Genomic DNA, 115,343 nt, shown 5'->3' on the forward strand with positions numbered 1-115,343 from the left:
CCACACGCAGTAGCCACTCCCCGCGCCGCGTCTGCAAATCCCCCATAAATCCTCCTGCTTGATAAAAACCTCAGCATGACGAAAAAAGGAAAGGGCGTTTAGATGGGAGGGCTAGGCGCTTACATTAAAATAGCTAATTCCAGTTAAGGATTGATTTGCAAACAAACACGGTGATCCACCAAATTTAATAACCATATCGTAAACATTACCATCTGCGCGTGGCGTTACCGTGCCTGAAATTGAACAAGTAGATGTTCCAGCTCCGGTAATCACACCAGCTGCAGAAATATTAACTGCGGCCGATTCATTTCCTGAAGAAGTCGATACAACTCCTGAAAACACACCCGCAATATTAGTTAAATTAGGCTTTGTTTCATAATCAAGATCATAGGTACTATTAAAAGAAGTAACACCAAAACGTGCATCTGAATAAGCTACGGTTCCGCTAAACGCCGATTTAGCGGTATAGCTAGCAGAAACAAATGCGGGCAAAATTCCATATCCTTCTAGGTTAAAATCTTTCGCATTATTTGATTGAAAGGTTCCATTACTTGCAGTACCAGCCCCTTGAACGACACCCGCAATTTTATTTGGATTGCCAGCTGCTGAATAAAAATTGTAAAACGTCCCATCATTCAATACTAACGAAGTAATGGAGCGATTTGTAGTCGTTTTACCCAACCACAAACCGGCGGAACTACCCACAACAGGTACTGGAGCGGGAGTTGGTGTAACAGCTAAACCGCCATGATGTGAGCAAGCCCCTTGTTTCCCTGCAGACTGAGTAGTCGTGCCATCCGCACATAAGGCCACACCACTTTCATCATCAGCGCTACCCCCACATGCAGATAAAAATGCAAGCAATACTAAAGAAAACATGCGCTGAAAATATATTTTTTTCATAATTTTATATCTTATTTAAAATAATGCGAATTCAAAAAAACATAAAATAATCCGCCTAGACGAACAGCGCATACAAAACAACGCACACTATGTGTTTTTGTAAATAGAACAATTCATTGTGCACTGGGCAAATTATTCGACGAATATGGCAACAAAAAAACCAACGGAATATTACACGAAACTTTAAAAAAATTCACAAAACCACAAAAAAACTTACTAAATTACTCGCATAAACTTAACCAAATGAAATTTCACCGTAGATTGAACTCATGCATTATCAGTAAGTAATTTGGGCCTATTTGATCTGCCCTACGTACCCCACAATCTACCTCGCTAACAACGATCTCAGCATGGGGCTTAAGAACCCCCTTGAAGCACGCCGAAGCGAGGATAAGCGGATCGGGGTTTCGGAAAAGGGGTAGCGAGGCAGCGAGCGAGCAGCCTTTTTCGCCGAGCCGGTTATCCGCAGGGAGGGGCCTTCGTGCTTCGTGGGGTCGCCTTCTTTGCTTACTTTCTTGGCGAAGCAAGAAAGTGAGTCCCACGCGGGGGACTCCCGCACCTTAACACTGTGCCGAAGGCACTAAAAAGCGCATTTAAGTTTGGCTTAACTTGCCCCCTCCCCCAACCACCCCAGCTCCTCCTTCTGCCCCAAATAAAAACTAGCATTCAGCCTAAGCTGATTACCTATCGGCCCGCCTTGGGGGTAGCAGAGCCAGCCGGGGGCGAAGTGGATTCCTTTGGCGAGGGCTTTTTTTAATAGGGCGCTTAGGTCGATGGCTTGTGGCAGGGTGATCCATAGCAGGTAGCCACCAGCGGGGATTTCTACATGGGTGCCCGTGGGAAAGCAGGCGAGGATGTCGGTACGCATGGCGTCAGTACGTTTTTGTAATTCAGTGCGTAGTTTGGCGATGCTGCGGGTGTGTAAATCGCCCGCAAGTAAGGCGGCCAGCGCCAGTTGGCTGGGGAGCGGCGAGCTGAGTGAGCTGCAAAATTTAAGGGCGCGGATGCGATCGCTCCAGCGGCCTGGCTCTATCCAACCAACTCGGTAACCTGGAGCGATGGTTTTGCTGAATGAGCAGCAGTGCAGCACCAGACCCAGCCTGTCGTAGGCTTTGAGTGGCAAGGGGGCTTGCCCGCTAAAGTGCAGGGCGCGGTAGGTGTCGTCTTCGATAATCGCTAGCTGGTGCTGGTAGGCTAAGTCGAGCAGCGCTTGTTTATCTGCCTCGGGCATGCAGCGCCCACTGGGGTGCTGAAAATTGGGCATCACCAGCAAGGCGGTAATGGCTTGCTCTTGTAAGAGCACCCCAAGGGCGGGTAAATCGAGATAAGGCTCGGAGGCGACTTCGACCACGCTTATTCCTAGCTGACGAATCAGGCTAAGCACGCCAGGGAATGCAGGCGTGACTACGGCGAGGCAGGGCTTACTAATGCCTTGCACTACGGCTTGAATGGCCAGCGATAAGGCTTCCATGCCACCGCAGGTAACGATCAGGTTTTCCCAATGCAAATGCACGCCTTCGCTGTGATACATGCGGGCAATTTGGCGGCGTAGCTGATCTAAGCCCAGCATAGGCTGATGATTAAGCGCTTGCGGATAAGATGCCATGGCCCGCATTAATTCACGATTCAGGGCGCGGGTATCGAGTAGCTCGGCATTGATAAAGGGCGAGCCCCAAGGCGCGGCAACGTTCTCTAACAGGCAGAGCGGATCGAACTCGCCAGCGGCCAGCGCATCCACCTTTTTGCCCTGCCCCGCCACAATCACTCTAAACGCCGCCCGTGGCTCGGCCTCTACATAGGCCAGCCGCTCTAGCTCGTAAAAGGCTTTTTTAGCCGTAGTCATGCTGACCTGATGCGTTTGGCAAACCGAGCGTAAGGAGGGCAGCTTATCCCCAAGCTGGTAATCCCCCCTATCGATGGCTAGGGTAAAGAAGTCGATTAATTGCTGAAATTTGCTCATACACTCAGGGCTGGATTGCGGCCTGACAGGCCGCTCTGCCATAGTGTAAAGCATTGGTAAATTCAGCCCCAACCTAGAAATGGTAGCTGGACAGGGTGAGTGGTGTGGATATTTGGCTTTCCAGCAAGGCGCGACGAAGCGGAATAGTCATTCTATTCAATGAGGAGCAACGTAGCTGGGGAGCCAAAGAGCCGCGCTAATCATCCTGTAGCGGCACTCACCCGATAGCTAATTAAGTAAAGCAATGTTAAACCAAACAATGCACGAGATAGATGTGAAGATCGAGCGGTCAGCTGCCATTTTTAGGTTCCATGTAAGGCCAGAAAACTGCTTTGGGCGCTGACTTTCCACTCAGGGTGGTTGCGGCTTTTAGCGATAAATACAATCGGCACGCTGCCGCTGGATTGGGCGACTTCCAGCCTTACGGTAATCTGCCGGTTGCTGCCTGCGGGCAGGGCAATTACTGGCTCGTCGCTATAGATTTCTACGCCGGGCAGGCCCTCTACCGTTAGCTCTAAATGCTGCTCGCTGGCCGAGCTATTGCCCAGTTGCAGGGTGTAGCTGTTTTCCAGCCAGCCCCGGTCTGTTTCACGGGCGAGGATATTCCTATCGCGAGCAATATCTAACTTAAGCGGCTGGCGCTGCATCAGCGAGACACTGGCAATGCCCAATACCAGCACCACCGCCAAGCCATACAGCGCCGCTCTTGGCCTCATCAGATGTTGCCAGCTTAAGCCCACCGCGCCGGGCTTTTGCATATTTTGCTCATTGGTAAACCGAATCAGCCCACGTGGTTTGTCGATTTTATCCATCACCACATCACAGGCATCAATACAGGCGGCGCAGCCTATGCACTCGTATTGCAGGCCCTTGCGGATATCAATACCCACCGGGCAGACCTGCACGCAAATATGGCAATTTACGCAATCGCCCTGCGGCGCAGATTCTTTATGCTGAGCACCACGCGGCTCGCCACGCACGGCATCGTAAGCTACCACTAAGGTTTGCTGATCAAACATCGCGCTTTGAAAACGCGCATAAGGGCACATATGCTTACATACCTGCTCACGCAAGAGGCCCGCCAGCACATAGGTAAAGCTGCCGTAGCTAAAAATCCATAGCCATTCGATCGGCCCAAAAGACAAGGTTGGCAAAGCACCCGCCATAGCGCGGATCGGGCTGAAATAGCCCACAAAGCTAAAGCCAGTCCAAAAGCAAAACAGCAGCATCAGCGCGTGCTTGCTGGATTTACGCAGCACTTTTTCTGCCGACCATGGCGCGGCATCCAGCTTAGCCCTTTGGGTGTGGCTGCCTTCGGTTAGGCGGTCTATCCACAGCATAATGGTGGAATACACGGTTTGCGGACAGGCATAACCACACCAGATGCGCCCAGAAAGCGTGCTCCAGAAAAACAGCCCAAACGCCCCCGCCATCATCAGCGCCATTAAATAAATGAAATCCTGCGGCCAAAAATTCATCCCAAACACAAAAAACTGCTGCCGCGCCACATCAAACCATACCGCCTGCTGCCCCTGCCAGCTCAGCCAAGGCAGGCCAAAAAAAATCAGCTGGGTGATGATAATCATCAGCACCCGCCAATTATTAAACCGCCCCTTAGTCAGGCGCGGATAAAATTGTATGGGCATGGCCTTAATAGGCTTGGCAGACATGGCACAAATCCAATTAGCAAAAGCCACTTTATACGGTGCAATGCCACTGAAACAAAGACACAGCCAGCCAGAGATACAGGTACACAGGGCAGAGCGCCAACTTTTCACAAATGACATTGTCACGCTTCTACAGTAGGCTGCTGCTTGATTCAGATCAGTGTAAAAAAATCACCAATTCATGATGTAATCAGTAAGAATCGCCAATAGCAGGAATTAAACTATGCTTAAAAAAAGACTATTCATTTTTGTTATTGCAACGATAATTTCAGGATTTTCTATGGCGCAATCTAATCGGCTGAAAAAAGTGTTAATTTATAATGGCCCAGGCACTTGCCAAGGCTGCCCCGAGGCTATAGGCCATGTATTAAAAAAAGCGGGTTTTAATATTCAATATATAAAGCCAGGCCAGCTAACAAAACGTAATTTTTTAAAAGCAGCGATGTATGTGCAGCCCGGCGGAAGCGACGACGCCAGTGAAGTAATGGATGCCTTAAGTGAAAATGAAATTCGCAATTTAAAAAGTTTTGTCTTTAATGGCGGAAAATATTTAGGCATATGCTCTGGCGGCTATTTGGCTGGTCAGCATATTGTAGATGAAGACAAAGTTAAATCTTTCGGCCTATTACCCACCACGGTTTATGAAGAGCAAGAAGACGCAGAGCCTAAAATTGAAACCATCCGTTGGAAAAACAAAAAACTATCCGTGTATTTTCAATCAGGGCCCGCATTTAATCTAAACCATATGCCCAATGCCGATATCTGGGCTATATATAAAAACACTGGCAACGGTGCGGCATTAATTAATAATTACGGCCATGGCCGAGTTGGTGTGATTGGCCCGCATTTAGAGGGAACAAGAGATTGGTTTGAAGATAATGATCTAGAGTTCCCGGGATTAAGTCATGATTTACTGATGGATTTTATTAACGCGCTGTTGCAAGATAAAAGCACTTTCAAACGGATTATCAGCAGTATGAATAGTAAGGGCTAAAATGCTATTGGCTTAGCGGACGATTAAACGCCAATCCTATCAACTTAAGGGGAATGTTTTAATTGTTACACAGGCTTCAACTTAGATTGCACTATTGCAAGCATTTAAAACATCGTAGGGTGGGCACGTTTTTTGCCCACGCCGCGTATCCGCGTGGGCAAGATAAACCGCCTTGCCCACCCTACATGTTGGTTAAATCTTAAGTTGAGAGGATTGGAGTGAAACCCGCAAGCGATGCTAAAAAACACGGGTTACACCCCATGTGCGCTAACCCAAAAAATAATGATATGAATCAGTGAGTTAAATCTTAAACCACAGAGAACACAGAGACCCACAGAGTTTCACAGAGAAAATAAAGCCCTGTTTTGTGCTTTTCTCTGTGTCCTCTGTGCTCTCCTTCTCCTCTGTGGTTCAAGGTTTAGCGCCATTTCATGCACAGTTCAGGCTCTATGTAACTTTAGTTAGCGCTTATGGGGTGAAATCCACCCTGCTCAAAGCGTAAATAGACCAGACCATTTAAAATATTCAGGAACACCATGTACTCAGCCCAAACCATAGAATTTGCTCAGCATAAAGAAAATGAAGCCGAAAAATTAGCCTACCGCTTCCACGCCGAAAAAAGCATGGATGGCAGAGATCGCGATAACTATATGCGCGACTATGCCCGGGTTTTATACAGCTCATCGTTCAGACGCTTGCAAGGCAAGATGCAGCTACTTAGCGTAAACAACACCAAATTTAGCCGCAACCGGCTGACGCATAGCTTAGAAGTTGCCCAGATTGCCCGCAGCATTGCCATGGATTTAGGCTTAAAGCACCCTGCTGTGACTGAAACCTGCGCACTGATTCATGATATTGGCAACCCACCATTTGGCCATCATGGAGAGCGTATTTTGCATTCGCTCTCTAAAGACGTGGGTGGCTATGAAGGTAATGCGCAGGCATTTAGAATTGTGCATAATTTAGAAACCAAAAGTATTCATTACTCCGGCCTAAATTTAACGCTGCGCACCATCTGGGGCACGATTAAATACTTTCATACTTCGGCAGAAAACCCGAATAAATTTTTATACGATGATAATTACCATTTTTTAAAAGAACAGCTAAATAAGCACAGTATTCTTGATAAAAAAAGTATTGATGCGCAAATCATGGATATCGCTGATGAGATTGCCTATGCTGCGCATGATTTAGAAGACGCTATTAATGCCGATATGGTGGATATGGGCGAGCTGCTGTACTCGTTTAAAATCAGCGAAAAATACAATGATGCTTACGATACTTTTAAAGAAATTATTGACGCCTGCCAAAAAGAAGCGGGCGGCGCTTATTTAATGCGCACCTCGGAAGAATTCTCTTATATTTTTATTAAAGAGCTTACTTCAACGATTATCCATACCCTTTGCCAAGATATTGCCGTGGTAAACAATAATGGAGTAGAAGAAATTGGCTATCGCCAGCACGCAAAGCTAGCGGCGGGCTTAAAAAATGTGTTATCTAAAATGATTCTAAAAAAGAAAAGCATTTTGCAATACGAAAAACGCGGCGAAAATATTATTCGTGGGCTATTTCAAGTTTATTCAGATGAGCAATATAACCCAGGCCTGCAACTCTTCCCTGCCGAGCTGCGCTACCGTGTGGGCAAAGAAAACACCACTCGCCTGATTACCGATTATATCTCCGGCACCATGGACGCTTTTGCTACGCAAGAATATATTAAGTATTTTGGTGAATCTGAATACAATAAATTATATAAAAACCATATTGCACCTTAGGTCTTTGCTCATTGCCGTTATTGTAGGGCGGGTGCAACCCGCGAGCGATGCTGAAAAAACGCGGGTTGCTCCCGCCCTACGATGTTTCAATACTTGCAATAGCTAGATCTAAGTTACACCCGCTCCACAAAACCAGCCCCCTCCACCACAGGCCAACCATGAAAATATCTATTGCTTTAATTGGTGATTACAACGCCGAAGTCATTGCCCATCAGGCGATCCCCCTTGCGCTAGAGCTGGCGGCGCAGGCTTTAGATATTGAGATTCAGGCAAGCTGGCTGCCTACTGAGCAAATCAGCAGCAAGGATTTCCTTAGCCCATTTGATGGCCTGTGGTGTGTGCCTGCCAGTCCTTATAAAAACACCGATGGTGCCCTGCTGGCGATTCGCTATGCTCGCGAGCAAAACATTCCATTTTTAGGCACTTGCGGTGGCTTTCAGCACGCGGTGATTGAATACGCCAGAAATGTACTGGGCTGGGCCGATGCCGATCATGCAGAAACCGCCCCCGATGCACAGCGGGCAGTGATTTCGCCGCTGGAATGCAGCTTGGTAGAAGCCAACGCCAGCGTGCGTTTTATGGCCGGATCAAAACTTGCCGAGGCTTATCAAAATCAATCATCAACTGAAGGCTATCGCTGCCGCTATGGGCTAAACCCTGAGTTTCAAGCGGCGCTCACCACTGGGCCATTACGCGCCACGGCCATGGATGAGGCTGGGGATATTCGCGGCATTGAGCTAGATGATCATCCATTTTTTGTCGCCACGCTGTTTCAACCAGAGCGCAAAGCACTCACAGGTGTATGCCCGCCGATTGTGAAAGCCTTTATTACCGCTATTCAATAAGCACTATGAAGTACAGACAATAATGTACAACTTGCCTAATTTAAAAAAGGAAAACGAATCTAATTAGCGAAGATAAACCCCCTTGACTAAAACTCAGCGCACTCTGTTATCCGCCCTGCTTGCTAGCATTAGCCTAGCTAGCGCAGCTGCGGATATAAAACCGGATCTGCCCATCATGCAGCAATCGATGGAAGATCAATCCCGCCGCTTGATGCAAGAAAACGCCAATCGTTTTCGCTCGATTGTTGATGATCAACGCATGCGTCAGCTTAAAAATGACGACAGCGCCCTGCCAGCCCATCCTGCCTCCAGCATGCAAGAGTTTGATTGCCTTGCCATCAAAGGGCTAAAGCTGGCTGGAATAGAGTTACTGAGTCATGCCGAGGTGAATGCGCTAGGTCTACCCAGCGCAGAATGCCTAAGCAATCAAGATATCAATCGCTTTATTCAGGCGCTCACCACGCTTTATGTACAAAAAGGCTATATTGCCGTGCGTATTTTGGCATCCGGCCCAGATGCAGATGGGGTGTTAACGCTCAGGGCAATTGAAGGCCATGTTGAGGCTATCCAAAGTGCTGATCGCCGCCTAAACACAGGCACTTTGTTTCCGGATGTGATTGGGCAGCCGCTCAATATTAAAGATATCGATCAAGGGCTAGATCAAGCCAATCGCTTGCAATCCAACCATGCCACCGTCGATATTTTACCTGGCGCGGCTCAGGGCGGCTCTATCCTCATGCTGCGCAATCCGGAATCCCCGCCTTGGCATGGCGGCGTGTCGCTTAACGATTCTGGGCAAGAATCAACCGGTGAATGGATTGCTGGCATCAATGCCTCTTGGGATAGCCCATTTGCAGCTTCTGATTTTATTAGCTTATCTACACAAAGCACCACGGATAATCCCAATACCCGCTATAGCCGCAGCAGCTCTTTGTTTTATTCCCTGCCCTATGGTTACTGGACACTGAGCGCCTTTGCCAGTGAATCCCGCTATTTAAACACCCAGCAATTAGATGTCTATGCAGTGCAGCTATCGGGCGAATCCAGCCAAAGCGGCGTAAGGCTTGATCGGGTTATCGCCCGCAGCCAGCACGCCACCAGCACGGCCAGCGTGCAGCTAAGCCATAAACGCTCGGATAATTATTTTCTAGATGGCTGGCTAGGGATCAGCAGTCCCAAGCTCACCGTAATGGAGCTTGGTTTTAACCAGATGCTGATCGGCGATAGCGGCATTTGGGTGCTAGATGCATCGCTAGAAAAAGGCCTGACTTGGTTTGGCGCAGATCACGATAAGCCCATAGCCGATTGGCCTAGGCCAGAATTCACCAAGGCTAAGTTAGGGATCAAGTTATATCGCAATTTTGTAATTGCCGAGCAGGCCATCAGCCTGCAAAGCAGCTGGAGCTGGCAAGGCAGCCGCGATCGCCTACCCGCTATCGAGCAAGTAGAGCTAGCCAGCCAATCTGCAGTGCATGGTTTTAAACGTAACTCTTTATCCGGGGACACCGGTTGGTATTGGCGCAATACGCTATCTGCCCGCCTACCCCTATTGGGCGCTTTTTTAAGCCCAAGAATCGGCATCGATGCCGGGCGTGTTTTGCAAGCCAATCTAGGCTATCAAAGCTTGGCCGGAATGACTTTGGGCTTAAGCTTCAATATGCAGGATTTTAATATTGATTTGGAATACAACCGCGCATTGCATATGCCAGATAAATTTACCAATGAAGAAGGCCAGATTATTTCCAGATTAAGCTGGCAGTTTTAAAACGATTTTTTTCTTAATCACCCTGCATCATTTCTTAATTCCCCAATTGGTAAAAATTCCCCCGAAAAGCGATGCTTCTAAAAAATGTAGGGTGGGCAAGTTTTTATGCCCACGCGTCCACACCCTCTGGCCGCGTGGGCACGATAAAACAGTGCGCACCCTACACAGCAGCTTCTTCAGCATTGCTGCAGGTTTCACCCGTCCTACCCCCTTCAAAAACCAATCTGCAATATTCACAAAATAAATCTGTAAGAAGCATAAGCTTGCTGCGACTCAGTATTTACAGAGAATAATGAGTCCTAATCACCCGCTATTTTGTCTATTTGCAAAAGAAAAAACCCCTTAGTGTGAATACCTTATTAGGCAAGGCCTACAAGGCTGTATTAGCCTTTGCTAATAACAACTTAAAACATTTTTGCAATAAACCATACGGTGATTGGCACTCTGCTCAACAAACTAAGAGGCACGAATAATGAACTTTAATCTATCAATCAGCGGCAAAATCTCTGCCGCACTCATTATGGCCTTTGTGCTGACAGAGAATGTATCTGCCGCCGGTATTGTGGCTGGGGGCGATGCAGCTAAGCAGGCACAAATCAGCACCGCGAATAATGGTGCCGCCGTGGTAAATATTGTTGCACCCAGCGCCGCCGGTTTATCGCATAACCAGTTTAAAGACTTTAATGTTGGCACGGCTGGGGCTGTTTTAAATAACTCCACTATTGCTGGCCAATCACAATTGGCGGGGCAGCTCAATGCCAATAGCCAGCTGGGCAATCAGGCTGCTAAAGTCATTTTAAATGAAGTGGTTAGCCGCAATCCTTCCTTGCTATTGGGTAAACAAGAAATCTTTGGTATGGCTGCTGATTATGTATTAGCCAATCCCAATGGCATTACTTGCAATGGCTGCGGCTTTATTAATACCCCGCGCGCTTCATTACTGGTAGGTAATGCCAATGTGCAAGACGGCCAGATTCAATCATTAGAAGCGGCAAAGAATAATAATTTATTGCAGGTACAAACCGGCGGCGCACGCGGCGAAAAGGTATTAGATTTAATTGCGCCACGTATTGATGTGCGCGGCAATGTGCAGGCAGAAAAAGCCGTCAATGCAATCGCTGGCTTTAATAGCGTGGCTTTTGATCATTCGGTGGATAGCATCAGCGGCAAAATGCTAAGCACCACCACCCCAACAGTGAGCGGCTCTTTAGATAGCTATTACCTTGGAGCCATTCAAGCGGGGCGGGTTAATTTAATCAGTACTGCAGCGGGTGCTGGCGTCAATATCACCGGCCAAGTTCAGGGGCAAGAAGCGCTTAATATTGAAAGCGCGGGCAAGCTTAGTCTGAGCGCCGCCCAGCTTAAGGGCCGTGCCATCAGCTTGGCCGCTCAGGATATCGAAAGCCGTGGCAAGATCAGCACTAAAAACACACAAGACCAAAGCCATAGTGAAAGCTGGTTTATCTGGAAAACCGGCGAAACCGATAAAAAATCCACCAGCAGCAAAAGCAGCATTGAGCGCAGCAGCCTGCAGGGCGATGACATCAACATCAAAGCCAACCATGCCGCATCGCTCGCAGCCACAGATATCGATAGCAAAAATCTAAACCTCAGTGCTGCCAAGGTTGATTTAGACGGCCAATTGCTTAGCAATAGCGAAAGCAGCAGCAATAACGCATGGAAAAACTCTTGGGCGTATAACAAGGCCGAATCCAGCAGCACAGAACAGCAAATTGGCACACGGATCAAAGCCAGCAACGATATTCAGATCAGTGCCACCACTGGCGACCTGAACCTGAAAGGCAGTAGCATTCAGGCGGGAAACCAATTAGAACTAGCGGCGGGTGGCAATATCGCACTTGCGGGCTTAACAGAACGAGATAGCAAATCAGATAAGGGCAACCGTAAAAATGACGGTGCTAGCCTGCAAACTGGCTCTTGGGATAATAGCAGCAGCACCGAGCGCTTAGTGAGCACGGAGCTGCAAAGTGGTAAATCGCTCATTATTAATGCCGCAGGCAATATTAATGCAACTGGGGCGCAAATTAAGGCAGGGGCAGATAGCCAGATTGCCGCCAAAGGCACGCTCAATATTGCCACCCAGACCATTGCCAATAACAGCCAGACTCAAAACCAGCAAAAATACTGGGGTGGGATTGGCGGTGGCGGCGAAAAAAACAATGGCACAGATCAAAGTATTAATGTGCGCTCCACTATTAATAGCGATGGCAAATTAAGCCTAACTGGCGAGCAAGGCATCCGCGTGAATGGCAGCACGGTAAAAGCTAAACAAGGCGCTTATGCCCAAGCCACAGCGGGCGGCGTTATCATTGATAGCGCGCGTGATTTAAGCAAAACCAGCATCGATCAGCGTAATGGCACGGTGTTTAACATCACCAGTAGCTCTAATCAAACCAAAAGCAGCGTTGAAACCAATCAAGCCTCTACTTTGCAATCCGATGCAGATTTAAACATCGTTTCGGCCCAAGATATCGCGATCATTGGCAGCAATATCAAGGCTAAAGATCAGCTTAGCCTTGCCGCCAAAGGCAATGTAGAGATCAGCAGCGCGGCTAATACCGAGACCAGCAAAGGCACAGAAACCAAGCTAGAAGTCAAAGGCTACACAAAAGAGCAAAGTGATAAGCAATACCGCGCTGGCGTGCGTATTGAGCACACCGAAACCAAAACGGATATTGAAAAAACCACCAACACCGGCTCGGCAGTCAGTGGCGGCAGTATCAGTGTGAACGCGGGCAACGATGTGGCGATTAAAGGCTCTACCGTTGAAACCACCCAAGGCAATGCAGATATCAGCGGCAAGAATGTAGCCATTACCGCCTCGCAAGATACAGAAAAATCCAGCACCAGCAGCACCGTAACTGGCGGTGGTTTTTACTACACCGGCGGGATTGATAAAGCGGGCAGCGGTTATGAAGTAGGCCAAAGCAGCCAGCAAACCGATAGCAGCAAATCCACCGCTAACACTTCTTCAGTAAAAACAGCGGGCGATTTAAATATCAATGCGGGCAAGATCAGTAATGAAGGCACACAGCTGGCAGCGGGTGGCAATGTTGCACTTAAAGCCGACAGCATTGATAACAAAGCCGCTACCAATACCAGCCACACCGATACCAAGAGCAGTAATTGGAGTGTGGATATTGGTGCCAATGTGGATTACAGCAAAATAACCCGCCCTGTTGAAAAAGCCGTCAATGGACTTATCTCCGGCAAAGTAAGCGACACCCTTGCCATCGCCTCTACTGCAGGACAAGTAGGCGCGCCCAATGTAGGTATCGATGTGCAAGTTAAAGCGGGCAATGGCCAAGGCAGCAGTGACAGCAGCAAGGCGATTGTCAGCCAAATTAGCGGTAAAGATATCAGCATCAATACCAAGGGCGCACTAAGCGATCAAGCCACGCAATACAAGGCAGATGGCTCGGTAAACATCCAAGCGGGTAGCCATGATTTAACTGCCGCAGCCAATACGCAATCGTCCACACAACACACCGTGCAGGGCCAGGCGGATGCGCGGGTTTATACCGAAACGGGTAAAGATGTAAATGTGAATGCCAACGGCAAGGGCGGCAATCAAACCACCACCTCTAGCCAATCGGATGCAGTAGTCGGCAGCATCAATGCCAAGCAAGGCATCAATATCAATGTGCAAGATCATGCTAGCTATCAGGGTAGCCAGATCAATGCTGGCGAAGGCAAAACCGTCATCAATGCCGGGGGCGATGTGCGCTTTGATCAGGCTAACAATAACCAAAGCGCCAGCAGCAACAGCGTTGATGGCAATGCCAAGCTGAATGTGAATGTGAGCAAGTCAGCCAGCGGCGGTGCAGGTGTGGGCGGGCAAGTTAACAGCAGCGAAAGTAAATCCAGCACGGCGGTGGTTGGCAGCCTAGATGGTAAGGGCGGTGTAGAGATTAAATCTGGCAAAGACCTTACCCTGCAAGGCACGCAGATTGGCAAGCAAGATGCCGCAGGCGATGTCACGCTGCAAGCCGCCAATAAGGTGGACTTTCAAGCGGGCAATAATAGCAGCAGCAAAACCGGATCTGCTATTGGCGGCAATATCAGCGGTGGCGGCGGCTCTAGTGAAAGCAGCGAAAAATCATCTGGCAATGTGAACTTTGCTGCCGATTTTAATATAGCCAAGGTGAATGAATCGGCCCATAGCCAGACTGCAGGCAGCATTAATAGCACGGGCAATGTAGTGATTAGCGCCGGAGCGGCTGCCAAAGACGCGGTGAGCTTAACTGGCACGCAAGTTAAAGCAGAAAACGTGGCGCTGGATGCCGCCAAGGGTGGTATCAACATTCAATCTGCCCAATCTGGCAAAGAAAGTAATAACTGGAATGTAGCCATTGGTGGCGGCGCAAAAGCGAGCCAATCCTTTAATAAAGACAGCAATGGCAAAGTGGATGAGGGCAAAGACACCTATGGCTTTAACGCTAAAGTAGCCGTGGGCGTGGATAAGCAAGATATCTTGCAACACCAAAACGCCAATATTGAAGCTGGCAAAGTCAGCATTAATAGCGGCAAAGATGTGAACATTCAGGGCGGCAATATCAAGGCCGATGTGGTCAGCGGCAAAGTAGGTGGCGATTTAATCGTCAGCAGCCAGCAAGACCGTGATCACAGCACCAAGGTAGATATAAGCCTTGGCCTGAATGCTGAAAAACATCAGGGTAACAAAGGCCTAGTTGCCGATAAATTAGGTGGGCTTGGTGATACCGTAAAAAATAAAGCCACCGACGCAGTTAATAAAGCTGCGGATAAAGTAGCAGACAAATACGAAAGCTTCGCCTTTAACAAAGGACTAAAAACCGACACCACCCAAGGCGTTAGCTTTTCTGCCAAAGATGGCGGCAGCGTCACCCTGCCAGAGCAACTCACTAGCGGCCCATCTGAGGGTGGCAAAGTAGATGGCCTAGCGCGTAAAGCAGGCAATGGGATTAAAGATGCCTTGCTTGGCCATGATAAAGAAGGCTCATCGATTACCCCATCGCTTGATTTAGCCGTTAAGCACAGCGCCAGTGATTTTGTAAAAACCGAATCAGGCATCAGCGGCAAGCAAGGCGTAACGCTAGATGTGGCCGGTAAATCGGTGTTAACTGGGGCCAAAGTAGAATCCACCGCGGGCAAAGTGGATATCGGCCAAGTTGAAACGCATCAGCTTAACGGCCAGGAATATTCGGTATCAGTAAGCATCAATGCATCCACCTCGCCTGGCGCGGTAATCTCTAATGCAGTAGATAAAATCGGTGCTGGTACTACGCCTGTGCTTCAAGTAAGTGTAGTAAACAAGGCGCAGACTGTAGATGGCGAGGTGATTTCGGCTCAATAAATCTTATGGTTATCCTGCGTAGATCTTACGCAACATATAAGTTAAATAACTTATATTCAATATGCATAAATATGACGATGATCGCTTTATGGGTAAGCCGCTTTTAGGAGGCCGCTTAGCTAGGCGATCAAGGAATAAACAAGGTAAGGGTGGTGCCAATTTGTGTTTAAGACCCCAATTGGCGCTGCCTTGTTTATCCGCAAAAGCACACGCAGCCCTTGCTAAAGGCGCTAAAAACCGTTGCTTTGATTGATGATTAAAACTGAGCACTTACCGAGTATATCGCCATGAAATGGCCTTATCTAATTGCTGCAGTAAGCCTTATTGCGCTTGGTGCTTATTCTCAATGGCCCACAGAAGCACAATCTGCCCCCAGAGCAGTGGCTGCCAGTAGTATCGCTGCCAACATTCACTCCCTGCCACCGGCCAGCAGCCCTTGGTTAGCCACCGCATCAGCCGTAGGCTCGGCCAATACACGGAGCGATAGCGATCAAAATCATGATGGCGTGCCCGACGATGTAAATGCCTATATCGATCACACCTACGCTACATCCAAAACCAGCCAGCTCGCATTTACCCAACTAGCCCAAGGCTGGAGCGAAGCCATTAACGATATCTCTACACCAGAGCAAGCCAAGCAAGCTGGCGAAAAAATTGCACGCGGCATTGCCTGCCTGATGAGCGATAGCGTGATGGAAAAAACCGGTAAAACAGCGCAGGTCATGTATGACGAGCTACTAACAACCCGCGCCGAAATGTTGGGCACACCCAAGCGCACCGAAGCCTATTTACGCTTTCAAACGCTGGCATCTGGCCAATATTTTGCAGACCCTGGCAATCAACCCTGCAATTTCAAAGCAACCGAACTAAGCAGCTAACACCACGATTTGCCCACCCTTAACAGGAATTAATCATGCTGAAACGCCTTGCCCTGCTCGCCACTCTGATGGCTGGCCCAGCCTTTGCTGCGCCTGCTGCCGTAGTTTTTGTAAATGGCATTCAAAGTACCTTTGATGATTCTGTTGCCAGCATGCTGGTACTTAAAGGCAATATGAAGACCAAAAAACTAGATAAAAATTTTATCTATGGCAATGCCTACAACGCCAGCAACGGCTTTTTTAGTGATATGTGGCAGGTGTTTCAGCAAAAGAATAATGAAACGCAAGATGCCAAAAGTTTTTGGCGCATGCTAGACGGGGGCTCGGCGCAAGCAGGCTGGATGAGCCAAGCCATTTACGATAAATATTTAAATGCCTTTAGCAGCAGCTCCATGCCCGAGCTACCCGAGCATTTAAAAATGTACCGCCAATATTTAGCCGAAGGCCGCAAGCTAGTTTTAGTGGCGCATTCGCAAGGCAATCTTTACGCCAATGCCGAACAAAACATGCTGATCTCTGGCCCCAATACTGCCCAAGGCAAAGTAAGCAGCGTGGGGGTAGCCAGCCCAGCGCAATACCTGATGCCAGGCTCCACCTATATCACCTCGTCATGGGATCAGGTCATCAACGGGCTGCGCCTAATCAAAAACACCTTGCCATCTAATATCAGCATCGGCTTTCACCCTACAAAAGACGTGCTGGGCCATTCTTTTGTAAAAATTTATATGAACACTGAATACCCTGCTGCCGAACAAGTGCTCAGCAAAGTAAGCCTGCAAGCAATTTAATCAGGAGGAGCCGGGCTGGGGATTATCTCACCAGCCCAGTAATGATTTATCTGCCTATGTAAAAAATCGCACCCTCATTTAAGACAACGCTAGCTTGCGTAATTGATCTCTGCGGCGTATCACTAGATGTGCAAGCAGCGCCATCTATAAAAGGCGCATTGCACCATCCACTTTTACCAAGGGGCATTAAGATGACTATCAAAGCAATCGGTTTTTCTGGCAGCTTACGTAAAGCATCAACTAATAGCGGCCTATTGCGTTGCGCTAAAGCTAATTTACCTGCAGATATGGAATTAGAAATCGTTGATATCTCAGCGATTCCCTTTTATAACGGCGATATTGCCGCCAACGATCGCCCTGCGGTGCTGATTGAGCTGCTCGCCAAGATTGCCGCCGCCGATGCGCTGGTGCTGGCCTGCCCCGAATACAATTACTCCCTAGCCCCAGCGCTTAAAAACGTGATTGACTGGGCTTCGCGCGAAGCAGATAACAAGGTACTAAACGGTAAGCCTGTCGCCATTTTAGGCGCAGCGGGTGGCATGGGCTCATCCCGCTCGCAATACCATTTGCGCCAAGTCTGCGTCTTTGTAAACTTGCTGCCACTGGCAAAACCCGAAGTTTTTGCCAATGCCTTTGCGGGTGGTTTTGACGCCAATGGCAATGTGACGGATGAAGCCATCAGCAAAAATGTAGCGGCACAGATGGTGGCGCTGCAAGCATGGACTAAGCAATTGCAGAAATAAGCTTGGGTGGGTACAAAGTTAAGACAAATACATCACAAAAGGGCTAATTTTTATAGGGTGTGCAAGTCGCTCTTCTTGCGCACCGACCTGATTTTAATCTGGCTTCAGCTCGCTTTGATAAAGCGCTAAATCTTTAACCACAGAGTAAAATGAGAGCACAGAGGGCCACAGAGAAAACCATCAAATCCTTGATTCTCTCTGTGGCCCTCTGTGCTCTCTATGGAATGAATGGCTTGAGATTTTGCTTACCTAGGGTCTAGTTCACTTACTTAGAATCTGATTCAAAATAATTTTCAGCTTTCGAAAGGCGTCATTCCCGCATGCCTTTAGCGGGAATCCAGTAACGCAGCTGGATCCCCGATGAAAACTCTCGGGGATGACGGTTTTATCTAGCAAAGTCATTTCGGGAAGTAGCAAGCAATTCGCTCACCAAGGAGAATCTCACTTAATCCTGCCAACGATACACATCCATTGCCAACACACCGCCGGTAATCCCGCTATAGCTGCGCTCTACTTTTTCCCCTTGAGCCGCCCCCAGCACCACAAAAATCGGTAAGAGATGTTCATCCGTGGGATGCGCACGGCTGGCTTCTGGAGCTTGACGGCGGTAATCCAGCAAAGCGCTTACATCATTTGCCAATAACTTTTCATTCATCCATGCCTGAAAAGCCGGCACATAGGCGGGAACACGCGGATCGCCCTCAGTGATATCGCCCATTACTTCGTACAGATTATGGGTAAGGCTGCCCGAGCCAATAATCATTACACCTTCCTGCTGCAAAGCGGCCAGCGCCTGCCCTAGGCGGTAATGATGCTCGGGGCCTTGCCTTGGCTGAACCGACAACTGCACTACCGGCACATCGGCATCTGGGTACATCACCCGCAGCGGCACCCAAGCGCCATGATCCAAACCTCGGCTAGGGTGAACGGCCACTGGCAAACCTGCAGCCTCTAATAAAGTGGCTACTTTTTCTGCCAGCCACGGCGCACCAGGCGCTGGGTATTGCAAATCAAACAGCGCAGCAGGGAAACCGCCAAAATCGTGAATCGTCTCAGGCTGGCTGGCCGCACTCACCGCTGGCTGCAAAGAGCCCCAATGCGCCGACACCATCAAAATAGCCTTAGGCTTAGGTAAATCAGCCACCAGACGCTGCCAAGCTAAACCCGTTTCCCCAGCATCCAAAGCCAGCATGGGAGAGCCGTGTGAGATATAAAAACTGGGAAACATGGTTAATCCTTGGTATGAGTATTTTAAAAACCTGAAGCACCTTATGGCGGGCACTCGGTTTATCGTGCCCACGCGGCCTTCGGAGATGAACGCGTGGGCATAAAAACTTGCCCACCCTACGCCTCTATGTTTTCTGTGGTTAAAGATCTGGTTTAAATCTTAATCCGCAAAGCGTGGTGAGCGTTTCAGCGCAAATGCACCGTCACCCATCAATACTTGTACCAGCGCTGCGGCAATCAAAAACACGGGATATTCCCAGCCGCCGTTGGCATTGCCAAACGACCAGCCATTGGCAAAGTGAACCGTGCTTGCACCAATCAATACCGGCAACAAGGCCGCTGCCACTAAACGTGGGTAAAGACCAAGCAGCAAGAACAAGCCACCAAACACCTCAGCCCCCGCTACCGGATAAGCCATCCAGCCTGGAAAGCCTACCGAGGCAAAAAACTGTGCGGTGCCTGGTAGAGTAAAAACAAATACTTTAGTTAAGCCATGCGCCAGAAACATAATGGCAAGAGCTAGGCGAAGAACAAGGGCTGCGTATGGGGCGGTTTTGTTATCAATCATTTTGAATCTCCAGTGGTTTGCGCCATGTGTTTGGCATCGATGGAGTGCAGTATGACGATTGCCGCTTGAGGGATAAATACAGATATCTTCAAATAATTATCCCTGAATGTGGGATAATTATTTGAGGATGAAGTTAAACGTAGGGCGGGTGAAACCCCATAGGCGCAAGCAAATTGTTTTTTCATTAGCAAACAGTGAAAAGCATAACAACCACGCTCTTTGCATAGGGCTTTTTAAAGTCCCCTTGAAACACGCCGGAGCGAGGAACAAGCGGGGCGGGGTTTCGGCCAGGGAGCGAGGAACGAGCCAATCCCGCCCGCCGCCGACTCGATTGTCCGCAGCGCAGGAGCTTTCGTGTTTCGTGGGGTCGCCTTCTTTGGCTTCGTTTCTTGGCGAAGCAAGAAAGGAAGGCCCCGCGGTGGCTAACCGCTCCAAAATCACTGTGCCGAAGGCACTAAAAAAGGTCTTTTTACTCTAGTTAGCGCGTATGGGGTGAAACCCGGCGCTTGCACGGCATTTCGTCAGCAAATTTGACTGGTTGAATACCGAAGGATTCATTAAACAAAATCAAAAGATCTTTTTAGTGCCTTCGGCACATTGATTTAGGTGCGGGCGTCCCGCTGGACCTTCCTTTCTTGCGCGGCCAAGAAACGAAGCCAAAGAAGGCCGCCCCAGCCAGCACGAAGGCCCCTCACTGCGGATAATCAGCTCGGCGAAAAAGGCTGCGCGCTCGCTGCCTCGCTACCCCTTTTCCGAAACCCCGAGCCGCTTATTCCTCGCTTCGGCGTGCTTCAAGGGGTGATTTAAGCCCCATACTACGAGTCGAGATATAAATCCAGATCTCTGTATTTTGAAATGCTCAAACACTTACAGCAAAGGAATATGATTTTCTCCGTGAAACTCCGTGTCCTCTGCGACCTCCGTGGTTCAAGATTTGGGTTTTGCTCTCTACCACACAATCCACGGTATCTCCCCGCCCCAACTTGAGCCACCATTATGGACAAACTCACCGCCATGCAAGTCTTTACCCGGGTCGTTGACGCGGGTAGTTTTGTAAAAGCTGCCGATCAGTTGGATATCTCCACCAGCGCGGTATCGCGTTTGGTGGCCGAGCTGGAGGCGCATTTAAATACTCGCCTCTTGCAGCGCAGCACCCGCAAACTCAGCCTCACCGAGGCGGGCCGCCTTTACCATGCGCGGTGTTTGCAAATTTTAGGCGACGTGGCCGAGGCCGAATCAGAGCTGGGGCAGGAAGGCCAGCGCCCCTTTGGCTTGCTACGGATCAATGCGCCGGTGTCTTTTGGCCAGCTACACCTCTCCCCACTCATTGCCGCCTACCAAAAAGCCTATCCCGATGTGGTGGTAGAGATTGAGCTATCTGATCGCAGTATTGATCTGGTAGAAGAAGGCTTTGATCTGGCGCTGCGCATCGCAGGCCAGATCACCGACACGCTGGTGGCGCGACGCTTAGCAACGATTCGTATCGTCACGGCAGCTGCGCCAAGCTATCTAAAGCTACAAGGCACGCCGCAAACGCCTGGCGATTTAGCCAACCACAACTGCCTGATTTACACCAATGGCAATCGCCGTGGCGAGTGGGATTTTAGCGGGCCAGATGGCAATATCACGGTTAAAGTGGCCGGACATTTCAGGACCAATAATGGCGATCTGCTACGCCGCGCAGCGCTGGCTGGCGAAGGCATTATTTGCGAGCCAAGCTTTTTAATTGGTGAAGACTTAGCCAGTGGTGCGCTAAAAATCCTGCTACCCGATTACTCAACACCCCAGCTAGCCCTCTACGCCGTCTACCCCAGCCGCCGCCACCTCTCCGCCAAAATCCGCAGCTTTATCGACTTTCTGCCCGCACAAATGAGCGAACCACCTGTGTGGGATGGCTGGATGACAAAATAGTACATTTCTGCCGTATAAAAACCCAAATCTTGAACCACTTCGATCTAGAAGACACAGAGTTACACAGAAAAAACCATTACATATCCAAAGAGATTGCCCATGTATATTGCCCACATTGCCACCTTCGGACACCACCTCATGAAATCCACCTTACTCATCAGCGCCCTCTGTTCGCTCTTAGTGGCTTGCGGTGGAGGGGACGTCACCGTCAATAGCGATGGCATTAATATTGTTGGCGTCGATACCGTCCCCACCATCAATGCCCTGCGCGTGACTGCCGGGGATAAAGACGCCAACGGCATTACCCCGATCAACGACGGCGTATTTACGGTGCAATGGGATGCAAAAGCCACCGACACTGCCACTTTTAATCTGCACCTCAGCAAAGATATGCTGGTCAGCAGCGATGATACCGATTTGTTTTTTACGCTAAACCCAGAAAAAAATGCTCGGGCCACGCTGGTATGGGATAAAGATAAAGACAATATCTCGCTATCTGGCATCCCCACCTCGGTGAACTCATTTTTAAGCAATAACCCAGAAGCCAAGGGCTATATCATTGCCAAAGCCTGCGGTTTTAAAGTGGATACAGCGGGCGGATCACGCAAAGAATGTGTGCAAAAAGAAATAGCTATTAAACTTATCAAATAATATTGATTAGATTACATAAAAACAATTAACCATTTATTAAAATTGCAGACCTCACAAATATATATGCCGTTTTATTTGCATAAAAAATTGTGATAAATATCATTAACTTTCTGTAAATAGTTGCTACTCTTCAAAGCAGATCATCCATATGATGCCTTATCAATAAGCGGCGGCTCTTGCCATAAAGACTGCATCAATCAAATTTTAAGGAAGATTAAATGAAAATTAAACTTGCCATCCTTACCGCCATCACCTGCGCCAGCACCTTTGCCGCAAGCCCAGATCCAATGCAAGCCTTTCCTGCGCCAGAAGCAGGCTTTGTTCGCAAAGTGATTCAGCTACCTAAAGTAAAAAACCCAGAACTTTATCGCGTGCAATTATTGCCAGGCAAGATGATGGAAGTAGATTGCAATACCAGAAATTTGGGCGGGCAATTAAAAAAAGAAACCGCTCAAGGCTGGGGATATGACTATTGGGTACTGCCACAAATTCAACCGGGCATCAGCACCCTGATGGCATGCAATCCTAATGCACCTAAAAAACAAGCTTTTGTGAGCGTTTATTCAGAAGAACTACACCGCTATAATTATAAATTGCCAATGGTCGTCTATTTACCCGAAGGCCTTGAATTACGCTACCGCATTTGGTCTGCCAAAGATAAAACCCAAACTGCAGAAAATGGTTAATTAAGATATACAAAGGCGATGCTTATATAATTGCTAATGTTCAACTAATTGGGGTCAGTTCACCAAGCTGATCGACTTACGCAGAATGATTTCGTAGGGCGGGTGCAACCCGCGAGCCAAGCTGAAAAATACGCGGGTTTCACCCGCCCTACGAATGGCAGATTGCTTAAATATTTAATCCTGATTAAACATTCACAGCCTGAGCGCCTTCTGCCTGTGCTTTAAGTCTTTGTAGAGTAATAGGTAGACCCTTATCCACTAACGGGGCAAGCATTCTGATTAAGAGGGGTTTCAGCAGCCCAGCAAACGTCACCCGATGCACAACCCTCGTACCGCCCTCCACCGCCTCCAGCTCATGATCAAAATCCATTCGATACAGAAAGGTCTTGCTGCTTACCGTAAAATTACGATTAAGCTCAATGGCAGTTACCTCCATAGGCACAGTATTGCCCTTAGTAGGCGTTAAACTACCTTTAGAGCCAAGCGTTAAGCCCTTTTTTAATGAAGAGGCCTTCGTATCCGGATCCCAGCCCTTCCAATTATCAACATCTTGGTAAATACGAAAAATCGTTTCAGGTGCAGCGGCAATCACAACTTGCTTCTCTACGATATTCATAGCTTTTTCCAAGTGACAACAGAGACACACGCCCACAGATTGCAGGGGGCAGCCAAATTTATGACAAAATACTACACTCAAATATTGAGGTAAATGCCAGAAATTTGTCAGTTTAATGTATTAATTTATTGGGGTTTTTATTGCGAAAAAGTTACCTGACTACCCCTCTTGCTCATTTTTTGTCGTTTACCTGAGATGATCGACATGAAGAGATATAACTCGTAGGGGCGCTGCTTGCTGCGCCCTAGCTGAGTAGGGCGCAGCAAGCAGCGCCCCTACTGCATTGAGCAAGAGACATAATCAGGAAAAGTTAAGCCAGTTGATTCCCTGGCTCATCGCACGGGGCTCAAGAGTCCCCTTGAAGCCGCGACACGAGGAATAAGCGGCTCGGGGTTTCGGATAAGGGGTAGCGGGCTTGCTCCCGAGCAGCCTTTTTCGCCGAGCCGATTATCCGCAGTGAGGGGCCTTCGTGCTTTTGAGGTTGCGGTTTTGCTTCCTTTCTTGGCCGTTCAAGAAAGGGAGTCCCACGCGGGGGACTCCCGCACCAAAATCAACGTGCCGAAGGCACTAAAAATGACTGTAAAAACGGCATGGCTCAGCGCGGGTTGATAAAACTAACCCGCCCTACAAGAGCACAAATGCATTGTGGGTTACTGCCTTATAAAATAACGTCTTGCAATTGAAACGCAACCTTATACTTTATCAACTTAACTTGAGGGAGCGCTTTAGCTGCATAAACCACACGTTTATCAAAATCAGATGCGATCAATATTCCCCTTACCGAATTTTCAGGATGGCTTTCGGTTACACAACCAATGTAGCCAAGCAACTGACCTAATGCAGCGTCTTTAGCGATACCTGCCTTAAGCTCTATTACAACAAACTGGCCCATAGGATCTTTTGCAAGAAGATCTATCCTGCCAGCATCGATTTGATGCTCTATACCATCCGATTGCAGGACTAAACCATTTTCAACCTCGTGAACAGCTCGGGCTAAATATGAATGCAAATCGCGCTCAAGGGAAAGGCTGGCCTCAATGGTTTCCTCAACTTCATACGCCGTAGCATCCTGTACTAGATCATCATCACTTTCGCCCCCCGGAACCGCTATTCCCCCACGCTTAATCTTTGATTTGTACCATGCATAGTGAGTTTTTTGCCATTTACTGTTCGGGAAACTATTAAGGACCAAGTTAGTAAGCTTTTCATATGAAGGGAACTGTCCTTCACTGGCACATGTATCAATAACAAGATCTTTTATACTTGAATAATTACTCATAGAACGCCCTAACATAACAATATATAAACACACTAAAATGGTAGAAAAACCACCATCTTTAGTGTATTAAAATACCCGCCTAACAAGATATGCCTTGTTAGATATGGCCCTTGTTTTATGCGCTGACATTACACCCTAAGCCCTGTAAGACGGGTTAGCCGCAGGCGTAACCCTCAATGCAAGATGCTAAACAGTAATTAGCTTGCTGTTAGTAGTTGGCATTATCACTCAGCACGGGTTGATAAAGCCAATCCACCCCACAATACCAACAAACAACGAAAACAATAAGTAAGATAATCATCATATATCATGGCGAAAATACCCACAAAAACCGAACTCCACATGCAAGATATGCGACGATTATTACTTGCTTGCCTAATATTGATAACGCTGAACACCCACGCAGGTGTAATAGAAAATACCTCGCGTGAAATCAGCCGAGGCATTACGGATGGCGCGGTACAAAGCACCGCCAAAGCACTTGAGCAAATTCAAAAAGATAGCGAACGAAGAGCCAAAGAATACGCCGCAGATAATAAACGTAAGCAGCGTTTAGCCAGCATCAGCGGCTGCGCGACGAACGCTAAAAAAACCAGCTGCAAATGCTTTGATAAGCAAGGTGGAATTGAAAACATTCTGGATGAGAAATAATACATGGATGTGGTTAACCGCGGCCTAGCCGCGATCAATGATTTGTAAAAGATCAGGCAACCAGCTCTTCTTCCAACACCCTCACCCTCGCCTCCCCAACCGCCTCTCCCACCAAAATAATCGCCGGGCTGCCCATTTGAGCAGCCTGTGCATCCACCGCCAAATTCCCCAGATTACTGATTAAGCGGCGCTCAGCTGGGGTGCTGGCCCATTGGACTACGGCGGCGGGGGTGTTAGGCGTTAGGGTTTTGAGCAGGCCGGCGGTGACTTGGGCGATGCGGCTCATGCCCATATAGATCACTAGTGTGGTGCCGGTTTGGGCGAGCGCCTGCCAGTTTGGCTCGCTATGGTCTTGGGCGTGGGCGGTGACAAAGGTGACGCCTTGGCAGTGTTCGCGGTGGGTAAGCGAGATGCCGAGCGATGCGGCTGCGGCAAGGCCGGAGCTGATGCCGTTGATGATTTCAACGCTTACACCAGCGGCTTGCAGAAAGCTGATCTCTTCCCCTGCGCGGCCAAATAGCAGCACTTCTCCGCCTTTTACCCTGACTACCACCTTGCCTTGTAAGGCATAGCGGCGCATCAGCCTTTGGATAAAATCCTGCGGGGTCGATTTACAGCCGCCTCGTTTCCCTACCCGAATCAGCTGTGCTTGCGGGGCAAGGCTGGCGATTTCTGGGTTGGCTAAGTCATCGAGCAGCACCACATCGGCCAGCATCAGCGCTTTCATGGCTTTGATGGTAAGCAAGTCCAAATCCCCCGGCCCCGCCCCTAATAAAATTACTTTGCCTTGTTTCATGGTTGGTTTTCCAGTGGGCTTGATTATTTTAGTGCCTTCGGCACGTTGATTTTGGTGCGGTAGCCACCGCGGGGCCTTCCTTTCTTGCTTCGCCAAGAAAGGAAGCCAAGCGACAACAGCTCCTGCACGAAGGCCCCTCATCTGCGGACAATCGAGCGGCGGCTGCGGAACTCGCTTCGCTCAGACAGTCCTCGCCGAAACCCCGCCCGCTTGTTCCTCGCTTCGGCGTGTTTCAAGGGGAGACTTAAGCCCCGTACTACGAGTCGCGATATAACCATCCATATTGACTTTGAGAAGGCTTCCTCTCAAAACACGACCATTCAAGAATCTGTTTTTCTCCGTGAAACTCCGGTTCTCCGTGCCCTCCGTGTTTCAAGATTTGGGTTTTCCCCTCCCCCCCACAGAATCCTCAAGCCTTAATCGCCTGATTACACATCCTGCTTAGCTCCGGCACGCAGGAGCCGCATACGCTGCCGCAGCCTAGTTTGGCTTTTAGGCCTGCAACATCGGCCCCCAGTGCTACTTCCGCGCGGATAGCGGATTCGCGCACGTTGATGCAATTGCAGATCACTGGATCGCGCGGGGTGTTGCTAAGTTTTTTAGGTGAGAAAACATTAAGGCGCGGGCCTTGCCATGGGTTGCCTGCTATCAGTTGCTCCAAGAGCGCTTCGCCGCCTTGGGTGTCGCCTGCCAGCACAAAGCCGGTGAGTTGATCGTCTTGCCAGCCGACGCGTTTAAGTAAGCCACGGCGGGCGTCGTGGTATTCGAGTACGTCGTGATTGGGGTAAAGATCGAGTGCGGAAAAGAGCTTTTCTAACAGGCCTTCGGGCAACATTTTGGCTGCGGCGCGTAGCACTAAGACTGGCTCGTCCCGGCCTTGCAGGCTGATGCTGGCGTAGCTACAGGATTTTAATAAGGGCTGCACGGCGGCGTGCAGGGCCAAGACATCGCCTTTGCGAGCGGCTAATAAGACCCACGGTAGCTCGACTTTTTCGATACGCACGGCGGCGTGTTTTAGCTCGGGCTGAAACGATTTATCATCGGTGGCGCTGCTGGCAATTTCATTGCTGCCACTGCTATTTAAAAACTGCCCGCTCCAATGCATGGCGGTAAAAACGCTGCCGGATGGCAGATCGGCAGACAGCGCCAATGGCAAAATCAGGCTGCCACGCTTGCTACTCACGCGCAGCAAATCGCCTACTTTTAAGTTGCGCCGCTCGGCATCAACGGGGTTCATATCTAGGCTCGGCTCGGGGCTGTGGGCAAAGAGCTGCGGCAAGCGGCCAGTGCGGCTCATGCCATGCCATTGATCGCGCAAACGGCCAGTAAGCAAATGAAAAGGAAAGCGTGAATTGGTCGGCTCGGCCACCGGCAGATAATCCACCGCCGTAAATTTGGCTCGGCCTGTTTCAGTAGCAAACACGCCGTTTTGATAGCGCCGCGCCTGCCCGCTGCTTGCGCCCTTGGGGTAAGGCCATTGCTGCGGGGATGCTTCTAGCAGCGCGTAGCTTAGGCCGCCAATATCCAGATCGCGGCCTACCGTAAGCGCGCGGTGCTCGTTAAAAATGGCTTCGGGGCTATCAAAAAAGAATAAGCCAGGGTGCTCTGGTTTTAAGCGTGCGCCCATTCTTTGCGCCACTTGCAGGGCAATCCAGCTATCTGATTTGGCCTCGCCCAGTGGCTGCACCGCTGCCCGAACGCGGGAGATGCGCCGCTCAGAATTAGTCACCGTGCCTTCTTTTTCACCCCAACTGCTGGCAGGCAGCAGCACATCGGCAAAGGCGGTGGTATCAGTATGGGCAAAGGCATCTTGCACCACCACAAACTCGGCCATTTCTAACGCCTGACGCACATTGGGCAAATCTGGCAGGGAATGCGCGGGATTGGTACAAACAATCCACACTGCCTTGATCTGCCCCGCTTTAATCGCATCAAACATCGCCACCGCAGGCAGGCCAGCCTTGCCTGATACGGCGTCCACTCCCCAAAATTGCGCCACTTCGGCACGGTGCTGCGGGTTGGCAATATCGCGGTGTGCGGCCAGCATGGTAGCCATGCCGCCCACTTCGCGCCCGCCCATGGCATTGTGCTGGCCAGTCAGCGAAAACGGCCCGCTGCCGGGCTTGCCAATTTGCCCCGTCGCCAGATGCAAATTAATCAGCGCCAAGTTTTTATCTGTGCCGTGGCTAGATTGATTCAGCCCCATGCAATACAAAGACAGCGCCGCAGGCGAGCGACCAAACCATTCTGCCGCTTGCAGTAAATCGGCCTCTAGCACGCCGCATAGCTCGGCAACCATCTTGGGCGTGTACTGCCGCACCCGCGCTTTTAGCTCAGCAAAGCCGCTGGTATGCGCCTCAATAAAGGCGGTATCCGCCAAACCTTCCCACAAAATATGGTGCAGCATGCCGTGAAACAGCGCCACATCGGTGCCGGGCTGAATCTGCAAATGCAAATCGGCCATGGCGGCGGTATCGGTGCGGCGCGGGTCGATCACTATCCATTTAATATCAGGATTAGCCGCCTTGGCCGCCTCCAAACGGCGAAACAACACCGGATGGGCATAGGCCATATTGCTGCCCGCAAACAGCAGCGTTTGCGCTAACTCCAAGTCTTCATAACAAGTTGGCGGGCCATCCGCGCCCAGGGCCATTTTGTAAGCCGTCACCGCGCTCGACATACAGAGCCGCGAATTTGTATCAATATTGTTGGTGCCAATCAGGCCCTTAGCCAGCTTATTAAACACATAATAATCTTCGGTAAGCAGCTGGCCAGAGACATAAAACGCCACCGCATCAGGGCCGTGGTGTTCAATAATCTCCGCAAACCGATCCGCCACCGTATCCAGCGCGGTATCCCAATCTACCCGCTGCCGAGATTCCGAGCGGCTAGTGCGCAGCTCTGGGTACATCGCCCGCCCGATGGGGCTTTGCACGCTTTTAGCCAGAGACAAACCCTTAGTGCAAAGGCGGCCCCAATTGGCCGGATGAGCCGGATCGCCGCTCACCCCAACAATCTGCTCGCCCTCACTCTCGATCAACACCCCGCAGCCCACACCGCAGTAGCAACAGGTAGAACGGGTCATGGTGCTCATGGTTTTTCTCTTTAAAAGTGGCAAATTTCACGCTATTTAAATAAAACCCAAATCCTGAACCACGGAGGACACAGAGGGCACGGAGTTTCACGGAGAAAACCAAGAGAAAGGGCTGGTTTTTCCTCGCCTTTTGTATTTTTCATGGGCAGCAACCTTGTTTTTAACTCGCCTGAGTAGTTACCCAGATTCTTAGGTTTTCTCCGTGCACCTCCGTGTTCTCTGTGTCCTCCGTGTTTTAAGAAGTGGGTTTACAGAGAATCTATAAACTCAAAAACACTTCACCTTCGACGACTTTTACGGGGAAGCGCCGAGCGCAGCCTTCGTCGGGGGCGCGGGCCTCTCCGGTGGCGAGGTCGATATTCCAGCTGTGCAAAGGGCAAGTCACCGATTCGCCGTGCACAATGCCTTGCGATAAAGGCCCGCCCTTGTGTGGGCAATGATCCAGCAGGGCAAACACCACATCCGCAGCGGAGCGAAACACCGCCACATTGCCCGCATCCCGCTGCACCACACGGCTGCCTAGCTTGGGGATATCTGTCACTTGGCAAATACTCACCCAAGGTTGATTGGCTTTCATATTCATTGCTTTGTCCTTAAAAAACGGATGCTGGAACTACTCTGCTAAGTACAAAAACCAGACCTTGAAACACGGAGGGCACAGAGAACACGGAGTTTCACGGAGAAAACCAAGTACTAAAAAATCAGTAAGCACAGAGAGAAACGCTTAAATATTTACGCCTTACAAGACGACTGTTATGTAATCAAAACCGTCATCCCCGAGTGTCTTTATCGGGGATCCAGTAGTGCCACTGGATTCCCGACAAAAGCACTCGGGAATGACGCCTTGGTTTCAAATAAGCGCTCTGCTTTACTCCGTGAAACTCTGTGTCCTCCGTGCTCTCTGTGGTTCAAGACCTGGGTTTACTATTTATTAAGCCAGCACTTTGATCGGAATAAACTCCTGCCGCGCTTTGCCGTTGATCCGCTCTGCCCATGGGTCTCGTAGGCCTTCTAGGGAGTAGAGCAGGCGCTCGAAGAGGGCTTTTCTGTTGGCTTCGTCGTCGAGTATTTTTTGCTTGATGTAATCCAAGCCCACGCGGGCGATGTAATGCACGGTGCGGTCTAGGTAGTAGGCTTCTTCACGGTAAAGCTGCAAAAATGCGCCGCTGTATTCTTTGACTTCATCGCTGGTTTTTACCTTGGTGAAGAATTGTGCGACTTCGGTTTTGATACCGCCGTTGCCGCCCACATACAGCTCCCAGCCGCTGTCTACCGCGATAATGCCCACGTCTTTAATGCCGCTTTCGGCGCAGTTTCTTGGGCAGCCTGATACGGCCAGCTTCACCTTATGCGGGCTCCACATATTGGCCAGCATGGTTTCCAGATCGATGCCCATTTGTGTGCTGTTTTGCGTGCCAAAACGGCAGAATTCGCTGCCCACGCAGGTTTTAACCGTGCGGATAGATTTGCCGTAAGCATGGCCGGATTGCATGCCCAAATCGGCCCACACATTCACCAAATCTTCTTTTTTGATGCCGAGTAAATCAATGCGCTGGCCGCCGGTGACTTTCACCAAGGGCACGGCGTATTTATCGGCCACGTCGGCAATGCGGCGCAGCTCGGCCGCGTTGGTCACGCCGCCTTTCATTTGCGGAATCACCGAGAAAGTGCCGTCTTTTTGAATATTGGCGTGAACCCGTTCGTTAACAAAACGGCTTTGCGGATCGTCGACGGCTTCTTTAGGCCAAGTGGATAACATGTAGTAATTGACAGCAGGGCGGCAGGTGGCGCAGCCGCTTGGGGTGCGCCATTCCATAAATTCGTACAACTCGGTGTGGCTGATTAGTTTGTGCTGCCGAATTGCTTGCCGCACTTGCGCATGAGTGTGATCGGTGCAGCCGCAAATGGCCTTGGTCTTAGGTGATTCTTGGAAGTTAGTGCCTAGGGTATTCATCAAAATCTGTTCAACCAAGCCGGTACACGAGCCACAGGAGCTGGCCGCCTTGGTGTGCTTTTTGACATCATCAACCGTAAACAGGCCTTTTTCTTTGATGGCGTTGACGATGGTGCCTTTGCATACGCCATTACAGCCGCACACTTCGTCTTTATCTTGCATCGCGCCTGCGCGGCTTTGCCCTTGCACGCCCGAGTCCCCGACGCTGGATTCGCCAAACATCAGCGTATCGCGCAGATCGCTAATGCTGCGGCCCTCGCGCAGCAGCTTGAAATACCACGCGCCGTCGGTGGTATCGCCATAGAGGCAGGCACCGACCAGCTTGTCGTCTTTAATCACCAGCTTTTTATAAATGCCACCGGCAGGATCAGAGAGCACGATCTCGTCGCACTCATCGCCGCCCATAAAATCCCCAGCCGAGAATAAATCAATGCCGGTCACTTTAAGCTTGGTCGAAAGCACCGAGCCCTTGTACTGCCCGTAGCCCATCAGCGCTAGATGATTCGCCGCCACCTTGGCCATTTCAAATAGAGGAGCAACCAGACCATAGGCCACGCCACGGTGGTTGACGCATTCGCCCACGGCGTAAATGCGCGGGTCATAACTTTGCAGGGCATCGCTGACCACAATGCCGTTCTTGCAAAACAGGCCAGCCGCTTCGGCTAGCTTGGTATTCGGGCGGATGCCTACGGCCATCACCACCAGATCAGCGGCCACTTCGCTGCCGTCTTTAAAGCGTACCCCGCAAACTTCCCCCGCCTCATTACCCAAAATGGCGGCGGTAGATTGGCCCATTAAGAATTTCAGGCCTCGTGCGATTAAGGAATCCTGCAATAATTTACCTGCCGTAATATCCAGCTGCTTATCCAGCAACCAATCGCCCAAGTGCACCACAGAAACATCCATGCCGCGCAGCATCAGGCCATTGGCGGCCTCCAGCCCTAGCAAGCCACCGCCAATCACTATGGCGTGCTTTTTGATTTTGGCCGCCGCGATCATCGCCTCGGTGTCATAAATATCGCGGTAGCTAATCACGCCATTTAAATCTTTACCCGGCACCGGCAAAATAAACGGCGTGGAGCCGGTGGCCAGCAGCAGCCTGTCGTAGCCCTCCTCCACGCCATCTTCGGTAATAACGACCCGCCGCACCCTATCAATTTTGGCAATGGTTTTGCCCAGATGCAGGGTGATCTGGTTGTCGCTATACCAGCTCAAAGGATTGAGCACGATCTGATCAAAAGTCTGCTCACCCGCCAGCACGGGGCTAAGCAAAATGCGGTTGTAATTAGGATGCGGCTCTGCACCAAACACGGTGATGTCGTAGCGATCAGGCGCAAGAGTCAGCAGCTCCTCCACCGTACGAATACCGGCCATGCCGTTTCCGACAACGACAAGCTTGGGTTTAGTCATGGCTGGATTCCTTATCTATTGAATTTATTTTGAAAGTTATTTACAAACCCAAATCTTGAACCACGGAGGACACAGAGAACACGGAGTTTCACGGAGAAAACCAGAGCGCTTGTTTGAAACTAAGGCGTCATCCCCGAGTGTCTTTATCGGGGATCCAGTAGATGCGCTGGATTCCCGGCAAAAGCATTCGGGAATGACGACCTTGAATACATAACAGTCATCTTGTAAGGCGTGATTATTTAAGCGTTTTTCTCTGTGCGGACTGATTTTTTAGTACTTGGTTTTCTCCGTGCCCCTCCGTGTTCTCCTTAACTCCGTTTTTTAAGATTTGGGTTTCATCCCTAAATCCTTGCCTGAGCCAGATCGCCACCCAAGGCGCTGCGCCAGCGCACTTTTACGCCGGAGAGGCCGTACCATGCGATCAGGGCGAGCAAAGAGAATAGCCAGAGGCCTAGGCTGTAGTTACCGGTGGCTTGTTTCACCATGCCAAGGCCAGCAGCCAAAGCAAAGCCACCTACGCCACCGGCCATGCCGATCAGGCCGGTCATCACGCCTAGCTCTTTGCCAAAGCGTTGTGGCACCAGTTGAAACAGCGCGCCATTGCCCGCCCCAAGGCAGAGCATTGCACCAACAAACAGGCAAACTGCCACGCTTGATCCGCCTAAGCCAAGGCCGGTAAGGCCGATCAAGACTGCCGAGCAAACATAAACAATCAATAAGGTGCGAGTGCCGCCAATTCGGTCGCTAATCACACCACCAAGTGGGCGCATCGCCGAGCCTGCCAATACGCAGGCCGCGGTATACCAACCGGCCATTTTGGGTGCAAAGCCAAATTGATCATGAAAGTAGCCGGGCAAGGCGCTGGCAAAGCCAGAGAAGCCGCCAAAGGTGATGGCGTAAAAGCCCATAAATAACCAAGCATCTTTATTATTTAATACCTTGGCGTAATCAGAGAGGCTTTTAGGATTAACCGACCCCGGAGCGTCTTTAGCAAACACGCTGTAGAGCACAAGGGCAAATAAGAGTGGAATCACCACCAAGCCAAACACGTTTTGCCAGCCAAACATGATCGCCAATACTGGCGCAAACAGCGCTGCAAACACGGTGCCAGAATTACCCGCCCCCGCAATTCCCATCGCCGTGCCTTGGTGCTGTGGTGGATACCAGCGGGAAGCCAGCGGCAAAGCCACTGCAAATGCAGCACCTGCAAATCCCAAAAACACACCCAGTAGTAGCGCCTCTGCCATGCTGTGCACACCCAGCTGCCATGCACTTAATAGCGCCGTAATCACAATCAATTGGGCAAAAAAGCCAGTGCGCTTGGCTCCAATCCGATCCACAAACACACCCAAAACCAAACGTAGCAAAGCACCCGCCAAAATCGGCGTGGCCACCATCAGGCCGCGCTCGCTGGTGGATAAGCTTAGCGCCGAGGCAATCTGTATCTGCAAGGGGCCAAGCAGATACCAAACCATAAAGCTCAGATCAAAATACAGAAAAGCGGTAAGAAGAGTGGGGGTATGGCCTGAGCGCCAAAAGCTACGTTCCATGATGTCTGCCTCACAAAGATTTTTTGAATCCTGCCTGCTAGCGGCCTGTATGACGGAATATCAACCGGCTGCCAGGCAAAAAAAAAGCGTCCCACCACGATCAAACGTGAAGGGACGCCGTTGTCCTTTGGGAGATTGGCCGCCATTGACCCTCACCCTCGCCAATGCTTCATTGCATCAGCCTAATCAGCCCACTGGCCTTATTGCTTACTTAGCAAGTGCCATGCCAATCTGCCTAAGCCCAATAAAATCAAGCACGGCAGCGCAAAAGAATGCACGCAAAGCGACAAAAAAATACCGCAGCGCACCATAATAACGCAGCGCAATATTTGCTCTGCACACAATTCGCGCATCGAAGATTGGACATACTTTGCGTTTATTCTCTTGATTTGATAGACGCCGCTAATTAATCTAAGCCCCAGCTAACATCAAAACATTGTGAATCTATTTTGAATAATCCTCAGCCCAAAATAAGCCAACTCAACACTGATCGCCTTATTTTGCGCCAATGGCTGCCCAGCGATAGCCAGCCATTTGCCCGCATGAGCGCCGATCCTAGAGTGATGCAATCCCTGCTTGGCCCGATAGATGCCAAGGCTAGCGCTGCAATGCAGCAAAAAATAACCGATCTTATCGCAGAAAAAACTTGGGGTTTTTGGGCCTTAGAGCTGAAGCAAACCGGCCAATTTATTGGCTTTGCAGGGCTACATATCCCCATTGCGGAGCTGCCTTTTTCTCCCTGCGTGGAGATCGGTTGGCGGCTAGCCTTTGAGCATTGGGGCAAGGGCTACGCAACCGAAGCCGCAAGGGCCGCCTTAGCATTTGGCTTTAATACGCTAAAACTAGATGAGATTGTTTCATTTACCGCACTCAGTAATCATAAATCACAGGCGGTAATGGAAAGGCTAGCAATGCAGCGCGATCCGCTCAGCTTTATGCACCTCAAAGTGCCAGCGGGCCATCCACTGCAAGAACATTGCTTGTATCGATTAAGCAAACCTATCATCTAACAGGTGCCTAAATTACACAATGCTTAACGATGATATTGAAAGCGCCGCAGTAATAGATCTATTAAATCTAAAAAAACCTACAAAAATAGCGTTACGGCATAAATAAACCTGCTAAAGTTTCCTTCGGCTTTGCTACCCTTTGGAGACTTTGCATGAAGTTTGATACGCTTGCTCTACACGCTGGTTATGAAATTGATCCCACCACCAAATCGGTGGCCGTGCCTATTTACCAAACCACCAGCTATGCTTTTGATGATACTCAGCACGGTGCAGATCTGTTTGATTTAAAGGTTAAAGGCAATATCTATACACGGATTATGAATCCAACTTCGGATGTTTTAGAGCAACGTATCGCCGCACTAGAAGGGGGAATTGGCGCCTTAGCACTGGCATCCGGCCAAGCAGCCATTACCTACGCCATCATGACCATTGCCGAGGCGGGCGATAATATTATCGCCACATCGGCACTCTATGGCGGCACTTACAATCTATTTGCCCACACCTTGCCGCAATATGGCATTACCGTGCAATTTGTTGACGCCAGCGATCCGCAATCTGCCGCCGCGCTGATCAACGATAAAACCAAGGCCATTTACTGCGAATCAATTGGTAATCCGCTGGGCAATGTAGTGGATTTCGCCGCCTTTGCTGCCATCGCCCATGCCGGTGGTGTGCCTTTAATTGTGGATAACACCGTAGCCACCCCCTATCTCACCCGCCCGTTTGAACACGGCGCAGATATTGTGGTGCACTCCTTAACCAAATATATTGGCGGCCACGGTAATAGTATTGGCGGCATTATTGTGGATAGCGGTAAGTTTCCTTGGGCGGAGCATAAAGAGCGCTTTAAGCGTTTAAATGAGCCTGAAGTCAGCTACCACGGGGTGGTCTATACCGAGGCACTAGGGCCGGCTGCCTTTATTGGCCGCGCACGTACTGTGCCGCTGCGTAATATGGGCGCGGCCATTTCGCCGTTTAATAGCTTTTTAATCCTGCAGGGCTTAGAAACATTGGCTTTGCGCATGGATAGACACGTAGAAAACGCACTAAAAGTGGCGCAATACTTGCAAGGCCATAGCAAAGTAAGCTGGGTAAAATACGCGGGCTTAGCCGATCATCCATCTAAAGCACTCGTAGATAAATACTTTGGCGGCAAAGCGTCGGGCTTACTCACCTTTGGGGTGAAAGATGGCAGTGCCGGTGGAGCTAGATTTCAAGATGCGCTGCAGCTGATTACCCGCTTGGTCAATATTGGCGACGCCAAATCGCTGGCTTGCCACCCAGCCAGCACCACGCACCGCCAGCTTTCTCCTGAAGAGTTGCTAAAAGCCGGAGTAAGCGAAGACATGGTTAGGCTTTCAATTGGTATCGAGCATATCGACGATATTTTGGCCGATCTAGAACAAGCACTGGCCAAAGTTTAAGCTGCGCAAAGCGCCTTCAAAGAAGGCGCTTTAAAAACATACGATCCAAGCTGCACGCCCTTAAAAATCCTGCTTATAAGATAAAGAAATCAGCTGCTTTTGCCATGAAAACAAAGGCAAGCTATCGTTTTGCTCTTGGTATTGGTATTCCAGCCGCCACTTGCTCGCCCAAGGACTTTGCCATTGGTAAGCCAAGCCTAAGTTACTTTGTAGGCTTTGCCGCTTTTGGTTGTATTCCAGCAATGGGCTGTAGCCCTCTCTATCTTGCATGACTCTGGCACGTAGCTGTAATTCAAGCTGATGAGGGCCTAGGGGGTAGATGAGCCGGCTGCTCAGCTCGCCACTATATTGATTGCCACCAGGGCGCTGTGGGGCCAGCTCAAAAGCCAACGCGGCGCGGTTATCTAGCCATAATCCTCGCCACTTTTGAATATGCTGCACACGCCATTCGCTGTGCAGGCTTTGGTAGCGCGGGGCAATATCCACCATTTGCGCCCTTAGCCTAAGCAAAGACTGAACCCCCGCAAACGCGGGCAAACCGCGATACTCCAGCAAAGCACTACTTTGGTACGCTTCATTTTGTAGCCAAAACTGCTGTAAACCCACCCCCCAATCGCTACGTGCTTGCGGCTGCCAAAATCCCCCAAACCAGCGCATCGTTTGGCTACTGAGCGGCCAACTTTGCACCGCTCCAGCGTGCAAAGCCCATTGCTGCCCACCGGGTGGCGTGGCAATGGCTTGGATCTCTAAGCCCGCTAAATAGCCCGCTTGCGGCATGCTATTAGGGTCTACTTCTAAATTAAACACGCCATCGGGTAAGCTGATTTCTAGCCAGCGCTTAGAGCTACCTTGATCCAGATTACTGTCGCTGGCGATCCAGCTTTGTATTTGCCCTTGCCACAGTGTTTTTTCGCGGCAACCCTGCTCAGTTTTTTGCCGAATCAAATCACTAATGGCTTGCGGTAGCACCGGTAATGCTTGCAATTGCCGCTGTAAAACTGCTGCTCTGCTGTAATCCTCTAGCTGGCAATAGACCAACATCAGATCAAGCTTGGCCCCTTGGTGATGGGGATTAAGCTGCAGCACTTCTTCTAACAGCCAGCTGGCCTCTTGCCAGCTTTGCTGAGCGACATCATCGATGGCTTGCTGATACAGCGCCTCTGCCGTCTGCGCCTGTGCAATAGGCGGGCAGACCAACAAAAGCAGCAGAATGGCGGTAGGGATCAGACGCATAAATTAATTGTATATGCTCATGATCACAAATCTAGAAATTTACTTGCTGGATTCTGACTTTATATCAAAGAACGGATACTTCTCACTGACGTACGCAGCAAAAACCCAACTTTGAACCACAAACAACTCGGCGTTTCACAAAGAAAAACAACCGTTAGATCAGAGTAGCGGCATAGCATCAGTGACTACTAGCCTGGCAAACGATAAACCTGCTGCACTCCTCGCCGCCCCTTAAGGGCCACGGTGCCGTAAAGCTGCAGGGGTGAATAGGCTAATCGGCGCTCGGTATCCTCCCCCACTAAAATCCTCTCATTATGTAAGCTGGCTAAGTTTTGTAATCTAGCGCTTACATTCACCGCATCACCAATCGCCGTATAGGTGCTACGAAATGGCGTGCCCATATCCCCCACTACGACTACCCCTGTTTGAATGCCAATGTGTACTTTAATTTGCTTACCCAAGGCCGCCTGTTGGTTATGTAGCTCTACAGCGCTCTGCATGGCTATTGCGGCATCCACCGCACGTTTAGCGTGGTCTGCTTGGGCCACTGGCGCGCCCCAAAACGCAAATAGGGCATCGCCCATATACTTATCAAGCGTACCTTCCTGATCTAATACGGCCTGAGTCAGCAGCATCAAAGCATGGCGAGTGTAGCTGGCCAACTCTTCTGGTGGCAGCCTTTCAGCAATGCCGGTATAGCCTTGTAAATCTGCAAATAAGCAGGTTATTTCTACCCGATGCGGCTGCATCATGGCTTGGCTATTACTGCCAATTAGCTGATCGATAATTGCTGGCGGCACATAATGGTGAAAGGCTTGATAAAGCTGCCGCCGCCCAAGCTGGGCATACCACCACTCCAAGCCCCCTTCTAAAATCAGCAAAACCACGCCCCCAACAAGTGGTGCCAAGGCATTTGCCGCCACTTCTTGCGAGGTATAATGCAGCCAGAGCAGCCACGCGATCATGACTGCAAATCCCCAAGTTAGCCGCAGGGCGTTACTGTAATGCAGCAGCAGATACACCCCCAGTAATAAAGCCCCCCAAACCGCCATAATGCTAAAAAAACGAATCGCCTCAACCGGCTTATTTTGCTCTAGTTGATCTAATGCTTTAGAAAGCCACTCTGCATGTAACAACATACCTGGCGTGCGCCCACCCAAAATAGTGGCAACATAATCTCCTAAGCCCAAAGCGCTAGAGCCCACAATCACTAAGCGATTACTCAAGAGGGCTGCGGGCGCTTGCCCTGATAAGATATCACGGGCAGAAATCGCCGTGTAAGCCTCGGCCTTACGTAAAAAAGGGATAGCGGCCATGCCATCTGCTGCGATATTTTGCTGTGCAGATAAGCCTTGCAGCCAGGCAATTTGCCCTGAGCGGCTCTGTAATGGAGCCTGCTGCCCCAGCCAACAGCGCAATAAAACCGGCGCAAAAGCGGGATAAAGTTTGCCCTGATATTGCACTAGCATACTTTGATGCCGAACCACGCCATCAGGATCGGCGGTAATGGCGATATGCCCCACGCAGGGGGATTTTTGCGCCAACATGGCGTGATTACCTAAATAACCAAATGCAATTGTGGAAGGAATATTGCCGATGGGCATAGCGCCACTTAATTCCCCAACACGGATACTTTGGCTGCGATCAAAACCAAACGTCTGTGCCAAGCTCAGCCGCCGAGAAGCCGCCATTGCCGCGATTTGTTGATCCCCTAATGCATCACCTGCCTCAGGGAAAATTATATCCAAGCCAATATGTGCCACTTGGTAATGCAGATCTAATTGTTGGAGTAATTGAGCTAAGCGCGATCTAGACCAAGGCCAGCGCCCATATTGGGCCAAAGAAGCCTCATCAATATCCACCAAGACAATACGTTTTTCTGGCTGAGCGCTTAGTTTTTGGCTAATTAATTGATCATGCAGACGATCTAATAGATCAAAGGGAAAAGGGTAAGCGTGGCCACGAGGCATGGCCAGCCAAATCACCAGCAGGGTGCTGAGTAAAAAAAACAAAGCCCGCCCCAGCCAAATAAACCGCAGCTGATGCCAAATGGTTTTAAAATCGGCCATCAGGGCTGCTTAACTCCGCTAAAAAAGCAAATCATCATTCAGCCGCCGCAACCTTTATTTTTATTTATAAAAATAATCTAGCAGTAAATAAATCAACGCTTTCTTAGCCAATATGTTCCACCGCTTAATATTTCATTGGCGGCAGGGGCCGAGTAATAAACATATCCCGCTTCAGCGGCCTCTTTTCCAGAAACAATACCACGTAGCTGCACCTCGCTCACCGCGCCATTAAGAAAAAAACCATTACTTTCTACTGCCCCTTTTACATTAACGGGGATTTCTCTTCCGGCAGCATTTAATAACAGATGTGTACTAAAGCTTTGTGCTGCAAAATTAATCTGCAAAGCTGATTCTTTAGCCACCGTTGGAATAATAGAATGACTATCGGTATTTACGAGTATTCCGTCGTGCTTAGCCATTTGAAAATTAACAATACCCAATTCAGGGCCATATTGCAGATTACTATTATCACGCGACATCACATAATAAATCCCTGCAGTCACCACCTCTTGCCCCGCCTTATAGATATCACTAAAGCTAGCCGTGGCGGGTAAATTAGCCAACTCCTGCCAACGCCCCCAATGAATAGAAGGCACCACCACGACCTCGACCACCGGTTCACTAGGCTTAGGCAGGGGCAAAGGGATAGCCGGCTCTGGCGCAGCGGGAGTAGGTGCTGGCGTTGGTAAAACATTGGGGACAGGTGTGGGTGTAGGCCCCACGGCAAGGGGATCTGTAGGCTTTACCGTGGGTTTTATCTTGGAGCCATCAATCAGTGGTTTTGCCACTGCATTCGTTAAATCCACGGCTTGCGTAGAGGATTCAGCCCCTAAAGCCACGGCCTTGCTTGGCTCTTTAACGCCCTCTTTAGCCACTTCTTTTGAGTCTTTTACCGCTTCTTTGGGGAGTTCTTTTTGTAATTCTTTTTGCAAAACGGGTGAAGAATCTTTTTGCACCGGCACCGTCTGCCCACGAATCACTTCTAACATATGCGCCGTGGATGCAAATAACTCTCGAGAATTAACGCCTTGGCAAGGCCCGCCTTGCTCCACGCTGCAAGCGCTAGAAAAAGCCTCAATCACTACTCCGCCTTTTTGCACCGCCACCTGCGTTGCGTGCTCATTGGCATGCACCACAAAATCAGTACCACGCAAGCCAATCGCGGCCACTGGCGTATTGAGCCGATACTTATCTTTATCTTTTTGTACTTCACTACCCGTTACCGAGCGCATCAAGCCCGTTTTAAGCTGAAACTTAAATTGGCTCGCCGCCCCCTGCTTACCTAAGTGATATTTTTCAATTAAAAGCACACTATTTGGGCGCACAGCAATAAAGCCTTGATCAAAGGTACGTAGATACACACTACTCTGCTCTGCCGTCTGTAACTCATCCCCTTCACGCAGTGCATCGCCCTTAGCCAAGGGCAGTAGCTGCCCCGCTCGCAGCAGCATGGGCTGGCCAAGCACTGCAATAACTGTCCCCATATTTGCCAAATCTTGTGCTAGAACAATAGACGGCATACTTATAAAGACAGCTAAACCCAATCTGAACCCATCAATTCGCTTGAGCACTTGGAACCCTCCTTACCATGCAAACCTTCGGGAGATGCTTATGACACGCCATCCCATTTATTCTTTAGAGTTTTTTTCTGGCATTCCAGAAAGCATTTTAAATTCGATTGCGCACGAATCTCAGCTTAGGACAGCCATACGCAACCAGCAAGTGATTACCAAGGGCTCGCTAGGTGATGAGTTGTTTTTTTTAATTAGAGGCCGTCTACAAGTCGTTGACGTTACAGAAGATGGCCGGGAGCTTTGCATCCATATCATCAACGAAGGGGAATACTTTGGTGAGCTAGCCGTGATCGACGGCGGAACCCGCTCTACCAGCGTAGTTTCAATTGCCGATGCCGAGCTCATGGTGCTCAGCCGCATCACCGCACTGCAGCTGATTTATTCTCACCCTATTTTGGCCGAACGGCTGATGAAAAAACTAGCATTTTTAGTGCGCTTATCCTCACAAAACCGCGCCATGCTTAGCATCCAAAATCCATATCAGCGTATATGCACCGTATTAACCACATTAATTCGCACCCTACCTAGTAATTTAAAAGTCATCGAACTACCCCCTCAGCAATCATTAGCCGGCATGACTAATTGCAGCCGTGAAACCGTATCTAGAGCAATAGGCCAGCTACTCAACACCGGCATTGCAGAAAAAGACCGGAAAATGCTGATTGTGCGCGAACCAGAGCGCTTACAAAGCATTGTAAAAGGCAACATCACCATTGAATAATCGCCACATTCAATACAACGCAATAAAAGCAGTTTAAAACACTTAGATACAAAACAAACATCAAGAAAAAACCTCATTAAAAAACAAAGACTTAATTACCCAAGAAGTCTCTTTATTTAAAAGACAACATTAAACAAGCCACAAGGTGAAAGAAATTTTCTTGTAATTATTAAATTCAATTACTAGTATAAAAACAGCCGAAACATATCGAGCGTGTAAGAAAACTGGGGCATGCCTACCTTAAAACGCTTCAATCACGCGCATCGCCTATCTGCTGCCGCAATTAACCACAATCATCAAGATAGCAATCTAAATAAAATAACAACCTTATAAAGAGCTATATTTATGAAGATCATCCACCTTGGTAAGTTTTACCCCCCAGAATATGGCGGGATTGAAACAGTAACCTTCGATTTAGTTGAAGGTCTAAACCAGCAAGGTGTGAATACCGATGTACTTTGTAGTAATAAAGGTACAGAAACTAAAATTGATCTAAGTAATGCGCGCTATCGTGTAATTAGAGCAGGCACACTTGCTGTCATTAATTCGACTTCAATATCCATCAAGCTTATTTCTGAACTAAAGCAGCGCATTCATCAATATGATGCAATTCATATTCACTTACCCAATCCAATGGCTAATTTAGCCATGTGGATCATTAAGCCAAAGTGTAAAGTTTATCTGCATTGGCATAGTGATATTGTTAAACAAAAACACATGTTAAAACTTTATGCCCCATGGCTAAAATGGCTGATTAACCGAGCTGATGGCATTATCGCCACCTCCGCACAATATGCAAACTCATCTAAATGGTTGAGCAGCAATATGGATAAAGTATCCATTATCCCAATTGGGGTTGCAGATAAAAGCCAGCTTGCTTCACCGCTACTTGTGCAAAAAATACGCGGCGAATATTCTGGCAAAAAAATAATTTTATCTATTGGACGATCAGCAATATATAAAGGAATCATTCACTTAATTGAGGCCTGCAAATATATCAACGATGATGTCGTCGTATTAATTGGTGGCCCAGGAGTAGAGAGCTTCCTCCCTCTGATACAGAGACTAGGGCTGGAATATAAAGTAAAAATATTAGGTGCAATTGCAGATCAGCAATTGCCATCATATTACGCTGCCTGCGATATTTTCTGTCTACCCTCTATTTTAAGATCAGAGGCCTATGGCATTGTGCAAGTAGAAGCCATGAGCTTTTCTAAGCCAGTTATCTCTTGTGATATAGCTGGCTCTGGTGTTTCTTGGGTTAATGAGCATGACAAATCAGGCTTAATTGTCCCCCCATCTAATCCACTTGCATTAGCCAACGCCATAAATAGGCTCAGCCAAGACAATGCGCTGCGCAACAAAATGGCCCTATATGCTAGAAAAAGATTTGAGCAAGAGCTTACCGCAGAAAAAATGGTTAAAAAAACCATACAAATGTATCAAGAAAGCAGCATCGCAGTCATGCAAAGTGAAGTCTTTTCATTTCGTAAAGCATTCGATACAGAAATATTAAATAGCGAACAAGTACTTGCCACGCAAAAAGCTAAGCAACATAGCAACTAAGCGCTGCTTAATAACAAAACCACCCAGATAAAGCTGAGCAATGGACAAAATAAACATTTTATTTTCGGCCCAAGGCATGATCCCCCCACTAACAGGAATTGGCCGTTATGCAACCAGTTTATCTAGGGCTATGCAGCAATTTGAAACAGATATTGATCTTGATTACTATCAATTTGGTCGTGTTAGCAAAAAAACCAATAATGAATACCTACTTTCTAAGCTCAGAAATATGGTTAATCGCTTCCCAGCATTAAAATGCTATCTTAGAAAAAAATACCATGCAAACCGTGGCGCACACACCATTAAGAATAAAAACTATATCTATCACGAACCTAATTATATTCCAACGGTATTGCAATATCCTTATTTAGTCACCGTTCATGACTTATCTCATATTATCAACCCCGAATGGCACCCAATAGAAAGAGTTCGCTTCTTAAATGAGCACCTGCCTATTACGCTAGAAAAAGCAGAAGCTATCTTTGTGGTATCTAAATCAGTTAAAAAAGAGCTGATCAATTGGATGCCCGAGGTAACGAATAAATTACACATTACCTACAACGGCGTAGACCATAATAAATTTTCTCCTGAATCTTACAATATCCATATATTAAAAAAATATAATCTGCCAAGCAAAGAATACTTCCTATTTTTAGGCACGATCGAGCCAAGAAAAAAGATTGAAGATCTACTTCTAGCCTATCAAATGCTAGTACAGAACAAAAAAACCACACTCCCACTCATTATTATTGGCGGCGTAGGCTGGAAGTGTGAAGATCTATTAAACAGAATAAAAAATAGTAAGAATGTTCATTGGCTGCAATATGTAACAGAAGAAGACCTACCCGCGCTATTGGCAGGGGCACGCTGCATGGTTTATCCATCGGCATATGAAGGCTTTGGTTTACCCGTACTAGAATCCATGAGCGTGGGAACGCCGGTGATTACCACCTCAGGAGGAGCGATTCAAGAAATTGGTGGTGCAGCACCCTTTTACTTTAATAAGGGCGATATAGAGGGGTTGGCAGAACATATGACCAATCTAGCCTTAAACCCTGAATGTGCTAGCGATCATATTACCGAAGGATTAATTAGATCAAATTATTTTACCTGGGACCGATGTGCCGCTAAAACTCTAAATACATATAGGGATGTATGGGCGAATCATTATTAAATGGTGTGTTAATATCATCCACAATAATTACTATTGTTGTTGGATCATTTTATAATTTGCAACAATACTCCCCCATTAAAAATGATAAATTAATCCATTTTATTTCATATTTTTTTCTTAGCCTACTAATCTCACCTTATTTTACTTATGCAAAAGTATTTATAATATTATTTTTAATGGGTGCGAGCATCGAAATATTGCAACCACTAGCGGGTAGAAAATGCTGTATTTATGACCAGTTAGCCAATACTACTGGTATTATTTTTTCAATTACACTGCTTTATCTATGGGGGGCTTTTTTTGGAAGTCATTAAAAGAATCCTAGCAGGGCGCTGGCTATTGCATGCAATGGTAAGCAGAGAAATTAAATCAAGATATAGTGGATCGCTACTGGGGGTATTTTGGCTTTTTTTTGCCCCTGTATTAATGATACTTACCTATAGCTTAGTTTTTGCAGATTTAATGAAATCACGCTTACCAGGTGTGAATAGCCATTACGCTTATACAATGTATTTAACCAGTGGCATGCTAGTCTGGCAGTATTTTTCTGAAATAATTTCTAAAGGTAAATTATTTTTAGTTGAAAATGCTGGCTTACTTAGAAAAAATAAAATATCAAAAATCATACCACTGGTATCCGTTGTAGTGATTGCACTCGTTAATAGTTTAGTTCTGGCAGGGTTTTATTTTATATTTTTAATATTTTTAGGATCATTCAGCTTCGAAATTATAGCTATTTATATTTTGCAAATAGCCGTGATTACCCTGTTTGCCTTTAGCCTCTCTGGGCTATTGGCACTTGCCCATGCCTATATTCGTGATGTTGGGCAATTTGTTGATGCCGTTATGCAGTTATTATTTTGGGCAACCCCAATTGTCTATGCACCACAGATTTTACCCCCATGGGCAGCTAATTATATTTATCTCAACCCTGTTTATTGGGTTTCACAACTAGGGCAACAAGTTGTACTGGGTTGGCCTATTGCATGGAATTGGCTATTTTATTCACTACTTCTTTCTGCCGCTCTATTTGTAGTTTTTTATATTTTTTATTCTAAAAACATTCAAAAAATCATGGATGATCTATAAGTATGGCCTTGATCTCTGTTGAAAACATATCCAAAGTTTTTAGTATTTACCCATTGCGCCGCCATAAGCTGCAAGCTTTGCTAGGCATCGATGCAAGTCGGCACTGTATTAATAAATGGGCACTAAAAAATATATCCTTCTCAATAGATGCAGGTGAATCGATTGCTATCGTTGGCCGCAATGGCTCTGGAAAAAGCACTCTGCTCAAGCTCATTTGCCAAACACTTAGCCCAAGCGAGGGGCTAATTACGGTGAATGGCAGAATTGGGGCACTGTTGGAGCTTGGCATAGGCTTTCATGAAGAATTAAGTGGTAGAGAAAATGTTTATATTTCGGGCCAACTACTCGGGATGAGTAGGCATGAAATAGACCAACAAATTGATAGCATCATTATCTTTTCAGAGCTTGCAGAATATATTGACATTCAATTAAAAAAATATTCCAGTGGAATGCAAATGCGCTTGGCATTTAGCGTGGCCACCGCCGTTAGACCAGAGATACTGATTGTGGATGAAGCACTTTCTGTGGGTGACGCTTATTTTCAGCATAAATGTTTTGATAAAATAAAAGCATTTCAGGCCTTAGGCACTTCGCTATTATTTGTATCGCATGATCCACTCGCAGTAAAAACACTATGTGATCGAGCCATTTTGCTTGATAAAGGAAAAATGCTTGCAGACGATAGTCCAGCCGCCATTCTTGATTACTACAATGCGCTGATAGCAAATAGCGAAAACAATAAAATTAGTATTGATGAAGGGGTTAGATCAGGCACTGGTGAGGCTAAGCTGCTTGCTGTTGACGTGTATAAAGACAATGAAAAAATTCAGGCCGTGCTTTCAGGTAGCAAAATTCAAATCCATGTGGCCTATCAAGTTATTCAAGAAATCCCTGATTTAACCATTGGTTTTTTAATTAAAGACCGAGTGGGCAATGAGGTATTTGGATCTAATACCTTTTTAATGCAAAAAAAACCACCACTTCAGCAAGGTGGAAAATATAAAATTATTTTTGAGCTTATAGACTTTAGGCTAGCAGCAGGCAGCTATAACTTGAGTATTGCATTGCACTCATCCTATCATCATTTAATTAATAACTATGATTGGTGGGATCATGCGGCCACCATTACGGTGATTTCTGATGAGGTATTTGCGGGCGTGGTGAGGCTTGATACCACTTATTTAGATGCAAGCCCTATTGAGCTAAGCTTGCTAAGTTGCATTGAATCTGAAAACAATTAGTAAAAGGCATAAGCCCATGCATACCCTAGATGAAATAATTAATCGTGTTCAATCCTATGCGCTAAGCCAGAATTCTCAGCCAGCGGTATTGGCAGTTAGCACAATAGAGAGCGTTGAAAAATATCAACTACCCTGGCTGCCACAATCATTAAGAGAGCTGATTGCAATTAGTAATCCTCATTTATTTATATTTTTTTCATACCAAGCCATTTTAGGCAGAGCACCAGATTTAGAAGGTGCATATAACTACCATGATTTAATTTCATCGGGAAGATTAAGTTTACGTAAATTTGCATTACAGATGTTATGTAGTACTGAATCTAAACACAGCGGGCATTCAGTAAAAATAAACCGGCTAGATCGCTATATTATTGCGTTTGAAAATAAAATATTATCCATATGGGGTGGCCGCCGAGGTGCTGGCGTGGTCGGCCGCATTCATGATCAAATCATTAAACTAAGCAGCACGAATATAGCTATTATTCAGCATAGCGCTATTCTAGCCAAACAAAATCACGACGCTGAAATGAGTCATAAAAAAATAGCAGATACAATAAAACAACAGCTAGTGCAGATAGAGAGCAATATTGCAGGATCGCTAAATAACGCAACTCAAGACATAAAAAATAATTACGTTAAATTAGCAGAGCAGCAAATAAAAAAAACCCAAGAAGTGAGAAGTTTTGTACACGACAGCGTAAAACAGCAAGCTGAGGCACTTAACAATACTATTGATAGTTTTACTGAAAAACTAAGCATAAGCCAAGAGCAGATAAAGCAAGAGCTAGATTTTAATATATCTACAATCAATAAATCCCTCACAGATACTGAGGAAAAAATGCTATTTATTAGTAATGGCATGATTAACAATGGCAAAACAGCCCTCTATTTGAATGAACAAATTTTAAAAAAGATAGCCAGCAACCCTCAATCTACAGCTAGCGCGATCATCGCCCCTGCAGAAGATATTGAAGTGGATGCCTACTACCTTGCATTTGAAGCCAAATTTCGTGGCCCAGAAGATGAGATTACCCAAAAATTAGAAAAATATACACCCTATGTAGAAGATAAACTAAAAACCAGTCAACTGCCTTTATTAGATATTGGCATGGGGCGTGGCGAATGGATTAAGTTACTGAATAAAAAGGGTTTAAAAGCCCAAGGCGTAGATCAAAGCGAAGAAATGATCCGCCATTGCCGTGAGCAAAATTTATCGGTTGTGCATGCAGATGCGTTAGATTATCTATCTAATTTAAAAGAGCAATCGATTGGCGCGATTAGCTCATTTCACGTTGTAGAGCATTTACCATTTGAAATACTATTTCGCTTATTAAAAGAAGCCTATCGAGTACTAAGCCCTGGCGGCATCCTGATTTTAGAAACACCCAATCCAGAAAATGTATTGGTAGGTAGTCATACTTTCTATCATGACTTTAGCCATAAAAACCCAGTTACCCCTACTAGCCTACAGTTTTTGGCTGAATATCATGGATTTAAAGATTGCGAAATACTTCGCTTAAATCCTTATCCAGAATCAGCAAAAGTGCCTGGCAATGATTTACTCACCGAGCGGGTAAATGGCCATTTATGCGGGCCGCAAGATTATGCCTTGATTGCTAAACGCGTTGGAAATATGCAATGAATATCATGCTTGCCGCAAATATCACGCCTTTTTTACATGGCGGAGCGGATTACCATATTCAGGGCACGGCAGATGCATTAAGAAATGCAGGCTGTAAGGTTGAAATACTACGCCTACCTTTTACTTTTCAGCCAGAGCAATCCATTCTAGATTTAATGCAATGGTGCAATAAATTAAATTTAAATCATCCTAATGGATATAGAGTTGATCGATTAATTAGCTTGCAGTTTCCATGTTATGGAATTGAGCACAATCACCATACCGCATGGATTATGCACCAGCACCGTGCAGTATATGAGCTCTATTCACCACAAAATAGCAGCCCAGCACTCGCTCAGCTAAAAGATGCCATTATAGAGTATGACCACTATGCATTAAGCCATTGCACCCAGCGCTTTGCTAATTCTAAACGCGTTGCAGCACGCCTTTATCAATACAATGATTTAAAAGCACAGCCGCTCTATCACCCACCACCGGCTTATCAAGCATTCCATCATGCACAAGATTTAGGCTATATTTTTTGCCCAAGCAGAATAGAAACGCTAAAGCGCCAAGATCTATTAATTAAAGCGCTAGCATTAGCGCCTAAATCGCTGCCTATTGTGATTGCTGGCACAGGTGGCCAAGCAGATAATTTAATGCGTTTGTGTGAACAGCTTAATTTAACGGCTAGAGTAAAAATGCTAGGCGCAATTAGCGAGGCAGAAAAAATAGCTTATTACGCCCACGCTACGGCGGTATTCTTTGCCCCCTTTGATGAAGACTATGGCTATATCACCCATGAAGCCATGCTCTCTGGCAAGCCGGTAATTAGCTGCAGCGATTCTGGTGGGCCATTAGAGTTTATTGAGCATTTAAATACCGGCTGGATAGTAGAGCCCACCCCAGAAGCTATAGCCACTGTATTAGAGTGGATTAGCCAGCATAGAAATAAAGTAGAGCAAATGGGCCTAGCCGCGCAACAAGCATGGCCCTCATTTAAGATTAGCTGGAATAATGTGCTTAGCCAATTACTGGAGAATTAATTGAAAATTGCTATTGTTGCTCCAAGCGGCGTGCCCTTTATTTGGGGTGGTGCAGAAAATATTTGGAAAGGCATGTGGCTCGCCTTAAATGAGCAAAAGGATATTACGGCCGAGCTTATTAAGCTGCCTAGCCCAGAGCATGATTTTTGGTCGATCATGCATAGCTATCAGGCCTTTGCTGAGCTAAATCTCGATCACTTTGATATGGTAATCAGCACCAAATACCCAGCTTGGATGATTTCACATCCACGGCATGTTCTATTTATGCAGCACACCTTACGTGGCCTATATGACACCTACCCCAGCCATTTAAATAAAAGCATTGAGCATATCGCCCAAAAAGCCCCTGATTTATATCGACTATTAAATACCGAATATGCTAATAGAAACACGCTGCAAGATTGCTTTGATGAATTAAAACGGTTGAAATCATTGAGTATTCTGAGCAAGGCTGACACCGCCCTGCCCAGCCCGCTATTACGCGCTATTGTGCATTTTTTTGATCGTATTGCCTTAGCCCCTGGGCAAATCATGCGTTACACCGCCATAGCCCATGAAGTGGCCAATAGAGCCGAGTATTTCCCTACGGGCATTAAGCCTGAAGTGCTCTATCACCCCAGCTCTTTAAATCAAGATGGATTTACTGCAAATAAAGAAGCCGCCATCTTTACTGCCAGCCGTTTAGATCAGCCTAAGCGCATTGATTTACTGATTAAAGCCTACATCCAATCCAGAGTAACAATCCCACTTAGAATTGCAGGCAGCGGCCCACAACAAGCCGAATTAGAAAATATCATTGCGGGCAATAAAAACATTCAGCTACTAGGACATATTAGTGAGCAACAATTGGCACAAGAATACGCCAACGCGCTATTTGTACCCTTTATTCCCTTGCATGAAGATTTTGGCCTGATCACCTATGAAGCAATGAAAGCAGGCAAAGCGGTATTAAGCTGCACCGATAGTGGCGGCGTCACCGAATTAGTTAAGCACCAAGAAAACGGCCTATTAGTCGCCCCAAGCATTCCCGCGCTTGCAAGTGCCATCCAACAACTCTGCGCAAGCCCCAATCTATGCGCCCAATTAGGGCAAGCCGCCTATAGCCGCATTCAAAGCATCAGCTGGTCACAATTAGCTAAAGAATTACTAAATATAAATAAGCAATTCCAACCCAGAATTATGGTGCTAAACACCTTTACCATCTATCCCGTGATGAGTGGCGGGCAGGCCCGACTTTATCATCTATATGCAGAGCTTTCAAAATTAGGTTTTTTTATAGAAATACTTAATTTAGATTTTAATACCAGTAAAGTACAAAGCCATTATTTAGCGGATAACTTTGTAGAAGTAAAAATACCCGTCAGCGAAGCATTTAGAATCAAGCTAAATACTGAAGAAAAACGCCTAGGAATCTCTTGCGTAGATTGGCTAGCCGCCCAGCACCCAGAATTACTCTGCGAATGGCAAGCAGAAATAAAACGCCGCGCGTCATGGGCAAGCCATATCATCTGCAGCCACCCCTACGCCTATCCTGTCATGATAAAAGCAGGCATAAAACAATGGCTTTACGAAGCCCATAATGTAGAGGCCGATCTTAAAGCACAAATCTATAAACAGCACCCAAAAGAAACCGCACAAATTAAAGAAATAGAATCTGCATGCGCCAAAGGAGCACAAGCCATTATCTGCTGCAGTAACGACGACGCATTCCGCCTAGGCGCTTTATATAGAATACCAAGCGATAAGTTTAATGTGATTGCTAATGGCGCAGACACACAAAACATTGACTACTTAAATAGTACAGACAGATCCCAAATACGCGAACAATTAGGCCTGCCTAGCAGTAACCGCATCGCACTATTTATGGGCAGCCACCACGGTCCCAATCTAGAGGCAGTAGAACAAATATTAATCAGCGCAGCAAAAGATAAATCAATTCAATATATTATTCTAGGCAGCGTAGCGGATGCTTTTAAAGAAATAAAAACACCTGCCAATGTGCGTTTCTTAGGCCAAGTTAGCCAGCAAGAAAAACAACTCTGGCTAAAAATTGCATCTATAGCATTAAACCCTATGCTAAGCGGCTCTGGATCAAACCTAAAACTAATAGAATATGCCGCAGCAGGCCTGCCAATTATTAGCACGCAATTTGGAGTGAGGGGGACGGAGTTTAAAGCTGGAGTGCATTATTTGCTAGCAGAAACTAATCAAGCAGTGGATATCTCTAATCAAACTCTTTCATTAAAAAACGAAGATATAGATACAATGACAAGCCAAGCGTATAACTATATTAAGCATAATTTTTCTTGGCAAAGCCTAGCCCAAACATATGCAAATAATTTAAAAACAAACAGCATTAAAGAGCAAAAAAACCTAAATCAGCAGGAGCTTGAGCTATTATAGACTGGAGCATTAGCTACTCATTTTCTCCAAGCTATAATAGCAATCACCGTAAAAACCACGCTACCAATACTATCTATTTTATTGGCTATCTTTATTAATGACCATCCAAGCTGGCACTTTAAAATTAACAATCATTTTATACAGCAAAATATAACTAACCATAAATAGACAGACAAAACCTAATAAAACATATGGCCTATCCCAAAAAATAACGGCGGGGATCGCAGCAAAAGAAGAAAGAGCCCACAAATATGGTGCAGTTAGTGCATTACGCTGTACCTTATACTGAGCAACATCCTCCCCTAATTGCAAACGAACAACTCGTCTATAAATAAGCGTATGTAAATGAATACCATCAGGCAAGCCTGGAGAAACACCTTTAACAAATTTACGGCGATAGATTGTAAATAAGGTTTCAAATACCGGATAAATACAGAGCAAGAATGGAAACCAAATAGACACACTAGGGTGCCTTGCCATCAACAGTACCGACAACTCCGCCACCATGAAACCCACAAAATATGCGCCACCATCCCCTAAAAAGATTAAACCTCTGGGGTAATTCCAAAGCAAAAACCCCATACAGGAACCAATCATCCCCATATTTGCAATGACTAAAAACCAATCACCCAAAGCAAATGAAACATAAGCCAAACCAGCAAAAATCATCATCGCCACAACAGCAGATAAGCCATTAAATCCATCAATAATATTAAAAGCGTTTGCTACACCAGCCACTGCAAACATAGTAAAAAATAATGAAACAACAGAAAATTGCATGATTAAATCAACATAAGGCACATCTAAACGAACAATTCCCGCACCCAATAAAAAATAACCTAATAAAGCCGCTAGCATGGTTAAACCAAGCCGCATTAAAACCCCTACTTTTTTAGTTAAATCCTCAATTAAACCACCTAAAAAAGCAGGCAAACTAGCCACAATAAGCAAAGCAAACGGTGTAAACCACTGCGTTTCTTTAATTGTCCCAGCCAATAAAACCGCCAGCATCCCCATCATGATAGAAAGCCCACCAATCCGCGGCACCGAATGAGCATGAAACTTCTGCACCCCACCCAAATCGTGGTCACCAGAGATATGGCTATGCAAGTGATCGAAACGGATCACGAGCATGGTGACAATGACGGATGTTAGGAATGCGAGGATGAGATAAAGCATGAATTTACCTAGCAGTTATTATTCAATAATACGTAAATAAGATAACTATTTCATCGAAATAACACTAAAAGTGTTCTATTGTTATTTATGATTTTTTTGATGGAATTAGTCCATAATTTATCAATGTTTCTGTGTATTGATTTATAATTTTTTTTTCATCAAACTGATCAATCATAAACTCTCTTCCAGACGTGCCCATTGTATTTCTTGCTTGCTCACCCATTTCTATCATCTGAATCATACGCTGAGCAAGTGAAGCAGAATCTTTGATTGAGCAAAACAATCCAGTTACCCCATCAATAATAACATCCTTGCAACCTACACAATTTGTTGCAATAAGCGGTTTTGCCATTGATGCAGCTTCCATCATTGTACGTGGAATTCCCTCCCGATAAGATGGCAAAACCACACAATCTGCCTGTGCAATTAATGAACGTACATCATTAGTAGTACCAAGATATTCAACAGCTCCTGACTTTACCCACACATCTATATTTTCTTTACTAATAACACTTGGGTTAGCAACACCTGTCGCACCCAACAATTGGAATATTGCATTGGGATATTTGTTTTTTACAATACGCGCAGCCTCAACATACTCGCCAATACCTTTATCCCAAAGCATTCTGGCAATTAATAAAAATCGCAAATTATTATCGCTATTAAGATGAGCTCTTGGAGTGAAATATTGAGTATCAATTCCTTCACCATGCAGCAATTTCGCACGATCCTTTTCTACTAACTGATAGTTCAAAAAAATATTTAAATCATCATTATTTAGAAACCAGATTTCTTTTGGATTTTTAAACGCGAATTTATATAATAGCCTTGCAATCTTAGCAACTAAATTGTTATTAATAAACGTATAACCAAGCCCTGTTGTAATTGCAAGGGAAGGAATATTTAAAAAACCAGAAGCAATTGAGCCATAAATATTAGGTTTAATTGTATAGTTAATAACAAAATCTGGCTTAACTCGTCTATAAACACTAATTATCCTTAATAATAATTTAAAGTCACTAAAGGGGTTAACACCTTGAGCTGACATGGCCAAATCATAAACGGTACAGCCCATATCAATTAGCTTTTCTGACGAATCATCTTGGGGGGCCAAAACAATAACCTCAATCCCTAGACTCAACAATTGGACTACTAAATTAAACCTAAAGTTATAAATAGACCAAGCAGTATTTGCACACAAAATAATTTTCATTTACTGCACCTTAATTACTTTCTTGATCTAAAAACTGATTTATAGAAATGAAATAAAATAGCAAAAAAATTTATTATATTTTTATTCAAAATAAACTCTCTTACTGACAAACCCGTGGCTTCAGCATAACCAAGTAGCCTTCTTTGCGTTGCCGCACTATGAATTCTATATGCAAGCAAAATATCAGGCATATTATCCCATTTAATACCTTTCCTATGCAAACGAAGCCACAAATCATAATCTTCAGAATTAAAACCCGAGTTATAGCCTCTCGCTGCAATAAACAAACTTCGTTTTGCCATTACTGAACCATGAACAAATGGGTTCAAAAATGGTAATTTTTTATTAATATCCCTTCCTTTAGGTAGTACTCTTTTCCCAATATTATGCCCAAATTCATTTATCAAATTGATATCACAACCAACAAAATCTAAGTCTTTATTTTTCAAATAATCATATTGCTTTTGTAATCGATCTAAATATGAAACATCATCAGTGTCCATCCTAGCAATCAGATCAGCTTTAGTATGAGACAATGCAACATTTAAAGAAAAAGCCAATTGACCAATAGGAACAGAAATTAATTTTATACGTTGTTCCGCTTTATATTTCTCTAACAAAAAATTGTAATTTTCCTCAACACCATCGCCATTAACTACTAATATTATTTCGATTTCTTTCATTGTTTGATTAATAATACTTTCAATTGCATCACTAGTGTACTCATCTATTTTATTTAAGCACATCAAAACACTTACTAAAGGCTTATCCATTGTACAGACTCAACGTTATAAATATATTTTAATCAATAATTGTCCAGTTATTTGGATAAATATTGGAAACAGAAAATCTATTTGATGCAATCCAATGACGTGGTGCAATCACCATTTGCTCATTAGTTTCTGCTAACCAAGCCCCCCACCAACTAAAAGAGCTGTTTGCAATGATATTATGCTTACACTGTGACATTAAAAACATATCTAAGTGGCTATCTCTTCCTGAGTTTGAATCTACAAAGAAAAAACCATCATAACTTGAAAATAACTCTCTTGCCCAATCTAAATCATCACTAAAAACAAAGAAATTTGGATTGTCTACATTACCCTCAATTAACTCTATCGCCTTTTTATAGTATGAAAAACCTAAAACCCCATGGAATTTAGCTACTTTTGGATCAAGATAGTCACCTCTTCGAATATGTATCGACACTGAATTGCTACTATTTATCAATTTTAAAAAAGACAAGCACTCAGGTTTTATCTGATCATCCCACTTAAATTTTTCTTTAATTTCATTTTTAAAATCTTGGAAAAAATTTTCAGACTGGAAATATCCTTCTACATATGTTCCATCAGGAACGCAAAGATATTCCCGTTTAAAAACATCCAAATACTGCCTTTTATATGGCCATGAAACTAGAGTAAAAGGCCATCTAGATAAAATCGATCTGACCAATGCTTTATTACGAAAACCTAATAACTCTACAACCTGTTTTTTTGATGAAAAATCAAGCCCAATATCAAAAATCCTTTCTAATTCCATCCCTTGATGTATGTTCTTACCTTTGTATTCTTCACAATCAAAAAGTATAGAGCACCCTGTACGTAATGCCAATGCATAAGCATAGGCATACTGAAACATTTGATTGCCCAACCCGCCATTTATTTTAATAATAACCAAGACAGCCTCAATAGTGAATAATAAATACAATTATCAGAACTAATTCAACCAGAAATAAAATCTTGATATGCCTTATTTATCCCTAAATTAAATTCAGTTTTATACGCCCATCCAAGATGCTCTAGTTTACTCACATCCTGTAATTTACGCATCGTGCCATCGGGCTTACTCGCATCAAATACCAGTTCGCCTTTAAATCCTACCACTTTGCAAATCGTGCTCGCTAATTCACGAATAGTCATATCTGCACCTGTGCCAATATTGATCAGCGGCGGGTGTTGATCATTTAATTGTTTTTTATATTCAGCATCAGACAAACTCAGTAAATACACACAGGCCTCTGCCATATCCTCGCAATAAAGAAATTCACGGCGAGGAGTACCACTGCCCCATACCATCATTTCTTTTGCGCCACTTGCTTTAGCTTCGTGTGCTTTGCGAATCAGCGCTGGAATCACATGGCTATTTTCAGGATGATAATTATCACCCGGGCCATAAAGATTAGTTGGCATCACCGCTAGGTATTGCGTGCCATATTGGCGGTTATAACTCCAGCACATTTCAATGCCAGCAATTTTAGCTAGAGCATAGGGCTGATTAGTTTGTTCTAATGGGCCAGTTAAGAGATATTCTTCTTTAATTGGCTGAGGGCAATCTTTTGGGTAAATACAGCTGGAACCTAAAAACATCAAACGATTTATACCATACTGACAAGCAGCATGAATCACATTATTTTGTATCATTAAATTCTGATAAATAAAATCACCACGATAAACATTATTTGCATGAATACCGCCAACTTTTGCTGCCGCTAAAAATACGAAATCTGGTTTTTCTGCTGCAAAAAAAACATCTACAGCGGCTTGATTTGTAAGATCTAATTCTGCGTGGCTGCGAGTTACAATATTTGTGAGCCCTAATTTATTTAGCTCACGCACAATCGCAGAACCCACCATGCCACGATGGCCAGCAATGTAGATTTTATGTTCAGGCAGAATATAGGACATTTTATTTATTCAATTTAATAGAGGAAGAAACCGGGCACAATGTGCCCGGATTGATATTACTGTTCAGTTGATACTGCTACGGCATAGCCATGCGTTTTAAGCAGGGCATGCTGGCGTGCCTGTACTAAATCATGAGCTACCATTTCTTGCACTAATTCGGGCAAGGTGGTTTCTGGTACCCAGCCTAATTTCACTTTGGCTTTTGTTGGATCGCCCAATAATGTTTCAACTTCGGCAGGGCGGAAATAGCGTGGATCAACTTGCATAATCACATCGCCCTCTTTTAATGCAGGTGCTTTATCGCCTTTAATTTTAGTAACGATGGCTTTTTCATCGACACCTACGCCCTCAAATTTAAGCGATATACCTAATTCACTGGCTGACATGCGAATAAAATCACGCACGCTATATTGCACGCCAGTGGCAATCACAAAATCATCCGCCACTTCTTGTTGCAACATCATCCATTGCATTTTTACATAATCACGTGCATGGCCCCAATCACGCAGGGAGTCAATATTGCCCATAAACAGGCACTTTTCTAAACCTTGAGAGATATTTGCTAAACCACGAGTAATTTTGCGCGTAACAAAGGTTTCACCACGGCGCGGGCTTTCGTGATTAAACAAAATGCCATTACATGCATACATACCATAGGCTTCGCGGTAATTCACCACAATCCAATAGGCATACATTTTTGCCACGGCATAGGGGCTGCGCGGGTGAAATGGCGTGGTTTCTTTTTGCGGAATCTCTTGCACCAAGCCATATAGCTCAGAGGTGGATGCTTGATAAAAACGCGTTTTCTTTTCTAAGCCTAAAAAGCGAATCGCTTCTAATAAACGCAGCGTGCCCATTGCATCGACATCAGCCGTATATTCGGGCGATTCAAAGCTGACCGCCACATGCGATTGCGCACCAAGGTTATAAACCTCATCCGGCTGCACTTCTTTTAGAATGCGGGTTAAATTAGATGAATCGCTTAAATCACCGTAGTGTAATTTAAATTTACTATTCTCAATATGCGGATCTTGGTAAATATGATCAACGCGTTGAGTATTAAATGATGAAGCACGGCGCTTAATACCATGCACTTCATAGCCTTTTGCTAAAAGAAATTCAGCAAGATAAGAACCATCTTGCCCGGTGACCCCTGTAATTAGTGCTATTTTTTTCAATTCAATGGTACCTTATTTGTATTTTTCATAAAAACATACATCGTAAGCACTGCAAATATGTTATAAAAAATAAGAGCTAAAAATAATTCATCAATCTGATATCTCATCGCATCGGAATAATATAAAACAAAAACATTAGCTATTAGCAGAATTATTTGAAATAAATATGATCTAAACGCATTAAAATAAGTTGAAATAACATCTTTAAGCAAACCAGTAAAACAAAAAGCTGTTAAAAAAAACAGGTCCCCAGGATACTGGACATCCGCGCCTAAATAAAATTTAACGAAATATGGCAAAATACAGTATGCCAATAAAAAAACAATAGACGATGAGAATATAAAAAACATCATATTATTTTTAACCTTACCTTTATATCTGGAAAAGTACCCCCATAATATAGGTGCAATGCTGCCATACAACGCCACTGGCACCATTAAAAACCTAAAAAAAACGGCAAAAACACCATATACCGCAATTGTGTTATATTTACATAATATATATATTATTCCAAATGACACTACAGTGTTCAACAATTGAATACTAACAAATTTCGAATTTTCACCCAGACCTTGAAATACTGCATGCATTAAATTTTTTCTTGTTAATTTCACGTCCACGATATTTTTGTACTTAAAGATAGAAAAAATAGTCCATGAAATCTTGAATAGACACACACAAAAAAATACAACATATATTCCATATGAAAAATACAAAAGAAAACAAGCAAATAATAACCCTGCAATATTTGATATAAAATCAAAAAAACGACCAAACAAATAATTATCATTTAAGTCATCATAAACTTGAAAACAACTTCCAACAAGGCTAATCGAAACAATTGAAAATGAAATGGGTACTAGAATTGAAGGATATAAGACTTTCCCAAAAAACAACCAGACTATACATATAGTAGCAACGGCAATTGCACTAAAAAAAAATGACGTTATCAGTGCTGATGACAATACGTCATTTGACTTCAACCCATCTAATAAAACTCCATTTCTAAATGAAGGTGTTACCCCAGACTCTAGTAAACTAATAAATGACAACAATCCTATTAATGTTTGGAAAATACCAAATTCATTTATGCTGACATGCCTATGTAACACAGCATAAAAGGCCAGAGGCATGATTAGCCCCATTATTTTCATCAGCGGGATCAAAACTACATTTTTTTTAATCATTGTCTACAGCCAATCTATCTAACAAAGCGGAATTAATTTTTGCATAATTTGTATAGCTGTGATTCTTTCTAATATACTCAAAACCAGCTTTTCCCATTTCAACTCTGACATCTCTATTTCTGATCAAATATAATAAGTTTTCTTGCAGCTCTTGAAGACTAGTATAGACAAATCCACCACTAAACTCAGGTACAGATCCTACCTTTTTACTAAGAAAAGGCACCGAAAACCTCATTGCATCCAAAATCACCATAGGCTGACATTCTGTTTCTGAAGTAGAAACAAAAACATCAGCTTTCACATATGCTTTCTCAATTTGCTCGTCAGTATCACCGCTATAAGTAACAATGTTAATGTTTCTTTTATTAAAATCTATTTCATTTTTTTTGATTAATTTTATTAAACTCGCATAATAGCTTGAATGCAAATTGCCATACATTCTAAGTGAAATATTTTCAAATCTTCTATCTAATAACGCTTTAATTAAAAACTTCTCATTCTTCAAGCGACTGAAGGCACCGATACACAAAATTTCTATTTGTTTAGAATATTCTTTATTCTCATTAATATATGGCACTACTGGATTTCTAATCACCCATTTAGAAACGTGCTGTGGCATGACTAGTGCGTCATAAAACCTATCGAAATCTTTAATGTCCGAGAGATATATCACATCATTTACTTTAGAATATATATTCTTTATTTCATTTTTTTTGTATAACGTCCATGAAATCGAATGGACCAATGACTTGAAATCAAACCATGTATTGACAGATATTCCGTGACTAACAAGAACTATTTTCCCTCTAAAATTATTTAAACGAGGGATTAACCCTGTATTCCAAGTTTGCCAACAATACGAAAAAATCACATCAAAGCAATTTGTCTCTACCATATTTATGTATTTTTCAATTTCACCCACTATTGGCTTTATAATACTTCCAGATCCTTTTATATTAAAATACATGATATTAATTCCATTCAAACACTTACCTTCCATACAATTACCAGCCGTGTAAACACAAACCTCATGGCCTAAGGAAATAAGAAACTTTGCATGTACATACGCAGCATGAGCCACTCCATTTCTCTCAGGGTGAAATGTAAATACAGATATTAGAATTTTCATAAATACCTACTGATTATATTTTTTGCCATAGCATGGTGTATGTGACATTTTTTTTTGATGCTTATCTGTCTTCAAATATATCAAGACTAAATACATCCAAAATTGAGGGTAAATTAAAAGTTCTAAAAACATACTAGCAACAACCAAGGAAAACAAATACGAAATTCCCGATTTAGCATTCACACTTCTCATCAAATAAAAAACAAACACAAGAGCATACAAAATAAAGAATACATACCCAAAACTTAATCCACCTTCCAGTAATAAATTATGAGTTGATAATAAACTTCTTTCAACATTTACAAGGCTATCACCAATACCAAAAGGACTTTGTAATACCTTATCTAGGCCATTTTGATAGATACTCATTCTTTCATTAGTTGAACCTTGAGCATTCGATGAACGCCCCCCCATTGTAAGTAACAGACCAACAGATGAAAAAATAATAACTATCGCTAACTTTTTAAAAAGACTTTTACTTTTACTTTCAAAAAAAATATATGAAACAATAAAAACTAGTAAACCTAAAATTGCACCTCTTGACAGCGTCAAAAAAAATATAAGCAAAACCAGTACTAAACAAACAGCGGTGCTTTTCTTCCTTATCACACCGTCAATCAGCCACCCACTAGCTACACATAAACCAGGAAGCATAGCAAAGGCAAAATAATTCGGATCACCTAAAAAGGATGAAACACGAAACATTGGAAACCCGAGCAGCACATAAAATGAATCCGCATCATCAAAGCGTAAATATGTTGGGTAATCAACTCCCATCTTTGGATCTAGCCCTAGATATAAAAAGACAATCTGCATAAACCCAAACATTGCGCAAATAACACTAGAAAAGAAAAATAATTTATATACATCTTCTTTAGTAAAAAAATTATTGATTACAGCCAAATAAAACATAGAAAATAAAACATACCCCCTTAAAAACTGTAATGGAAAGCTTTTATTAGTTAGGCTATCAAAAAAAACAAAAGAAAATATAATACACAACAACACAAAAAAAGATACTACTACAAAATAAAAGCTAAATTTAACCTTAATTTTCCTAAAATAAATCAGAAACATCAGAATACAGAAAGAAAATATGGCATTGTAAATAGATACTTTACTATCAAGACCTATCATTAGCTGAGAAAAATTTATCCCAGTAAAAAGAAAGCCAAGAATCAAAAACGACATCGATAAATACATGCCTCACGCCTTAAGTTCTAAAAAATGTTAGTATCCAAACAAATAATTATTAATTCCTAATTGATCTTTATCAGACAAAATATAGTTAAGATCTGGCCATTTAATCTTAATGCTCTCTTCATTCCAAGCAACAACCATTTCTAAATCTTTAAACCAATAATCCGTAGTTTTATATAAAAACTCCGCTACTTCTGATACCACTACAAAACCATGAGCAAAGCCTTCGGGGATCCATAGCTGGCGTTTATTCTCTTCACTAAGTGTTACCCCCACCCATTGCCCGAAAGTTGAGGACGATTTACGGATATCTACGGCTACATCAAAGACTTCACCCAAGGTGCAGCGCACTAATTTCCCTTGAGGGTGCGGTGGTAATTGATAGTGCAAACCGCGTAATACACCTTTTACAGAACGGGAATGGTTATCCTGCACAAATTCAACTTTCCGGCCAATTGCGGCTTCAAATTTGGCGTGGTTAAAGCTTTCATAAAAGAAACCGCGCTCGTCTCCAAATACCTGCGGTTCAATTATTTTTACATCGCTAATTGCGGTATCAATGATTTTCATATTGCACTTTTTAAGCAAGGTGGATTTAAATCCACCTTGCTATTCCCCTAATCAAGAATAATTTTCTATATTCAATGTGGTACTACGTAATCGCGGCCGCTAGTAAACCACGCTTGCCACAAAGAATCATCAGAATGTTTTGTCTTTTAGCATGTTTAATAAGTACTGCCCATAAGCATTTTTCTTTAAGGGTTGGGCTAGTTTCTCTATCTGTGCAGCATCAATCCAGCCTGATCGGTAGGCAATTTCTTCCGGGCAGCACACTTTTAAGCCTTGGCGAGATTCGATGGTTTGGATGAATTGGCTGGCTTCCAGCATAGACTCATGAGTACCCGTATCCAACCATGCGTAGCCACGGCCCATGGTTTGTACGTCTAGCTCGCCCATGGCGAGGTAGGCGGCGTTTACGTCGGTGATTTCTAGCTCGCCGCGCGGGGATGGCTTGATGGCCTTGGCAATTTCTACCACACGGTTGTCGTAGAAATAGAGGCCGGTTACGGCGTAGTTTGATTTCGGCTGTGCTGGTTTTTCTTCTAGGCTAACGGCTTTGCCCTGCTCATCAAACTCTACTACACCATAGCGCTCTGGGTCGGTAACGCGGTAGGCAAAAACGCTGGCTCCGCTGGTTTTGGCCGATGCTTCTTGCAGCAATCCGGCAAAATCGTGGCCGTAATAGATATTGTCGCCCAGTACTAAGGCGCAATTGTCTTTGCCAATAAACTCTTCGCCAATGATAAAGGCTTGGGCAAGGCCATCTGGGCTGGCTTGCACGGCGTATTTCAGATTAATACCCCACTGGCTACCATCGCCCAGTAATTGCTCAAAGCGCGGGGTATCTTGCGGGGTGGAGATAATCAAAATATCTTTAATGCCCGCCAGCAGCAAAGTACAGAGCGGGTAATAAATCATGGGCTTATCGTAGATAGGCAGCAGTTGTTTGCTGACGGCCAGCGTGGCGGGGTAGAGACGTGTACCGCTGCCGCCGGCAAGGATAATGCCTTTGCGACTTGTTGCTGGTGAATTAGAAGTGCTCATCTTGATTATCCTTATCTGCTGGGTAGTAGCCCAACCCTATCAACGTAAGTAAATGATTTTAGTAGGGCGGGAGCAACCCGCGAGTAATGCTGAAAAATACGCGGGTTGCTCCCGCCTTACGCTTTGCTATTAAAAGGTTCGATAAAGAAATCCAGCATAAATTGATAGGCATTGCTATCAATCAAGCGATAAATCACCCGCGTATCCAAATTTAAATAGTCATGCACAATTCTATTTCTTAAGTCAATCGCCCTTTGCCAAGCTTGCAGCTCGTCCATGCTTAGCTTTCCTGCTTGCTGCAGCAGTGCAAAGCAATCATAAGCACTCACTGGCACGGCTTGGCCCAATGCTTTTAGGCTGTGTTTGGCCTTGCCGATGCTGTTTTCTGCGATCACTTGCAAAGCATGCACTGCGCCGGAAAACTCCAATGCCGTAAGGCTGCCCTGTTGCTGCAAGCGCTCTTTGGCTTCTAGTAGGATTAAAGCTTGCCTTGCCGCATGCGCGGCTGTTTCAGCTTGATATTCGTCCAGCTGCATCTTGCTTTTCCCAATGAAACATTTCTAACTCGCGCCATGTTCTGTTTAAAAAATGGCTCCAAGCTAACGTGTTATCGCCTTTTAGCAAAAGACCTGTATTGGCTATTTGCTCCCGCATGGTAAGGCCTGCTTGGGCGATATCAATCAAATCAATTTGCTCTGGATGAAGCTGCATCGCTGCGGCTAATTGCACTTGCAAATCACCCAATTGCTCATAGCGCTTTATAGGATCAAGCCCATATTCAAATGCTAGGGCGATATCCCAATCACTACTGGCACTCGCTCGCCCATCCACTTGGCTGCCCACTAATACAGCAAAACTCACTTTGGGTATTGAGCTAGCGCAGCTTGTAACAGCGGTATTTGCATTACCTTTCCAACAAAGTCATCACCTGTTTTACACCCTCTTGCCAATCTGGCAAACAAAGGCCAAAGGTAACTTGTAGCTTTTCCGTGCTCAGCCTAGAGTTTGCAGGGCGCGGCGCGGGGAGTGGGTAGGCGCTGGTGGGGATAGGCAGAATGTTTTCTGCCTTAATCTGCGCCCCTGCCACTTTAGCCAACTCAACGATTCGTTCTGCATAACCATGCCAAGTGGTGGTACCACCAGCCACTAGATGATAGGTTCCATATAAGTTTGCTTGTGTTGAGTTGGAAGTGTCTGCATCCCTAATCAACACTTGCCGGATTGCATGGGCAGTCACATCCGCCAATAGGCTGGCTGCGGTAGGCGCGCCATATTGATCGGCGATAATCTTAAGTTCTTCACGCTCACTCGCCAAACGCAAGATGGTTTTTAAAAAATTACCCCCATGCGCGCCAAATACCCAACTGGTTCTAAAAATAAGATGCCTAGGATTGGCGCTGGCAATCGCTAGCTCACCAGCTAATTTGGTTTTGCCGTATACAGACTGTGGATTAGGCGTGTCGTCCTCGCTATACCAGCCGTCTTTTTTACCATCAAATACATAATCGGTAGAGTAATGCACCAGCAGAGCGCCAAGCTTGGCGGCTTCCTCTGCAAAAATTTGTGAGGCGATGGTATTGATGGCGTAAGCAAGCTCTGGCTCGCTTTCGGCTTTATCCACGGCAGTATGCGCGGCAGGGTTCACAATGACTTGCGGCTGCACTTTGGCAATCAGCGCGCGAATCGCCTCTGGGTTGCTTAAATCACAATCATGCCTATCCACCGCGATCACTTCACCCAGTACCGCAAGGCTGCGCTGTAGCTCAAAGCCGAGTTGGCCGTTTTTACCGGTCAACAAAATACGAATACCTTGCTTCATTTTGCCCTACTCTCACTCGCCAATACAGCTTGCAAGCTGGTTTCTAATTGAGTAAATGCGCCGATATAAGCATCTACTTTACCTAGCAAAGCCGATACTTCTCGCTCATCATAAACATGGCTAGATAAATTACGCATTTCTATCATATCTAACCAAAGTGGCTCATCTTGAATTAAGCCTTGCGCAAAAGCATCTTTAAAAATAGCGCGAGGATTTTTACTATCAATTCCCACAAAATCTAAATAGCGCTTAAGTGCTTTCCAAGACATTTCAAATGTAAACTCGAAACGCTGTACATTAATATCTAAAACCACATCACCAAAGCCCTCTTGGCGCAAGGCAATCGCTTCTTGTTGAACTAAACGTAAGCGGCGCAATGCCCTTGAAAAATACAACAAGCCATCTTCTGCTCGTAATTGCTTGCTTGCGCTAAATAACACCCGGCCTGTTTCTTTTACTCTTTGCACAAAACGCAGCTCTGCATGCGCAATATTTGCAACGTCAATCTTAATTAAGGTTGGGATTAAATCTACTTCCGCACGAATAATGGCCATGCTTTCAGAGCTGGCATTTGCATCGTCAAAGGCAAAATCATAATCACTAACCGTGGATGCCTCACCATTGGCGCGCGAGCCAAACAACCAAATCCGAGTTGGGTTCAAATGGCGCAGGATAATAGCAACCACCGCATCAATCAGTTTTTTATCTAGAATTGCCGTCACATCAGCCATTTTTATGCCCCGTAATGCTGATTTACCCAGTTCTGATAAGCCCCAGATGTTACATTTTGTACCCAATCCTGATGCGTTAGATACCAATCAACCGTTTTTGCAATCCCCGTTTCAAAGGTTTCAGCAGGCTTCCAGCCCAATTCTCGCTCTAGCTTGCTTGCATCAATAGCGTAGCGTTTATCGTGGCCAGGACGATCCGTTACGTAGGTAATTTGCTCTGCGTAAGCCTTACCATCCACTTTGGGGCGGCGCTCGTCAAGGATTTGGCAAATGGTATGCACCACATCCAGATTCGGCTTTTCATTCCAGCCGCCTACGTTGTAGGTTTCTCCAACGATACCTGCTTCAAGCACTCGACGAATCGCACTGCAATGGTCGGTTACATACAGCCAATCGCGGATTTGCTGACCATCGCCATAAATCGGCAAAGCCTTGCCTGCTAGAGCGTTCAAAATCACCAGCGGAATTAACTTTTCTGGGAAATGATATGGGCCGTAATTATTCGAACAATTAGTCGTCAGTACCGGCAGACCATAGGTGTGGTGCCAAGCGCGAACCAGATGGTCGGATGCCGCTTTAGATGCGGAATATGGGCTATTTGGCTCGTAAGTCTTAGTTTCAGTAAAAGCAGGATCGTCGCTCGCTAAAGAGCCATAGACTTCATCGGTCGATACATGCAAAAAGCGAAATGCCGCTTTTGTCTCACCAGCTAATTCATTCCAATAGCCACGCACACTTTCCAGCAAATTAAAGGTGCCAACTACATTGGTTTGAATAAACTCACCCGGCCCACTGATAGATCTATCAACGTGCGATTCAGCCGCAAAGTTAATCACTGCACGCGGTTGATATTTAGCCAGTAGTTCGCCAATCACCGTTTTATCGCCAATATCCGCACGCACAAAGGTATGCCGCATATCGTCTTTTAAGGATGCCAAGGTATCCAGATTGCCAGCGTAAGTCAGCTTATCTACATTGATTACCGGCTCATCGCTCTGTGCCAACCAATCCAAAACAAAATTACCGCCAATAAAACCAGCACCACCAGTAACTAAAATCATGCTATGCCCTTCCAAGCTTTTTTTAATAAATCCAAGCGCTGTTTTTGCTCTGGATTTGTACCCATTTTATTAAATGCTTCTAAAATAAAGCTCGCCAAAATTGCTAGGAAAAAACCACCAAACAGAGCGAGTAAAACTAAGATGGCACGTTTAGGCTTAGATTTTCTTTCTGGCTCAATTGCTGCGTCCAATACCTGAATATTGGCACCGTCTTTGGCTTCGTCTAATTTCGCAATTTCATATTGCTTGGACATCAACTCAAATAGCGTTTCTTGGTATTTCACATCGCGCACTTTGCGGATGTACTCAAGGCCAATTCCTGGTGCTTTGGTTTTGGCCAGTAGTACATCTTCATTAGCATCGCCGCCCTTGCCCATATCCGCCAACTGGGTTTGCAAACTATCTAGCTCCGCCTTGGCCCTTTGCAACTCTGGATTGCTTTCGGTCGCAAAATTACGCATGGCATTGATTTGCACCTGCTTAGCCGATACTTTGGCGCGTAAAGCCCCCAAAGCTTCTATAGCCATCTTACCCTGTGCATCTAGCTGTAAAACACCGGTTTTTTCCTGCTCTTGCTTTAATGCCACCTCGGCATTCGCCAGCTCTTTTTTAGCACCAAGTAGTTGGCCTTCAAAAAACTGCCGACGCTGCGCCGCTTCCGTCACCGCCATTACTTTGCTTAAATTACGTAGCTCTTCTACATAAGCATTGGCAATTGCAGCGGCTAGTTTTGGATCTTTATCTTCAACCGCAATCGAGATCAGGCCATCTTTACCCGTAGCAATTTTGCTACTGCCTTCCAGTGCAGCCAGCGTATCGCCAATGGTTTTGGCTTCATATACCGTTTGTAATTTAAACCGCTCTACCAACTTTTCTTCCAAACGGCGGCTTTGCATCATGGCGATATAAATATCATTCGGGCTTTTCATGCCCAAAGCAGCGCCAGCGCCCCCCAAGCCACCAAGCTGCGCCAGCATGGCCGATGCACTGGATTGCTGTTGCTGCGGTGGCAAGATGGTGGTTTTAGCTTCAAAAATAGGCGTAGCAAGCAGGCCATAAATCACCGCCAGCACGGCAAATAGCACCGGCAAGCCAAAAATCAATTTCTTGTGTTTTGCCAGCACAATAAGTAAATCGATCAGACTAATTTCATCATCCTGATCGTTTTCCTGAACCACAGTTTTATTTTCCATAAGCTTCTTGTTAGTTTTGTAGGGCGGGTAAAACCCGCCGCTTTGGATGAGTTAAATCTGGCGGCTTGTGTACCCGCCCTACAAGGATTTATTAATTACCAAGCACCTTAATGCCCGCTAAACCCGTGCCAAAGTTAGCCAAGATTTGTGTCCAGTCCAACGCATTTCTCATAAAGCCAGTGCGATCAAACTTCTCTGGCACCACGATCACATCGCCAGGCAAGGAAGGCGTACTCTTAAATGAGCGGGACAACATACCAAATTGCTTGGCACTCACCACCGAGCCATCGGCACGCACCACAAATACGCTATCGCTATCGGCACTTTCTGTTGGGCCACCTGCCAGCGCTAGGTAATCACCCACATTGCGGCTCTTGCTAAAGATAAACGCATTATTACGGCTAAATACTGAACCCATCACCGCTACGGTGGCAGAACGGGCAGGAATAAACACGCGGTCGCCATCTTCTAGCGCCACTTCAGGAATATCCCCCAGCTTGCTACTGTCTGGGCTAAGGCCCAGCACCACACGGCCATCGGCCTTGGTGGTACGGATTTTTTGCGCCAGTAGTTTTTGCTGCTCAGCCTGAATCGTTGCCGCCTGTGCCCCTTGCGCATTTAAGGCATTTTGTGCTTGCTGCCCAGCCGATGTTTGCGCATTGCGCTCTACATAATCGGCCAGTCGTTCCAGCTCATCCTGCTGCTTTTTACGCACTTCATCGCGAGAGAACTCTGCCCCATAGAGGTAGGCGCTTGATGTTAAGCCGCCGATACGATCAATCAAGGTCGCCAGTGTTTCGCCTTCACTCACCTGATAAATACCCGGCGTACCCACTTCACCTTCGATATGCACAAAACGTGTTTTTTGCTGAGTCGAGACGCGAATATCCGTTTTAGAGAAGATATGAATAATATCGCCCTTAGCCAGCAGCTTATCTTGGCTAGCATCGTGCTTTAGCACCACCGCACCCAAATTAAATGGCATTAAGGTAGTGGTGCTATCCAGCTCATTGGTGCGCTCAATCGCCGCATAGCCCCAGTTAATTTCTTGCTGATTACCACGCAAAGCACCTAATAATGTGCGATCTACTTTGCGCTTGGTACTCAGTGCTGGGTTAGCCCCATTAAGCGAGCTTTGTTGCTGTTTTAGCAACTCTTCCTGATCAGCTTCTTCTTGCAAATCTTTGCTGCTTGCGGTGCGATCCTGGTATTTATTTTCCCAAAAGCGCGGGGCAATCAGCATATCTTTGCTGCTGATTAAATCACTCACCTTCATGCCCTCAAACCAAGGCATGCGTACCGACTGGGCCACATTGCCGCGTAGTGACACCATATTCTCAACTTTCTGGCTTAAACCATAAAGCTGCACCACATCGCCACCGCGCACCACAAAACCGCTGGCTTTAGCCAGCTCAACCGATTCCACCTTGCGGGATTTTTGCGCAACCACGCGTTCAATCGACACTTTGCCATCTTGGGCAAAATTACCCGCGCCACCGGCCCAGTTAATTAAATCTTGCAGGTTTTCACCCGCTTTCACTTCATAGATTGCTGGCACTTTCACGCTACCAGAAATCGCCGCCTGCCCACCTACTGGCGGCACATACACCACGTCGCCGCCTTGCAGCATCAGATCATGGCTTTTATCGCCTTTAAGCAGTAAGTCATACAAGTCAAACTCATTCACCACCTTGCCGGCACGTTTTACTTGAATTTTACGCAAGCTACCATTGGCCGAAGGGCCGCCAGCCGCAAACAAGGCGTTTACTACGGTAGAAAGCGAACCCAAGCTATAACTACCAGGATTTTGCGCAAAACCCACCACAAACACCTGCACGCTTTTTAACTGGCCCATGGTAACGGCCAAATCAAAATTACGATAAACCTTGCCCACTTCACGGCTTAAGTGCTGTTTTAAAGCGCCAAATGGAATCCCTACCACGTTGACATTGCCAACACGGGGAATAAACACCGCACCAGAACGATCCACTTTTAGCTGTAAATCTGCATCCAGCTGCCCCCAAATACGTAGCGAAAAATTGTCCCCCACACCAATCAAGTAATCCGCAGAAACCGGTGCAGCCTCAAATGGGGAATAGGCCGCTTGCTGCGCCTGAAATATTTGCTGACCAAAAATCGGTAGCGGCAAATTACTGCTGCTACAGAGGTACTTTTGGAAATCATTCAAAGGTGTCGCGGGTAATTTATATTTGCTATTACGATCCACTGCCACCTTGCCACTGACATCATCACAAGATACTGGCGCCATAGGAGTTTGCAATTGAGGCGCAGTATTTCTGCTTTGCTGGCTGGTCTGCCCCTGCTGCTGCAAACCCTGTTGTGGGTAAGGATTGCCCGGCTGTTGCAGCAAAGCGCCTTGACTCATTGTCTGAGCATCATCAGGAATATTTTGGCAATCACCCACTCCTGATAAGCACGTTGCAGACCACGCAGGCCCAGCTAGTAGCAAGGAAAGAGAAATAGCAGCAGAGCTTTTGGATAATTTCATTGTCATTAAGATCTTATGAAAGGCAGAGGGCGTAAAAAATCAAGCGGGGAGACTATAACAAGCCAATGTGGCGGAGGGAAGCCACCCTGGATTAAAACCAATTCATTTGGAATATCTAAACACCAAACACTAGCGTTATAAAAAGAGCCTGTTTAGTACCTAGCCATAGCCACATCAACCTCTTCTGCCCAGCGCGCAATACCGCCATGCAAATTAATAACATTCGCAAAACCTTGGCGCTCAAGAAAAGAAGCAACTTGATAACTACGCATACCATGATGACAAATCACCACAATCGTGGCTTCTTCATCCAGCTCGCTAAAGCGGCTAGGAATAGTATTCATGGGTACTAATTGGCTGCCATCAATATGGCAAATCTCATACTCCGCCACTTCACGCACATCCAATAACAGCGGATTTGGCCGAGTGGTATCGCTTAGCCATTGGGATAATTCAAGCGGGTTAATCTGTTGCATATAAGCCCTTTATATAAATAACGCGGCCAATCAGGCCGCGCTATTTTCAATTTATTAAAATGCAAATGCCGTTTTTTCTACAGCATTTTTTAAGCGCGGCAAATTATATTCAAACAGCTTATTTTCACTAAAACTGCCTTTTTCCACACAGCTAAACAATGTTGCCGACATAATTGGCAATTCGCCTACCACTGCAATCAAACGCCCACCCACCGCCAACTGATCTTTCAAGCTGGCAGGAACTTCAGCTAAAGAGCCCGTCACGATAATTGCATTAAATGGGCCTTGCTTTTGCGCTGCGGCCAGTGCATCGCCTTGAGTCACCGTGGCATTAATAATACCGGCAGTCGCCAAATTGGCGCGGGCAACATCAACCAGAGCCGCATCAATCTCTACACCATACACATGCGCCACCAAGCCTGCCGCTAGCGCCATCAAATAGCCAGTACCTGCGCCAACAACTAATACCTTATCTGTAATTTGCGGATCGATATCCTGCAATAGCTTAGCTTCCATTTTGGGGGCCAGCATTTGCGAGCCATTCGCCAGCGGCAGCTCGATATCCACAAAGGCCAGCTCTTTTTTATCCGCGGGCACAAACTCTTCGCGCTTAACCGCTAATACACGGTTGAGCACCTTTTGATCCAGCACATCCCATGGGCGAATTTGCTGCTCAACTAATAAATAACGTGCGTTTTCCCAATCCATTTTTATCACCTCAAAGCGAGCCGAGATCAAACCCAGCGTTTGAAAATTTTCGCAATTATCCCACAGACCAAGCTCAGTGTGGCTAATGCACCGTAGATTGCTCGCTAGAAGAGCAAGGATGAGTAACGGATGCTACGCACCAAGGCATTTCGTCCACGAAAAACACTAACTGCACGAAAAAAGCCAAGAACACACATGGGCTTGACTGACGACCTTATCTTTATTTCTGATGAACGACTAAGCTCAGTTGATTGACTCGTCATTCCCACGAAAGCGGGAATCCAGTCCTGCAGCGCTCAAAATTTCTGGATCCCCGCCCCCCCTCGGGGATGACGCCCACTCCCCAGCTCTCCCTGATAAAAATCATCTCACTCCATCTTAAATTTGCGGTTTACTCCATTTTTATATACCTTCACTACTTTATCGCTAGGGGTTCTGCACCAATCATCGGTGTGGATGAGAATTACCCTCTGAACCTGATTCGGTTAATACCGGCGTAGGGAAGCGAGCGGTTGCCCTTATCCCGCTCTCCCCGCGCCCCTGTGGAGTAGAGCATGAACGCAAAAGCCCAGTTTTTAGCATCCACTGCCGTCGTTGACGACGCAGCCATCCAGCCACTCCCCAACTCACGCAAAATTTATGTCACAGGTTCACGTGATGATATTCGTGTGCCTATGCGTGAAATTAGCCAAGCCGATACCCCGCTCCAAATGAGTATCAGCGGCGCAACAGAAAAAAACCCGCCCATCTTTGTTTACGACTGCTCCGGCCCTTACTCCGATCCAGATGCAACCATCGATGTGCGCAAAGGCTTGGAAGCCGTACGAGCTCCTTGGATTAACGATCGAAACGACACCGAGCTGCTCACTCAGCTCACCAGCGATTACGGCCGTATGCGCGAAGCCGATGCCAAATTGGATGAACTGCGCTTTGAGCTAAAACGTCAGCCACGCAAAGCCAAGCTGGGTTCTAACGTCAGCCAAATGCATTACGCGCGTAAAGGCATCATTACCCCAGAAATGGAATACGTAGCGATTCGTGAAAACATGAATCGTGCGGCTTATCTACAAAGCCTGCGGGACAGCAGTCCTACTGGCGAAAAAATGCTGGCCATGATGAATCGCCAGCACAAGGGCGAAAACTACGGCGCCATCATGCCAGATGTAATCACCCCTGAATTTGTGCGCAGCGAAATCGCCTGTGGCCGTGCCATTATCCCCAACAACATCAACCACCCAGAATCCGAGCCGATGATTATTGGCCGTAATTTCTTGGTTAAGATTAACGGCAATATTGGTAACTCTGCCGTCAGCTCCAGCATTAGCGAAGAAGTAGAAAAAATGACTTGGGGCATTCGCTGGGGTGCAGACACCATTATGGATTTGTCCACTGGCAAAAATATCCACGAAACCCGCGAATGGATTCTGCGTAACAGCCCCGTGCCAATCGGTACTGTACCTATTTACCAAGCATTAGAAAAAGTAAACGGCAAGGCAGAAGACCTGACTTGGGAAATATTCAAAGACACGCTGATCGAGCAAGCCGAGCAAGGCGTGGATTACTTCACCATCCATGCTGGCGTATTGCTACGCTATGTACCAATGACGGCAGGCCGTATGACTGGCATTGTCAGCCGTGGTGGCTCGATTATGGCCAAATGGTGTTTAGCGCATCATAAAGAAAACTTTCTTTACACCCACTTTGCCGACATCTGCGAAATCATGAAAGCCTACGATGTGGCCTTCAGCTTAGGCGATGGCCTGCGCCCTGGCTCAATCTGGGATGCCAATGATGAAGCCCAATTAGGCGAGCTAAAAACGCTGGGTGAGCTAACGCAAATTGCTTGGCAGCACGATGTGCAAGTGATGATCGAAGGCCCAGGCCATGTGCCGATGCAATTGATTAAAGAAAATATGGATAAGGAGCTGGAATGGTGCCACGAAGCGCCGTTCTACACCCTCGGACCGCTGACCACCGATATCGCCCCCGGCTACGATCACATCACCTCAGCGATTGGCGCGGCGCAAATTGGCTGGTACGGCACGGCGATGCTTTGCTATGTCACACCAAAAGAGCATTTGGGCCTGCCCAATAAAGATGATGTGAAAGAAGGCATCATTACTTATAAGCTAGCCGCGCACGCAGCGGATCTGGCCAAAGGCCATCCTGGCGCACAGATTCGCGATAACGCGCTATCTAAAGCCCGCTTTGAATTCCGCTGGGAAGACCAGTTTAATCTGGGGCTAGATCCTGACCGCGCTCGCTCTTTCCACGATGAAACCATGCCCAAAGACAGCGGCAAAGTGGCGCACTTTTGCTCGATGTGTGGCCCACACTTCTGCTCGATGAAAATCACCCAAGACGTGCGTGAATTTGCAGCCAAGCAAGGGATTGCGGAATCAGAAGCCAATCAGATCGGCATGCAAACCAAATCAATTGAATTTATCAAAAAGGGTGCCGAGGTTTATCACAAGGCTTAATGGCAAGGTGGGCAAGAGATTGCCCGCCCTTACTTAATATAAAGGCGTGGGCACAAGGGCGTGCCCACCCTACAATATGGCCACTTCAACCTCGCCAGCAAAGCCCTTATGCAACTCCCCTACTATCTTCTTGCAATCATCATTGGCCTAATCGTTCCACTGCAATCGGCCGTCAACAATCAATTAAAAGGCGTCATTGGTGGCAGTACGCTACTGGCGGCACTTTTGTCTTTTTCTATAGGAACACTCACGCTGGCACTCTGCGCTATTTTAAGTGGGCAAAAGTGGACGGGGCTAAGCCAGCTAGGCCAAGCCTCTTGGTGGCAGCTTACTGGTGGGCTAATGGGCGCATTGTTTGTCTTTGGCACCACCTTGCTTGCGCCTCGAATTGGTGTGGCAGCAATGGTTTCCTTGATTGTGGCGGGGCAAATTACCGCATCCTTACTTTTTGATCGCTTCGGCATTTTAGGCCTGCCTATGCGTGAAATTGGCAGCCTGCGGATCTTAGGCGCGGTGTTTATTGCGGTTGGCGTGCTATTAGTTAATTTTGGCCCACTCTTAGCAAAACGCTAATGCATCAAGACAAAGCAATCTGATTACAACAGTACGGCCTAAGCTTTTAAGCAATGTAAACATGGCGCTTGCTCTAGGCTAAACCTGCCACCTAGAATGAGTTTTCTGCCTCGTGATCGAGACCAAGATGGATGAAAATCAATTTCCAGTCACCACCCCCGTAAAGTCTGACTCCAATACCATCGCGGCACTGACTTGGGTGGGGAGTATTTTCTTTGGCTTTATCCCTGCACTTATCGTCTTTTTGCTTAAAAAAGACGATCATTTTGTGCAAGAGCATGCAAAAGAAGCGCTTAATTGGTCTATTACCGTGATGATAGGCTATGCCATTAGCGCGGTATTAACCGTTATTTTAGTAGGCTTTTTAGGCATATTTTTACTTGGGCTGGCCAATGTGGTGTTTTGCATTATTGCCGCAATCAGCGCCAGTAAAGGTGAAGCCTACCGCCTACCTTATGTGTTCCGCTTAATCAAATAAGTACTCTGCAATACATTTTCCAACCTTATGCCAATCTAGTTCGTCATTCCCGCGCAGGCGGGAATCTAGCCAGCTGGATTCCCGATAAAGACACTCGGGAATGACGATGGATACTTATGGCTGGCCACTTCAGCGCGCTTAAAGCAAAAAGGCCAGTGCATTTTCAAGCACTGGCCTTTTTATTAAGTGGATATGATTTAACTATTCCACTTTATTATGAAGCGAAAAAATCTTTTACTTTATCCATGAACGATTTAGCCCGTGGATTATGCTTATCAGAATCGCCTTGGCTGATTTCTTCAAACTCTTTTAGCAATTCTTTTTGACGCGCAGTCAGTTTAACCGGCGTTTCCAAAATCACATGACACATTAAATCGCCGGTAATGGCGCTGCGTACGCCTTTAATCCCCTTGCTACGCAGGCGGAACTGCTGGCCACTTTGCGTTTCTGCAGGGATAGTAATCCGCGCTTTGCCATCCAGCGTAGGGATTTCAATTTCCCCGCCCAAGGCCGCAATGGTAAAGCTGATCGGCATTTCGCAATGCAGATCATTGCCATCACGCTGAAACACCGAATGCGCCTTCACATGAATGACCACGTACAGATCGCCAGATGGGCCACCATTTACGCCGGCTTCGCCTTCGCCGCTTAAGCGAATACGATCGCCTTCATCCACACCAACGGGGATTTTCACTGCCAGTGTTTTATGCGTGCTGACGCGGCCAGTGCCCGAGCAAGGGCGGCATGGATCAGGGATGTACTTACCGCTACCGTGACAGGTTGGGCACGTCTGCTGCAGGCTAAAGAAGCCTTGTGACACGCGCACTTGACCGTGGCCGCCGCAGGTGTGGCAAGTTTTAGCCTGAGTGCCCGCCTTAGCCCCACTGCCGTGGCAGCTGCCACATTCTTCATGCGAAGGAATCTTGATCTGACGCTCTACGCCGCGCGCCGCTTCTTCTAAGCTAATTTCTAAGTTATAGCGCAGGTCTGCACCACGATAAACATTAGAGCGCCCACCGCGATTACCGCCGCCTTGGCCAAAAATATCGCCAAAGATATCAGAAAACGCATCTCCAAAGCCTGCTCCACCGCCACCACCGCCCATGCCTGATTGTTGATCAAGGCCAGCATGGCCGTATTGATCGTAGGCCGCACGTTTTTGCGCGTCGGATAAAACCTCGTAGGCTTCTTTACCCTCTTTAAATTTTTCTTCCGCATCCTTTGCATCAGGGTTACGGTCTGGGTGGTACTTCATTGCCAGTTTGCGATACGCTTTTTTAATCTCGTCATCACCCGCATCGCGGTTCACACCTAGCGTGTCGTAAAAATCTTTTTTAGCCATCTTTTTAATCCTGCACAGCAGGCTGCGCCCTGAATTCATCAACTGATTGCACATGGGGGCGAAGCACTCAATCTACAAGCCCCAGCAAAAAGATTAAGCAGCAGCAACTCAAGCCAGATGAGTAAGGAGCAGATTGCCAGTAAACATTGCCATAATTTTTAAAAACCTATAACTGATTATGCATACCTCTTGTTCAAACGCCTCATAAGCATCGTAAGTCAGGTGAGCCCCGCATCTTTATTGAGTATTGCTCACAGGTTTCACCCACGCTATAAATACAAAAACAGCAAACAGCGTGCAACTCTAAAAGAATGATTTGCATAGGCGCTATTAAGCAAAAGGCATAATGAGTAAAAAGTTTATTTCAGCCAAACAATATCATAAAATAAAATTATCCATTGGTAATTATAAAATTATCATTTAATTTACCACTCACAATATAATTGTCACAAAAAATCCGTGCCATCTCAATCTAAGCTAGAAACCTCTTATCAATAAACTATGCTGACTAAGCAGAAATAACCACGCTTAATAAATTACAAACCAATTTTAAACATATACCCTTCTTTAGCTCCCTCATTGCTAAGATTTTACCGCCTAGGATTATTCATTAGCAAGTAGCTTGAATCCGCTCTCTATTTCAGCTATCAATAGCAAGAGCAATGTTTTCCTTACTTATATACAACAGGAACCAACATGATTCTTCTTCGCGAATACTCAATTTTTAAAAGACTGATTTCAGGCTTCCTACTGTGCTCCTTGCTAACACTCATAGTTGGTGTGTTAGGAATACTTGCTACCAAAGATATGTTTGATGAATCAATAAATATGTACGATAACCAGCTTGTGCCGATTATGGATCTAGCCAACGCCAATATGGAAGCGATTTATCATAACCGTACTCTTTATGCCCATGCTTTAGAATCTGATGATAAAAAAATGGATCTTATTCTTCAATCCATGAGCGAGCATGAAAAAAAATATAATGCCCTAATAGATAAATACCGTTCCACCAGCTTAACCCCCACTGAAAAAGAGCTATTAAAAAAAGCCGATGATTTTTGGCCAGCGTATATCAAAGCGGCCCAAGCAGCTATCGCAGCAGGGCGAGCCAAGGATAGTAAGCTTGCTTCTGAATTAATAGCCAATCAAGTGCACGCTGTCTTTCAGACCCTTGATAACAACTTAAGCGAATTAGTTAATTTCAATAAAAAACTCGCTGAATTATCTTTAGAAAAAAGTAAAACTCATATGCATTTTGTAATTATCAAAGCGATACTCATTACCGCAGCAGCCATTGTTCTTAGCTTTGTTCTGGGCAAAAAAATTGCATCCAGCATTAATGATCCATTAGAAAGCGTGCAAGAATCACTGCGCTTAATTAGCCAAGGTAATTTGGGCTCTAACATCAAAATCACCGGGCATGACGAACTCACCATCATGCAAACCGCCTTACAGCATATGCAAAAAGAGCTATCAGTAACGATTGCCCATGTGATTCATGAAAGTGATGAACTACTCACCATGAGTAGTGCCCTTGCCACCGCAGCGGAGCAAGTTGCCACCAGCTCGCAATTACAATCAGAATCAGCCGCATCCTCTGCTGCAGGCGTAGAACAACTTTCCGGCAGCATTGATAGCGTATTTTTAAGCGCAGCCACTGCCAATGAACAAGCGGGTGAAGCAGGCCAGCTTGCCAATTCAGGCACTGCCGAAGTGAGCCACTCCGCCCATTTAATTCGCGAGGTATTAGAAGGTGTTAATGCCAAGCTAATTGAACTAGAAAAAAGCTCAATTCAAATTGGCAGCATCGCCGTTATTATTAAAGATGTGGCCGATCAAACCAATCTATTGGCTTTAAATGCCGCTATTGAAGCCGCCCGAGCTGGAGAGCAAGGCCGTGGCTTTGCTGTGGTGGCCGATGAAGTACGTAAACTGGCCGAGCGCACCACCCACTCCGCAATGGAAATCACAAGTATGGTTGCTGGTTTTGGAGGGCAGAGTGCTTTATCGGGCAAATCATCGGGCAATCACTTTGAAAAAGTTGCGATTGCTTCTGATCAAACCAACAAGGTTATGGAACAAATCAAGCTAGAGTCAGGCAAGGTACAAGAGGCGGTAAGGGATATTTCTACAGCTATTTTTCAACAAAAATCAGTAAGTAGCGATTTGGCGCAAAATGTCGAAAAAATTGCCCAAATGGCCGAAGAAAATAGCGCAGCTGTACAAGAGGTCGCCAGCTCATCCAGTATGCTACTTAAACTTGCCGGTAGCTTAAAACAAGCAATGAGCCGATTTACATTGCTTGGGGCTTAATCAAATAGCAAAGATAAGCTAATACATAAAAAACACAAAAATCACGAACATAGACTGTATTACTAAGTTGTACGACATAAGCTATTAAATATAGAGTGAAGCCATAAATACAAGATGGGTGCTGAGCAATGTGCAGCACCGTGTGAGAGCGATCTGGCATAACATGAATAGCGCCTTTCAAAAGGCCAGCTGGCAAAACCATAAGATAATAATCAAAAGCCCCACCTTTGATGACTTGTAGTTTGCACAAGCCAACTAAAGTTGCTATGAATACCTAATGTATTTCCTTACAAAGAAAAGAGGTTTGATCATGAGTTTTTTAAGTAACTTTGCTATTTCAACTAGGCTCATTATCGGATTTTTACTTTGCGCCCTTTTAACGCTCATCTTGGGCATTTTAGGCTTTCAGGGGGCGGCATCCATGCAGCATCTGACTCTGGAAATGCACGATAATGAGCTGCTGCCTGTAATCACAGTAGCCAATGCCAATATGGCGGCCATATATCATCACCGTGCGCTCTATGCCTATGCTCTTGAGCCTGATGACGCAAAAATGGCTAAAATAAAAGACCGCATAAGCACCCAAGAAGCAAAAATGAAAACACTGCTCGATCAATACCGAGCGACTGATTTAAGCCCAGAAGAAAAAGTACTGCTAAAAAAAATTGATGATCAATGGCCCAAATACCTTGAAGCCGCTAAGCCAGCCATGGCAGCGGCTCTGGTCAATGACTTCAAACTCGCTTCAGAACTCCTGACTAGTGGCGTTGCCCCTGCATTTCAGATTGTAGATGATGACTTAAGTGCCTTAGTTGATTTGAATAGAAAACTCTCAGACGATGCACTTGTCTCTAGCGCCAACGAGCTAGCCGCTATAAAAACCAAATCTATTGTTCTTACTTTGATTGCTGTTGCATTAGGCATTGCGCTGGGGCTTGTTTTAACCAAAAGCATTACCACTCCGGTTGCCCATGTGCGTAGCGCTTTAGACCGCATTAGTCATGGTGATTTAAGCGGACATATTGATGTGGAGGGCAACGATGAATTGGCCAGCATGCAAAAAGATTTATCAAAAATGCAGGCCGATTTAAAAGCCACCATTCAGGGAATTATCCGCAATAGTGATGAGCTAGTTAATATGTCTGACCTGCTAGCCAGTGCCTCACAGCAAGTTGCCATTAGCTCCCAAACCCAATCAGAATCTGCCTCTTCATCTGCAGCAGGGGTAGAGCAATTAACCGTCAGTATTGATAGTGTTTCTGCCAGTGCAACTGAAGCAAACCAGCAGGCCAGTGAGGCGGGGCTGCTGGCTAATTCCGGCAGTGAAGAAGTCAAAAAATCAAATACGCTTATTGATAACGTATTAGAAAACGTCAATAGCACCGGTGCACATATTGCTGATTTAGAGCAAAGCTCGATCCATATCGGCAATATTGCAACCGTCATTAAAGATGTAGCCGATCAAACTAATTTATTAGCCTTAAATGCCGCCATTGAAGCCGCTCGTGCTGGGGAGCAAGGCCGAGGCTTTGCTGTGGTAGCTGACGAGGTAAGAAAACTAGCGGAGCGCACCACCAGCTCTGCACAAGAGATCACCGGCATGATTCAAACCATCCAACAAGGAACGCGTGCAGCGGTAAGCGGCATGCAATCTAGCCAAGAAAGTGTAAGCCAAGTCTCTAGCGCATCAGGGCGCACTAATCAGGTGATGGATCAAATCAAAGCGGGCTCCATCAAGGTGCAAACCTCGATCAACGATATTGCCTCCGCCTTATCTCAACAACGCTCAGTAAGCACCGATCTCGCTCAAAATGTGGAGCGCATTGCACAAATGGCCGAGGAAAACCGCGCCGCAGTAGAAGAGGTTGCCAATTCATCGAACAAGCTGGTGCAATTAGCCAATGGCTTAAAACAATCTATCAGCCGATTTAAACTCAGCTAAATCTCGCTGGCAAAAAAACAGGCCCGCATCAGCGGGCCTGTTTTTCATTTAAATAAGCAGTGCTTATTTATCTTTTACTTCAGTGAATTCAGCATCAACTACATTGCCGTCATCTTTTTTAGCATCTGCTTCAGGGCCAGCTGCGCCAGCCGCTGCTGCACCTTCAGGCTGCTGTGCGTACATTTGCTCAGCTAATTTGTGCGATGCTTCAGTCAGCGTGGCTGTTGCCGCTTCGATCTTTTCTTTATCGTCCGCGTGGTCTTTCAGTACCAGCTCAACTTCGGCCATGGCCGCTTCAATCTTGGCTTTTTCGTCCGCGCCAATCTTATCGCCAAATTCGGCCAGTGATTTTTTCACCGAGTGCACCATGCCATCTGCTTGGTTGCGAGCACCTACCAATTCAGTCAGCTTCTTGTCTTCTTCGGCATTTAGCTCAGCATCGCGAACCATTGCTTCGATTTCAGCTTCGGATAAACCGCTAGAAGCTTGAATGGTGATGCGCGCTTCTTTGCCGCTAGCCTTATCTTTAGCGCCTACGTGCAAGATACCGTTGGCATCAATATCAAAGGTCACTTCAACCTGTGGCACACCGCGTGCTGCGGGTGGAATATCGCCAAGGTTAAATTGGCCTAGGCTCTTATTCGCCGAAGCGCGTTCACGCTCACCTTGCAATACGTGGATGGTTACTGCGGTTTGGTTGTCTTCTGCAGTAGAAAACACTTGCGATGCCTTAGTCGGAATCGTGGTGTTTTTCTTGATCAGCTTAGTCAAGATGCCACCCATGGTTTCAATACCCAGCGACAACGGTGTAACGTCCAGCAGCAATACGTCAGTGCGATCGCCAGACAATACGGAACCTTGCAATGCAGCACCTACAGCAACGGCTTCGTCTGGATTCACGTCACGACGTGCTTCTTTACCGAAGAATTCTTTAACTTTATCTTGCACCATAGGCATGCGGGTCTGACCGCCAACCAAGATGATGTCATCGATATCAGTAATTTTTAGGCCAGCGTCTTGCAATGCAATGCGGCAAGGCTCAATGGTGCGTGCCACTAAATCTTCAACCAAGCTTTCGTACTTAGCGCGAGTAATTTTCAGCGTTAAGTGCTTAGGGCCTGACGCATCCATCGTTACGTACGGCAGGTTGATTTCTGTTTGTGTGGTGGACGACAATTCAATTTTGGCTTTTTCCGCCGCTTCTTTCAGGCGTTGCAGCGCCATTACGTCTTGCTTCAGGTTAATACCTGTGTCTTTCTTGAATTCATCAATGATGTAATCAATGATGCGTTGGTCGAAATCTTCACCACCCAAGAAAGTATCGCCATTGGTAGCCAATACTTCAAATTGCTTATCGCCATCTACATCAGCAATTTCGATGATGGATACGTCGAATGTACCGCCACCCAGGTCATACACAGCAATCTTGCTGTCGCCTTTTTCGTGCTTATCCATACCAAAAGCCAGCGCAGCGGCTGTTGGCTCATTGATAATACGTTTTACATCCAAGCCCGCGATACGGCCAGCGTCTTTAGTTGCTTGGCGTTGTGCATCGTTAAAGTAAGCAGGCACGGTTACAACCGCTTCTGTTACTTCTTCGCCAAGGTAATCTTCGGCGGTTTTCTTCATCTTGCGCAGTACTTCTGCGGAGATTTGTGGCGGGGCCATTTTTTTGTCGCGTACCGAAATCCATGCGTCGCCGTTGTCGGCTTTAACAATGGCAAAAGGCATCAGGTCGATGTCTTTTTGTACTTCTTTATCTTCAAACTTGCGGCCAATCAAACGCTTTACCGCGTACAAAGTATTTTTTGGATTGGTTACAGCCTGACGCTTAGCTGGAGCACCAACCAAGATTTCACCGTCTTCTTGATAAGCAATAATAGACGGCGTTGTACGTGTGCCTTCAGCGTTTTCGATTACTTTAGGCTGGCCATTTTCAAACACTGCCACGCAAGAGTTTGTTGTGCCTAAGTCAATACCAATCATCTTTGCCATTTTTAATTTTTCCTTGTCTTCGCTTGCCCTTAGGCAGCGGTAAATTAACAACCATGTTTACAAAATGGGGATGCCACAAACATTTTCAAGTAGGGGCACGGCATGCCGTGCCCATTCATAAAATTACTTCGCCGCTGAAACCATCACCATCGCAGGGCGAATCACGCGGCCAGCTAACTCATAGCCTTTTTGCATGACTTGCACCACGGTGTTCGCCTCGCTTTCGCTTGGCACCATCGCAATCGCTTGGTGCTTATGCGGGTCTAGCTTGTCACCCATTGGGTTAATTTCGATCAATTGCGATTTCTCAAACGCCGCAGTGAGCTGCTTTAAAGTGAGTTCCACGCCATTTTTCAGGGCATCGACATCACCGGTTTGATCGCTCAACGCCATTTCTAGCGAATCTTTTACCGCCAGCAATTCCATCGCAAATTTCTCAACCGCAAATTTGCGGGCTTTGTCGATTTCTTCAAGTGCACGGCGGCGATTATTTTCTGCCTCAGCCTTGGCATACAGCACGTCTTGACGGGCTTTCTCAATATCTGCAGTTGCAGTGGCTAACTGTGCATCTAAAGTATTACTTTCGCTAGATGCTTCAAGGCTCGCATCAACAGCTATATCAGCAGTGGCAGCCAATACTTCTTGTACTTGTTCAGTTTCGTTGCTCATAGGGAACTCCAGTCAAAACTATTTCAAACATGCAAAGGCAGATGGGGTTATCACGGAGCATTTCAAGAGCATAGATAGTAAGAGCGTGCAGTTTAAGTCTAGGAAATCAACTCAATACACCGCTGAGCACAGCGGTTTGAGCATTTTTATCCTTTTTTTCAGATGTTTTTTAGCTAATCTGCCACAAAAACACTCAAAAAATTTACATTTTTCTACGCAGTTTTTTCTTCAAACACCTGTTTAGCAGCATGTAGCTGACAAATAAAAATATATTAAAAACTACATTTATCCATTATTTTGCAACTTTATGCTTTTAAAACAGTCGTTTTAAGGTGGATTAATTCAAAGCTTATTTTCTTGTCATTTCAAGCACTTATTGACCACTACTTGACTCAATTCTTACTACAAAAAAAGTACATGAAAGCCCCAATATGTAGTCAACATTTTATAACTACAATCGAATGGTGCACTGCAAAATAACTCTGCAACACGGCTATAAAATGCTTTACTTAGACATGCAGCCCATCACCCATTAGGGAGTATTGTTATGAGTACGAAGGAACAAAAAATCCAAGCCATCCAGCAAGACTGGGATACTAACCCGCGCTGGAAAGGCATCACCCGCCCTTATACCGCCGCCGATGTAGAACGCCTGCGCGGTAGCGTGCAAGTGGAGCACACATTGGCCCGCCGAGGCGCAGAAAAGCTATGGTCTTTGCTTAACGAAACGCCTTATGTACACGCTTTAGGCGCGCTAACTGGCAACCAAGCCATGCAGCAAATTAAGGCTGGCTTAAAAGCGATTTATCTATCCGGCTGGCAAGTGGCCGCCGATGCAAACATCGCGGGTGAAATGTACCCAGACCAATCTCTCTACCCAGCCAACTCAGTGCCACTGGTGGTGCGCCGCATCAATAATACGCTGACCCGTGCCGACCAAATCAATCACGCCGAAGGCGACGACAGCATCGATTTTTACGCCCCTATCGTAGCCGACGCAGAAGCGGGCTTTGGCGGCGTGCTGAATGCGCACGAGCTGATGAAATCTATGATCGAAGCGGGTGCTGCTGGCGTTCACTTTGAAGACCAGCTGGCATCGGTTAAAAAATGCGGCCACATGGGCGGCAAAGTATTAGTGCCAACGCGTGAAGCGGTAGAAAAACTAGTTGCAGCGCGTTTTGCTGCCGACATCATGGGCGTGCCAACGCTAGTTGTTGCACGTACCGATGCAGAAGCGGCTGATTTGCTGACCTCCGATGTGGATGCCAACGATAAGCCATTTTGCACCGGCGAGCGCACCCCAGAAGGCTTCTACAAAACCACACCAGGTCTAGAGCAAGCGATCAGCCGTGGCCTAGCCTATGCTCCTTACGCTGATCTTATATGGTGTGAAACAGGTAAGCCAGATCTGGAATACGCACGTAAGTTTGCCTCGGCTATCCATGCGCAATTCCCTGGCAAATTGCTAGCCTATAACTGCTCACCATCGTTTAACTGGAAAAAGAATCTAGACGACGCCACCATCGCCACTTTCCAGGCGGAGCTAGGCAAGATGGGCTACAAATTCCAGTTTATTACCTTAGCGGGCTTCCACGCACTGAACTACGGCATGTTTAACCTTGCCCACGGCTACGCTCGCCGCGGCATGAGTGCCTTTGTTGAGCTGCAAGAATCCGAGTTTGCAGCAGCAGACCGTGGCTTTACCGCAGTGAAACATCAGCGTGAAGTAGGCACAGGCTACTTTGACTCGGTCACGCAAGTGATCCAGCAAGGCCAGTCTTCTACCACCGCACTGAAAGGCTCGACTGAAGAAGAGCAGTTTCATTAAAACCTAAAACCCAGCTCTTAAAACACGGAGGAAAAGGAGAACACGGAGAGCCACGGAGAAAACCCTCTTGGTTTTCTCCGTAAAACTTTGTGTCCTCCGTGTTCTCCGTGTTTCAAGGTTTGGGTTTTCCCTCTAAAAATAAGGGAAAGATCATGACCAACACACTAGCAGGCATTCAAGTTCTAGGGCCTGTCAGCTCGGCCTTTGCCCCTATTCTTACTCCCGATGCGCTGGCTTTTTTAGCTGAGCTGCACCGTAGTTTTGAGCCGCGCCGCCGTGAGCTGATGGCCGCTCGCGTCAATCGCCAAACCCGCATCGATGCGGGTGAAGTGCCTGATTTTTTACCCGACACCCAACATATCCGCGATGGCAATTGGAGCATCTCTGCCCTGCCCGCCGATTTGCTGGATAGGCGCACCGAAATCACCGGCCCAGTTGAGCGCAAGATGATGATTAATGCGCTGAACTCCGGTGCAAAATCGTTTATGGCCGATTTTGAAGACTCCAATACCCCTACTTGGGAAAACCAAGTTGAAGGCCAGATCAACGTCAAAGACGCTTACCGCAAAGAGCTCTCCTACCGCTCTGCGGAAGGCAAAGAATATAAACTTAATCCAGAAATCGCCACGCTGATTCTGCGCCCGCGTGGCTGGCATTTGATGGAAAAGCACATTGAAGTTGATGGCGAAATCATGTCGGGCTCGCTATTTGATTTTGGCCTCGCGGTTTTTCATAACCTTAAATATCGTCTAGCCCAAGGTACATCGTGTTATTTCTACCTGCCAAAAATGGAATCGCATTTAGAAGCACGGCTCTGGAATGATGTATTTACCTGGGCCGAGGCTGAGCTGGCCGCACCGCACGGCTGCATCAAGGGTACAGTCCTGATCGAAACCATCCTCGCCGCGTTTGAAATGGACGAGATCCTTTACGAGCTACGTGAGCACTCGGCAGGCCTGAATGCTGGCCGCTGGGATTACATCTTTAGCTGCATTAAGAAATTCCGCGTCAATACCGACTTCTGCCTCGCTAATCGCAGCCTAATCACCATGACTGTGCCATTTATGCGCGCTTATTCACTGCTGCTGATTAAAACCTGCCATCACCGCAATGCGCCAGCGATGGGAGGCATGAGCGCGGTCATCCCGATCAAAAACGACGAAGCCGCCAATGAAACAGCCATGCAGCAAGTGCGTGCCGACAAAGAGCGCGATGCCAATGATGGCTACGATGGCGGCTGGATCGCTCACCCAGGCCTGGTAGCGATCGCTCAGGCGGCCTTTGATAAGGTACTGGGCAGCAAACCCAATCAAATCAACAAGCAACGCCCTGATGTGCAGATTTCTGGCAGCGATTTACTCGATTTTCAGCCAAGCGCACCGATTACCGAGGCCGGCTTGCGCGGCAATATCAGCGTGGGCGTGCAATATTTAGCCGCGTGGATTTCCGGCCTTGGCTGCGTACCGATTCACAATCTAATGGAAGACGCCGCCACCGCAGAAATCAGCCGCTCGCAAATCTGGCAATGGATCAGATCACCCAAAGGCGTGCTCGACGATGGCCGCAAGGTTAGCAAGGAGTTGTTCCGCCAGTGGCTTCCTGAGGAGGTTGCCAAGATCCACACCAGCGGCCGCTTTGCCAGCACCCTAGATGAAGCCGCGCAGATGTTTGACGAGCTGACCACCAGCGAGGATTTTGTCGAGTTTCTGACTTTACCGGGCTATGAGCGTTTGAAGTAAGCTTTAATCTGTAAAAAATTAAAAAGGGAGCCAAGCGGCTCCCTTTTTTTAGACTAGGCAACTTACCCACACGAGCGTATCGCGACTCAACGCGTGGGCATAAAAACATGCCCACCCTACATAAGACTCACTATCACACCTAGCAAGCCGCAATTGTAGGGTGGGCAAAAAGCCTTACCTTGCCCAGGCCAGCCCACAGCGACTCAACGCTTAGGCATAAAAGCACGATTATATCTCTTGCTCAATGGACTCTGCGCAAATGGGTTTCTTGAGTGTTGGGCTTGGTTTTTGAATGTGTAGGGCGGGTGAAACCCGCGAGCGATGCTGAAGCAATACGCGGGTTTCACCCGCCCTACGATATTTATAATGAAATTGAGCAAGAGGCATAATCAGGTAAAACCATGCCCCCGCATAAGACTCGCTATCACGCCTACCAAGCTGCAATTGTAGGGTGGGCAAAAAGCCTTACCTTGCCCACGCCAGCGCACCGCGACTCAAAGCATGGGCATAAAGCACCCTAAGCCGTAAGGTTTACAAAGCCGCAGTACGAACCTGCTTAGCGGCCAGCACACGATTGTTGATATTTAGCGGTAAGTTATTTGGGTTTTGCACCACAACATTCTCGCTAAGTATCGGCATAGTGCTTTGCACAGGGCTTTCAAAGCGCACTAGGATGTCGTAATAAGTGCGTAGACGCTCAACAAAAATAACCGGCTCGCCACCACGGGCATAGCCGTATTTGGCCGATTTAAAGTACTGCGGATTACGCAGCAGTGGCAGCGTGGTTTTCACGTCTACCCAGCTATCTGGGTTCTTGCCTAGCTTCACGGCCAAGGCGCGTGCGTCGAGCAAGTGGCCAAGGCCTACGTTGTACGCGGCAAGGGCCAGCCAAGTGCGATCTGGCTCAGTAATGTTTTCTGCCAAGCTGTCTTTCATGGTTTGGATATAACGCGCCCCACCTTGAATACTTTGATAGGGATCTAGGCGGTTCACACCTAAGCGCTCAGCCGTATCGTTGGTCAGCATCATCATGCCGCGCACACCCGACATTGACACCGCCTCAGGATCCCACATCGATTCCTGATAAGACAGCGCGGCCACTAAGCGCCAATCTAAGCCGGTTTTTGTTTCCGCCTCTTTAAACCACTTTTTATAGCGTGGCAAAGTGGCTTTGCGCTTATCCAAAAACGCCATCGCATCAACTTGCGCAAGGCGATTCACATGGCCGTAATATCGATCGAGTAAGCTGCGCAGCTCACCATTTTTAGCTATTTTGCTAAAAAAGCCTTGGAACAAGCCATACAGCTCGCTATCGCCCTCAGGCACGGCCCAAGCCAACTGCTGAGCAGAGCCCATTTCACGGCTAATCGCCACTTTAGGGAAGTAATTTTGCGCAACATCAGCAGCGTGCGAGTCAACCATGGCGTAGCTAAGCTGACCATTGGCCACGCGCTCAATCAAATCTTCGCTATCACCATCTTCGACGATCTGCCAATTGAGATTGGGCTTGCTGACCTTTAGCTTATTCAGCGCCATCACATACTGTGGCAAGGTGCTAATCAAAGCCTCACCCGCTGTCAGCTCAGTTAAAACACTGCTGGCGGAGCGGCTGCTTGGGTAAACCAAGACAGGTTCAATGCTTTGGTAAGCAGGCCCAAATGCCAAGCCTGCTCCTTCAAAATCTTTTTGCACACCCACCGCAAAGTGAGCTTCATGCTGCTTTAGCCTGGATAACAACTCGGCATAGCTGTTGGTCACGATAAAACGCACCTTCAGCCCATTTGCTAGTGCAAAGCGAGTAACGAGGTCGTACTCCAAGCCTGCGTAATTGCCTTCAGCATCGACATAGAGTGTGGTCGGACCGTTTTGTACCAGTACGACGAGTTCTTGTGATTCTGCCCAAGGAAGAACCTGGTTGGAAGATTGCTGCGGCATATCGCCACAACCCGTTAGGACAACTGTTGCTAGAGCCATGAGCAAATGTTTCATGCGCATCCCGTTTGTTGATACCGGCCGCATTCTGCACTAATTCCTCCCTAAAGCACAAACTTTGCTTTGCCTTGGGTAAAAATTGCGCTAGAATTCGTCTCCTCTTTGGAGAGGTGGCAGAGTGGTTGAATGTACCTGACTCGAAATCAGGCGTACTCGCGAGAGTATCGGGGGTTCGAATCCCCCTCTCTCCTCCAGAATCAGTGAAAACGGCAAGCTTTCGGGCTTGCCGTTTTTGCGTTCTGATCCAACAAGGAGCGCCAGCATAAAGCCAAGCTTCTAGTCCACCCCAGTAAAAATTACCCTTTTGGCATATCCGGCAACTCAACAATCGCAAATTTTTCTAGCTGGCGCAAGTGATTCACGGCCTTCGATAGTAGAGCCTGTGCGGGGTGCGATGGAAAATGCTGATCGCATATATTGGCGACTGGCAATAATCCCACTAGGCTATTTGTTAGCCAAACAGCATCGGCTTTTTTGACTTCATCCAGCGTTAAAGCTCGCTTTTCTACCGCAAATCCATGTTGCAATGCAGCATTAAAAACCACCTCGCACATCACGCCATTTACCCCACTTTGATCCAATTTTGGGGTGAATAAATGGGTGTCGCATAAAACCAACACATTACTCATCACGCCTTCGATTACCAAGCCATCTCTATCCAACATCAGCCCTTCAAAAATACTTGGATCTTGCCATTCACGCCGCGCTAAAACATTTTCTAAACGATTCAAATGCTTAACCCCTGCTAAGGCAGGTTGCCAGCTAGCTCTTGTGCTGCAAACCCGCACATTGGCCCCCTGTTGATGCAATTCTTCAGGGTAGTTGGGCAAGGCAGCGGCCTGAACAATACGATTAATCTGTAGCGAATCAGGCGCGCCATAGCCACGGGCGGTTTCACCTCGAGTAATGATAATTTTCAGTGCCGCATCAATTGACGCAAGCTGGCGTAAGTCTTCAAGCAAGACGGCCTCAGTTGGGCAAGTCATACCCAAGGCGGCACAGTCCTGCTGTAAGCGTGTGTAATGTCGCTGCCAAAACTCAATTTGTCCACCTTCGCAGCGCAAGGTACGGAACACCCCGTCACCAAATTGAAACGCCCGATCAGCCATACTGATGGTGTCTTGTAGCTGCCCATTAAGCAATCGCATTCTTACACCGTTAAATATAAATGGTAAGGAAGTAGCTATACGTATCAAAAGCCATGTCATACAAAGTTAATAAGGTAGAACGGGTGAAACCTTTAATCGACATTGAAAAAAACGCGGGTTTCACCCGCCCTACGATGTTTCAACACTTGCAATAGATAGATCTAAGTTGATCGCCTAGAGTTTAACGATCAAAAAATTGCCTATCAATTTAAGCAAAATGCCATTCGTAGGGCGGGTGAAACCCGCGAGTGACATTGAAAAAAACGCGAGTTTCATCTGGCCTACGATGTTTCAATGCTTGCAATAGATAGATCTACGTTGATCGCCTAGAGTTTAACGATCAACAGTGCCCTTAAATTGATAGGACTGGAGTGAAATCCACCCTAAGAAAAACAAATCGCTTTGAAAGGCAGCGCCTATTCTTGCACGCCCAAAGCACGCAGTAAGCCACGCGCTTTGTGCCGAGTTTCTTGTAACTCACGCTCAGGATCTGAATCAATCACAATCCCTGCACCGGCTCTAAAATAGAGATGATCTTGTTTTTGCAAAAAGGTACGAATCAGGATATTTAGATCCATAGATCCATCTAAGTTGACGTAACCCAAGCTGCCCGTGTAAGCATAACGTGGCCTATCTTCTAGCTCTCTGATAATTTGCATGCAGCGAACCTTAGGGCAACCTGTAATGGTCCCGCCAGGGAACAGCGCTCTTAAGACATCTGCCGGTGTTTGGCCTGGCGTTAAAGTGCCACGGACATTGGATTCAATATGGTGCACAAAGGCGTAAGTGGCTACGGCCATCAGCTCATCCACTTTTACCGTGCCTGGCTGGCAGATGCGGCCCAAATCGTTGCGCTCTAGATCGACCAGCATAATATGCTCGGCACGCTCTTTGGGCGTAGCAAGTAGGCGCGCTTTTAGCTCGGCGTCTTCAATAGGATCGGAGGATCTAGGATGCGTACCTGCAATCGGGCGGGTTTCGACCTGATCGCCTTTTACTTTAACTAAACGCTCAGGAGATGAGCTCACCACTGCGCCATGCACGCCTAAATCTAGCAGGGTTGAAAATGGTGCTGGATTACGTACACGTAGGCTGGCAAATAGCTCAGCGGGGCTTAATGGCTGGGCCAATTGCACATCCCAGCCGCGCGATAAATTCACCTGAAAGACATCGCCTTCTCTTATATATATAAGAGCTTGCTCTGCGCCTTGTAAAAAGGCCGCTGGCTCGTCCTCGCTAATGGCTGCAATTTGCGGTAACGCGGGTTTAAATACAGGGCATGCGGCTAGCTTTTCTGCCAGCATCTCCAGCTCTTCTAAGGTTTCCGCCACTAACCAAGCTTGGCCAGAGGGGCGCTGTAATACAATGGCGGCAGGAATACGTAACAATGCCGCAACCGGAAAACCCGCTTCAAGCCGATGCGCCACGTGTGGCTCAAAGGTAGATAGCAGCTCGTAGCCTGCATAGGCAAACCACCCCCCCACAAAGGGCGCATCCGCAGGCAAATCTTCGGGACGAGCTAAATTCAGATTCAGCGGCAGTTCACGCAAATCACGGACAAAAGCATCCCCCTCATCCTCAGCATAGATACGCCGCTCCCGAGGTAGGGCAAATAAGATATCCCAACCCGCGTGGCCGCCACCTGTTTCAGCCAAAGCAGGAAAGCGTGCTGGATCACTGGCATGCAGTGCCAATAGGTCTGGAGTAGTTTGGAGAGATAAGCAGTACATAGGTCGTTTTCTAACAGAGAGAGTTGCCTTATACCTTATCACTCAGGCAAGTGATAGTGCCGGATTAAATACCCAGCAAGAATTGCAAAAACGGTTATTTTTAGCGCTAAAATAGAGTTACATTACAAAAACAGGGGAAAACAATCATGCCCTTATTTGCGGCCTTACTTGCCATCATGCTTAGCAGCAGTCTTTATGCAGAAACCACGGCCAACTCTGTCTCTTCACTTGATGTAGAGCGCTATCTAGGTCGTTGGTACGAGATTGCCAGCTTTCCTATGTATTTTCAGCGTATGTGCGTGGCAGACACCACGGCGGACTATAGCAAGCAGGCTGAAGATAAAATCACCGTGGTCAATCGTTGCCGCAAGCAAGACGGCAGCTTTGCAGAGGCCGATGGCCACGCCAGCATCGTGCCGCATAGTGGCAATGCCAAACTAAAAGTCAGCTTCTTCTGGCCATTCTCTGCAGATTACTGGGTGTTTGGCTTAGGCGATGAGTACCAATGGGCCTTGGTGGGCAATCCCAACCATAAATATCTGTGGCTATTATCCCGCAGCCAGACCATCAGCAGCCAAGATCTCAATGACGCACTAGACATTGCCAAAGAGCAGGGGTTTGATATCAGCAAGCTCAATTACACTTTGCAGCGGGTAGATTAACGCTCTGCAAGCCGCATAAAAAAAGGCTACCGAAGTAGCCTTTTTTATGCGGGATATTCTTAATTAAATTTTACGGAATACCAGCGTGCCATTCGTGCCACCAAAACCAAAGGAGTTAGAGATCGCAACGCCAATCTTCATATCTCTTGCGGTGTTTGCTACATAATCCAGATCACAACCACCCGCGATATCTTGCTCGAAGATATTGATCGTCGGAGGGGATACTTGGTTATGCAGCGCTAGAATGGAGTAAATCGCCTCTACACCACCCGCGCCGCCCAATAAATGGCCAGTCATAGATTTAGTTGAGTTTACCGCCAGCTTTTTAGCATGATCACCAAAGGCAATTTTCAGCGCATTGGTTTCATTAGAATCACCCACTGGGGTAGACGTGCCATGTGCATTCACGTAATCAACTTCATCCGGATTCACGCCCGCATCTTTCAGGGCATTGGTCACGCCACGTGCTGGGCCTTCTGCCGTTGGCGAAGTGATATGGTAGGCGTCTGAGCTCATACCAAAACCAATCAACTCTGCGTAGATGGTTGCGCCACGTTTTTTAGCATGCTCGTACTCTTCCAGTACCAACACACCCGCACCCTCACCCATTACAAAGCCATCTCGGCCAGTATCCCAAGGACGCGATGCCGTAGCAGGGTCGTCATTGCGAGTTGATAGTGCTTTCATAGCCGCAAAACCACCCATGCCAAGGCGGGAAATCGCGCCTTCAGCACCACCCGCTACCATCACATCGGCATCGCCGTACTGGATGATACGAGCCGCATCGCCAATGCTATGCGCACCTGTGGTACACGCAGACACGATGCCGTAACTTGGGCCTTGATAGCCTTTCAAAATAGTCACATGGCCTGCAACCAGATTAATCAGGCAACCTGGAATAAAAAACGGGCCAATTTTGCGCGGGCCGCCTTCAAGCAAGGCAGCGCTGGTCTGCTCGATAGACCAAAGGCCACCGATACCAGAACCAATATTCACGCCAACGCGAGTTTTATCTAAATCGGCAACGTCATCAAGGCCAGCATCTTTAATAGCCTGCAAGGCGGCAGCGATACCGTAATGGATAAACACATCCATACGACGTGCGTCTTTAGCCGAGATGTACTCGGTAATATCGAAACCTTTAACTTCGCCAGCAATGGTGCAAGCTAAGTCACTAGCATCGAAACGGGAAATTTGAGCGATGCCAGACTGACCAGCGAGCAAGTTTGCCCAACCAGTAGCCACATCATTGCCTACCGGCGAGACATGTCCCAAGCCAGTGACAACTACTCTGCGTTTAGACACGGGGCAGTCTCCGTAAGTTGGTTCAAGCAGGTTTGCCGAAACCAGATGGAACAAGACCCCCACAATAAACGCTTACGCGCCCATCGCAGGGGCCTCGAGAAAAACGAATTACTTGCTCAGGTTAGCATTGACGAAGTCAATGGCTTGCTGAACGGTAGTAATTTTTTCGGCTTCTTCGTCAGGAATTTCGCACTCGAATTCTTCTTCCAGTGCCATGACGAGTTCAACGGTATCGAGAGAATCGGCACCGAGGTCGTTTACAAACGATGAGTCAATCTTAACGTCTGTTTCCGGCACGCCAAGTTGCTCGGCAACGATCTTCTTAACACGCTGTTCGATGTTTTCCATGAATTTATGTCCCAAGCCTTGTCTTAATTACTAAAAAAAACGTCGGCATTCTACCAAAAAAACAGTCACAGCATACGTTTGTCGAGTAACTTCGGTGAAATGCACAACCAAAAAACCACGCTGAGCTGCAAAATAACTTCTGCCTACAGCATGGATACCACGCTAATTCATATACATTCCGCCGTTTACATGCAGGGTATTGCCTGTAATGTAAGCGGCTTTATCTGACGCCAAAAAACTCACCGCATCTGCAATATCCTGCGGATTACCTAAGCGTCCTAAGGCAATTTGTTCGACCAGTTTAGCCTTTTGTTCATCAGGCAGCGACTTTGTCATGTCCGTATCAATAAAACCAGGCGCTACAGCATTCACTGTAACCCCGCGTGAACCGATCTCACGCGCTAGTGATTTAGTAAAACCAAATAAGGCAGCTTTTGCTGCAGAGTAGTTAGCCTGACCAGGATTACCTGTAGCCCCTACCACTGAAGCGATATTAATAATGCGGCCCCAGCGCGCTTTCATCATGCCACGCATCACTGCTTTGGATAGCTTATACACCGGACGCAGATTAGTTGCCATAACGGCATCCCATTCTTCGTCCTTCATGCGCATCAGCAGATTATCACGGGTAATACCGGCATTATTAACAAGAATAGTCACAGGGCCAAATTGTTGGGTAATTGAGTCAACAATCGCTTCACAAGCACCCTCTTCGGTAACTTGTAAACGTAAGCCACAACCGGTGTTACCTGCTTCTTTTAAATAAGCGGTAATTGCCTCTACGCCCGCATCTGTTGTTGCAGTGCCAATCACTACCGCGCCAGCACGCGCCAAATCAAGCGCAATCGCTTGACCAATTCCGCGTGATGCACCCGTTACCAGTGCAATTTTACCTTCAAAACTCATGCAAAAATCTCCATCAATAGCAAAAGCTACGAATCTAGGGCGGGTGCAACCCGCCGTTTTACAAAGCTTTTATGAAATACATTGGCGGATTACACCCGCCCTACAAATATTTACAACATTGCTTTTAATGTTTGCAGTGCCGCAGCATCGACCAAAGCCACTTGCTGTGCATCTGTTGCAATACGTTTATTCAGGCCTGCTAATACTTTACCTGGCCCGCACTCCGCAATCACAGTCACCCCGTCCTGCGCCATTTTGGCAATCGTTTCTACCCAACGGACGGGTTCGTAAAGCTGGCGAACCAAGGCATCTTTAATTTGTGCTGAATCGGTATATGCGGCCACATCTGCATTATGCAAGACAGGAATCACAGGCGTATTGATGACAATTGTATCTAGCTTTTGTTGCAATTTATCACTTGCAGGACGCATTAAAGCGCAATGTGACGGTACAGACACTGGTAATAACATCGCTCGCTTCGCGCCGCGCGCCTTACAAGCATCACAAGCACGCTCTACGGCCGCCTTACTACCCGCAATCACCACCTGTCCTGGCGAGTTAAAATTAACCGCCGCAACCACCTCACCTTGAGCGGCTTCTACGCAGGCTGCGATGATTTCATCATCCGCCAAGCCCAAAATAGCCGCCATCGCTCCCGTACCAACCGGTACGGCTTCTTGCATCGCCTCGGCACGCAAACGCACTAACTGCAAGGCATCCCCAAAAGACAACGCTTCGGCAGCCACCAAAGCGCTGTACTCACCCAAGCTATGCCCAGCCAAAACGGTAGGCTGTGCGCCACCTTGCGCTTGCCAAGCACGCCACACCGCCACACCCGCAGTTAACATCAATGGCTGAGTGTTGACGGTTGCATTCAAGAGCTCAATAGGGCCCTCAGCAGCCATTTGCCATAAGTCTTGCCCTAAAATAGCCGAGGCTTCGTCAAAAGTGGCTTTCACTACCGCCAAATCTGCCCAGCCATTCATCATGCCTACCGATTGCGAGCCTTGGCCCGGAAATACAAATGCTAATGCCATTTTTTACTCCTGCATGCCATGCTAAGGGGGTCTTTATAGTCCCTTTCCGGCGCTGTAAAATTCAAACAGTTATTTTAATGCCAGATAGACAAACGGCGCATTACTGCGCCGTTATGCTGATTAAAACTGGGCAATAACAGCACCCCAGGCAAAACCACCACCAATTCCTTCCATTAGCACTTTCTGCCCAGCTTTAATCCGTCCATCACGCACCGCAACATCCAAAGCCAAAGGGATCGAGGCGGCAGAGGTATTGCCATGCTCCGCCACCGTAACCACTACTTTATCCATACTTAAGCCAAGATGCTTTGCGGTGGATTCAATAATACGAATATTCGCCTGATGCGGCACTAGCCAATCAATTTCAGATTGCGCCAAGCCTGCCGCTTCTAGCGTTTGCACCGCCACATCAGCCAACGCCCTTACCGCAAACTTAAAGACCGCATTGCCTTCCATATATAGCCATGGGCTACCCGTCAAGCTGCCGTATTTTACTTTGGCATCCGCTTTTAAAATATGACGATAACGACCATCTGCGCGCAATTCTGTGGCCAGAATCCCAGTTTCCTCGGAAGGCTTCAGCACCACGGCCCCCGCGCCATCACCAAACAAGATGCACGTACCACGGTCATCCCAATTAATCAGGTGTGACAGCGTTTCTGCGCCAACCACCACAGCGCATTTAGCCGCACCGGTTTTAACAAATTTTTCAGCCGTACTTAAGGCATAGATAAAGCCTGCGCAAACAGCCTGCACATCAAACGCCGGAAAACCATGCACGCCCAGCTTATCTTGCAAGATACATGCTGTTGAAGGGAAAATTTGATCGCCGGTGGTGGTTGCCACAATCAGTAAATCAATTTCTTCTTTAGCCACACCAGCGGCTGCAAGAGCAGCCTCAACGGCTTTTAAGGCCAAATCAGACGTCATTTCACCTTCAGCGGCAATATGGCGTTCACGAATACCGGTGCGTGAAACAATCCATTCATCGTTTGTTTCAACGCGCTCGGCCAGCTCTTGATTAGTAAGAATACGAGCCGGTAAGTAAGAACCTGTGCCAACAATGCGAGCGTACATACATAACCCCTTATTCGATGACAGTCTCTTTAGCTGCCAATTCTGCAAGCTGATCTTGAACCTGTTCGGTAATGCGTTGAATCACGCCTGAGCGCGCCTCATCCATCGCTTGTCTCAGGGCCCAATAAAAAGCCACTTTGTCTGCGCTACCATGGCTCTTCACCACGATGCCTTTTAAGCCTAATAAAGAGGCACCGTTATAGCGGCGTGGATCCACTCTAGCCTTAAAACGAGCCAATACCGGCCACGCCAAGAGCGCAATAATGCGCGTCCACCAGCTGCGGGTAAATTCTTGTTTTAAAAATTCGGCAAGCATCTTAGCTAGACCTTCCGAAGCTTTCAGTGCCACATTGCCAGTAAAGCCATCACAAGTCACCACATCCACCGAGCCGCGATAGATATCGTTACCTTCTACATTGCCCTGGAAATTAAGCCGAGATGCTTTCAGTAGCTCGGATGCTTCTTTAACCGTCTCATTGCCTTTTTGGTCTTCTGAACCAATATTAAGCAAGCCAACCGTTGGGTTTTCGATTTGACGAGTTGCCGCCACCAAGCACGAGCCCATAATCGCAAACTGCAAAATATTGTGTGGCGTACACACCGCATTCGCACCCAGATCTAGCACGCAGGTCTCATTGCGACTAGATGGCATCATTTTGGCAATGGCTGGGCGATCAATACCTGGAATGGTTTTAAGCACAAAGCGTGCAGTGGCCATCAGCGCGCCAGTATTACCGGCCGAAACGCAAGCACTGGCATCACCAGACTTCACCAAATTAATGGCGACGCGCATCGAAGAATCTTTTTTATTCTTCATTGCCGACTGAGGCGATTCATCCATCGTGACCACTTCGCTGGCGGCATGTACACGCAAGCGGGGGCCTACCGTGGCATGGCAAGCTTTTAATTCAACGGCAAGAGCGTCAGGCAGGCCAACGAGCACAACACTCACATGGGGAAATTCTTTTAGGAAGCGAAGCACTGCAGGCACAGTAACGTGCGTGCCATGATCGCCGCCCATTGCATCAACGGCAACGGTGATATCCATCGGGGGCTACAAGTCCTGTAAGGAGCAGGAGAGCAATATCCAAGCAAAATATCCAAGCTCAGAAGCACGCTTCAATCACAACTCCAATGAGGCACAGACTGGGGAATCCAGAACGGCGAACGGCGCAAGGGTTGCCCGCTTGCGCCGCATATTATAACCAAAAGGTTATAAAGGGAATTACTCGCCCTTAGCTTTAATAACGCGGCGACCGCGGTAAAAGCCATTTGGGGAGATGTGGTGACGCAAATGTGCTTCACCAGTCGTTGCTTCAACTGCCAGCGCTGGAGCGGTCAGGAAGTCGTGTGCACGACGCATGCCACGCTTGGACGGGGACTTTTTATTCTGTTGAACAGCCATGATGTAGCTCCTTGAAAACCAGTTTTAAATTAGAGGACACCTCTAAAAATCATATTTCCATCGCGATACTGCGTTGCTCACAAAAAACATCGCCTTACATATAAGTAATATGCTGCATCGATATTGTTTGTTCGCGCCTTGCCTTGCTTAGAAACTACAATTTTTAGAAGCGTCCTACAGTTGTTATTCCGCTTCCCTGGTTTTCAACTGAGCCAGGACAGCAAACGGATTCGGTTTTGAATCTTTTAAAACAATACGATCTGCACCGCAGTCTTCGTGCCTAGACGCGAAAGGCAGGGCAAGCAGAATTTCATCTTCTATCAACGCAATAACGTCAAGCTCGGGATCGATAACGATACCTTCGAGATCTTCATCCGCGTTTTCCGCATCATTAAGATGGGCCTCGTCTGGAAACTGTACGAGAGTGCTACCCACATTAACAAAAAAGGGCATGGGTTTTAAGCAGCGTTGGCAAACGAGTTGAACCTCGCCCTCCACATCAACAAATAACCACGGCCGCTCTAACTTATCAATGCCACTAGACAACTTCCACACCATGCTGCCCGCCGTACTAGCAAGCAAATCGTGCAAGCGGCCTAATTCAGACAGCGGGATCGTACCTTCAATCTTTTCGCCCTCAAGAGCGAATTGACCGCTGTGAATAACAATCATAAGGAACCAGAACGAATACAAGAAACCGCGCATGATACAATCTTGAGTACTACCCTGTCAAAGTCATTTACGTAAGAGTCTAACAAATCCATGCACTTACCTCGATTAGTCCTCGCTTCAACCTCACCTTACCGCAAAGAATTGCTTGAGCGCCTTGGCATTTCTTTTGAAACAGCGGCACCAGATTTAGATGAAAGCCGCAAAGAAGGTGAAACCGCAGGGGAAACCAGTCTGCGCCTTGCTATTGCTAAAGCAAAAGTGCTGGCAGATCTTTATCCAAACAGCCTGATTATCGGCTCAGATCAAGTCGCGCTTTTAGGGGATGAACAGTTGGGCAAACCAGGCACGCATGATCGTGCCGTTCATCAGTTGCAAAAAATGCGCGGCCATACGCTAGCGTTTCACACCGCACTTTGCTTGTACAACACCGCTACCGGCACGGAGCAACACGCCGTTGATATTACCCGTGTAACGATGCGCGATTATTCCGATGCAGAAATAGAGACTTATTTACAGCGCGAAAAACCCTACAACTGCGCAGGCAGCGCCAAAACGGAAGGCCTTGGCATTGTGATGATTGCCGCCATTGCCGGCACCGATCCAGCCGCCATCATCGGCCTGCCATTGATTGAACTGATTACCATGCTAAAAAATGAAGGATTTCCACTGCTATGAGCGGCATTCTGTATTTAATTCCTGTCCCACTAGGCACCGACACCCTAGCCAGCGTTATTCCCGCCGATGTGCTGGCCACAGCGCAGCGCTTAACGCACTTTATTGTGGAAGCACCCAAAACCGCGCGGGCCTTCTTAAAAGAATTTGGCACGCCGCATGAGCTGCGCAGCTTATGGATGGAAGAGCTCAACGAGCACACTAAGGAAGACGCACTTAGCGCCCTACTTAAACCTCTCTTAGATGGCCATGATGTTGGCTTGATGAGCGAAGCGGGCTGTCCTGGCGTGGCCGACCCAGGCGCAAACCTGATTCGATTAGCGCACCGTAAAGGCATTAAAGTTGCGCCGCTGGTTGGCCCATCGTCGATCTTGCTGGCACTGATGGGCGCGGGTGCTAATGGGCAAAAGTTTCGCTTTAATGGTTATATCCCAGCGCAAGACCCAGCACGCCTTGAAGCGATTCGCTCGCTAGAAAACGATTCCTATCGTAATAAACAAGCCGAGCTGATGATTGAAACGCCTTACCGGAACGGCGCTTTATTTGATGCACTGCTACTAGGATTAAAAGGCAGCACCCAGCTCACCGTAGCGTGCGACCTAACCACGGCCAATGAGTTTATTGTGAGTAAAACAGCAGCAGATTGGAAAAGCGGGCCTAAGCCGGATCTACACAAACGCCCAACTGTGTTTGTAATTTACGCGGCTTAATTAGCGGAAAACTCCAAGTTTCGTAGGGTGGGCAAAACGCATTATTTTGCCCACGCAGATAATGCACTGACTGCCGCGTGGGCACAAAAGCGTGCCCACCCTAAAAACTGTAGACACAGAGACAAATGAGAACACAGAAAAAATCAAAGATAGAGCTTTAGTTTTTCTCTGTGTTCTGTTTTTAATCTCCCCGTTCTCTGTGTCTACAGATCTTTTTGACTTTCTACCCCACTCCCCAGCATCTGCAAGCTTCTAACTCGTTTTTTGAATTCTTTCTGAATCAGCTTAAACACATCCAACTCAAACTTGCGTGGCTTGGCCAGCAGAGCGGGGAGTTCGGCGAGGCTGTTGATTGCGCCTAGATAGCACCATTGATCAAACACCTGCAGCACGGGCGCCCATTCCGGGCCTTCTGCAAGGGCGACTGCGCCTTGGTAGGGCCATGCTGGGAATTGGTAGCGATCCATTGCCGCCGCAAAGCGTGCGTTATGCGTGAGATCGCGCCCCACGCAGGCGCCACGACAGCGCCCTTCTAAAAAGGCCGAGCAGGGGGCCAAGGATTTTGGCTTTGGCTCCAAACCTAAAATTTGCCGACATAAGCCGTGACCATCAATCATTTTATTCAGCACATTGGCGGCTTCGCGGCGGGAACGGAAAGGGCCAAATACCGGCTCAGAGCCCACCTCGGCCCATGGTGTCCAGTACGGCTGTAATACTTGGTCTTTTTCTACCAAACGCCAAACACCAAGCTCTTTGATCCGTCGCTGCGGCGGGTTATAGCTAGGCTCTAAACTAGACACCAAGCTGGTTTCCAGCAGTAAAGCCCCTAGCTCGCCAGAGGTTTCATGCCAAGCCAGCCGTTGGGTGCGCTTAGCCAGCTGCACTTCCTTAGGATTGCCGTCACTAAAATGCGCCAGCACCCGCTTACGAATATTGTGATTTTTACCAATATAAAGCGGCACATCATCGTGGCCATAAAAAATGTACACGCCAGATGATTCGGGCAGCTCGTCAATCTGTGCAGGGTCTAGTGCCGGTGGCAGTGCGGGTTGACGCAATAATTCTGCGATCGCCTGATGTAATACGTCCGCGCCATGATCTTTGAGCGCCACTTCTAAAAACTGCTGCAATAACTCGGCATCGGTGAGTGCGCGATGGCGGCCACCGCTAAAAGTCAGCCCGTAGCGGGCAATCAGCGCGTCTAAGCTGTGCTTGTGCTCATTGGGGTACAGCTTGCGGGAGAGCTTAACCGTGCACAGCACTTGCGCCTGTAAACGCATATCGAGGCGTTTAAATTCTTGCTTTAAAAAGCCGTAATCAAACCGTGCATTATGGGCAACAAACACCCGTCCCTGCAGCAAATCCAAAACGTCAGTTGCAATCTCAGCAAACAGCGGCGCATCTGCCACCATCTCATTGCTGATGCCGGTTAATTCTTGAATAAACTCGGGGATGGCTTGCTCAGGATTCACTAAGCGCGACCAGCTGCGGCTGCCCTGCTCATCAATCTGCACAATGCCCACTTCGGTGATGCGATCCCGCTGAGGATTCGCCCCCGTAGTTTCCAGATCAACCAGCACAAGGGGAAAGGAGAAATAGGGATTGTTCATTGACGGGGCGTTCCAGACAAGCAAGTCAGCTTGGTATTTAAATGTGCCAAACCTTAAACCACAGAGAAAATGAGAGCACAGAGGTCACAGAGAAAATCAAAAAATCGTATTTCTCTGTGAAACTCGGTGCTCTTCGTGTTCTCTGTGGTTCAGGATTTAGCAGTACTAACTTAGGGCTTCACAAATCTAAAGCACTGATGGATTTTGCGGTTTCTGAAGTCTTCCGGTACCGATTCTGCAGATACATCGGTGCACATCGGTTTAAGCCAGTCATCCAAAGTAAAGGTGCGTAGATTATTAGAGAAATACAGCACGCCACCCGGCTTTAACAGGCCCATTGCGCTTTCTACCAGCCAAGATTGATCGCGCTGGATATCCAGAATACCGTTCATTTTTTTGGAGTTAGAAAACGATGGCGGGTCCATCACGATCAGATCGTAACGGATGGGTTCGCTTAAGGCTTCTGACAAAAACTCAAACACATCGGCGCGCACACGCTGATGGCGGGAGGGATCCATGCCGTTTAAAGCGAAATTACGCTCTGCCCACTCTAAATAGGTATTTGACATATCCACGGTGGTGGTATGCGTGGCTCCACCGGCTGCGGCGTAAACACTGAATGAGCCAGTGTAGCTAAATAAATTCAGAAAGCGCTTACCCTTGGCTTCGCTCATCACCTGTTTGCGCGTATTGCGGTGATCCAAAAATAAACCGGTATCCAGATAAGCACCTAAATTCACCCAGAATTTAAGCCCGCTTTCTTCTACCACAAAGTCTTCAGACAGCTCGCCTTCCAGCTTTTCATACTGCTGCAGGCCTTTTTGCCGCTGGCGCAGTTTCAGCACCACGCTGGTTTCTGCAATATCAAACACGCTTGCGCAGGCATTGCGAATGTCTTCCAGCCATACGGCGTGGTCTTCATCGCTTTCCATCCAGCCAGTAGCCACTTCTTGCAAGTGAATACGGCCTTCGTAAAAATCAACAATGACGGGAAACTCGGGCACATCTTTATCGTACACACGGTAGCAAGTAATTCCCTGCCGGCGGGCCCACTTACCCCAGTGTTTTACATTTTTGGCAAGGCGGTTACGAAAGCTAGCGATATCAGCCATTTTTTAAAATCTTGAGCACATAAAAGCAGAAGTGTAACACCTTGCAAGGCAGGCACCGATTTTGTGCCCGCCTACACTCTGCCGCTGATCAAAATTTCAGGCGCACCCTACATCTGCGCCCTTAATGCCACAAAGCGATTAAACACCGGCTCTGGCACGTATTGCTGCACCACACCTTGCCACCCCGCAGGGCCAACTAAGCCCTTCACCATGGTAGAGCTGACTTCGGCAATTTCACGCGGTGGCATTAAAAATACTGTATCAATATGCGGGGCTAAATCGGCATTTACATAACGCATTTTGCGCTCAAATTCATAATCAGCCGCTTCGCGAATACCACGCAAAATAAAATGCGCACCTTGTTCACGGGCGTAATTAACTAAAAATGAATTTTCAAATGATTCCACACGTAAAGAAGGTAAATGTGCAGTGGTTTCTCTGAGCATGGCCAAACGCTCAGCCAAGCTAAATGTGTAGGATTTATCTGGATTATCGCCAATTGCGACAATCATTTCGTCAAAAATCCGCACCCCATGCTCAATCATCCATAGATGACCATTGGTGACCGGATCAAAACTACCTGCATATACCCCTCTACGCATGGGTATGACTTCCTATATAAAAGTTTGTGCCACTATACCACCGACAAACAATAAACTAATATCCGCTATCGGTTACACCCCATAATAAAAAAGGGAGCAATGCCATGATGAAAGCCATGCTATGCATTAGCCTGCTATTAACACCATTATGCCAGGCTGAAATTGTAATTGGTCAATCTGTCCCTACTACCGGCGTTGATGCCGAAACTGGCAAAGCATTAGCACTCGGCGCAACACTTTATTTCTCTAGAGTAAATGCCAACGGCGGAATTAACGGTGAGGCAATTAATCACCAGATCAGGGATGATGGCAATGATGCAAAACGTACTATTGCCAATACCCAAGAGTTAATTGATAAGCAAAACGCAATTGCACTCGTGTCATTTTATGGCACAAATAACACCTCAGAGCTAATCAAATCTAAAACATTAGAAAGGGCCAATATAGCCTTAATTGGGGTGCATTCGGGTGCCGATATTATTCGCAATCATCCCTATATATTTCATACCCGTGCTAGTTATGGTCAAGAAATAGAGCGAATAATTCAACTACTCAACACCAATTTAGGCGCAACGCAAATTGCCGTTGTTGCGCAGCGTGATGCTTATGGCCAAGCAGGCTATGAGGCACTTAATACTGCACTAGCTAAACGTCAGCTTAAATTAGCCGGTGAAAGTTGGTATGAAAAAAATACCGCTAATACCTCCCCTTCTGCTCAAGCCATGGCAAAGCTCAATCCAGAAGCGATTATTCTGGTAGCTATATCTAAACCTGCAGCCAGTTTTATTAAGCAATTTAAAGAGCTGGGTGGCACATCACAACTTTATGCGCTCTCCCCCGTGCAATTTGAAGAAGTAAATAAGCAAATTAATAGCCGCGTTTCGCATGGTTTAGGCATTAGCCAAGCCTATCCTTTTCCAAACAATACTAAGCTGGCCTTGATTCGGGAATTTCAAGAAGACGCTGCCAGTGTATTAAAAGGGGATGAGCGTCCTTCCTACGCTATTTTAGAAGGCTATCTAGCGGCCAGAATCACCGTTGAAGCCATCAAGCGAGCAGGAAAAAACCCTAGCCGTAGTAGCGTTTACAATGCGCTCAGTAGCTTAAAGAATTATGACTTAGGCGGATTTAATTTAGACTTTAGCGATAAAAAACGTCAAGGCTCTAATTTTGTAGAGCTGACTATGATCTCACCGAATGGCAGTTTGAGCCGCTAAGGATTTGCTCATGATTAACTTCCCTCCTCTGAAACACCGTCATTCTCGCGTGCCTTTGGCGGGAATCCAGCAGCGCGGCTGGATCCCCGAGACAAACATTTGGGGATGACGGTTTATTTTGTTGGGAAGTTATTTCACACCAGACCCTCAATAGCAAAGGGGCACGGTTTCCCGCGCCCCTTCGTGCATTATTTAAGCAGATAAGGCACGGCCTGCCGTGCCTCTACAATTGAATGCGTGGCTTTTATACCGCGATAATTTGCAAGGTATTAGCACCCAAACCTGCTTGAGAGCCCCAAGTCATGGCAAAGCTGTCGCCAGCATTGACGCGCTCATCACGCACCAAGGCCATTTTCACGTGGGCAATCTGTGCATCACGCTCATTGCCTACCGATTCTGGCATCAACATTGGCTGTACATGACGATACAAGGCCAGCTTGCGGTAAGTTGCAACATTTTGTGTCACCGCCATAATAGGTACGGCGCTGATATAACGTGACAGCCATAGCACCGAAGTGCCCGAATCTGTCAGCGCCACAATGGCACGCATCGGCAAATGGCTAGCTGCATATACTGCCGCCATAGAAATCGCCTGATCGATACGCTCTACGCCTTCGGCGGTAATAAAATCATTATCGCTTTGCATATCGGCGTGTTTTTCTACTTCTTGGCAAACGCGCAGCATCGCTTCTACAGCTTCAACTGGGTATTTACCCGCAGCCGATTCAGCCGACAGCATCACCGCATCAGTACCATCCAACACCGCATTAGCAACGTCAGACACTTCAGCACGGGTAGGCACTGGGCTGCTGATCATGGATTCCATCATTTGTGTTGCGGTGATAGATAACTTACGCATGTGACGAGCCATTTTGATCATGCGTTTTTGTAAGGCAGGCACGGCAGCATCGCCCACTTCAACCGCCAAATCGCCACGTGCCACCATAATACCGTCGGATGCTTCTAAAATTTCTGCCAGATTGGTAATGGCTTCAGTACGCTCAATCTTAGCAATCAAGCCGGCTTGGCTACCTGCAGCCAATAGCAAAGTGCGCGCCAAATGCATGTCGCTGCCACTTTTTGGGAAAGACACCGCCACATAATCAGCATTTAAGGCTGCTGCGGTTTTGATGTCTGCCATATCTTTATCTGTCAGTGCTGGAGCCGTTAAGCCGCCGCCTTGACGATTGATGCCCTTGTTATTAGATAAAGTACCGCCCACCAAAACCTTGGTTAATACTTTAACACCCGTTACCGAGATAACTTCCAGCTTAATTTTGCCGTCATCAAGCAGCAAAATATCACCAGGGAAAACATCATTAGGCAGTTCTTTGTAATCGAGGCCTACATAATCCTGATTACCCAGCTCACAAGCCGCATCTAAGATAAATGCAGCGCCTTTTTCTAGCTCAATCTTGCCCTGCTCAAACTTACCAACGCGAATCTTTGGGCCTTGCAAATCAGCAAGCACCGCCACTGATTGCCCAAGGCGCTCTGCAATCGCGCGAACTAAATTAGCGCGGTCAGTATGGTCTTGTGCCGTGCCGTGGGAGAAATTCAGGCGCACCATATTTACCCCAGCCACAATCAGCTGTTCCAAAACTTTAGGGTCGTTGGAGGCTGGGCCGAGGGTTGCAACAATCTTTGTGCCTCTAATCATTAGGTAATACTCCTGAATAAGGGGAAATTTGCACATCAAGGAAAATATCAAATATCGGGCGCTTGCCCATATTGCTTACTTATTTCTTAGTTTTGATCGCGATCATACCTACAAAACGCTTACTCTGCCCAAGCACATATTTTTGCTCAAGCCTATTGTGGTAATCCCCGTCAATGACGCAGTTAAATCAAAATAGCGAAAGGTGCTTTTATCACACCAGTAAGCATACGCCATCCCAATCAGGGGAATTAGATCCAAATCAGCAAGTCTTTAGTCTACTTACCAATCCGTGCCATTAGCTCGGCATTCTTCGCCTTACGCTCTTCTTTAGTCATGGCAGGCTTTGGCTTGTCTCCCGCCAAGCGCCCGCTAATAACGATGTCATCGGGAGGCAGCTCTTTTAAAAAGCGGCTTGGCTCGGTGATTTGCCACTCCCCGGCACGGCGGCGCTTGCCGCAATAGCTAATCGTTAAGCTGCGCTGAGCACGAGTAATGCCCACATACATCAGCCGCCGCTCTTCTTCTACCATATTGCTTTCGATAGAGTTTTGATGCGGCAGGATGTTTTCTTCGCAACCAATCAAAAACACATGCGGGTATTCCAGACCTTTAGACGCATGCAAGGTGGATAATTTTACCGCATCTACTTCTTCTTCATCACGCCCTTCCAGCATGGTGATCAGGGCAATGGTTTGCACGATATCAATCAGGCTTTTATCGTCTTCAACGCCTTTTTTAGCAATCCATGCAACTAAATCTTGGACGTTTTTCCATTTGGCCTCGGCAGGCCGCGCGTCGTCATTCTCGTAGAGCCATGTTTCAAAATCGATGGCTAGCAGCAGCTCATTCAGCAACTGCCCTGCTGGCTCCACGGGGGCTCGGTCTTGCATGCGGTTGATAAATTCTGCAAATAGCCTAAGCGGCTCGTACTGGGTGCTTTGTACCTGATGAATAAAGCCTTCTTCAAACACGGCAGCAAATAGCGATACATTACGATTCGCCGCATAAGTGCCCAGTTTTTCTAGGGTGACATTGCCCACGCCGCGCTTAGGGGTGGTCACGGCACGGATAAACGCCGGATCGTCATCTTCATTAGCAATCAAGCGTAAATAGCCCAGCACGTCTTTGATCTCGGCCTTATCGTAAAACGATTGCCCACCCGAAATCACATAGGGAATACGACGGCCCCACATCTGCTGCTCAATGATCCGTGCTTGGTGATTGCCGCGATACAAAATGGCGTAATTAGAATATTTGCCATTATTTAAAAAACGGCTCGATTCGAGGTGATCCAGCACCATGGCCGCTTCTTCTTCCTCGGTTTTGGTTTCGATCACCATGATCGGGTCGCCAATCCCCAGATCAGACCAGAGCTTTTTCTCAAATAATTTTGGGTTATTACCAATCACCGCATTGGCGCAGCGCAAAATCCGCGCCATCGAGCGGTAATTTTGCTCCAGCTTAATCACCTGCAGCTTAGGAAAGTCCTCCTGCAGCAGGCGCAAATTATCCACATTGGCACCGCGCCAAGCGTAAATTGACTGATCATCATCGCCAACGGCGGTAAATAAGCCGGTAACGCCGCTTAATAGCTTAACCAACTGATATTGGGTGGTATTGGTGTCTTGATATTCATCGACCAGCAGATAGCGTAGACGATTTTGCCATTTGGCTAAGACTTCTGGATGCGCTTCAAATAAATCGACCGGCAGACGAATCAGATCGTCAAAATCCAGCGCCTGATAAGCAAATAGCGTGTCTTGATAAGAGCGGTAGAGCTTGGCCAGCTGTAGCTCGCCTTCAGACTCCGCCATATTTAGTGCTTTATCGGGCGAGATACGATCGTTTTTCAGCATGGAAATCTGGCTCATGCTGCTACGGATCAGTTGCTTATCGGTGCTGGAGAGTTGATCGGCAATAATCTTGGCCGCGTCTGCCGAATCTAGGATAGAAAACTTGGGCTTATAGCCTAAATGCCGCGCCTCTTCACGCAGCATTTTTAGCCCGAGCGAGTGAAAGGTCGATACCGTCAAGCCTTTCAACATGGCTTTGGGCAAGAGCGCCCCCACCCGCTCCTCCATCTCGCGCGCGGCCTTATTGGTAAAGGTAATTGCGGCAATGTTTTTGGCATCCATGCCCGCAGTCTCAATTAAATACGCAATTTTCTGCGTAATCACCCGCGTTTTACCCGAGCCAGCACCCGCCAAAACGAGGCAAGGGCCACCAAGATAAACCACAGCTTCGCGTTGCGGGGTATTTAAGAGATGCAGCATGAAAACAACCTAGGGAGTAGAACAGCCGGTAGATTTTACCACGGACGAGGCAGCCGCTGATCGGTGGGGGGGGTGGGTTTAATTTTAACTAACTGATGTTACGCAGTAAGGGCAAAAAATACGTAGTCCACGAAAAACACATAGAGCAGGAACAATGGAGATGAGGTATTGCCACCGCTTTATTCACATGCCTATCTATTAAAATCAATCACTTATAAACAACACAAGCTGATGATGGCTCTTGCTCATTTTTTGTTGTTTATCTGAGATGATCAACGTGAATAGCGTTAACTAGTAGGAGGCTGCTTGCTGCGCCTTAACGAAACAGGGCGCAGCAAGCAGCGCCCCTACAGTATATTGGCCTACATAGCTCAGCTTATTGAATCGTCATTCCCGCGCAGGCGGGAATCCAGCCCTGAGGCACTCAAAATCTCTGGATTCCCGATAAAAACACTCGAGGATGACGATATTGATGTATTTGAAATTTGAAATGATTGTTGCCGACCTATCTCGCTCAGCAGCATAGCCTTTGTGCCACACCCAACTCTAAAACAATCGCACCAAGGCCTGACAAATCTCGCCCAGATACTTGGCATCCACCTCATCAAAAGTCGCCAGCTCAGCAGAATCCACATCCAATACCGCCAGCACCACGCCATCGCGATCAATCAAGGGCAGCACAATTTCTGAGCGGGCCAACGATGAGCAGGCGATATGCCCAGCAAAAGCATCCACATCCGGCACCACCAATGTGGTGGCTTGCTGCCACGCGCTGCCGCACACGCCGCGCCCTTTTTGAATGCGAGTGCAGGCAATCGGGCCTTGAAATGGGCCCAAGACCAATTCATCATTTTTTACAATATAAAAACCCGTCCACAGCCAGCCAAAGGTGTGATGCATGGCGGCGCAGGCATTGCCCATTGCAGCAATTAAGTCGCTTTCGCCATCAATCAAAGCTAAAACTTGCGGCAGCAGATTTTGATACAGCTCTGCTTTGCTATTGCCCTGAATACTTAAGTTCTCTGCCATTTTTATTCCATGTAAATAAACAAAACATTACTCTTTTAATACCATATCAATACACATGACCGCAGCCAAAATCAATGGCCGTAAAGGATCATTTCCTGCCACGCTCGCATCGATAGAGAGCATATAGTTGTCAGCTGAAGTAAACAGCTCTTTCCCTAGCCCTGCCCATTTTTTACTCACTTGTGCCAGCTGCTTACCATCTTGATCAAAGCTAAAATTCCAGCTGGTCCAGCTTCCTTGTAACCAACAGAGCGATTGCCCATTGGCATCGAGCAATTCAAACTTACCGCCAATAGATAAAAGTTTTTGTCTGAATTCACCTATTTTTTTATTCTGATGATCAAAAACCTCAACATTCGAACGAAAAATACTCACCCCACGCCGCACCGATAATAATAAAGCACCATTTGGCTGCGTAATCTGTACATCAAATGGCGTCATCCGTTTGTAATCGGTAAAGCGCAAGACTTTAGTCACCATGCCTAAATTTGGCTCACGGCATTCCAAGATAACTTGCCCGCTCACTGGATCCAAAATATCAAAATTATTGGCCGCTTTAAAAATGCCCAAGTGCTCTTTTACAAAAAACTGATTACGATCCAGTACAGCATTCATCATTACCCCACTCCATTAAAATTATTTACTGATGTTACGCGCAAAGCTATTTATCCACGAAAAACACTAAATGCACGAAAAAAAAACGAATTAAACAAAGATAATCTCCCTCTGCTTTTTTAACATGATGCCTAGGTGCATTGCTTAATAAGCATTTGATATTAAAAAAAATTATTAAAATCACTCAAAAACAATGGTCATGCGGCATCTATTTGTACTTTTTGTGTTTTTAGTGGACTGCGTATTTTTTGATCTTGCTGCATAACATCAGTTATTTAGCTGACACCCGCCAAAAGCAGGGATGAAGTATGATGCCAGCTTAAAGCGATTGGCAAGCGATCGTGCCATGCACAAACATCAGATCCCTCCAGAGAATTCTATGATTCAAATTTCTGATCTTACCTTTGACTACACTGGGCATCGGGCGCTCGATCAGCTCAATCTACAAGTAGAGCAAGGCAGCGTAACCGCTCTTGTTGGCGCAAATGGGGCGGGTAAAACCACCTTGATGCGCTGCATCGCTGGCTTAGAAACGCCGCTAGCAGGCTCAATCACCGTGGCTGGCTTAGATGTGCAAGAGCAACCTCGCGCGGTGCATAGGCAAATGGGCTATTTATCTGATTTTTTTGGCCTTTACCAAGACCTCACCGTGGCCCAGTGCTTGGAATACGCCGCGGCATCACAAGGCTTGGCTAAGGATGAGATTGCTGACGCAATCAGCAGTACTGCAGCGCGCTTATCTTTAAGCGATAGGCTGGAGCAAAAAGCCAGTAGCCTATCGCGCGGCTTACGCCAACGCGTGGCAATTGGCCAAGCCATTATTCATGCTCCGCAAGTTTTACTGCTTGATGAGCCCGCCTCTGGGCTCGATCCTGAGGCACGCAATGAGCTGGCAATTTTATTCCGCCAATTGCAGGCCAGCGGCATGACGCTGTTGGTTTCATCGCATATTTTGGCCGAATTAGAAGCTTATTCCAGCCATATGCTGGTGCTTAGAGATGGCAAAATCCTTGAGCACCGCGCCCTACATCAGGGCCTAGCCTGCAAGGCATTACAGCTTCGCCTTGCCAGCCCCAACGATAAGCTCATGGGTATTTTAAGTGCCAACCCCGCCATTAGTCTCAGTAAAGCCGATGCTTTACACGCCGAGTTTGATTTCAATGGCAATAGCGCAGAGCAAGCGCTGCTGCTGGCCGAGCTCATCCAAGCGGGCCTAGCAATTATTAGCTTTGGCGAGCAAAACTTGCAGCAAGCTTATCTGCGCTCGATAGAAGGTGGAAAACCATGAATCCAGAATTTAAACGCAATCTATGGCTCAATTTTTCTCTACACCGCTTAATCGGCATGCCCGCCATTTTGGGGCTGATCTTTTTAGCTGTAGCGATGAATGGCCAAGCCAGCCACGTAGGCAGCTCTGCGGCGATGCTGTTTGTTGGCATTGTTTGGCTATGGGGTACAAAAAACGCCGCAGCAGCGATTGGCGATGAGCAAAGAGATCACACTTGGGATCAGCAAAGAATGAGCGCGCTCAGCCCCTGGGCCATGACTTGGGGCAAGTTATTTGGTGCAACCTTATTTAACTGGTACGGCGGGGCGATTTGTATCTTGGTACTGCTGATTAGCGATCTTGCCAAAGACCCAATCAATACCTTGTTCAAAGCGCTATCGCTGATCGCAATGAGCCTGCTGCTACACGGCGCAGCGCTAGTGATGAACTTGCAACTAGGCCAATCAGATTTCGCCCAAAATCGCCGAGGCAGCTTTAATTTGCTACTGGCGATCCCCCCACTCTTTTTAATGCCCAGCCTATTTGAGCTCAGCGAAACGCCGATTACTTGGTGGGATATCAGCTTTATGCCACTGCAATTTCAGCTTTTAGCTGGCAGCTTCTTTGCTGTTTGTAGCATTTTTGCCGCTTGGCGACTCATGCAAAACGCCTTGCAAGTGCGCACACAGCCTTGGGCGTGGCCGGTATTTTCCTGCCTACTTACGGGATTTTTAGCAGGGTTTAATCACGAGAATCTGCCTATGCTCGGCCTGATTATCAGCAGCAGCATGACCTACGCAACGCTGTTTTCTGAGCCTAATAGCATCACCATTTGGCAGCGAATCCAGCAGCGGATTCAAGCCCAAAACTGGCATGGGGCACTGATTAACTTACCGCTCTGGCCCACCACGCTACTACTCTCTTTTGCGTTTGCCTTGCTCGCAATGGGGGCAGCTCCAAGCGAGCTTTCTAGCATCAGCACCGCCCCGCTCTCCATTGCTTTGATGCTGCTAAGGGATAGCGCCATTTGCGTATTCCTTGCCTTTGGCCCCAAGCGTGGCATCACCAATAGCCTGCTCTATCTAGCGCTTATTAATGGGCTACTTCCATTTTTAGCACATAGCAGCGGTTTAACGAGTGTGGCTTATTTCATCATGCCAATGAGTCATCCAGCAGCAATCACCAGCATTGTCATCAGCACCATTCATGCTCTCATCGCCATCGCCTTAGTATTTTGGAGATGGCAAGCCCTGCAAACAGTCCAGCGCTAAGTAGAGGGTGTTTGCTCTTGAAAAAAGCTGATATTTTGTTTTAGTACATTGGCATTCACGACCAGCTTTTGAGGAGCTGTAGCAGCCTTAATTCAGCTTGGCGATGAGCATCGGAGCTTTGTTTCAGTAAAGTAACCGCCACCCATCTCCCAAGCATCATCAATATCCCTTTTACACTGTGCATGAATAAAATCGCCATTCAAACTAGTGCCTGATGCCATTATTCGCAGGCAATCTTTCGTATTTGCTACCGTTGGATACGGATGCCGCTCAGCAATCACATCGGAATCAATAGCGCTAACTAAGGAAAAAAACGCCTAAGTTATCCTGTTTACTAGCCTTAAATGTCCTAACACAGCCACATGACAGTCTTAGCTTACTCACACACTTTCCCATCCCCATAGCGTTCTGCCTTAAAATAGCTTTTTTTCTCTTACGCGACGCCGCCACGATGAAAATCGCCATTGCCCAGCTCAACCCTATTGTCGGTGACCTTGCCGGCAATACCACCAAGATTTTTGCTGCTGCCGCTCAGGCCAAAGCTGAGGGTGCGGATATTTTGCTGACCCCTGAGCTGGCGCTATGCGGATACCCGCCAGAAGATTTATTGCTACGCCCGGCTTTTTTGGCTGAGTGCGCCACCGCCGTCGGCCGTTTTATTGATGAGCTAGATGGCATTACCCTCGTACTGGGCTATCCGCGTGCCAGTGGTGGAGAACGCTTTAACAGCGCCATCGTGATTCGGGATGGCAATGTACTTGGCCGCTATGACAAGTTGCTGCTGCCCAATGACCAAGTTTTTGATGAAGTTCGCTACTTCTCGCCAGGCTATTCGCCCTTGGTGTTTGAGCAGGATGGCGTACAGATTGGACTCGCCATTTGTGAAGACATCTGGGATGTGGAGCCTGCTTCTGCAGCAGACGACGAAGGTGCAGAGCTGTTATTAATCTTAAATGCCTCGCCCTATAACCAAGCCAAACAATCCACCCGCCGAGAAGTGGTCGGCCAGCGTATAGAAGAAACCGGCATGGCGATGGTGTATTGCAATATGGTGGGGGGCCAAGACGAGCTCATTTTTGACGGCCAATCCTTTGCTCTGGATAAGTCTGGTGAGCTGGTGGCCCAATTGCCTGCATTTAAGGAAGAGCTGGCCTTTATTGATTACCAACAAGGCAATCTAAAGCCCGCCGCCATTACGCCAGATTTAAGCGATGAGGCCAGCAGCTATCAGGCGTTGGTACTCGGAGTACAAGATTATATTGGCAAGAATAAATTCCCAGGCGTATTGCTGGGTTTATCCGGCGGGATTGATTCGGCGCTCACACTGGCGATTGCCGTTGATGCGCTAGGCGCAGATAAAGTACACGCCGTGATGATGCCATCACGTTACACCGCCGATATCAGCGTGGATGATTCGCGTGAAATGATTAAAATATTGGGCTGCAAATATTCAGAGATCGAAATTTGGCCCATTTATGAAGCCTTTATGTATGCCTTGAGCGATGAATTTGATGGCCAAGCGGCAGACACCACCGAAGAAAACCTACA

93 protein-coding genes, 1 tRNA gene and 1 riboswitch (1 of these 95 running past the window's edge) are annotated in these 115,343 nt (G+C 46.8%); of the genes, 38 read left to right on the top strand and 56 right to left on the bottom strand.

The window, feature by feature from the left end; genetic code table 11:
- Window positions 1-111: 111 nt before the first annotated feature.
- From R6242_RS10170 to ccoG, 3 genes are all read right to left on the bottom strand, one after another.
- Window positions 112-903, bottom strand: a complete 792-nt coding sequence (locus R6242_RS10170) for a hypothetical protein (protein WP_318426377.1) — start codon at window positions 901-903, stop codon at window positions 112-114.
- A 604-nt stretch (window positions 904-1,507) separates the two neighbouring features.
- Window positions 1,508-2,863 carry a PLP-dependent aminotransferase family protein gene (locus R6242_RS10175; protein ID WP_318426379.1) on the bottom strand — a complete coding sequence of 452 codons (1,356 nt, stop codon included), beginning with the start codon at window positions 2,861-2,863 and terminating at the stop codon, window positions 1,508-1,510.
- Window positions 2,864-3,165: 302 nt separating this feature from the next.
- Window positions 3,166-4,533 carry a cytochrome c oxidase accessory protein CcoG gene (gene ccoG / locus R6242_RS10180; protein WP_318426381.1) on the bottom strand — a complete coding sequence of 456 codons (1,368 nt, stop codon included), beginning with the start codon at window positions 4,531-4,533 and terminating at the stop codon, window positions 3,166-3,168.
- Between the two features lie 277 nt (window positions 4,534-4,810).
- On the opposite strand from ccoG, the gene R6242_RS10185 reads away from it, so the two are divergent.
- From R6242_RS10185 to R6242_RS10220, 8 genes are all read left to right on the top strand, one after another.
- Complete coding sequence (locus R6242_RS10185; protein ID WP_318426383.1) at window positions 4,811-5,524, top strand: BPL-N domain-containing protein; 714 nt, start codon at window positions 4,811-4,813, stop codon at window positions 5,522-5,524.
- Window positions 5,525-6,060: 536 nt separating this feature from the next.
- Window positions 6,061-7,299 carry a deoxyguanosinetriphosphate triphosphohydrolase family protein gene (locus tag R6242_RS10190; protein WP_293934379.1) on the top strand — a complete coding sequence of 413 codons (1,239 nt, stop codon included), beginning with the start codon at window positions 6,061-6,063 and terminating at the stop codon, window positions 7,297-7,299.
- A 158-nt stretch (window positions 7,300-7,457) separates the two neighbouring features.
- Entirely contained in the window at window positions 7,458-8,144 is a 687-nt protein-coding gene (locus tag R6242_RS10195; RefSeq protein WP_318426386.1) for a CTP synthase, read from the top strand.
- A gap of 82 nt (window positions 8,145-8,226) precedes the next feature.
- Window positions 8,227-9,909 carry a ShlB/FhaC/HecB family hemolysin secretion/activation protein gene (locus R6242_RS10200; RefSeq protein WP_318426388.1) on the top strand — a complete coding sequence of 561 codons (1,683 nt, stop codon included), beginning with the start codon at window positions 8,227-8,229 and terminating at the stop codon, window positions 9,907-9,909.
- A 472-nt stretch (window positions 9,910-10,381) separates the two neighbouring features.
- A complete protein-coding gene (locus R6242_RS10205) occupies window positions 10,382-15,265 on the top strand; it encodes a hemagglutinin repeat-containing protein (protein ID WP_318426391.1) in 4,884 nt (1,627 codons plus the stop codon).
- A 287-nt stretch (window positions 15,266-15,552) separates the two neighbouring features.
- Complete coding sequence (locus tag R6242_RS10210) at window positions 15,553-16,143, top strand: hypothetical protein (protein ID WP_318426393.1); 591 nt, start codon at window positions 15,553-15,555, stop codon at window positions 16,141-16,143.
- 35 nt (window positions 16,144-16,178) lie between these two features.
- Window positions 16,179-16,931 carry a hypothetical protein gene (locus R6242_RS10215; protein WP_318426395.1) on the top strand — a complete coding sequence of 251 codons (753 nt, stop codon included), beginning with the start codon at window positions 16,179-16,181 and terminating at the stop codon, window positions 16,929-16,931.
- A 191-nt stretch (window positions 16,932-17,122) separates the two neighbouring features.
- Window positions 17,123-17,674, top strand: a complete 552-nt coding sequence (locus R6242_RS10220) for an NADPH-dependent FMN reductase (protein ID WP_318426396.1) — start codon at window positions 17,123-17,125, stop codon at window positions 17,672-17,674.
- 445 nt (window positions 17,675-18,119) lie between these two features.
- On the opposite strand, the gene R6242_RS10225 is transcribed toward R6242_RS10220, so the two are convergent.
- On the bottom strand, window positions 18,120-18,902 hold the full coding sequence (locus R6242_RS10225) for a class III extradiol ring-cleavage dioxygenase (protein ID WP_318426397.1): 783 nt from the start codon (window positions 18,900-18,902) through the stop codon (window positions 18,120-18,122).
- Window positions 18,903-19,061: 159 nt separating this feature from the next.
- On the bottom strand, window positions 19,062-19,469 hold the full coding sequence (locus R6242_RS10230) for a DoxX family protein (RefSeq protein ID WP_046351447.1): 408 nt from the start codon (window positions 19,467-19,469) through the stop codon (window positions 19,062-19,064).
- A 996-nt stretch (window positions 19,470-20,465) separates the two neighbouring features.
- On the opposite strand from R6242_RS10230, the gene R6242_RS10235 reads away from it, so the two are divergent.
- From R6242_RS10235 to eco, 3 genes are all read left to right on the top strand, one after another.
- On the top strand, window positions 20,466-21,380 hold the full coding sequence (locus R6242_RS10235) for a LysR family transcriptional regulator (RefSeq protein ID WP_318426400.1): 915 nt from the start codon (window positions 20,466-20,468) through the stop codon (window positions 21,378-21,380).
- A gap of 99 nt (window positions 21,381-21,479) precedes the next feature.
- Entirely contained in the window at window positions 21,480-22,031 is a 552-nt protein-coding gene (locus tag R6242_RS10240) for a hypothetical protein (RefSeq protein WP_318426403.1), read from the top strand.
- Between the two features lie 218 nt (window positions 22,032-22,249).
- On the top strand, window positions 22,250-22,717 hold the full coding sequence (eco, locus tag R6242_RS10245; RefSeq protein WP_318426405.1) for a serine protease inhibitor ecotin: 468 nt from the start codon (window positions 22,250-22,252) through the stop codon (window positions 22,715-22,717).
- 184 nt (window positions 22,718-22,901) lie between these two features.
- Here eco and R6242_RS10250 read toward each other — a convergent pair whose 3' ends face one another.
- Together R6242_RS10250 and R6242_RS10255 are read right to left on the bottom strand one after the other, a co-directional pair.
- Complete coding sequence (locus R6242_RS10250; protein WP_318426407.1) at window positions 22,902-23,333, bottom strand: SRPBCC family protein; 432 nt, start codon at window positions 23,331-23,333, stop codon at window positions 22,902-22,904.
- A gap of 658 nt (window positions 23,334-23,991) precedes the next feature.
- Window positions 23,992-24,612, bottom strand: coding sequence for an endonuclease NucS domain-containing protein (locus R6242_RS10255; RefSeq protein ID WP_318426409.1), 621 nt, complete (start codon window positions 24,610-24,612; stop codon window positions 23,992-23,994).
- A 342-nt stretch (window positions 24,613-24,954) separates the two neighbouring features.
- Here R6242_RS10255 and R6242_RS10260 point away from each other — a divergent pair, with 342 nt between their 5' ends.
- Window positions 24,955-25,263, top strand: a complete 309-nt coding sequence (locus tag R6242_RS10260; RefSeq protein WP_318426411.1) for a hypothetical protein — start codon at window positions 24,955-24,957, stop codon at window positions 25,261-25,263.
- 52 nt (window positions 25,264-25,315) lie between these two features.
- Here R6242_RS10260 and cobA read toward each other — a convergent pair whose 3' ends face one another.
- From cobA to R6242_RS10285, 5 genes are all read right to left on the bottom strand, one after another.
- Window positions 25,316-26,059 carry a uroporphyrinogen-III C-methyltransferase gene (gene cobA, locus R6242_RS10265; RefSeq protein WP_318426413.1) on the bottom strand — a complete coding sequence of 248 codons (744 nt, stop codon included), beginning with the start codon at window positions 26,057-26,059 and terminating at the stop codon, window positions 25,316-25,318.
- A 409-nt stretch (window positions 26,060-26,468) separates the two neighbouring features.
- Window positions 26,469-29,153, bottom strand: coding sequence for a molybdopterin-dependent oxidoreductase (locus R6242_RS10270; RefSeq protein ID WP_318426415.1), 2,685 nt, complete (start codon window positions 29,151-29,153; stop codon window positions 26,469-26,471).
- 259 nt (window positions 29,154-29,412) lie between these two features.
- Window positions 29,413-29,736 carry a nitrite reductase small subunit NirD gene (gene nirD / locus R6242_RS10275; protein ID WP_318426417.1) on the bottom strand — a complete coding sequence of 108 codons (324 nt, stop codon included), beginning with the start codon at window positions 29,734-29,736 and terminating at the stop codon, window positions 29,413-29,415.
- A 348-nt stretch (window positions 29,737-30,084) separates the two neighbouring features.
- Window positions 30,085-32,517 (bottom strand): nitrite reductase large subunit NirB, encoded by a 2,433-nt coding sequence (gene nirB / locus R6242_RS10280; protein WP_318426419.1) that lies wholly within the window; start codon window positions 32,515-32,517, stop codon window positions 30,085-30,087.
- Window positions 32,518-32,858: 341 nt separating this feature from the next.
- Entirely contained in the window at window positions 32,859-34,067 is a 1,209-nt protein-coding gene (locus R6242_RS10285; RefSeq protein WP_318426421.1) for a nitrate/nitrite transporter, read from the bottom strand.
- A 449-nt stretch (window positions 34,068-34,516) separates the two neighbouring features.
- Between R6242_RS10285 and R6242_RS10290 the strand changes: the two genes are divergently transcribed.
- Together R6242_RS10290 and R6242_RS10295 are read left to right on the top strand one after the other, a co-directional pair.
- Window positions 34,517-35,077, top strand: a complete 561-nt coding sequence (locus R6242_RS10290) for a GNAT family N-acetyltransferase (protein ID WP_318426423.1) — start codon at window positions 34,517-34,519, stop codon at window positions 35,075-35,077.
- A 152-nt stretch (window positions 35,078-35,229) separates the two neighbouring features.
- Window positions 35,230-36,501 carry an O-acetylhomoserine aminocarboxypropyltransferase/cysteine synthase family protein gene (locus R6242_RS10295; protein ID WP_318426425.1) on the top strand — a complete coding sequence of 424 codons (1,272 nt, stop codon included), beginning with the start codon at window positions 35,230-35,232 and terminating at the stop codon, window positions 36,499-36,501.
- A 60-nt stretch (window positions 36,502-36,561) separates the two neighbouring features.
- Here R6242_RS10295 and R6242_RS10300 read toward each other — a convergent pair whose 3' ends face one another.
- The 3 genes from R6242_RS10300 to R6242_RS10310 form a co-directional block, all read right to left on the bottom strand.
- The gene (locus R6242_RS10300; protein WP_318426426.1) at window positions 36,562-37,734 is read right to left on the bottom strand and encodes a hypothetical protein; all 1,173 of its coding nucleotides are present in this window, start codon (window positions 37,732-37,734) and stop codon (window positions 36,562-36,564) included.
- A gap of 188 nt (window positions 37,735-37,922) precedes the next feature.
- The gene (locus R6242_RS10305; RefSeq protein ID WP_318426427.1) at window positions 37,923-39,803 is read right to left on the bottom strand and encodes an adenylate/guanylate cyclase domain-containing protein; all 1,881 of its coding nucleotides are present in this window, start codon (window positions 39,801-39,803) and stop codon (window positions 37,923-37,925) included.
- 92 nt (window positions 39,804-39,895) lie between these two features.
- On the bottom strand, window positions 39,896-41,287 hold the full coding sequence (locus R6242_RS10310; RefSeq protein ID WP_318426428.1) for a FecR family protein: 1,392 nt from the start codon (window positions 41,285-41,287) through the stop codon (window positions 39,896-39,898).
- Window positions 41,288-41,414: 127 nt separating this feature from the next.
- Between R6242_RS10310 and R6242_RS10315 the strand changes: the two genes are divergently transcribed.
- From R6242_RS10315 to R6242_RS10350, 9 genes are all read left to right on the top strand, one after another.
- Window positions 41,415-42,098, top strand: a complete 684-nt coding sequence (locus tag R6242_RS10315; protein ID WP_318426430.1) for a Crp/Fnr family transcriptional regulator — start codon at window positions 41,415-41,417, stop codon at window positions 42,096-42,098.
- Window positions 42,099-42,443: 345 nt separating this feature from the next.
- A complete protein-coding gene (locus tag R6242_RS10320; RefSeq protein WP_318426432.1) occupies window positions 42,444-43,664 on the top strand; it encodes a glycosyltransferase in 1,221 nt (406 codons plus the stop codon).
- A gap of 40 nt (window positions 43,665-43,704) precedes the next feature.
- Window positions 43,705-44,838: a glycosyltransferase family 1 protein gene (locus R6242_RS10325; RefSeq protein WP_318426434.1), complete on the top strand. Its 1,134-nt coding sequence runs from the start codon at window positions 43,705-43,707 to the stop codon at window positions 44,836-44,838.
- Complete coding sequence (locus R6242_RS22285; protein WP_412099945.1) at window positions 44,820-45,152, top strand: VanZ family protein; 333 nt, start codon at window positions 44,820-44,822, stop codon at window positions 45,150-45,152. Before R6242_RS10325 ends, R6242_RS22285 begins: the two co-directional genes overlap by 19 nt.
- On the top strand, window positions 45,139-45,927 hold the full coding sequence (locus R6242_RS10330; RefSeq protein ID WP_318426436.1) for an ABC transporter permease: 789 nt from the start codon (window positions 45,139-45,141) through the stop codon (window positions 45,925-45,927). The genes R6242_RS22285 and R6242_RS10330 overlap by 14 nt, the downstream gene beginning before the upstream one ends.
- Window positions 45,928-45,929: 2 nt before the next feature.
- A complete protein-coding gene (locus R6242_RS10335; RefSeq protein WP_318426438.1) occupies window positions 45,930-47,168 on the top strand; it encodes an ABC transporter ATP-binding protein in 1,239 nt (412 codons plus the stop codon).
- A 16-nt stretch (window positions 47,169-47,184) separates the two neighbouring features.
- On the top strand, window positions 47,185-48,810 hold the full coding sequence (locus R6242_RS10340) for a methyltransferase domain-containing protein (protein WP_318426440.1): 1,626 nt from the start codon (window positions 47,185-47,187) through the stop codon (window positions 48,808-48,810).
- On the top strand, window positions 48,807-49,835 hold the full coding sequence (locus R6242_RS10345) for a glycosyltransferase family 4 protein (protein WP_318426442.1): 1,029 nt from the start codon (window positions 48,807-48,809) through the stop codon (window positions 49,833-49,835). The genes R6242_RS10340 and R6242_RS10345 overlap by 4 nt, the downstream gene beginning before the upstream one ends.
- The gene (locus R6242_RS10350; protein ID WP_318426444.1) at window positions 49,836-52,238 is read left to right on the top strand and encodes a glycosyltransferase family 4 protein; all 2,403 of its coding nucleotides are present in this window, start codon (window positions 49,836-49,838) and stop codon (window positions 52,236-52,238) included.
- Between the two features lie 78 nt (window positions 52,239-52,316).
- Here the strand turns inward: R6242_RS10350 and R6242_RS10355 are convergent, their stop codons facing one another.
- The 20 genes from R6242_RS10355 to R6242_RS10450 all read right to left on the bottom strand — a co-directional run bounded on the left by R6242_RS10355 (window position 52,317) and on the right by R6242_RS10450 (window position 72,113).
- Window positions 52,317-53,417: a glycosyltransferase gene (locus tag R6242_RS10355; protein ID WP_318426446.1), complete on the bottom strand. Its 1,101-nt coding sequence runs from the start codon at window positions 53,415-53,417 to the stop codon at window positions 52,317-52,319.
- 85 nt (window positions 53,418-53,502) lie between these two features.
- Window positions 53,503-54,630 carry a glycosyltransferase family 4 protein gene (locus tag R6242_RS10360; protein WP_318426448.1) on the bottom strand — a complete coding sequence of 376 codons (1,128 nt, stop codon included), beginning with the start codon at window positions 54,628-54,630 and terminating at the stop codon, window positions 53,503-53,505.
- Between the two features lie 14 nt (window positions 54,631-54,644).
- Complete coding sequence (locus R6242_RS10365; protein ID WP_318426450.1) at window positions 54,645-55,403, bottom strand: glycosyltransferase; 759 nt, start codon at window positions 55,401-55,403, stop codon at window positions 54,645-54,647.
- A gap of 28 nt (window positions 55,404-55,431) precedes the next feature.
- On the bottom strand, window positions 55,432-56,310 hold the full coding sequence (locus R6242_RS10370) for an alpha-1,2-fucosyltransferase (protein ID WP_318426452.1): 879 nt from the start codon (window positions 56,308-56,310) through the stop codon (window positions 55,432-55,434).
- A gap of 44 nt (window positions 56,311-56,354) precedes the next feature.
- Complete coding sequence (locus tag R6242_RS10375) at window positions 56,355-57,317, bottom strand: GDP-L-fucose synthase (protein WP_318426454.1); 963 nt, start codon at window positions 57,315-57,317, stop codon at window positions 56,355-56,357.
- Between the two features lie 56 nt (window positions 57,318-57,373).
- Complete coding sequence (gmd, locus tag R6242_RS10380; RefSeq protein WP_318426456.1) at window positions 57,374-58,495, bottom strand: GDP-mannose 4,6-dehydratase; 1,122 nt, start codon at window positions 58,493-58,495, stop codon at window positions 57,374-57,376.
- Window positions 58,492-59,682: a hypothetical protein gene (locus tag R6242_RS10385; protein WP_318426458.1), complete on the bottom strand. Its 1,191-nt coding sequence runs from the start codon at window positions 59,680-59,682 to the stop codon at window positions 58,492-58,494. The genes gmd and R6242_RS10385 overlap by 4 nt, the downstream gene beginning before the upstream one ends.
- Window positions 59,675-60,811 (bottom strand): glycosyltransferase family 4 protein, encoded by a 1,137-nt coding sequence (locus tag R6242_RS10390; RefSeq protein ID WP_318426460.1) that lies wholly within the window; start codon window positions 60,809-60,811, stop codon window positions 59,675-59,677. The genes R6242_RS10385 and R6242_RS10390 overlap by 8 nt, the downstream gene beginning before the upstream one ends.
- 6 nt (window positions 60,812-60,817) lie before the next feature.
- Complete coding sequence (locus tag R6242_RS10395) at window positions 60,818-62,014, bottom strand: O-antigen ligase family protein (RefSeq protein ID WP_318426462.1); 1,197 nt, start codon at window positions 62,012-62,014, stop codon at window positions 60,818-60,820.
- Between the two features lie 27 nt (window positions 62,015-62,041).
- On the bottom strand, window positions 62,042-62,581 hold the full coding sequence (gene rfbC / locus R6242_RS10400; protein WP_318426464.1) for a dTDP-4-dehydrorhamnose 3,5-epimerase: 540 nt from the start codon (window positions 62,579-62,581) through the stop codon (window positions 62,042-62,044).
- Window positions 62,582-62,710: 129 nt separating this feature from the next.
- Entirely contained in the window at window positions 62,711-63,616 is a 906-nt protein-coding gene (gene rfbA, locus R6242_RS10405; protein WP_318426466.1) for a glucose-1-phosphate thymidylyltransferase RfbA, read from the bottom strand.
- Between the two features lie 116 nt (window positions 63,617-63,732).
- Complete coding sequence (gene hepT, locus R6242_RS10410) at window positions 63,733-64,152, bottom strand: type VII toxin-antitoxin system HepT family RNase toxin (protein WP_318426468.1); 420 nt, start codon at window positions 64,150-64,152, stop codon at window positions 63,733-63,735.
- A complete protein-coding gene (gene mntA, locus R6242_RS10415; protein WP_318426569.1) occupies window positions 64,127-64,486 on the bottom strand; it encodes a type VII toxin-antitoxin system MntA family adenylyltransferase antitoxin in 360 nt (119 codons plus the stop codon). Before mntA ends, hepT begins: the two co-directional genes overlap by 26 nt.
- A 34-nt stretch (window positions 64,487-64,520) precedes the next feature.
- Entirely contained in the window at window positions 64,521-65,435 is a 915-nt protein-coding gene (gene rfbD, locus R6242_RS10420) for a dTDP-4-dehydrorhamnose reductase (protein WP_318426470.1), read from the bottom strand.
- The gene (locus R6242_RS10425) at window positions 65,432-66,166 is read right to left on the bottom strand and encodes an HI0074 family nucleotidyltransferase substrate-binding subunit (protein WP_318426472.1); all 735 of its coding nucleotides are present in this window, start codon (window positions 66,164-66,166) and stop codon (window positions 65,432-65,434) included. Before R6242_RS10425 ends, rfbD begins: the two co-directional genes overlap by 4 nt.
- Before the next feature lie 2 nt (window positions 66,167-66,168).
- A complete protein-coding gene (rfbB, locus tag R6242_RS10430; RefSeq protein ID WP_318426474.1) occupies window positions 66,169-67,227 on the bottom strand; it encodes a dTDP-glucose 4,6-dehydratase in 1,059 nt (352 codons plus the stop codon).
- Complete coding sequence (locus R6242_RS10435; protein ID WP_318426476.1) at window positions 67,224-68,420, bottom strand: GumC family protein; 1,197 nt, start codon at window positions 68,418-68,420, stop codon at window positions 67,224-67,226. Before R6242_RS10435 ends, rfbB begins: the two co-directional genes overlap by 4 nt.
- A gap of 91 nt (window positions 68,421-68,511) precedes the next feature.
- Complete coding sequence (locus tag R6242_RS10440) at window positions 68,512-70,929, bottom strand: SLBB domain-containing protein (protein ID WP_318426478.1); 2,418 nt, start codon at window positions 70,927-70,929, stop codon at window positions 68,512-68,514.
- 152 nt (window positions 70,930-71,081) lie between these two features.
- Entirely contained in the window at window positions 71,082-71,405 is a 324-nt protein-coding gene (locus tag R6242_RS10445; RefSeq protein ID WP_318426480.1) for a rhodanese-like domain-containing protein, read from the bottom strand.
- Window positions 71,406-71,459: 54 nt separating this feature from the next.
- A complete protein-coding gene (locus R6242_RS10450; protein ID WP_318426482.1) occupies window positions 71,460-72,113 on the bottom strand; it encodes a protein-L-isoaspartate O-methyltransferase in 654 nt (217 codons plus the stop codon).
- Between the two features lie 418 nt (window positions 72,114-72,531).
- A riboswitch (TPP riboswitch) is annotated at window positions 72,532-72,633 on the top strand.
- A gap of 34 nt (window positions 72,634-72,667) precedes the next feature.
- Here R6242_RS10450 and thiC point away from each other — a divergent pair.
- The 3 genes from thiC (at window position 72,668) to R6242_RS10465 (ending at window position 75,644) form a co-directional block, all read left to right on the top strand.
- A complete protein-coding gene (gene thiC / locus R6242_RS10455) occupies window positions 72,668-74,593 on the top strand; it encodes a phosphomethylpyrimidine synthase ThiC (protein ID WP_318426484.1) in 1,926 nt (641 codons plus the stop codon).
- 60 nt (window positions 74,594-74,653) lie between these two features.
- Window positions 74,654-75,166 (top strand): DMT family transporter, encoded by a 513-nt coding sequence (locus R6242_RS10460; RefSeq protein WP_318426486.1) that lies wholly within the window; start codon window positions 74,654-74,656, stop codon window positions 75,164-75,166.
- Between the two features lie 127 nt (window positions 75,167-75,293).
- Complete coding sequence (locus R6242_RS10465) at window positions 75,294-75,644, top strand: DUF4870 domain-containing protein (RefSeq protein WP_318426488.1); 351 nt, start codon at window positions 75,294-75,296, stop codon at window positions 75,642-75,644.
- Window positions 75,645-75,858: 214 nt separating this feature from the next.
- On the opposite strand, the gene dnaJ is transcribed toward R6242_RS10465, so the two are convergent.
- A complete protein-coding gene (dnaJ, locus tag R6242_RS10470) occupies window positions 75,859-76,986 on the bottom strand; it encodes a molecular chaperone DnaJ (protein ID WP_130105749.1) in 1,128 nt (375 codons plus the stop codon).
- Window positions 76,987-77,682: 696 nt separating this feature from the next.
- Between dnaJ and R6242_RS10475 the strand changes: the two genes are divergently transcribed.
- Together R6242_RS10475 and R6242_RS10480 are read left to right on the top strand one after the other, a co-directional pair.
- On the top strand, window positions 77,683-79,302 hold the full coding sequence (locus R6242_RS10475; protein WP_318426491.1) for a methyl-accepting chemotaxis protein: 1,620 nt from the start codon (window positions 77,683-77,685) through the stop codon (window positions 79,300-79,302).
- A gap of 310 nt (window positions 79,303-79,612) precedes the next feature.
- Entirely contained in the window at window positions 79,613-81,244 is a 1,632-nt protein-coding gene (locus R6242_RS10480) for a methyl-accepting chemotaxis protein (protein ID WP_318426493.1), read from the top strand.
- Between the two features lie 63 nt (window positions 81,245-81,307).
- Here R6242_RS10480 and dnaK read toward each other — a convergent pair whose 3' ends face one another.
- Both dnaK and grpE read right to left on the bottom strand, forming a co-directional pair.
- Window positions 81,308-83,239: a molecular chaperone DnaK gene (gene dnaK, locus R6242_RS10485; RefSeq protein WP_293935747.1), complete on the bottom strand. Its 1,932-nt coding sequence runs from the start codon at window positions 83,237-83,239 to the stop codon at window positions 81,308-81,310.
- Window positions 83,240-83,362: 123 nt separating this feature from the next.
- Window positions 83,363-83,908, bottom strand: a complete 546-nt coding sequence (gene grpE, locus R6242_RS10490; RefSeq protein WP_318426495.1) for a nucleotide exchange factor GrpE — start codon at window positions 83,906-83,908, stop codon at window positions 83,363-83,365.
- A gap of 547 nt (window positions 83,909-84,455) precedes the next feature.
- Between grpE and aceA the strand changes: the two genes are divergently transcribed.
- Together aceA and aceB are read left to right on the top strand one after the other, a co-directional pair.
- A complete protein-coding gene (aceA, locus tag R6242_RS10495; protein ID WP_293935745.1) occupies window positions 84,456-85,736 on the top strand; it encodes an isocitrate lyase in 1,281 nt (426 codons plus the stop codon).
- Between the two features lie 152 nt (window positions 85,737-85,888).
- Window positions 85,889-87,475: a malate synthase A gene (gene aceB / locus R6242_RS10500; RefSeq protein WP_318426498.1), complete on the top strand. Its 1,587-nt coding sequence runs from the start codon at window positions 85,889-85,891 to the stop codon at window positions 87,473-87,475.
- Between the two features lie 531 nt (window positions 87,476-88,006).
- Here aceB and mltF read toward each other — a convergent pair.
- A complete protein-coding gene (gene mltF / locus R6242_RS10505; RefSeq protein ID WP_318426500.1) occupies window positions 88,007-89,464 on the bottom strand; it encodes a membrane-bound lytic murein transglycosylase MltF in 1,458 nt (485 codons plus the stop codon).
- Between the two features lie 107 nt (window positions 89,465-89,571).
- On the opposite strand from mltF, the gene R6242_RS10510 reads away from it, so the two are divergent.
- Window positions 89,572-89,661 (top strand) — tRNA-Ser (locus R6242_RS10510).
- 102 nt (window positions 89,662-89,763) lie between these two features.
- Here the strand turns inward: R6242_RS10510 and pabC are convergent.
- Window positions 89,764-90,615: an aminodeoxychorismate lyase gene (gene pabC, locus R6242_RS10515; protein WP_318426502.1), complete on the bottom strand. Its 852-nt coding sequence runs from the start codon at window positions 90,613-90,615 to the stop codon at window positions 89,764-89,766.
- 416 nt (window positions 90,616-91,031) lie between these two features.
- Complete coding sequence (locus R6242_RS10520; protein ID WP_318426504.1) at window positions 91,032-92,345, bottom strand: aminodeoxychorismate synthase component I; 1,314 nt, start codon at window positions 92,343-92,345, stop codon at window positions 91,032-91,034.
- A gap of 146 nt (window positions 92,346-92,491) precedes the next feature.
- Between R6242_RS10520 and R6242_RS10525 the strand changes: the two genes are divergently transcribed.
- Window positions 92,492-93,007, top strand: coding sequence for a lipocalin family protein (locus R6242_RS10525; RefSeq protein ID WP_318426506.1), 516 nt, complete (start codon window positions 92,492-92,494; stop codon window positions 93,005-93,007).
- Between the two features lie 63 nt (window positions 93,008-93,070).
- On the opposite strand, the gene fabF is transcribed toward R6242_RS10525, so the two are convergent.
- The 8 genes from fabF to R6242_RS10565 all read right to left on the bottom strand — a co-directional run bounded on the left by fabF (window position 93,071) and on the right by R6242_RS10565 (window position 99,790).
- Window positions 93,071-94,312, bottom strand: coding sequence for a beta-ketoacyl-ACP synthase II (fabF, locus tag R6242_RS10530; RefSeq protein WP_293935739.1), 1,242 nt, complete (start codon window positions 94,310-94,312; stop codon window positions 93,071-93,073).
- A 108-nt stretch (window positions 94,313-94,420) separates the two neighbouring features.
- Window positions 94,421-94,660 carry an acyl carrier protein gene (acpP, locus tag R6242_RS10535; protein ID WP_125975770.1) on the bottom strand — a complete coding sequence of 80 codons (240 nt, stop codon included), beginning with the start codon at window positions 94,658-94,660 and terminating at the stop codon, window positions 94,421-94,423.
- Window positions 94,661-94,822: 162 nt separating this feature from the next.
- Window positions 94,823-95,566, bottom strand: a complete 744-nt coding sequence (gene fabG, locus R6242_RS10540; protein WP_318426509.1) for a 3-oxoacyl-ACP reductase FabG — start codon at window positions 95,564-95,566, stop codon at window positions 94,823-94,825.
- A 110-nt stretch (window positions 95,567-95,676) separates the two neighbouring features.
- Window positions 95,677-96,603 carry an ACP S-malonyltransferase gene (gene fabD, locus R6242_RS10545; RefSeq protein ID WP_318426511.1) on the bottom strand — a complete coding sequence of 309 codons (927 nt, stop codon included), beginning with the start codon at window positions 96,601-96,603 and terminating at the stop codon, window positions 95,677-95,679.
- A gap of 120 nt (window positions 96,604-96,723) precedes the next feature.
- A complete protein-coding gene (locus R6242_RS10550; RefSeq protein ID WP_293935736.1) occupies window positions 96,724-97,680 on the bottom strand; it encodes a beta-ketoacyl-ACP synthase III in 957 nt (318 codons plus the stop codon).
- Window positions 97,681-97,690: 10 nt separating this feature from the next.
- Window positions 97,691-98,728 carry a phosphate acyltransferase PlsX gene (gene plsX / locus R6242_RS10555; RefSeq protein ID WP_293935735.1) on the bottom strand — a complete coding sequence of 346 codons (1,038 nt, stop codon included), beginning with the start codon at window positions 98,726-98,728 and terminating at the stop codon, window positions 97,691-97,693.
- A gap of 177 nt (window positions 98,729-98,905) precedes the next feature.
- Window positions 98,906-99,085, bottom strand: a complete 180-nt coding sequence (gene rpmF / locus R6242_RS10560) for a 50S ribosomal protein L32 (protein ID WP_046351409.1) — start codon at window positions 99,083-99,085, stop codon at window positions 98,906-98,908.
- A gap of 183 nt (window positions 99,086-99,268) precedes the next feature.
- Window positions 99,269-99,790 (bottom strand): YceD family protein, encoded by a 522-nt coding sequence (locus tag R6242_RS10565; protein ID WP_318426518.1) that lies wholly within the window; start codon window positions 99,788-99,790, stop codon window positions 99,269-99,271.
- 57 nt (window positions 99,791-99,847) lie between these two features.
- Here R6242_RS10565 and R6242_RS10570 point away from each other — a divergent pair, with 57 nt between their 5' ends.
- On the top strand, window positions 99,848-100,432 hold the full coding sequence (locus R6242_RS10570) for a Maf family protein (RefSeq protein ID WP_318426520.1): 585 nt from the start codon (window positions 99,848-99,850) through the stop codon (window positions 100,430-100,432).
- Entirely contained in the window at window positions 100,429-101,139 is a 711-nt protein-coding gene (locus R6242_RS10575) for an SAM-dependent methyltransferase (protein WP_318426522.1), read from the top strand. The genes R6242_RS10570 and R6242_RS10575 overlap by 4 nt, the downstream gene beginning before the upstream one ends.
- A gap of 203 nt (window positions 101,140-101,342) precedes the next feature.
- Here R6242_RS10575 and R6242_RS10580 read toward each other — a convergent pair whose 3' ends face one another.
- From R6242_RS10580 to coaD, 3 genes are all read right to left on the bottom strand, one after another.
- On the bottom strand, window positions 101,343-102,749 hold the full coding sequence (locus R6242_RS10580) for an exonuclease domain-containing protein (RefSeq protein ID WP_318426524.1): 1,407 nt from the start codon (window positions 102,747-102,749) through the stop codon (window positions 101,343-101,345).
- Between the two features lie 170 nt (window positions 102,750-102,919).
- The gene (locus R6242_RS10585) at window positions 102,920-103,861 is read right to left on the bottom strand and encodes a class I SAM-dependent methyltransferase (protein WP_293935730.1); all 942 of its coding nucleotides are present in this window, start codon (window positions 103,859-103,861) and stop codon (window positions 102,920-102,922) included.
- A gap of 107 nt (window positions 103,862-103,968) precedes the next feature.
- A complete protein-coding gene (gene coaD / locus R6242_RS10590) occupies window positions 103,969-104,463 on the bottom strand; it encodes a pantetheine-phosphate adenylyltransferase (RefSeq protein ID WP_318426529.1) in 495 nt (164 codons plus the stop codon).
- A 104-nt stretch (window positions 104,464-104,567) separates the two neighbouring features.
- Here coaD and R6242_RS10595 point away from each other — a divergent pair, with 104 nt between their 5' ends.
- Window positions 104,568-105,680: an ABC transporter substrate-binding protein gene (locus tag R6242_RS10595; protein WP_318426531.1), complete on the top strand. Its 1,113-nt coding sequence runs from the start codon at window positions 104,568-104,570 to the stop codon at window positions 105,678-105,680.
- A gap of 244 nt (window positions 105,681-105,924) precedes the next feature.
- Here R6242_RS10595 and pyk read toward each other — a convergent pair whose 3' ends face one another.
- The 4 genes from pyk to R6242_RS10615 all read right to left on the bottom strand — a co-directional run bounded on the left by pyk (window position 105,925) and on the right by R6242_RS10615 (window position 111,260).
- Entirely contained in the window at window positions 105,925-107,340 is a 1,416-nt protein-coding gene (gene pyk, locus R6242_RS10600) for a pyruvate kinase (RefSeq protein WP_318426533.1), read from the bottom strand.
- Between the two features lie 275 nt (window positions 107,341-107,615).
- Window positions 107,616-109,610 (bottom strand): UvrD-helicase domain-containing protein, encoded by a 1,995-nt coding sequence (locus tag R6242_RS10605; RefSeq protein WP_318426571.1) that lies wholly within the window; start codon window positions 109,608-109,610, stop codon window positions 107,616-107,618.
- A gap of 549 nt (window positions 109,611-110,159) precedes the next feature.
- Window positions 110,160-110,642: a GAF domain-containing protein gene (locus R6242_RS10610; RefSeq protein WP_318426535.1), complete on the bottom strand. Its 483-nt coding sequence runs from the start codon at window positions 110,640-110,642 to the stop codon at window positions 110,160-110,162.
- Window positions 110,643-110,669: 27 nt separating this feature from the next.
- Complete coding sequence (locus R6242_RS10615) at window positions 110,670-111,260, bottom strand: LURP-one-related/scramblase family protein (RefSeq protein WP_293933060.1); 591 nt, start codon at window positions 111,258-111,260, stop codon at window positions 110,670-110,672.
- A gap of 376 nt (window positions 111,261-111,636) precedes the next feature.
- Here R6242_RS10615 and R6242_RS10620 point away from each other — a divergent pair, with 376 nt between their 5' ends.
- The 3 genes from R6242_RS10620 to R6242_RS10630 all read left to right on the top strand — a co-directional run.
- Window positions 111,637-112,545 carry an ABC transporter ATP-binding protein gene (locus tag R6242_RS10620; RefSeq protein ID WP_318426539.1) on the top strand — a complete coding sequence of 303 codons (909 nt, stop codon included), beginning with the start codon at window positions 111,637-111,639 and terminating at the stop codon, window positions 112,543-112,545.
- Entirely contained in the window at window positions 112,542-113,795 is a 1,254-nt protein-coding gene (locus R6242_RS10625; protein WP_318426541.1) for a hypothetical protein, read from the top strand. Before R6242_RS10620 ends, R6242_RS10625 begins: the two co-directional genes overlap by 4 nt.
- Before the next feature lie 451 nt (window positions 113,796-114,246).
- On the top strand, window positions 114,247-115,343 hold the 5' portion of the coding sequence (locus R6242_RS10630) for an NAD+ synthase (RefSeq protein ID WP_318426543.1). Its footprint extends 502 nt past the window's final position; only the first 1,097 of its 1,599 coding nucleotides appear in the window; it begins with the start codon at window positions 114,247-114,249; its stop codon lies off the right edge, out of view.

Source organism: Iodobacter sp. CM08 (genome assembly GCF_033446605.1).
Lineage (GTDB): Bacteria > Pseudomonadota > Gammaproteobacteria > Burkholderiales > Chitinibacteraceae > Iodobacter.

Coding starts and splice junctions, on each gene's coding strand:
- R6242_RS10170 (WP_318426377.1), bottom strand. CDS start 903: ATGAAAAAAATATATTTTCAGCGCATGTTTTCTTTAGTATTGCTTGCA.
- R6242_RS10175 (WP_318426379.1), bottom strand. CDS start 2,863: ATGAGCAAATTTCAGCAATTAATCGACTTCTTTACCCTAGCCATCGAT.
- ccoG (WP_318426381.1), bottom strand. CDS start 4,533: ATGTCTGCCAAGCCTATTAAGGCCATGCCCATACAATTTTATCCGCGC.
- R6242_RS10185 (WP_318426383.1), top strand. CDS start 4,811: ATGGCGCAATCTAATCGGCTGAAAAAAGTGTTAATTTATAATGGCCCA.
- R6242_RS10190 (WP_293934379.1), top strand. CDS start 6,061: ATGTACTCAGCCCAAACCATAGAATTTGCTCAGCATAAAGAAAATGAA.
- R6242_RS10195 (WP_318426386.1), top strand. CDS start 7,458: ATGAAAATATCTATTGCTTTAATTGGTGATTACAACGCCGAAGTCATT.
- R6242_RS10205 (WP_318426391.1), top strand. CDS start 10,382: ATGAACTTTAATCTATCAATCAGCGGCAAAATCTCTGCCGCACTCATT.
- R6242_RS10210 (WP_318426393.1), top strand. CDS start 15,553: ATGAAATGGCCTTATCTAATTGCTGCAGTAAGCCTTATTGCGCTTGGT.
- R6242_RS10215 (WP_318426395.1), top strand. CDS start 16,179: ATGCTGAAACGCCTTGCCCTGCTCGCCACTCTGATGGCTGGCCCAGCC.
- R6242_RS10220 (WP_318426396.1), top strand. CDS start 17,123: ATGACTATCAAAGCAATCGGTTTTTCTGGCAGCTTACGTAAAGCATCA.
- R6242_RS10225 (WP_318426397.1), bottom strand. CDS start 18,902: ATGTTTCCCAGTTTTTATATCTCACACGGCTCTCCCATGCTGGCTTTG.
- R6242_RS10230 (WP_046351447.1), bottom strand. CDS start 19,469: ATGATTGATAACAAAACCGCCCCATACGCAGCCCTTGTTCTTCGCCTA.
- R6242_RS10235 (WP_318426400.1), top strand. CDS start 20,466: ATGGACAAACTCACCGCCATGCAAGTCTTTACCCGGGTCGTTGACGCG.
- R6242_RS10240 (WP_318426403.1), top strand. CDS start 21,480: ATGTATATTGCCCACATTGCCACCTTCGGACACCACCTCATGAAATCC.
- eco (WP_318426405.1), top strand. CDS start 22,250: ATGAAAATTAAACTTGCCATCCTTACCGCCATCACCTGCGCCAGCACC.
- R6242_RS10250 (WP_318426407.1), bottom strand. CDS start 23,333: ATGAATATCGTAGAGAAGCAAGTTGTGATTGCCGCTGCACCTGAAACG.
- R6242_RS10255 (WP_318426409.1), bottom strand. CDS start 24,612: ATGAGTAATTATTCAAGTATAAAAGATCTTGTTATTGATACATGTGCC.
- R6242_RS10260 (WP_318426411.1), top strand. CDS start 24,955: ATGCAAGATATGCGACGATTATTACTTGCTTGCCTAATATTGATAACG.
- cobA (WP_318426413.1), bottom strand. CDS start 26,059: ATGAAACAAGGCAAAGTAATTTTATTAGGGGCGGGGCCGGGGGATTTG.
- R6242_RS10270 (WP_318426415.1), bottom strand. CDS start 29,153: ATGAGCACCATGACCCGTTCTACCTGTTGCTACTGCGGTGTGGGCTGC.
- nirD (WP_318426417.1), bottom strand. CDS start 29,736: ATGAATATGAAAGCCAATCAACCTTGGGTGAGTATTTGCCAAGTGACA.
- nirB (WP_318426419.1), bottom strand. CDS start 32,517: ATGACTAAACCCAAGCTTGTCGTTGTCGGAAACGGCATGGCCGGTATT.
- R6242_RS10285 (WP_318426421.1), bottom strand. CDS start 34,067: ATGGAACGTAGCTTTTGGCGCTCAGGCCATACCCCCACTCTTCTTACC.
- R6242_RS10295 (WP_318426425.1), top strand. CDS start 35,230: ATGAAGTTTGATACGCTTGCTCTACACGCTGGTTATGAAATTGATCCC.
- R6242_RS10300 (WP_318426426.1), bottom strand. CDS start 37,734: ATGCGTCTGATCCCTACCGCCATTCTGCTGCTTTTGTTGGTCTGCCCG.
- R6242_RS10305 (WP_318426427.1), bottom strand. CDS start 39,803: ATGGCCGATTTTAAAACCATTTGGCATCAGCTGCGGTTTATTTGGCTG.
- R6242_RS10310 (WP_318426428.1), bottom strand. CDS start 41,287: ATGGGGACAGTTATTGCAGTGCTTGGCCAGCCCATGCTGCTGCGAGCG.
- R6242_RS10315 (WP_318426430.1), top strand. CDS start 41,415: ATGACACGCCATCCCATTTATTCTTTAGAGTTTTTTTCTGGCATTCCA.
- R6242_RS10320 (WP_318426432.1), top strand. CDS start 42,444: ATGAAGATCATCCACCTTGGTAAGTTTTACCCCCCAGAATATGGCGGG.
- R6242_RS10325 (WP_318426434.1), top strand. CDS start 43,705: ATGGACAAAATAAACATTTTATTTTCGGCCCAAGGCATGATCCCCCCA.
- R6242_RS22285 (WP_412099945.1), top strand. CDS start 44,820: ATGGGCGAATCATTATTAAATGGTGTGTTAATATCATCCACAATAATT.
- R6242_RS10335 (WP_318426438.1), top strand. CDS start 45,930: ATGGCCTTGATCTCTGTTGAAAACATATCCAAAGTTTTTAGTATTTAC.
- R6242_RS10340 (WP_318426440.1), top strand. CDS start 47,185: ATGCATACCCTAGATGAAATAATTAATCGTGTTCAATCCTATGCGCTA.
- R6242_RS10345 (WP_318426442.1), top strand. CDS start 48,807: ATGAATATCATGCTTGCCGCAAATATCACGCCTTTTTTACATGGCGGA.
- R6242_RS10355 (WP_318426446.1), bottom strand. CDS start 53,417: ATGCTTTATCTCATCCTCGCATTCCTAACATCCGTCATTGTCACCATG.
- R6242_RS10360 (WP_318426448.1), bottom strand. CDS start 54,630: ATGAAAATTATTTTGTGTGCAAATACTGCTTGGTCTATTTATAACTTT.
- R6242_RS10365 (WP_318426450.1), bottom strand. CDS start 55,403: ATGGATAAGCCTTTAGTAAGTGTTTTGATGTGCTTAAATAAAATAGAT.
- R6242_RS10375 (WP_318426454.1), bottom strand. CDS start 57,317: ATGTCCTATATTCTGCCTGAACATAAAATCTACATTGCTGGCCATCGT.
- R6242_RS10385 (WP_318426458.1), bottom strand. CDS start 59,682: ATGATTAAAAAAAATGTAGTTTTGATCCCGCTGATGAAAATAATGGGG.
- R6242_RS10390 (WP_318426460.1), bottom strand. CDS start 60,811: ATGAAAATTCTAATATCTGTATTTACATTTCACCCTGAGAGAAATGGA.
- R6242_RS10395 (WP_318426462.1), bottom strand. CDS start 62,014: ATGTATTTATCGATGTCGTTTTTGATTCTTGGCTTTCTTTTTACTGGG.
- rfbC (WP_318426464.1), bottom strand. CDS start 62,581: ATGAAAATCATTGATACCGCAATTAGCGATGTAAAAATAATTGAACCG.
- rfbA (WP_318426466.1), bottom strand. CDS start 63,616: ATGAGCACTTCTAATTCACCAGCAACAAGTCGCAAAGGCATTATCCTT.
- hepT (WP_318426468.1), bottom strand. CDS start 64,152: ATGCAGCTGGACGAATATCAAGCTGAAACAGCCGCGCATGCGGCAAGG.
- rfbD (WP_318426470.1), bottom strand. CDS start 65,435: ATGAAGCAAGGTATTCGTATTTTGTTGACCGGTAAAAACGGCCAACTC.
- R6242_RS10425 (WP_318426472.1), bottom strand. CDS start 66,166: ATGGCTGATGTGACGGCAATTCTAGATAAAAAACTGATTGATGCGGTG.
- rfbB (WP_318426474.1), bottom strand. CDS start 67,227: ATGATTTTAGTTACTGGTGGTGCTGGTTTTATTGGCGGTAATTTTGTT.
- R6242_RS10435 (WP_318426476.1), bottom strand. CDS start 68,420: ATGGAAAATAAAACTGTGGTTCAGGAAAACGATCAGGATGATGAAATT.
- R6242_RS10440 (WP_318426478.1), bottom strand. CDS start 70,929: ATGAAATTATCCAAAAGCTCTGCTGCTATTTCTCTTTCCTTGCTACTA.
- R6242_RS10445 (WP_318426480.1), bottom strand. CDS start 71,405: ATGCAACAGATTAACCCGCTTGAATTATCCCAATGGCTAAGCGATACC.
- R6242_RS10450 (WP_318426482.1), bottom strand. CDS start 72,113: ATGGATTGGGAAAACGCACGTTATTTATTAGTTGAGCAGCAAATTCGC.
- thiC (WP_318426484.1), top strand. CDS start 72,668: ATGAACGCAAAAGCCCAGTTTTTAGCATCCACTGCCGTCGTTGACGAC.
- R6242_RS10465 (WP_318426488.1), top strand. CDS start 75,294: ATGGATGAAAATCAATTTCCAGTCACCACCCCCGTAAAGTCTGACTCC.
- dnaJ (WP_130105749.1), bottom strand. CDS start 76,986: ATGGCTAAAAAAGATTTTTACGACACGCTAGGTGTGAACCGCGATGCG.
- R6242_RS10475 (WP_318426491.1), top strand. CDS start 77,683: ATGATTCTTCTTCGCGAATACTCAATTTTTAAAAGACTGATTTCAGGC.
- R6242_RS10480 (WP_318426493.1), top strand. CDS start 79,613: ATGAGTTTTTTAAGTAACTTTGCTATTTCAACTAGGCTCATTATCGGA.
- dnaK (WP_293935747.1), bottom strand. CDS start 83,239: ATGGCAAAGATGATTGGTATTGACTTAGGCACAACAAACTCTTGCGTG.
- grpE (WP_318426495.1), bottom strand. CDS start 83,908: ATGAGCAACGAAACTGAACAAGTACAAGAAGTATTGGCTGCCACTGCT.
- aceA (WP_293935745.1), top strand. CDS start 84,456: ATGAGTACGAAGGAACAAAAAATCCAAGCCATCCAGCAAGACTGGGAT.
- aceB (WP_318426498.1), top strand. CDS start 85,889: ATGACCAACACACTAGCAGGCATTCAAGTTCTAGGGCCTGTCAGCTCG.
- mltF (WP_318426500.1), bottom strand. CDS start 89,464: ATGAAACATTTGCTCATGGCTCTAGCAACAGTTGTCCTAACGGGTTGT.
- pabC (WP_318426502.1), bottom strand. CDS start 90,615: ATGCGATTGCTTAATGGGCAGCTACAAGACACCATCAGTATGGCTGAT.
- R6242_RS10520 (WP_318426504.1), bottom strand. CDS start 92,345: ATGTACTGCTTATCTCTCCAAACTACTCCAGACCTATTGGCACTGCAT.
- R6242_RS10525 (WP_318426506.1), top strand. CDS start 92,492: ATGCCCTTATTTGCGGCCTTACTTGCCATCATGCTTAGCAGCAGTCTT.
- acpP (WP_125975770.1), bottom strand. CDS start 94,660: ATGGAAAACATCGAACAGCGTGTTAAGAAGATCGTTGCCGAGCAACTT.
- fabG (WP_318426509.1), bottom strand. CDS start 95,566: ATGAGTTTTGAAGGTAAAATTGCACTGGTAACGGGTGCATCACGCGGA.
- fabD (WP_318426511.1), bottom strand. CDS start 96,603: ATGGCATTAGCATTTGTATTTCCGGGCCAAGGCTCGCAATCGGTAGGC.
- R6242_RS10550 (WP_293935736.1), bottom strand. CDS start 97,680: ATGTACGCTCGCATTGTTGGCACAGGTTCTTACTTACCGGCTCGTATT.
- plsX (WP_293935735.1), bottom strand. CDS start 98,728: ATGGATATCACCGTTGCCGTTGATGCAATGGGCGGCGATCATGGCACG.
- rpmF (WP_046351409.1), bottom strand. CDS start 99,085: ATGGCTGTTCAACAGAATAAAAAGTCCCCGTCCAAGCGTGGCATGCGT.
- R6242_RS10565 (WP_318426518.1), bottom strand. CDS start 99,790: ATGCGCGGTTTCTTGTATTCGTTCTGGTTCCTTATGATTGTTATTCAC.
- R6242_RS10570 (WP_318426520.1), top strand. CDS start 99,848: ATGCACTTACCTCGATTAGTCCTCGCTTCAACCTCACCTTACCGCAAA.
- R6242_RS10575 (WP_318426522.1), top strand. CDS start 100,429: ATGAGCGGCATTCTGTATTTAATTCCTGTCCCACTAGGCACCGACACC.
- R6242_RS10580 (WP_318426524.1), bottom strand. CDS start 102,749: ATGAACAATCCCTATTTCTCCTTTCCCCTTGTGCTGGTTGATCTGGAA.
- R6242_RS10585 (WP_293935730.1), bottom strand. CDS start 103,861: ATGGCTGATATCGCTAGCTTTCGTAACCGCCTTGCCAAAAATGTAAAA.
- coaD (WP_318426529.1), bottom strand. CDS start 104,463: ATGCGTAGAGGGGTATATGCAGGTAGTTTTGATCCGGTCACCAATGGT.
- R6242_RS10595 (WP_318426531.1), top strand. CDS start 104,568: ATGATGAAAGCCATGCTATGCATTAGCCTGCTATTAACACCATTATGC.
- pyk (WP_318426533.1), bottom strand. CDS start 107,340: ATGATTAGAGGCACAAAGATTGTTGCAACCCTCGGCCCAGCCTCCAAC.
- R6242_RS10610 (WP_318426535.1), bottom strand. CDS start 110,642: ATGGCAGAGAACTTAAGTATTCAGGGCAATAGCAAAGCAGAGCTGTAT.
- R6242_RS10615 (WP_293933060.1), bottom strand. CDS start 111,260: ATGATGAATGCTGTACTGGATCGTAATCAGTTTTTTGTAAAAGAGCAC.
- R6242_RS10620 (WP_318426539.1), top strand. CDS start 111,637: ATGATTCAAATTTCTGATCTTACCTTTGACTACACTGGGCATCGGGCG.
- R6242_RS10625 (WP_318426541.1), top strand. CDS start 112,542: ATGAATCCAGAATTTAAACGCAATCTATGGCTCAATTTTTCTCTACAC.